Origin of the sequence: Stenotrophomonas sp. MYb57, assembly GCF_002966815.1 — a bacterium.
GTDB classification, from domain to species: Bacteria; Pseudomonadota; Gammaproteobacteria; order Xanthomonadales; family Xanthomonadaceae; genus Stenotrophomonas; species Stenotrophomonas indicatrix.
The window spans coordinates 1895627-2008581 of the sequence record NZ_CP023271.1; the positions used below are offsets into that span (position 1 = coordinate 1895627).

Below are 112955 nucleotides of genomic sequence, written 5' to 3' on the forward strand. Positions count from 1 at the left end.
CAGGCCGATCTTGTGCTGCACCAGCGGGTGGCGCACTTCGACGATCTTCATGGGAGGGTCTGGCAGAAGGGGAGGCCCCCATTTTAAGCGGAATGCGCGGTGGTGCCGAGCCGGGTCCGGCAGGCCAGGCTCCACCGGTGTCATGCCCATGCAACCTGCCGGACATACCGTGCTGACCCAATCTTTACACCGTTGGGGATAGCTGTGCAGAAGAAGAACACGTTGGGCCTGGCAATCAGCCTCTCGCTGCTGGTGACGGCCAGCCCGTCGGTGCTGGCGGCCGAAAACGCTGCCGCTGCCGTGGCAGGGGGTGCCGCCGCAGCGACCGATCTGGACCGCATCGAAGTGCGTGCACAGCTGGAATCGCAGGTACGCGCAGTCGACCTGAAGCGCAGCAGCGATGCCATCGAAGACGCCGTGTCCTCCGACGCGCTGGGTCAGTACCCGGACAAGAACGTGGCCGAGTCGCTGCAGCGCCTGCCGGGCATCAGCGTGACCCGCGACCAGGGGGAAGGCCGGTTCGTGGTGGTGCGTGGCCTGGATGCCAACCTCAACAGCGTCAGCGTCGACGGCATCGCCATCGGCACCCCGGAAGATTCCAGCCGCGCGGCGCCGCTGGATGTGATTCCGTCCGATTCGACCGAGCGCCTGCGCGTGGTCAAGTCGCCCACCCCGGACATGCCGGGCGACGCCATCGGCGGCGCGATCCTGGTTGAATCGGCCTCGGCCTTCGATCGTGACGGCCGCAGCCTGCGTGGCAAGATCGAAGCCAGCCACCAGCAGCTGTCCGGCGAAACCAGCCCGAAGGCGGCCTTCAACTACAGCGAAGTGTTCAACGACTCCTTCGGCGTCGCGCTGGGCGTGAACTACCAGAAGCGCACGTTCGAATCGGACAACACCGAAGTGGAGTACGACGGGGAAGACGATGCCGCACCGGGCGACGTCACCGCGATCAACCTGCAGCACCGCAAGTATGAGATCGAGCGCAAGCGCATCGGCGCCAACCTCAACCTGGACTGGCGCCCGAACGAGGACAGCAAGTACTACCTGCGTGCGCTGTACAGCCAGTTCGATGATGCCGAAACCCGCCAGCGGGTGATCTTCAACTTCGATGACGCGAAGATGGTGAAGACCGGTACCGACCAGTACCGGTTGGACGGCATGCCGAAGGATTCCATCGACAGGCGCATGCGCTACCGCACCAAGGAAGAGAACACCTTTGCGGCCAGCCTGGGCGGCGAGAACACGCTGACCAACGCCGTGGTCGATTACAAGGTTGGTTTCACCCGCACCGAAGAGCGGGTGAACGATGAAATGGAGGCGCGCTTCAAGCTCAACGGCAAGGCCTTCAACGGTACGCTGGACCAGAGCAGTCGAATGCCCAGCTACAGCTTCGACAATCCGCAGTGGCTGGACAACGCGAACTACGCGTTCGACCGCTTCGTGATTTCACCCAAGCAGGTGAACGACAAGGAGCACAGCGCACAGGTCAACGTCCGCTTCGACGGCGACAGCAGCAGCATCAAGTTCGGCCTGCTGGGGCGCTGGCGCGACCGCGACGTCAACGTCGACGAAAGCGAACTGCGCGTCGGCCCGAAGGTTGCCCTGTCCAGCTGGACCACCGGCTCCCCGGATCACCGCCACGGCACCCTGGGTGACGGCATGGAGTCGGACGCGATGCGCGCGTACTGGGCGGCCAACCGTGGCCAGTTCAGTGCCCGTCCGCAGGATGTCGGCGCCAACGCGATGACCTCGCTGGAAGAAGACTACACCGCCAGTGAAGACATCTTCGCCAGCTACGCCATGGGGACCTGGGATGTCGGTGCGCTGCGCATCATCGGTGGCGTGCGTGTGGAGAACACCCGCTTCAAGGCCGAGGGCAACCGGGTCGATGTGGCGGCCAACGGCCGCAGCTACACCGTAACCCCGCGCGTGGCCAACAGCAGCTATACCAACGTACTGCCGGGCCTGCACCTGCGCTACGACGCAGCCGATGACTGGGTGCTGCGCGCCTCGGCCAACAAGACCGTTTCGCGCCCGTCCTTCGGCGATATCTCGCCGCGCGTCGGCTACAGCCGCGGCGACGAGGAAGTGCGCCTGGGCAATCCTGAGCTGGACCCGTACGAGTCGAAGAACATCGACCTGTCGGTGGAGAAGTACCTCGGCAGCACCGGCATCGTTTCGCTAGGTCTGTTCCACAAGTCCATCGACGGCTATATCGTCGAGACGGTGCGCACCAATGATCCGGCCTACGGTGGTTTCGACGTGACCCAGCCGATCAATGGCCGCAAAGCCACCGTGCGTGGTGCGGAGCTGAACTGGCAGCAGCAGCTGGCCTTCCTGCCCGCCGGCCTGGACGGCCTGCTGGTGGGCGCCAGCGGCACCTGGCTGGATACCCGATTCGACGCTGGCATCGAGGATCGCGCCGGTGAGGATTTCACCCTGCCGCGTGCCTCCAAGCACGTGTACAGCGCCCACATCGGCTATGAAAAGTACGGCCTGAGCACTCGTCTGGCGGCGGTGTACCGCAGCGAGTACCTGGACAGCATCGGCAAGGGCCGTGCGTTCGACATCTACGTCGCGCCCAACACCCAGCTCGACTTCTCGCTGGACTACAAGTTCAACGCGAACGTGAGCGTGTACTTTGAAGCGCAGAACCTGCTGGACAAGCCCCTGGAGCTCTACCAGGGCACGCGCTCGCGCACCCTGCAGATGGAAGAGTATGGCCGCACCTACGCCGTGGGCCTGAAGGTGGCGCTGTGATGGCGCGTTGCATGACCCTGATGGCGGCCTCGCTGGCAGCCGTTCTTGCCGCCGGCTGCACGCCGGCCGCGGACAAGGCGCCGGCAGCGGCTGCAGCGACCGGCGCTGTGGCACCGGTCGAGCGCAACGTGGCGACCATCGCCGAGGCCTTCCTGACCCCGATGACCCCGGCCGACAACATCGATTCGCCCGCGTCCTGGCAGGCCCCGGATGGCAAGACCTGGCTGATCGCCACGGCCAAGGCCACCGACAAGCTGGTGGTCTACGATGGCAGCAACGGCCAGCACCTGCGCGACGTCGGCAGCACCGGCACCGGCCTGGGCCAGTTCGATCGTCCCAACGGCATCGCGGTGATCGATGACCTGCTGTGGATCGTCGAGCGCGACAACCACCGTGTGCAGGTGCTTTCGCTGCCGGACTTCACTCCGTTGGCCACCTTCGGTGCCGACGATCTGCGCAAGCCCTACGGCCTGTGGGTGGACCGCCGTGCCGATGGCTACAGCGTCTACGTCACCGACTCCTGGGACAACGGCGAGGACGCACAGGGCAAGGACATCCTGCCGCCGCTGGCTGAGCTGGACAAGCGCGTGCGCCAGTACCACGTGTCCCGCGATGGCACGAAGGTGCAGGCAACACTGTCGGCCAGCATCGGTGATACCAGCGAAGCCGGCGCGTTGCGTGTGGTCGAATCGATCTGGGGAGATCCGGCCAATGATCGCCTGCTGATCGCCGAAGAGGACGAAAGCTACGCCAGCGAATTCAAGGTCTATACCCTGGCGGGGCGCTTCACCGGCACCACCTTCGGCCGCGACGTGTTCAAGGCGCAGGCCGAAGGCGTGATGCTGCGCACCTGCGGCAAGGACGGCTGGTGGATCACCACCGAGCAGGGCAAGCAGCGCAGCGTGTTCCATCTGTTCGACCGCCATACGCTGAAGCCGGTGGGTGCGTTCCAGGGCAATACCGTGGCCAACACCGATGGCATCTGGATGATGCAGCAGCCGACGCCACGGTTCCCGCACGGTGCCCTGTATGCGGTGCACGATGACCAGGGTGTGGTGGCCTTCGACTGGGAGAGCATCGCCAAGCAGTTGGCCCTGCCGCTGGAGTGTGGCTCGTGAGCGCGCGTTTGGTGCGCCTGCTTGCGATCGGGCTGCTGCTGGCATTGCCATCGATGGCGATGGCTGCAGCCGAGCCCAATACGCAGGTGCCGTCGGGCAGCCGCTACTACGCGGCCACACCGGTGCCGGACCGCATCGTTGCCTCTCCATCGGTCGACCCCAGCCACGGATTCGCAGTGGCCTGGCGCACCGATGGCAGCGTGCAGTCGCCGCTGCTGGAAATCGCACGGGCCGACGATTCGCCGGCCATCGAGGGCATCGTCCAGGTGCGCGCGAAGACCCAGGTGCTGCAGACCGAGAACGGCTTTTCGCATCATCATCGCGCCGACATCGATGGTTTGCAGCCGGACACCCTGTATGTCTACCGCGTACAGGGCAATGGCAGCTGGAGCGCGTGGAACCAGCTGCGTACGCTGGCCGCTGCCGACCAGCCGCTGACCCTGCTGTATTTCGGCGATACCCAGAACAAGAACGTCAGCCATGTAAGCCGTGTGGTGCGGGCCGCACAGAAGGCCGCGCCGGATGCACGGATCAGTCTGTTTGCCGGCGACCTGGTCAGCGGTGGCGACAACATGGACGACAGCGAATGGGGCGAATGGTTCGCCGCCACCAGCTGGCTGGCACAGGAGACGCTGGTGGCGCCGGCGATCGGCAACCACGAGTACTTCGAGGAATTCGAGGACACGCCACAGGAGCGCCGCGTGCTGGGCCGCCATTGGCCGGTGACCTTCGCCCTGCCGGGCAACGGTGCCAGCGCGGCGGCGGGTACCAGCTACTGGTTCGACGCACAGGGCGTGCGCGTGGCCGTGGTCGATGGCACCTCGGCGCTGGATCTGGGTACCGCCAAGGCGCAGGCACAGTGGTTGGACAAGGTGCTGGCCGGCAACCGGCAGCCGTGGACGATCGTGCTGCTGCACCAGCCGTTCTATTCGCCGCGCGAGGGCCGCGAGAATGCTGCCCTGCGCAAGGTGCTGCTGCCGGTGGTGCGCCGTCACAAGGTGGATCTGGTACTGCAGGGGCATGACCATACCTACGGCCGTCGCGGCGAAGGGCAGGCGGCAACACCGCAGTACGTTGTGACAGTGGCTGGACCGAAGCAGTACCGCCTGTCGGACGAAGCACGCAGGACGATGGACCCCGTGGGCGAAGACACCCAGCTGTTCCAGGTGTTGCGCATCGATCCGCAGCGCCTTCGCTACGAGGCCCGCACGGTGACCGGGCGCCTGTACGACGCCTTCGAGCTGAAGCGCGATGACAATGGCGGCAAGCAACGGGTGGAGCAGCGAGAGGGACGGATCACGCCGCGTGACTGCGCGCGTGCCCAGACCGCCAAGGGCCGCACCGACCGGTGCTGGGAGTGAGGAACGACCGATGAGCACGCGCCCGCGCCTCGTTCCGATGGCCGCCATTGCCGTTGCCCTGCTGCTGGTGGTGGGCGCGGTGGCTGCTGCCGATACCGTACTGCACCCGTTCCTGGCCGCTCAGCCGGAGCAGGTGCCGCAGGAAAGAACGACGGACGGGTGATCAGTGAAGCGATGCAGCAGTCCAGAAGTGGATCCATGCCACGCGTGGATTGAACCTTTCCGTGCACCATCCGCGCATGCCGTGGCTCTACTGCATCGCGTCCAGGAACAGTTCTGCTTCATCCGTGCTGCCCAGCACCACAGCGACAGCGCGCAGCGCCGCTTCGCGATGAACCGGACGGATCCCGCCATCATCGTCATCGCTGTACAGATCCTCATCGGCATCTAGGTAAACGCTGCCGGCCGCAGCCAACGCGGCCATCAGGGTCGGCACGTCGGCGGCGAACCCGCCGGCGTCCCAGTGGCCCGCACCATGACGGGCGAACAGTACGCGGCCATCGTCGATGTCGAGGGTGAGGGGATCGGCGCCACGGTCGGCGATCACCAGCCACTGCGGCGGCCAGTCGCTGGTCGGTTCGCCATCGTTGCCGTTCCAGCGATAGCCTGCCTGGTAGGCCCACAGGCGCTGCAAGGGCGGTATCCACACCTCAAGGCCTGGAATGGTGATGCCGCAGGGGCCTTTTGCAGGATTGAATACCTCGCCGAACGGGCCGACGTGTGCGTAGAATCCGGCCAGCACGTCCGGCAGCGGGAACGGCCCCTGCCACGCGTCGGCGGATTGCGGTTGCAAGGGGCCGAAGCGGGCAAACGTGGCGCGAAGATCATCCATGACGAGGGCCGGGCGGAAGCGGAAGAGCGCGCAGCCTAGCAGAGCCGGTCGCACGCATCGCCTTCACCGTCACTGGCTATCATGGCCGCCCAGCAACTGAGAGGCAGTGCACGTGTCGGTAGCGTTGGTATGGTTCCGTCGGGACCTGCGGTTGCAGGACAATCCGGCGCTGCAGGCGGCGCTGGAAGCGGGTCACGATGTGGTGCCGGTGTACATCCACGCGCCGCACGAAGAGGGCGAGTGGGCGCCGGGCGCGGCCTCCAATGCGTGGCGCCATCGTTCGCTGGCGGCACTGGATGCCGGCCTGCGTGCACGGGGTTCATCGCTGGTGCTGCGTGCCGGTGACAGCCTGCCTTCCCTGCTGGAGCTGGTGCAGCAGACCGGCGCCGAAGCGGTGTACTGGAACCGCAAGTACGAACCGGCCACGCAACCGCGCGATGCCGCCATCAAACGCACACTGCGCGAGCAGGGCATAGATGCGCAGAGCTGCAACGGCAGCCTGCTGTTCGAGCCCTGGGACATCGCCACCCAGCAGGGGCAGCCCTACAAGGTATTCACTCCGTACTGGCGCAACGTACTCAGCCACTGGCGTTTGCCCGCCTTGCGGGCCGCACCGGAGACGCTGCCGGCGCATACGGTCGACAGCCTCGCGCTGGATACGCTGCAGCTGGCGCCCACGCTTCACTGGGATACCGGGTTCTGGGAACACTGGCAGCCGGGCGAGACCGGTGCGCTCGAGGCGTTGTCCGTGTTCGAGGATGGTGCGCTGCGCGGCTATCGCGAGCAGCGCGACCTGCCGGATCGGGTCGGTACCTCGCGGCTGTCGCCGCACCTGCATTTCGGCGAAATCGCGCCGTGGCGCATCGCCCACGCGCTGGAAGGCCTGCGCAGTGCCGGTACCGATGCTGACATCGATGGCTACCTGCGCCAGCTTGGCTGGCGTGACTTTGCCCATCACCTGCTGCACCACTTCCCGAAGACGCCCACCGACAACCTCAATCCACGCTTCGATCGCTTCCCGTGGGCCAGCCCCAGTGCCGCCCAGCTGCACGACTGGCAGCGCGGCAATACCGGCATCCCCATCGTCGATGCTGGCCTGCGCGAGCTCTGGCATACCGGCTACATGCACAACCGGGTGCGGATGATCGTTGCCAGCTACCTGTGCAAGCACCTGCGTGCGCATTGGCTGCACGGTGCGCGCTGGTTCTGGGACACGCTGGTGGATGCCGACCTGGCCAACAACACGATGGGCTGGCAGTGGGTGGCCGGCACCGGTGCAGACGCGGCTCCGTATTTCCGCGTGTTCAATCCCGTCACACAGGCCGAGAAGTTCGATCCGCAGGCGCGCTACATCAGCCGCTGGGTGCCTGAGCTGGCGGCGCTGCCGGTGAAAGCGCGGTTCGCTCCATGGCAGCATCCGCACCTGCTGGCCGAACGCGCGCCGGGCTACCCACGCACGCCGCTGGTGGACCTCGCCGCTGGCCGGGATGCCGCTCTGGCCGCCTACCGTCAGTCGGCAGCGGGGTAAAGCGCTGGCTGAGCGGTCCAGACAGCTAGCTGAACACGCCCCTGTCGACCGGCGTGATCATCATCCCGACATCGCGTCCGGCTGTTTATCCTCGTTGCCGCCCGCAAGCCGCCGGCCCGACCGGAAACCAAGGAGAACACCATGATCCGCAACACCACCCGCAACGTCGCACTGGCCCTGATGAGTGCGGCCGTCCTGTCGGCCTGCGCCACCGGCGGCTCCTATGTGCAGAGTGATCCGTACGGCAACCCGACCGAGCAGCAGAACCGCACCGGCCGCAATGCCCTGATCGGTACCGCCATCGGCGTGGCCGCGGGCCTGCTGTCCGGCGACAGCGCGACCGAGCGTCGCCAGCATGCGCTGATCGGCGCGGGCATCGGCGCACTCAGTGGCGCCGCGGTGGGCCAGTATCAGGATCGCCAGGAGCGCGCGCTGCGCGAGCGCACCGCCAACACCGGCATCGACGTCGAGCGCCAGGGCGACAACATCATGCTGAACCTGCCCGACGGCATCACCTTCGACTTCGGCAAGTCGGCACTGAAGCCGCAGTTCTACGGCTCGCTCAATGGCGTTGCCGGCACCCTGCGCGATTACAACCAGACCATGATCGAAGTGGTCGGCCACACCGACAGCATCGGCAGCGACGCGGTCAACAACCGCCTGTCCAAGGAGCGTGCTGATTCGGTTGCGCAGTACCTGATTGGCCAGGGCGTGCAGAGCGTGCGCATCGAAACCCTGGGCGCGGGCAAGTCCTATCCGATCGCTGACAACAGCACCGATGCCGGCCGTGCCAAGAACCGCCGCGTCGAGATCCGCGTGATTCCTCTCAAGCAATAACGCGCAGCGTTATTGCTGTTCCGGCGCAGCCGGAACGAAAATGCCGCCCTTGCAGGCGGCATTTTCTGTAGGTGCCGAGCTTGCTCGGCACGCCGATAGCCCATGTGGAGAGCCGTGCCGACCAAGGTCGGCATCTACCGGCGCCGATCCAGGAGCAGGGTACAGGCGGCATCGTTACAGCTTACGCCGCCGAAGCAGCCACCTTCTCCAGGATCCGCTTGCCGCTGCTCGCCAGCGCCGCTTCTTCCTGTTCCTGCTGCTGCCGCGCCAGCTTCGCACCGGGGCACTGCGCCAGCATGTAGTTGGCGTCGAAGTTGAGCTTCTCCACCAGGAAGTCGACGAACGCGCGCACCTTCGGCGACACCAGCCGGCCACCGGCGAACACCGCGTTGAAATCCACTTCCGGACCGGTCCAGCCGGCCAGAACGCGGCGCACCATGCCCGACTCGACGAACGGCTTGGCCATCACGTCGCCGGTCAGCAGCAGACCTTCGCCACACACCAGCGCGCCATTCAGCGCAGACATGTCGTTGGCCGTCATCAGCGGCGTCACCGGGAAGTCGCGCAGCTCGCCACCGTTCTCGCCCAGCTGCCAGGTGAAGCGTGGCGAATTGCCGGTGTGGTACGGCTTGCGCATGGCCAGGATGCGGTGGAACTGCAGCTCTTCCGGATGCAGCGGTTCGCCGTAGCGCTCGATGTAGGCCGGGCTGGCGAATACCTGCGTGCGCAGGCTGCCGAGCTTGCGCGCCACCAGGTTGGAATCGGGCAGGGCACCCACGCGCAGGGCAAGATCGGCCTCACCGGCGATCAGGTCCAGCTTCTCGTTGCCCATGTGCATGTCCAGGCGGATCTCCGGGTACTGCGCATGGAACTGGCCCAGCAGCGGTGCGATCCAGGTGATGCCGATCGAATAGGGCACGGTGAAGCGCAACCATCCGCGTGGACCAGACTGCAGCTGGCTGACCGCGCTTTCGGCTTCTTCAAGTTCGCGCGCGATGCGCTGGCAATGCTCGTGATAGATCGAGCCGGCTTCGGTGAGGCCGAGGCGGCGCGTGGTCCGGTGCAGCAGGCGCGCACCGAGGCGCGTTTCCAGTTCCTGCACTTTGCGGCTGACCGTGGTCTTGGGCAGGCCGAGCGATTTGGCAGCCGCGATGAAGCTGCCTTGCTCGACCACTTTGACGAAGATCAGCGTCTCGTTGAGATCGTGGGACATGGTCAGGGATCCTGGACGTCGGGGATGGGGCAATCGTGACAGAACGATTGGACCGGGGACGGGATGATTATTCCCCTTAATCAGGACTAATCAAGTAGGGGTTTGAGGTCTATCGTGGCGCCATTCGCTAATTGGAGCCCGTCCGCCATGAGCCTGCGCAACATTCTTGCCCGCTTCCGGATTGCCGGCCAGAACGCCCTGGACCTGGCAATGACCGTTGAATCCCGTCCCAGCTCCTTGGTTAACAAGGATTTTCGGGAGTTTACCGCGCCCATGCGTCAGCAGCGTGGCGGTGCCTTGCACCTTGCTTCACACAAGGGTGACCGACTGCGCCGAATCGGGACTATCCCGGATTTGGGAGGAAATGTCCCGTGAATGGGATTCTGACGCCCGAGGTCCTGGTTCTCGGCGGCACCGGTGCCGTGGGCCAGGGTGTGGTCGGCGCATTGCTGGAGGCCGGCAGCCCCGTGCTGGTGGTCGGCCGCGATCCCGGCCGCCTGGCGGCGTTGCACGAGCAGTTCGCTGATGAGCCGGGCCTGCAGACGATGCTGGGCTCGCTCAGCGACGACAGTTCGGCACGTGCGCTGGCCGAACGCGTGGCGCAGCGCCCGCGCCCGCTGGCAGCGGTGGTTGCCGCGATGGGCGGCCCGTACAACCGTGGCCGCGTGGTCGAGCGTGGCGGTGACGCCCTGTCGGCGGCATTGCAGGCGGACCTGATGCCGCATGTGCACGCGGTGCACCACCTGCTGCCGCTGCTGCAGGACAACGTGCACGCCCGCCGCTACGTGATGATCGGCAGCCCGGCCGGGCTCAAGCCCTGGGCAGGCTATGGCGAGACCTCGATCACCACCGCCGCGCTGCGCATGTACGCGCAGGTGGTGCACCAGGAAGCGCAAGCCGTAGGCGTACGCGCGCAGATGCTGGAAGTGTGCAGTCCGGTCTGCACGCCGGCCAACGCTGCCAACGCCTGTATTGAATGGCCGAGTTCACTGCTGGTCGGTCGCCGCGTGGTGTCCCTGCTCGACGGGTGCCGCGACAACCGCGCAATCGTCCGTTGCGACAGCAGTGATGCCGAACTGCCACGCGGCCTGCTGCACCTGGAAATACCGCCGCTATGGCGCGACACCGCAGGCGTTGCTTGACCTCGACTTTGGTTGAGGTCGCAGGATACGCCGCCGAAAGTTGATAGCAATTCTCAAATAGCTGTACCACCCCTCCGTACGGATGCATGCCATGACTTCCCCCAATACCACTCCACATCGTTTCGGTCATCGCATCGCGATGGCTGGCGTGTCGATCCTCGCCGCCGCCGTCCTGGCGGCCTGCAGCGGTGGCCATGCCGAAGAAGCCGGCGCGCCGCCCCCGCCGCAGGTCTCAGCTGCCCCCGTGCTGCTCAAGCAGGTCAGCCAGTGGGACGAGTTCAGCGGTCGCGTCGAGGCCGTGCAGAGCGTCGAGCTGCGCCCGCGCGTGTCCGGCTACATCGACAAGGTCAACTACGTTGAAGGCGAAGAAGTGAAGAAGGGCGCCGTCCTGTTCACCATCGATGCCCGCAGCTACCAGGCCGAGTACGACCGCGCCAACGCCGAACTGGCCCGTGCGCGTACCCAGGCGGTGCTGGCCCGCAGCGAGTCCGAGCGTGCCAAGCGCCTGGCCGAACAGCAGGCGATTTCCACCGAGACCGCCGAACAGCGTCGTGCGGCCGCCGACCAGTCCGGTGCGGCGGTGCAGGCTGCGCAGGCAGCGGTGGATGCCGCCCGCCTCAACCTGGAGTTCACCAAGGTGCGTGCGCCGATCGACGGCCGTGCCGGCCGGGCGATGGTCACCGCCGGCAACCTGGTGACCGCCGGCGACAGCGCCAGCGTGCTGACCACGCTGGTCTCGCTGGATACGGTGTTCGTGTACTTCGATGCCGACGAAAGCACCTTCCTCCGCTACGCGCAGATGGCACGCAAGGGCGAGCGCCCGAGCGAGCGCGACAGCGAGCTGCCGGTGAAGATCGGCCTGTCCGGTGAAGAAGGCTACCCGCACTCGGGCAAGGTCGACTTCCTCGACAACCAGGTGACCCGCAGCACCGGCACCATCCGCGTCCGCGCGCTGCTGGACAACGCCGATCGCCAGTTCACCCCGGGCCTGTTCGCCCGCGTGCAGCTGCTCGGCAGCGGCCAGTTCCAGGCCATGCTGATCGACGACAAGGCCGTGCTGACCGACCAGGACCGCAAGTACGTCTATGTGGTTGACAAGGATGGCAAGGCCCAGCGCCGTGACATCCGCCTCGGCCGCACCGCCGAAGGCCTGCGCATCGTCGAGCAGGGCCTGGCCGCCGGTGACAAGGTGATCATCGATGGCGTGCAGAAGGTCTTCATGCCCGGTATGCCGGTGCAGGCGAAGGCGGTGGCGATGCAGCCCACCGCTGCGCCGGCGCCGGGTCGCGATGCAACTGCCGCACTGAACCACTGATCCGCCGGCTCCTGATCCGCGTCCCCGCTTAGCTGCCGGTGCCAGCGGCAGCCGTCACTGCCTTCGCCAGATTGGCGAGGGGCAGGGCGGCTGTTGCCCGCCGACGGCCTTTTCCAGGATTCTTCCATGGACTTTTCCCGTTTCTTCATCGACAGGCCGATCTTCGCGGCGGTGCTGTCGATCGTGATCTTCGCCGCAGGCCTGATCTCGATTCCGATGCTGCCCATCGGTGAGTACCCCGAAGTGGTGCCGCCGTCGGTGGTCGTACGCACGGTCTACCCGGGCGCCAACCCGAAGGTGATCGCCGAAACCGTGGCCACCCCGCTGGAGGAGGCCATCAACGGCGTTGAGGGCATGATCTACCTCAAGTCGGTGGCCGGTTCCGACGGCGTGCTGCAGATGACCATCACCTTCCGCCCGGGCACCGACCCGGACGAAGCGGCGGTGAAGGTGCAGAACCGCGTTGCCCAGGCCCAGGCGCGACTGCCCGAGGACGTGCGCCGGCAAGGCGTGACCACCCAGAAGCAGTCGCCCACCTTCCTGATGGTGGTGCACCTGACCTCGCCCAACGGCAAGTACGACACCCTGTACCTGCGCAACTACGCCCGCCTGCACGTCAAGGATGCGCTGGCACGTATCCAGGGCGTGGGCGACGCACAGATCTTCGGCGGTGGTGACTATGCCATGCGCGCCTGGCTGGACCCGGACAAGGTTGCCGCGCGCGGCCTGACCGCCAGCGATGTGGTGCGCGCCATGCGCGAGCAGAACGTGCAGGTCTCGGCCGGCCAGCTCGGCGCCGAGCCGATGCCCAACAGCCAGTTCCTGACCCTGATCAATGCCCAGGGCCGCCTGCGCAGCGAGCAGGAGTTCGGTGACATCGTGCTCAAGAGCGGCACCGACGGTGAAGTGGTGCGGCTGGCGGACGTGGCCCGTGTCGAACTGGGTGCCGGTGACTACACGCTGCGCTCGCAGCTGGACGGCAAGAACGCGGTGGGTATCGGTATCTTCCAGGCCCCCGGCGCCAATGCGTTGGAAATCCGCGATGCGGTGATGGCCAGCATGGATGAGATGCAGAAGACCATGCCGGCCGACGTGAAGTACGAAGCGGTGTATGACACCACCATCTTCGTGCGCGACTCGATCAAGGCCGTGGTCTCCACCCTGCTGGAAGCCATCGCGCTGGTGGTGCTGGTGGTGATCCTGTTCCTGCAGACCTGGCGTGCTTCGATCATCCCGCTCATCGCGGTGCCGGTGTCGATCGTCGGTACGTTCGGCGCGCTGTACCTGCTGGGCTTCTCGATCAACACGCTGAGCCTGTTCGGCCTGGTGCTGGCGATCGGCATCGTGGTCGATGACGCGATCGTGGTGGTGGAAAACGTTGAGCGCAACATCGAAGAAGGCTTGACCCCGCTGGCCGCTGCGCATCAGGCGATGCGCGAAGTGTCCGGGCCGATCATCGCCATCGCGCTGGTGCTGTGTGCGGTGTTCGTGCCGATGGCGTTCCTGTCGGGCGTCACCGGTCAGTTCTACAAGCAGTTCGCGGTCACCATCGCCATCTCCACGGTGATCTCGGCGATCAACTCGCTGACCCTGTCGCCGGCCCTGGCGGCCCGCCTGCTCAAGCCGCATGGCGCGCCGAAGGATGCCCCGACCCGCATCATCGACCGTCTGTTCGGCTGGGTGTTCCGTCCGTTCAACCGCTTCTTCAAGTCCAGCTCGGAAAAGTACGAGCGTGGCGTGTCGAAGATCCTCGGTCGTCGTGGTGCGGTGTTCGTGGTGTATGCGGTGCTGCTGGTCGGTACCGGCTTCATCTTCAAGCTGGTGCCGCCGGGCTTCATTCCGACCCAGGACAAGCTGTACCTGATCGCCGGCGTGAAGCTGCCGGAGGGTTCGTCGATCGCGCGTACCGATGAAATGCTGCGCAAGGTCGCCAAGATCGCCCAGGAAACCGACGGTGTGGCTCACACCATTTCGTTCCCGGGCCTGAATGCCCTGCAGTTCACCAACACGCCCAACACCGGTGTTGCGTTCATTCCGCTCAAGCCGTTCAGTGAGCGCCATGGCCGCACCGCGGCGCAGATCAATGCGGAGATCAACCAGAAGATCGCAGGCCTGCAGGAAGGGTTCGCCTTCGCCATGATGCCGCCGCCGATCCTCGGCCTCGGTAACGGCAACGGCTACCAGATGTTCATCCAGGACCGTGGCAACCTCGGCTATGGCGCATTGCAGAACGCGGTGCAGTCGATGCAGGGTGCGGTTGCACAGACCCCGGGCATGGCCTTCCCGATCACCAGCTACCAGGCCAACGTGCCGCAGCTGGATGCCGAGGTGGACCGTGTCAAGGCGAAGGCCCAGGGCGTACAGCTGACCGAGTTGTTCGATACGCTGCAGACCTACCTGGGTTCGGCCTACGTCAACGACTTCAACCAGTTCGGACGTACCTGGCAGGTGATCGCGCAGGCCGATGGCCAGTTCCGTGACAGCGTCGAAGACATCGGCAAGCTGCGGACCCGCAACGACCGTGGCGAGATGGTGCCGATCGGCTCGATGGTCACCGTCAAGGAAACCTACGGTCCGGACCCGGTGCTGCGCTTCAACGGCTACCCAGCCGCTGACCTGGCCGGTGAAGCCGACCCGCGTGTGCTGTCCTCGGCCGAAGCGATGAACAACCTCACCGCCATCGCCGCCAAGGTGCTGCCGGTGGGCATGGCTACCGAATGGACCGACCTGAGCTACCAGCAGGCGACCCAGGGCAAGGCGGCCTTCATCGTGTTCCCGGTGGCGATCATGCTCGCCTTCCTGGTGCTGGCCGCGCTGTACGAAAGCTGGTCGCTGCCGCTGGCGGTGATCCTGATCGTGCCGATGACCCTGCTGTCCGCGCTGTTCGGCGTGTGGATGACCGGCGGCGACAACAACGTGTTCGTGCAGGTCGGCCTGGTGGTGCTGATGGGTCTGGCGTGCAAGAACGCGATCCTGATCGTCGAGTTCGCCAGAGAGCTGGAAATGGGCGGCAAGGGCATCGTCGAAGCGGCACTGGAAGCCTGCCGCCTGCGTCTGCGCCCGATCGTGATGACCTCCATCGCCTTCATCGCCGGCACCGTGCCGCTGGTGCTGTCGCATGGCGCTGGCGCAGAAGTGCGCTCGGTGACCGGCATCACGGTGTTCGCCGGCATGCTGGGCGTGACCCTGTTCGGCCTGTTCCTGACCCCGGTGTTCTACGTGGCACTGCGCAAGTTCGTCACCCGCAACGGTGGTGGCCAGCTGGTGCAGCACGGCGAGCCGACCATCCACCACTGACATGGAAAACAGCGGCGCCGGCAATCACCGGCGCCCGCTTCCCCCTACCAAGGCAACGAATCCATGAACACCTATCAGAACAAGATCGCGCTGGTCACCGGCGCAACCCGCGGCATTGGCCTGGAAACCGTGCGACAGCTGGCACAGGCCGGCGTGCACACGCTGCTGGCCGGGCGCAAGCGCGAAACCGCAGTGGAACTGGCGTTGAAGCTGCAGGCCGAGGGCCTGCCGGTGGAAGCGCTGCAGCTGGACGTCAATGATGGCGCCAGCATCGCCGAGGCGGTCGAGCAGGTGCGTCAGCGCCATGGTCGTCTGGACATCCTGGTCAACAACGCCGGCATCATGATCGAGAACCCAGCGCAACTGCCGTCGGAGCAGTCGCTGGACACCTGGCGTCGCACGTTCGAGACCAACGTGTATGCGCTGGTGGCGGTGACCCAGGCCTTCCTGCCGCTGATCAAGCAGGCCAAGTCCGGCCGCATCGTCAACGTCTCCAGCATGCTCGGCTCGCAGACCCTGCATGCCGATCCGACCTCGGGCATCTACGACTTCAAGATCCCGGCCTACAACGCGTCCAAGGCCGCGGTGAACAGCTGGACCCTGGCCCTGGCCCATGAACTGCGCAGTACGCCGATCAAGGTCAACACCGTGCACCCCGGTTACGTGAAAACCGATATGAACGGTGGCAACGGCGAGATCGAAATCGCCGAGGGCGCGCGTTCCAGCGTGCAGATGGCGCTGATCGGCGAGTCCGGCGCCAGCGGCAGCTTCACCTACCTGGGCGAGGTGCTGCCATGGTGATCCGCACCCTGGCGATGGCCGTCTCCAGCCTGGTGCTGGCGGGCTGTGTCAGCGTCGGCCCCAACTACAAGGCACCGGTGCAGGAGCCCGTCGTCCTGCAGGGTGCACAGCAGCCGGTCTTCAGCACCGCCTCGCCGGTGGCCAGCTGGTGGGCGCAGTTCGATGACCCCGTGCTTGAAGAACTGGTGCACGGCGCGCTGTCGGACAACCTGGACCTGCGCGTGGCTGTCGCCCGTGTCAGCCAGGCCCGTGCCGTGTTTGTCGAGAGCCGCTTCGACCAGGCGCCACACGTTACCGCTGGCGGCAGCTACGACCGCCGCAAGCAACCCGATCCGCAGCTGGGTGGGCAGCGGGTGTTCAGTGAAAGCTACCAGCTCGGCTTCGATGCGGGCTGGGAGCTGGATCTGTTCGGCCGCAAGCGCCGTGCTGCAGAGGCTGCGCGTGCCGACCTGGACGCCGAGCAGGCCAACCTTGCCGACGCGCAGGTGCTGATCGCTGCCGAAGTGGCACGCAACTACTTCGAACTGCGTGGCACCCAGAAGCGCATCGCGGTGGCCCAGCGCACCCTGGTCAACCTGCGCGATACGCAGCGGCTGACCGAGGCGCGCTGGGAACTGGGTGCCGGCAGCGAACTGGACGTGCAGAGCAGCCGCGCACGGTTGAAGGCCATCGAGGCCGACATCCCGCTGCTGGAAGTGGCCGAGACGCAGTCGCGCAACCGGTTGGCTGTCCTGTTTGGCCAGCGTCCGGAAGTGCTGACCGCCATGCTGGCGCCGCACGAAGTGCCGGCGTTTGCCAAGGCACTGCCGCTGGGTGATACCCGCGAACTGCTGCGCCAGCGTGCCGACGTGCGCGTGGCCGAGCGTCGCCTGGCTGCCGCCACCGCGCGTGTCGGCGTGGCCACGGCCGATCTGTTCCCGCGGTTGTCGCTGTCCGGCTTCGTCGGCTTCCTTGGCGGCGATGCCAGTGGCCTGGTCAACGGCAACAACAAGGCCTGGTCGCTGACCCCGTCGTTGAGCTGGGCGGCATTCGACTTCGGCACGGTCAAGGCACGCCTGCGTGCCAGCAAGGCCGAGGCCGAGGGCGTGGCCGCGCAGTACGAACAGGCGGTGCTGCTGGCGCTGGAGGACACTGAAAACGCGTTGACCCGCTACTCCAAGCAGCAGGCACGGTTGGCCATCGTGGTCGAGCAGGCGCAGGCGGCGCGGCGTGCCGAATCGCTGGCGCAGATCCGCTACCGCGAAGGGTCGGAGGACTTCCTGACCCTGCTGGACGCGCAGCGCACGCAGCTGGTGGCCGATGATGCACTGGCGGCCGCCGAATCAGAGGTCAATGTCAGTGTCGTGGGTGTGTACAAGGCACTCGGTGGCTGGGGCCAGTCACCGCAGGCGCCGAGCGTGGCGCAGGCGCGCTGAGCGACAGGGGACGGAAGCATCTGCTTCCGTCCCTTTTTTCATCATGGCCAGTGGTTGGCCGGAGCATCGTGATCACGCATGCGCACGATGCAGAATCGATGACCGGTGGGCGCTTCCATCACCCACCAGCGTTTGACGAAACCGACCCGGCGGGCACCGAGTTTTTCCAGCCTTTCGGCTTCGGCGTCGATGTCGTCGCTTTCGATATCCAGATGCACCCGCGACGGGTGAACGACCCGCTGCACCTCCACGTTCAATCCCGCCGGCGCGCCCGTCAGATCGGCATACTCTGCGTCGCCTTCAGCACGGGCGGGCTCGGCCTGCAGGCCCAGCGCTGCGGCCCAGAAGCGCGCGCTGTCTGCGGCGGGCGTGTCCTGGCAATCGATGATGAACCCGGCCAGTCGGCTGCGATGGGTCATGCGTTGTCTCCGCTCAACGAGGATGCTGGCAGGGTAGCGCGTGGGCCGCCGTGGACGTTCTCGCCGCTGTGACGTTTCTGACTCTGCCGGAAGTGCCGCCCGCCGTGTAACTAGTGGGGAAAAACCACGGGAGGACAGGACATGGGCGAACAGAAGCAATCGGCGCAACGGACGCTGCTCGGTGATCCCGGCTTGCCGGGGGCCGGGCTGTCGGTCGGCGTGGTGGTGTTGCTGGTACTGGCAGCGATGGCCGCGGTGATCGGCTTCGTGCGCCTGCCTGATTCAATGCTGGGTGTTGGCCTTGTCGGCATTGCGGTGTTCCTTGCCGTCGGCGCGCGCATCTGCCAGGCGCGCGACCAGCACCAGGCGCTGTACCGCCTGCTGGGCAAGCGACCGTAGCCGTAGCGACGGTCGCCGCATTGCTCAGTGTTTCGGCCAGTCCAGCTCAACCACCAGCGGGAAGTGGTCGGAGGGCAGTACGCCGTCGATGCGGCGGTCATCGGTCAGGAAGCTGCGCGCGTGGAAGCCACGTACCAGCACCCAGTCCAGCTCGGCGGTCGCCGTTCCTGTGAAGTTGTGGAAGGTCAGGCGCGGACCCTGCGGCGACTTGACCTGGCGACGGGTGTCCTGAAGCACCCGGGTGAAGGCCTGATAGGTGCCGCCGCCGGGCTCGCTGTTGAAATCACCGGTCAGTACCACCGGCAGGTCGGAAGGCAGCGCGGCCACGCGCGTGGCAATCAGTTCGGCTCCCTTGATCCGGCGCGGCTCGTCCTCGTCGCGGTAGGGCAGGTGGGTGTTCATGAGGTAGAAGCGACGGCCATCATCCAGGCGGCGGAACACGGCCCAGGTGACCATGCGCGGGAACAGGTTGCCCCAGCTGATGCTGCCTGCGACCTCGGGCGTATCGGACAGCCAGAAATTGCCTGACTCTTCCACCGCCAGCACCTTGCTGTCGTAGAACACGCCCATGTGTTCGTCGCCACTGCCACCGCGGCGGCCTTCGCCGAACCAGCGATAGTCGGGCAGATGTTCGGCCAGGTAATTGGCCTGCTCCAGCACCAGCTCCTGGGTGCCGATCACCGCCGGATGCGCCTGCTGGATCACCTTGACCATGGCATCGCGGCGGTCTTCCCAGCGCTTGCCAGGGTCGGTGTCGGCAGGGGTGCGTACGTTGAAGGACATCACCTTCAACGGCGCGGGCGAGGCTGCCCAGGTGGCGGCGGGCAGTGCAAAAGCCAGGAGTGCGCAGAGCGCGGACGTGCGGAAGCGAGACAACATCGTGGAATCCCTCCATTCCATGAAAGCGGTTTCATGGAGGATGCCATGGAAGGCGAGGGCAGCGGTATGCCGGGATGGGCGGCTGCAAGGGCCGGGCGGACGGCGTGCGACCGCCCGGCCGATACCGCTGGGGGATCAGGGGTCGTACATCATCCCGTTCTCGTCGCGGTTGTAGTGGTCGCTGGCCACGCGGGTGCCATCGTCATAGACCACGTACAGCGTGCAACGCTGGTGGATGCCGAAGCCGGCCCGGAAGGGCACGCACTCTTCCTGCAGCCCGACTTCTTCGGCGGCATTTGCCGGCGCTGAAGGCACCAGCGCGGCAAGCGCCAGCACGGCACCGAATGAACACGCGAACAGTTTCTTGTGCAGCATCATCGATCACACTCCTTGTAGTCGTAGTCGGTGTTCAATCCAGATCAGTCCGCCGGGAGGTACCACTGGCCGTTCTGGTCGATCCAGTACACCGACGTGAAAACGGTGCCATCTGCCAGCGTGCGGGTAACTGTGCAGCGTTGATGCACAAGGTTTGGCCCCAGTCTTACGGGCACGCAATCGGTCGTCGATCCGGGAGACCCGGCCGCGTGGCTGCTCGCCGGTACCACACTGCCCACTGCCAACATCAATGCGGCCATCGAGGCCAGTTGCAGTTTCATAAGCATCATCCTTGCTTTCTGCAATCGCGCACATGCGCCTGGCCTGTTTAACATGCGACCGCAGTAGCCGGAAGTGCCGCGCCTGCGCTCAGTCCCCGATCTCACCGCGCCGGCTTGCCGCGCGCACTGCCTGCGCCGTGGTCGCCACGCCCAGCCGCTGGCGTGCTCTGCGCAGGTGGTTTTCCACCGTGCGTGTGGACAGCCCCAAAGTCGCAGCAATATCGGCCTGGCGACGACCAGCGGCAACCCAGCGCAGGACCTCACGCTCGCGGGCGCTGAGGGTGCCGGCAGGCACAACCGCCGGGGCGACAGACAGCCGATGCGCCATACGGAAGGCGGCGGTGCCAATCAGCTCCAGCAGCAACCGTGCCGATGGAGATGCGTCGATCGTGCGTCCTCCCCAGCTGACTGCCCCTTCCAGGCCGGTCACACCGAACACCGGCACCTGCAGGCCGTGCAGTCCTTCGCCGCGCGGTTGCCGCACGACCTGGTAGCGCTCGCCGCGCACGCCCTGCTGCTTGCTCCAGAAGAACGGCGCATCGCTGTCCAGCACATGGCGATTGACCGGGCACGCATGCAGGTAGTGCGCCACGCCACTGCTGGCGCCCTCGCCGAACCAATCGCCATCGATCCAGTACAGGCGCTGCGCGCCTCGGTCCAGATCGGTGCCGGTAGCGAACATCAGCGTGCGGTCATAACCCAGCGGCGCGCCGACGCCGCGCAGTACGGTACCGATGGCTGCCAGCGAACGTGCACGTTCCAGCACCAGCAATGACTGCACGACGGTATCCATGCCGGTCAGCGTGCGGCCAACGCATCCAGCAGGGTGCGCGCAGCCAGCTTGCCCAACGCATTGCCCGCCAGCGGGCTGTCGCCGGTCAACAGCAGGCGGTCCTGCATCACGCTGCCATCGATGCCCTCGTTGACGATCTGCACGCCCTGCTGGGCCAGGCGCTCACCGAAGAACCACGGCAGTTGACCAGGCATGTAGCCGATATCCGGGGTCTGCCGGTCCATCGCATCGGGGAAGGCGCAGATCCGATGCCCGCGGAACAATGAACCGCCACCGGCTTCATCCACGCCAGCCGCCAGCAGCGCGGCAGGGCCGTGACAGAGGGTGATGATGTGACGTTGATTGTCCACCGCCCACTGCAGGGTGGCCTTCACCGCGCGGCTTTCCGGCAGGCCGATCAACGCACCGTGACCGCCGGGAATGAACACCGCGGCATAGTCCGAACCGGCATCGAGGGCGGCCGCCACGTCGTCCAGGTGCAGAGGCTGGCGGAAGCGGGGTTCGTAGTGTTCGTACAGGCCGCCGATCTCGCGGTCTTCGCGTGGGAACGCCCACCATTCAAACTTCACCGGGTTGCCCGACAGCGTCGCCACGTCGATGTCGAAACCGGCCTTGTGCAGGTGATACATCGGCAGCAGCGTCTCCACCGGATGGTTGCCGGTCGAGAACAGGTGGCCGTTGGCGGTCGGCAGATAACGTTCGTCGGCGGCGATCATCAGCACTTTCCAGCGTCCGTCACGGCGGGCATCGGGATAGTCCGCGCCGGACAGATCGGTGGTTGCCGAAGTGAACTGGGACAGCGAGTACGGCGACGGGAAAAACGCATCCCGCTCGGCCGGATCGGGGCTGGGCTGACGGCTGGGTTCTGACGTGTTCATGCGGACCTCCTGCGGAAGAGAGTGGTCACCTTAGCCAGAGCGATGCGTACGCACGATGAGGGATTTCCCCCAATGCGATCAGGCAGGGTGCGCTTGCTGAAGCCGCTGGTAGGCGTCGTCCAGCATTGCCAGGAAAGCCTGTCGCTGCGCGGCATCAAGTACCACCGCGCGTTCGAACGCATCCACGCTCGCACTCCAGTCCGCCAGTGTGTCGTCGTTGTAGAGGGCCTGATGCCGTTCCCATGCTCCGCCTGCCTTCAGGTACAGCCACTTGTCGAACAGGTGCAGCGGGCTGCCGTTGTCCAGTTGCAGGGGGCGGGTGGTCCTGGTGTGGGCCAGCACGCTGCGCAGCGCAGGTGAATCGTGAAGCTGGCCTGCCCAGACGTGGTTGCCAAGATGTTGCTCGGCAAAGCGCAGGATCGCCTGGTGATCATCCTCCAGCCCGGCCTCGTAGAGTGCCTGCGGCACCCGCAGGTGCCGGCGATCGAACAGCCACTTCAGTACCAGCGTTGCCGCCTGCGGGGTGGTGTTGTGTTCATTGCCAGGGTCGAAATCATGATGGCCGATGAACTCGCGGTCCTCATGCAGATTGAGCTGGATGGTGTCCACGCGCTGCCTGCGCTTGCAGAACCAGAGCTTGATGTCGACGTCCCCGGTAAGCGGCTTTTCAAAGTAGGCGGTGTCGCCGAATTCTTCCAAACGGCCGTTGAAGTACGCCAGGCAGTCCTGGAGCGTGGCTGATGGCTGCACGTATCCGTCCCAGAAGCCTTCGGGCTTTGGCGGGTTGCCCTTTGGCCGGCGACTGAACAGGGTGGCGGACTTGAAGTGGCTCAGCAGGCTGCCACGCGCTCCGACGGTGGGCGGATAGAAGCGATCATTGATGATGTCGAAGGCAAAGTAGAACTCCATGTCGTGGAGCTTGTCCTTGACCGATTTCTGCCCCTGGTTCGCGCTGATCGTGGTCGGGGGCTTGCCGATGCCGTGCTGCGCGAACCATGCCTGCAGATGAGCATCCGAGCCCTTGCTGCCGAGCAGCTCGACCAGTGTTGAGATATGCATTCCATTGCCTCGTTGTCGGTGGCCCGGACGGGAAAGCGCGGGCCATGGTTGCTTTAAGTCGTGCGCTACTTCGCCGGCAGAGGATGAGCCTCCATGTCCTCATGCAGGATGCGGCGAAGTTCGACGATGGCCGGCGTGGCTTCCTGCACGCTGTGACCGGACACGATCACCTTTTCCGAGACGGCCTTCGGCAGATGCGAGCTCCAGTAGGGAACCAGTCCATCGTCGGTCTTTTCAAGCGGGCCTTCGGCCTGGGTCCGCGCGATGATCGAGTGGTAACGCACCTTCGGCGATATCGGCAGATCGGCCACGGCCTTGACGAAGGCATCGTCCTTGTCCAGGTTCTGGATGCTGTTCATCTGGTAGCCGTGCTTGTCATCGTTGCGCTCGACCTTGCCGTCGTTTGCCAATGTCGCGACATCCTCCAGCACGGTCAGCGGCAGGCGCACAAAGCGGCCGAGCCAGCGCCCCAGGCGCGTGCCGGCAACATCGGTGCCGCGATGGGGGGTAGCGATGAACACCACCCGTGAGATTTCCGGTTCCGGCTGGAATGTGAGCACTGGCGCGCCCTTCGTACGCAGCAGTTCGCGCTGCGCTGGGGTCATCTGCGCAGTCGCCAGCAGGGTGTCGACCAGATGGTCGCCGGAGGAGGACACCATCAGCCGCGAAATCACCCCGCCCATGCTGTGCGCGACCACCACCATGTCGCGCGATGCGAGCGCCTTGCCGGTTGGGTCGAAGTGCTGCAGTGCCTCATGCAGGATCCGCCGGATCTCATCGTGGCTGAGGGCGATCGGCATGTTGGTCGGGTAGTAGAACTGCCAGATCTGGAAGTCGCCGCGGATCTCATCGTCACGCATCAGTTCGTTGGCCACGTTGACCCACGCCTCCGGGCTGCTGGCCAGGCCATGGATCATCAGCAGCACGCGGCGGTCCGGATCGTACGGCTGCATCATGAACAGATGCGGCTTGTCGATGCCGCCCTTGCCGCCGAACAGCGTACGCAGCGATTGCCGGCTGAAGTTGGAGCGGGCCAGCCACAGCGCGTAACCGGCGGTGAAGTTCGCCGCCAGTGGCACCTGTTCGCCGTGCAGTTCCACCACCGCTACCTGGTAGGGGTCGTGGATCTCCAGTTCCGGCTCGTCGTCGTGCAGCACTTCCCACAGGTTGTTGCCGGAAAAACGCAGCAGCACGGTCATTGACGGCGACGGCATCTCGCTCCAGTCGCGCTCGGCCGTCGTTGCGGTACCAGCGGCGGCGGCCGCCAGGCCGGTGCTGGCCGGGTCTGCCATCACCGCCACCAGTTCGGCGCCAAAGCCATCGCGGCGATGCACGCTGCGCAGGGTGCCGGTGAAGGACATCGATGCGGCCGGTACCAGTTCCAGCGGCTCGCGGGTGTCCGCTGCCGGGCCATCGTCGGCAGGCGCCAGTACGAAGGTCCAGCGTCCCAGCTGGAACCGCCCGTTGTCGTTGCGCACCTGCTTGCTCGAATAGGCTTCGAACAGCAGCACGGCTGATTCCTGCACGGCCAGGTTGTAGTAGTCGCGCACCTGGGTCTGGCGGTCTTCGAAACCACGCTGGTTGGCGGTGCGTTCGGTGAAGAACAGATATGCATAGGATTGCCGCGCGATCTGCATCCACGCATCCAGGCGCGGCTGGAAGGTCGGGTCAGGCGGGGCGGTCGCGGCCTTGCTGCGGGCCACCGACGCCGACTCGCGCTTCGGCGCCGGCATCGTCATCGCGTACTGCACCCACAGTTCGGCCAGCGCCGAGCGCTTGTCTTCCTCGCGCACGACGATGCTGCCCTCCATCGCCTCGATGCAGGGCAGGCCGGGCTTGGCACAGGCGCCCTCGTCCAGGCCAGCCACGCGCAGGGTCTCCATGGTGGCCGCGCTGAGCTTGCCGCTGGTGAGGATGTCACCGCGCTTGAGCGCGATGTACTGTCCTGGCGTGACCGTGCCCACCTGCACCGATGGGCCGAACTGACGCAGCGTCGCACACCCGCTCAGGGCGAGCAGGGCAACGAGGACGAAGGTGGTGCGGATGACGCCGATGCCTGTTCTTTCCATGTGAACTCCCTGCGCTGGCGCCACTCTAGCGGCAGGCGTGTCAACGCGGAAGCAGGCCTGCGGTGGCGCCGGACCGTGCCCGGCGAACCCCGCCTGTCAGCCGGTCTCCCCGCAGATCATCCCTCGATCAGGCAGGTCACCGCAGCCGAATAACCTTCGTAGTCGTCACCGGCACCCACATGCAGCGTGTGCGTGGCATCAATCTTCTTGAGGTAGGAAGGCGCTTCGGTTTCGGCCGCGTCGTTGACCGTCGTCACTCCCCAGGATCGGGCCAAACGCTGGTGATCGACGCCCTGCAGATACACGTGCAGGCTCTTGTAGGGCTTGGAAATGCTCACATCCGCGCTGGCTACGGTGCCTCCGAACAGCGCCACCGGCTTGCCCTTGGGCTCGAACACGCTGCCGGGGTCGCGGCTCAGGCCGGCGGCATGGAATGCCTGCTCCACCTGCGCTTCAGTGAAATCGGAACCCGCCTTGCAGGCCAGCAGAGTTTCCAGCGCGGTGGTGCTGGTTGCCGGAGGTGCGGCAACAGCGGCGGTTGTCAAGAGCAGTCCCAGCATCAGGGCGATAAGCGGCTTGTTCATTGCAGATCCTTCTGTATGTCGCGGAGCAGCGGAGGCGCCGGCACCAAGTCCGGGAAGACAGGCTGAAGTGTGGGGCAGGGCAGCGTTGTCGGCTAGGCCCCCTCGCTGGGCTGCCAAGCGATTCTCCGATCAAGGGCATCCAAGGCCAGTTGCGCCCACTGGCGGACCTCTTCCAACGGATGCTGCAGCTCAGCCCGCAGGGTCGGGCTGACCGTGCTGTCGCCTGATTCGCCGAGCAGTTCCAGCACCTTTCCGCGCGAGTAACCATCATCCACGGCCGGCAGCCGGGCAAGCAGGTGCGGCACCGCAATGGCCGCGGCCGGGCGAAGACCCCAATAGGCGTCTTCGAAGGTTGCCGGATCATGATCCAGGATCTGGTCGAGCCAGGAGACAACGTCGATTCTGTCGAGATCCATGGCAGCCCCTCCCGTAGCCAAGGATTACACCATCTGCACGCCAGAGTCGTCGGTTTCCACTGTGATCATTTCCACCAGTGCCCATAGGCCGGTGAACAACACGCCGATCAAGAGCCAGCCCAACAACAGCGTGATCAGTAGTTGGCAGACCGCGCGTCCGTGGTAACCGGCATAGAAGTTGTGGACGCCGAAAATGCCCAGGAACAAGGCGAGCAGGATGTAGATGGCACGGTTCCTGGCGGTAGGCGGGGATTGCGATACCGGTGCCGCATAGACAGCGTCGCTTGGCTGCTGAGAGGCCGGTGGGGCAGCTGCATCGCAGGTCGGGCAGAGCGCCGTATCGCTGCGTGCCTTGCAGTTGCATTCGGAGCTGTTCATCAACGCCACGGTGCTTCTCCTTGTCGAGGCAGCGGTTCTGGACCTGATGCGGCCAACAAAAAAGCCAGACCCCAATCGACGGGAGATCTGGCTTTTCGTGCCCCGAAGGGCGGTACAAATGGTGGAGGTGGGCGGAATTGAACCGCCGTCCGAAGGCACTCCATCCCCAGCACTACATGCTTAGCTCACCGTTGAATCTCATCCCCGAGCAGCACGGTGTGCAAAGCGCACCCGGGAACCAGCCTGTTGTGTTCTTGTGCCGGACTGACAGGCAGCCGCCCAGCGCGATTCCATGATAATGACTCTACGCTGCGAGCATGGACACAAGCAGTTTCGAGGCTCCGCCTAAGTCGGCAGAAGGTCACGCACCGCAGTTTTTAGGCTGCGAGAGCGACCGGAGCGTAGTTGTCGTCGTTGGCAACTAGAGTTTTGCAGCTGGATTTACGAGGAAAGCTACCCCCTCGGCATGCGCCAGGCGACTTCACAACCCCCGTCGAAACCAATGCACCCCCGGTTTCTTCAAGTTCTGCAAGGTACGAGGCCTGTTCCGTGTCGCCACGGTCAGTACCTGCCCAACGCTGCGCATGCTACGCCAAAAAACCTGAACAGTCACCCGCTTCCGCAGGTCGCTTGTTAGCATCGGCGGTTCCGATAGTCGCCCAGGGAATGGACCGCATGCAGCTCGAAATCGCCGTGACCGACGCCCCCAGCCCGCAAGCACTGGAGCTGATTGCTGATGGCTTGGATCAGTTCAATCTGCAGGCGGCCGGCCATGCCGATCGACGCACCTTGGCCGTGCTGGCCACCGATCCGGCCAGCGGCGAAGTGGTGGGTGGCTTGAGCGGGCGCACCTCGCTGGGCCTGTTGTTCATCGACCTGTTCTACTTGCCGCCCGCACAGCGGGGTAATGGCCTGGGGTCGCAGATGCTTGCCGCTGCCGAAGAGGAAGCGCGCCGGCGCGGCTGCCGTTCCGCCGTGCTCTACACCATCAGCTTCCAGGCGCCGGACTTCTATGTGAAGCATGGCTGGACCGTATTCGGCCAGGTCCCGTGCGATCCACCGGGGACCAGTCGCGTGTTCCTCAGCAAGGATCTCCGCGCGGCGTGAATGGCAGGCGTCGGCCGGTCGCCACGCCAATCCGCAACATGTTGTAGAGCGTCCGTCATAGCGGATTGCTAACGTCGTGGGCACGAATTTGCGACACACTGGCTACGACCATTCCAGCCAGAACAGATACGGAGACGGCCGGTGACCGAAGCAATGCAACAGCGCAGCCTGCGTCAGCTGGTTGGCCCGGTAGGGGCCGATTACCAGCGGCGGGCATTGCCGCCCGGCTGGGTCTGGGCGGTGCTGGCGGTGTTGTTGGCTGCAACCTGGGCAACCGAGTTGCCGGCCACGGCTGCAGCTGCGCTGATCGCCAGTGCGGTGGTGGTGCATTGGCCTCGGCGTGGCCGCTTCCATTGGCTGGGCTGGCGGCTGCCGGCCCTGGCGGTACTGGCCGCACTCCTGTGGGGTCCGGATGTGCTGTCACAGTGGTTCGAACATGGCCTGGCCTTGACCCTGATGTCGCTGGCCAGTCTCAGTATTGGCGTGCACGTGTGGCAGTCGCGGCAACTGGCGCGGCAGCTGCAGGCCTCCGCCGACGCGCTGGACGACGCCCAGTTGCTGGCCCTGCTGCCCGTCGACGCCGCGCGGCTGGCGCAGCAGTGGCGTGCCGGTGATGATCGCCATGCCCCGGAGCTGTCGGTGGTGATGCACCTGGCGGTGATGCACGCGGCGCTGTCACCGCGTCTGCGCGGGCAGGGCATGCTGGCGGGTTGAGTCGTTGCCCGAAACGGTGAGCGATGCCCCGCGCTTGGGCAGTCTGGCGCAGTCCTTCGAAAGCCGACGGAGGTGCCGTGGGCTAAAGGCCTGGCAGCACCTTGCGCAGATAGATCCGCTCGTGGCCCGGCGGGCAGTCGGGGAGCCGCCCGAACACTTCATAGCCCTGTCGCAGGTAGAAGTGTTCGGCCTGCCAGTCGAAGGTGTCGAGCATCACCCCGCACGCACCAACGTCACGGGCCTGGGTCTCGGCATCCGCCAACAGGCGCTGGCCGATGCCACGCCCGCGAAGTTCCGGGTCGACCCACAGGACATGCACCTGCAGCCAACCTGCGCAGACATCGGCAAGCAGTCCGCCCCGCAGTTCACCTTGTTCATCGCGCCAGGCCAGCCGGACCGGCACGTCTTCGAAGTTGAAGCCGCTGCTGGCGCGGTTGAACGCAGACAACCGCGCGCACAGCTCACGCGCGTCTTCAGCATTGGCCGCCGCAGGAGCGTCGGCGCGCTCCATCAGGCGTCGCGGTTGCCGCGACGCATTACCCGCTGCTTCTCGATCGCCCAGTCACGATCCTTGGCGGCATCGCGCTTGTCGTGGGTCTGCTTGCCCTTGGCCAGCGCCACTTCCAGCTTGATCTTGTTCTTGCTCCAGTACATGGCGGTGGGCACGATCGTGTAGCCATCACGCTCGACCTTGCCAACCAGCTTGTCGATCTCGCTCCGGTGCAGCAGCAGCTTGCGCTCGCGCCGGTCGTTGGCCACCACGTGGGTGGAGGCCTGGATCAGCGGGGTGATCTGCGCGCCGATCAGGAAGATCTCGCCGTCCTTCACATAGGCGTAGGCGTCGACGATGTTGCCGCGGCCAGCGCGGATCGACTTCACTTCCCAGCCCTGCAGGGCCAGGCCGGCTTCGAAGCGGTCTTCGATGTGGTACTCGTGACGGGCACGCTTGTTCAACGCGATGGTCTTGTTGGCCGTCGCGCTCTTTGCTTTATCCTTGCCGGTGTTCTTGCTCATTTCCGTATTGTCTCCGATTCGGGCCCGCCCGGTCGATTGCCGAAGCGTCCTGTATTCATGCCTACTATCCGCCGCAGTGCCCTGGTCGAACATTCGGCCGCGCGCATGTTCGATCTGGTCAACGACGTCCAGGCCTATCCGCGCCGCTTCCGCTGGTGCTCCGACGCCCGCATCCTCGAGCAGGGCGAAGACCGGCTGGTTGCTCGCCTGGACCTGGGCCTGGGTTCGTTCAGCACCTGGTTCCAGACCGAAAACACCCTGCAACGCCCGCACAGCATCGACATGCAGCTGCGCGAGGGGCCGTTCAAGCAACTGCACGGCCGCTGGGAATTCCACGCCCTGGCGGAAGATGCCTGCAAGGTCACCCTCACCCTGGACTTCGAGCCGAGTTCACGCCTGCTGGGTCCGGCGCTGGCCATCGGCTTCCAGGGATTGGCCGATCGCATGGTCAACGATTTCGTCCGCGTTGCCGACGAGGGCTGAACGATGATCGAGGTCGAGGTCGTGCTGGCCTGGCCACAACAGGTGCTGTCGCGCCGGCTGCAGCTGGAGGAGGGGGCGACCGTGGCTGATGCCGTGGCAGCGGCCCGGCTCGAAGGCAGTGCCGACTGTCCTGCCGCCGCCGTGCATGGCGTGCTGGCGCAGCCGCATCAGGTGCTGCTGGATGGTGATCGCGTGGAGCTGCTGCGTGGCCTGCAGGCCGACCCGAAGGACAACCGCCGGCGACGCGCGCGCGGCGGTTGATCCCCAAGGCCCGTCCGGAGGACGGGCAGGGTGGCTCAGCGGCCGCCCTTCTTCTTCTTGTCCTTCGGCAGATTGCGGCCGAACTGGCGCACGGTCTGCTGGGCAAGGGCCTTGTCGTTGGCCGGGAAGTAATCGCCTTCCCAGCGGGTGACCACATCATTTTCGAAGTACACGACGAAATTCTTCACGTCGGTACGGCCCAGGCGGTTCACGCGCTCGGTCGAGGTGTAGTCCCAACGCTGGGCGTGGAACGGATCCGGCACCGACGGGGTGCCCAGCAGGGCAGTGACCTGCTGCTTGCTCTGCCCGACCTGCAGTTTGGCAACGGCATCTTCCCGGATCAGGTTGCCCTGGTAGATGGGTTGCTTGTAGATGATGCCGCACCCGGTGGTGGACAAGGCGACGGCGGCGACCAACAGGAGATTGCGCATCGGGACTGGCGGTTGGGGAAATCAATCCGATGATACACTCCCGGCGTGCCACCGCGACCCAATCCGAGGCAGCTGGCGCTAAATCGCCAATGAACGGAGACCTATGGAAACCCACGACCTGCGTAAAGTCGGCCTGAAGGTGACCCATCCGCGGATGCGGATCCTGGCGCTGCTCGAGCAGCGCAATGCCCAGCACCACATGACCGCCGAAGACATCTACCGCCAGCTGCTGGAGCATGGCGACGAGATCGGCCTGGCCACGGTGTACCGGGTGCTGACCCAGTTCGAGGCCGCCGGCCTCGTGCTCAAGCACAATTTCGAAGGCGGCCAGGCCGTCTACGAACTCGACCGCGGCGGCCACCACGACCACATGGTCGATGTGGACAGCGGCAAGATCATCGAGTTCGAAAGTACCGAGATCGAAGACCTGCAGCGCAAGATCGCTGCCGATCACGGCTACGAGCTGGAAGAGCACTCGCTGGTGCTGTACGTGCGCAAGAAGCGCAAGTAAGCCCCGCAGCCAGCTGATTGCGACGAAACCCCGGGCATGCCCGGGGTTTTTGTTTGTCTGGCCTCAGCGTCGCGGTAGATCCACGCCCTGCGTGGATGGCCCAATCAGGACGTCCAGATCCACCGCCTCGGCCATCGCCCGGTTCCCCGCATCGCCCGGGTGCAGGTGGTCGCCGGAGTCGTAGGCAGCCGCCATCCGTGAGGGGTCGACCGGATCGCGCAGGGCCGCGTCGAGGTCGATCACCGCGTCGAACGGGCTGTCCGTGCGCAGCCAGGCGTTGAGCTGCTGGCGCAGGGCGTCCTTGTCCGCGGCGTAGTAGTCGTCCAGCGGGGTGCCGGGCAGGGCGCCGGCAAACGGGGTCAGGGTCGCGCCGAGGATGCGCAGGCCGCGTGCGTGGGCGCGCTGGGCCAGGTCGCGGTAGCCGGCCTGCAGCTCGGCCAGGCTGGGCCGGGCCTGCGCGCGGGCAAAGGCCGTGCCCGGCCAGCTGATGTCGTTGATGCCGATCAGCACGATCACGCTGGCGACACCGGGCTGGTCGAGCACGTCACGCTGGAAACGCTTGCGGGCCGATTCGCCCATGCCATCGCGCAGCAGGCGACCGCCGGATATGCCGGCATTGACCACCGCTACACCTTCTGGTGCCAGCCGCGCGGCGAGGTGATCGGTCCAGCGCTGGTCCTGGTCGAGGCTGGCGGTGGCGCCATCGGTGATTGAATCGCCGATCACCACCACGCTGCGCGCGATGGCCGGGGCCTCGACGTCGATAGCCGACAGGAGCAGGCGGGCCGTGGTGCTGCTGGCGTCCCGCAGCGCGGGCCCTTGATGCTGGTCGCCCGGCGCAATCCAACTGGTCTGCCGTCCTTCCCAATGGAAGGTCTGCAGCGGCGTGCGGTCGGGCAGGTAAACGCTGACCTGCACCGCCTGCCGATCAGCGGTGGGAAGGGGGAGCGGATCGCTCAGGCGGTCCTGCCCGGGCGCAATCACGACCCCGGGCTGGCCGTCGAAGCGCAGCGGCTGCGGCGTGTCCCCGGTATGGGCGGCGATGCTGGCAGCGCCGATCCGCAAAGGTTGGGTGCCGTAGACATTGCTCAGCCGGACCCGCAGGCGCGACCCGCCCAGGCTGACGCGAGCGCTCTGGCGAAAGGTCTGGTCCTGCAGTTGGCCGGGAATGAGGGTAGGAAACAGGAAATCGCCGCCCCACACCGGCTGCGGGCTGGCTTGCCAGCTGGCGACCCAGTGCGGGGCAGGTGACGCGGCGGCGGCGCCGGACAGGACAAGCAGGGCGGTGGCGGTCAGTTGGCTCAGGCGATTCATCGGGATGACCCGGTGGGAGGGACGACCATGGTGCGTCCAGGGTCATCTGTGACCTAGACTGCGCATGGACAATCATCTGTGAATCGAATTCATTGGCATGGCACGCACCGACATCAACCGATCCGGCGAACTGGAAGTGTTCGTACGGGTGATCGAAACCGGCGGCTTTTCCGCCGCCGCCCGCAGCCTGGAGATGACACCGTCGGCGGTCAGCAAGCTGGTTGCGCGGCTGGAACAACGGCTGGGCACGCGTCTGCTGCAGCGCTCCACCCGCCAGTTGCAGCTGACCCCGGAGGGCTGCGCGTTCTATGAGCGCGGCCTGCGGGTGCTGGCCGATCTGGAAGAGGCCGAACGCTGTGCCAGCGCCCACGCCGAGCCACGCGGGCGGCTGCGGGTCAATGCCAACGTGCCGTTCGGCCAGCATTTCCTGCTGCCGCTGCTACCGGAATTCCTGCAGCGTCATCCGCAGGTCGGTGTGGACCTGACGCTGACCGACGAGGTGATCGATCTGCTGGAGCAGCGCACGGACGTGGCGGTGCGGGCCGGTCCGTTGAAGAGTTCCAGCCTGGTCGCGCGCCGGCTGGGTGCAACGCGGATGATGATCGTGGCGGCACCGGCCTATGCGGCACGACACGGACTGCCGGCCAATGCCGATGCGCTGCTGGCGCACAACCGGTTGGATATCGGCCATGCACGGTCGGTGCAGGGCTGGCCGCTGCTTCAGGATGGCCAGCAGCAGCGGGTGCTGCCGAGCGGGAATGCGCGCGCCAGCAATGGCGACGCGCTGCGTCAGCTGGTGCTGGGTGGGCTGGGCCTGGCCCGGCTGGCGGCGTTCCAGGTGCAGGCCGATATTGCGGCAGGCCGGTTGCTGCCCGTGCTGGAGGACGCCAACCCGGGCGACCTGGAAGAGGTGCACGCGGTGTTCCTGGGGCAGGGGGGCTACCTGCCGCTGCGGGTGCGCGCGTTCCTTGATTTCCTGGTGGAGAACGTTGATTTGACGCAGCCGCGGGGGTAGCGCCGGCCGCCGGCCGGCAGCGTCATGACTTCGTCCACGTGCGTCGGGTTGCCGGCCAGCGGCCGGCACTACCAGGCGTCAGGCCTGCAGTAGATCCACGCCATGCGTGGATGAATGCCCGCGATTCACGCGCGCCAACAGGCGTGCAGGGGCCTATACCTGCAGCAGCTTGCGCGCGGCGGCGCGGGCTTCCTTGCTCACTTCCACGCCACCCAGCATGCGCGCCAGCTCTTCCTCGCGGGCCTTTGCGTCGAGCTTCTCCACCGCGCTCTGGGTCATGCCTTCCACCGGTGCCTTGCTGACCCGGTAATGGGCGTGGCCCTTGGAGGCGACCTGCGGCAGATGGGTCACGCACAGCACCTGGCGCTTTTCGCCGAGGGCGCGCAGCTTCTGGCCGACGATATCGGCCACCGCGCCACCGATGCCGGAGTCGACTTCGTCGAACACCATGGTCGGCACTGCATCCAGGTCGAGCGCGGCCACTTCGATGGCCAGCGAAATACGTGACAGCTCGCCACCGGAAGCGACCTTGCGCAGCGCACGCGGTGGCTGGCCGGCATTGGCAGCCACCAGGAACTCGACGCGCTCGGCGCCCTGCGGGTCCGGCTTGCCGTTGTCCTGCGGCTCCAGCTCGATCAGGAACTGACCGCCGCCCATGCCCAGCTCGGCAATGATGCCGGTGGTGGTGGCCGACAGCTCGGCAGCAGCGGTGCGGCGGCTGGCGGTCAGTGCTGCGGCCTCGACACGCCAGGCCGCTGCGGCCTTTTCAATTTCGCCGGCCAGACGCTGCAGGCGCTCGTCGGCGCCGCGCAGCTGTTCCACTTCGGCGTGCATGCGCTCACGCTGCGCACCCAGCTCATCCATCGGCACGCGGTGCTTGCGGGCCAGGTCGTGCAGGCGGCCGAGGCGGCGCTCGTTCTCCTCGAACTGGTCCGGATCGGCGTCCAGGTCGTCATGCACCCGGTCGAGCAGGGCCAGCGCCTCGTGCAGCTGGATGGAGGCGCTGTCGATCAGGGCATCGACGTCGCCCAGGCGCGGGTCATGTTCGGCCACCCTGGCCAGTTCATGCCGCACCTGCTGCAGCTGATCCAGCGCCGAGTGGCCTTCGTCGCCGTTGAGCTGGTCCGAAGCTGCCTGGCAGGCGGCCAACAGGGCGCTGGCATGCGCCTGACGGCGATGGCTGGCGCCGAGCGCGGTGATCGACTCCGGCTCCAGATCCTCACGGTCCAGTTCACGCAGCTGATGTTCGAGGAAGCCGATGCGGTCACTCACGTCGCCCTGTTGCGAAAGTGCCAGGGATTCATCGACCAGCGCCTGCCAGGTGGCGGCAGCGCGGCGCACCTGGCGGCGTTCGCTTTCGTTGCGGGCATAGGCGTCCAGCAGGGCCAGCTGCGACGGGCGCGTCAGCAGGGCCTGCTGCTCATGCTGGCCATGGATTTCCACCAGCAGGCCGGCGAGGTCGGCCAGCTGCGCCAGGGTGACCGGGCGACCGTTGATCCACGAGCGCGAGCCGCCGTCGGCGCGGATCACGCGGCGCAGCTGGCATTGGTCTTCATCGTCCAGCTCATTGCTGGCCAGCCACTGGCGGGCGGCCTGCAGCTGGTCCAGCGCGAATTCGGCCGACAGTTCGGCCCGGGCCGCGCCATGGCGGACCACGCCGCTGTCGGCGCGCAGGCCGGACAGGAAGCCCAGAGCGTCGACCATCAGCGACTTGCCCGCGCCGGTCTCGCCTGAAACCACGGTCATGCCCGGCCCGAACTCCAGTTCGGTGGCGCGGACGACGGCGAAATCCTTGATTGAAAGATGTCTGAGCATGGGTAAGGGGGTGTCTGCAGCCGCGCAACGCTAGCACGCGCGGCGGGGTCGTCCAATGACTTGCCAAGGGGATGCGTCGCCATTATCTAATGTCCCTGTCTCACAGGTTGATTCCATGCACGGTTCTCCCGACCAACTTGCCCCGCGCGCGCGGCACCTGCTGCGCACGCTGATCGCGCGCTACATCCAGGATGGCGAGCCCGTGGGTTCGCAGACGCTGGCGCGCGTGGCCGGCCTGGAGGTCAGTCCGGCCACCATCCGCAACATCCTCGGTGACCTGGAAGACCTGGGCCTGCTGGCCTCGCCGCATACGTCGGCGGGCCGGATTCCGACCGCGCATGGCTACCGGGTGTTCGTCGACAGCCTGTTGCAGATGCAGCCGCCGGGCGAAGGGGAGCTGGCCCGACTGCGTCAGGAGCTGGCCGGAGGCGGCAGTACCCAGGCGCTGCTCGGCAGTGCGTCGGAGCTGCTGTCGGCGATGAGCCACTTCGTTGGCGTGGTCAGCGCGCCGCGCCGCGAGCAGTTCGCCTTCCGCCAGATCGATTTCGTGGCGCTGGACGGGCGCCGGGTGCTGGCGATCCTGGTGTTTGCCGACAATGAAGTGCAGAACCGGGTGATCGAGACGCGCCAGGACTTCGCACCGGGGCAGCTGGAGCAGGTGGCCAACTACCTCAATGCCCACTTTGCCGGGCTGCCCCTGGCCGAGATCCGTACCCGCCTGCTGCTGGAGCTGCGCGACGCCCGTTCCGAGCTGGAACAGGTGCTGGCGCACAGCGTCGAGCTGGCCGAGCAGGCCTTGCAGCCGCCGGCCGACGACATGCTGGTGGCCGGCCAGACGCGTCTGATGGGGGTGCAGGACCTGTCCGACCTGGAGCGCCTGCGCGAGCTGTTCGAGCTGTTTTCCAGCAAGCGCGAGATCCTGCAGCTGCTGGAGCGGACCATCCAGGCCCCCGGCGTGCGCATCTTCATCGGCGAGGAAACCGGCGTGGTACCCCTGCAGGGCGTCTCGCTGGTCACCGCGCCGTACACCGCCAACGGCCAGGTACTGGGCGTGCTGGGCGTGATCGGGCCGAAGCGGATGGCCTATGACCGCATGATTCCGCTGGTCCAGGCCACCGCCGATGTGCTCGGCGCGGCCTTTTCGCCGGGCGGGCGAACTCCGGGTGCATCGGACGCTTGAAACGCAGCATCCCGCCCACACTAGGGTGGGTGGAGGCGGAGAGTGACCGCCAGGGACCCAGACATGAATCAAGATCAGCCAGACATCGCCGCCCAGCAGGCCGCCGCCGACGCAGCTGCCGCCGAGGGCGTCAACGAACAGATCGAACAGCTCCGTGCCGAAGTGGAGCAGGTCAAGGCCGAAGCGCTGCGTGAGCGCGCCGACCTCGACAACCAGCGCAAGCGCGTGGCCCGCGACATCGAACAGGCGCGCAAGTTCGCCAACGAGAAGCTGCTGGGCGAACTGCTGCCGGTATTCGACAGCCTCGATGCCGGCCTCAAGGCCGCCGGCGACGATGCCCATCCGCTTCGCGAGGGCCTGGAGCTGACCTACAAGCAGCTGCTGAAGGTCGCTGGTGACAACGGCCTGGTGCTGCTGGACCCGACCGGGCAGCCGTTCAACCCGGAACACCACCAGGCGATCAGCCAGGTCGCTGCCCCCGGCGCCGCCCCGGGCAGCGTGGTGACCGTGTTCCAGAAGGGCTACCTGCTCAACGAGCGCCTGCTGCGGCCGGCGCTGGTGGTGGTTGCCGCCGATTGACCGCGGGCGCCGGGCCTGGCCTGGCGCGGGTTTTCCCGCCGCGACCGGGGCATCGGCACGACCGACGCTGAACGTGTTGGGCGAACGGAAACACAGCGTTCGGGGGATGGCTTGAATGTTCCACGAGCCTCCCCCACATCCCATTCATCCACCGGCCGAACGGCCGGACTGACAAAAACAACATCCTTCAAGGAGTCTCCCCCATGGGCAAGATCATTGGTATCGACCTCGGCACCACCAACTCGTGCGTGGCGATCATGGACGGCGGCAAGGCCCGCGTCATCGAAAATTCGGAAGGCGATCGCACCACCCCGTCGATCGTCGCCTACACCAAGGACGGCGAAGTCCTGGTCGGTGCCTCGGCCAAGCGCCAGGCCGTGACCAACCCGAAGAACACCTTCTACGCGGTGAAGCGCCTGATCGGCCGCAAGTTCACCGACGCCGAAGTGCAGAAGGACATCGCGCACGTCCCGTACAGCATCCTGGCCCATGACAATGGTGATGCCTGGGTGGCCACCAGCGATGCCAAGAAGATGGCACCGCAGGAAATCTCGGCCAAGGTGCTGGAGAAGATGAAGAAGACCGCCGAGGACTTCCTCGGTGAGAAGGTCACCGAAGCGGTCATCACCGTGCCGGCCTACTTCAACGACAGCCAGCGCCAGGCAACCAAGGACGCTGGCCGCATCGCCGGCCTGGACGTCAAGCGCATCATCAACGAGCCGACCGCGGCCGCGCTGGCCTATGGCCTGGACAAGGGCGACAACAAGGATCGCAAGATCGTTGTGTACGACCTGGGCGGCGGCACCTTCGACGTCTCGGTGATCGAGATCGCCAATGTCGACGGCGAGAAGCAGTTCGAAGTGCTGGCCACCAACGGCGACACCTTCCTGGGTGGCGAAGACTTCGACAACCGCGTCATCGAGTACCTGGTTGAAGAGTTCAACAAGGACCAGGGCATCGACCTGCGCAAGGATCCGCTGGCCCTGCAGCGCCTGAAGGATGCTGCCGAGCGCGCCAAGATCGAGCTGTCCAGCGCCCAGCAGACCGAAGTGAACCTGCCGTACGTCACCGCTGACGCGTCGGGTCCGAAGCACCTGAACATCAAGCTGACCCGCGCCAAGCTGGAATCGCTGGTGGAAGAGCTGATCAGGAAGTCGATCGAGCCGTGCCGCGTTGCGTTGAATGACGCCGGCCTGCGTTCGAGCGACATCAGCGAAGTGATCCTGGTCGGCGGCCAGACCCGCATGCCGAAGGTGCAGCAGGCTGTCACCGAGTTCTTCGGCAAGGAACCGCGCAAGGACGTCAACCCGGACGAAGCCGTGGCACTGGGTGCTGCGATCCAGGGCGGCGTGCTCGGCGGCGACGTCAAGGATGTGCTGCTGCTGGACGTGACCCCGCTGTCGCTGGGCATCGAAACCATGGGCGGTGTGTTCACCAAGATCATCGAAAAGAACACCACCATTCCGACCAAGGCCTCGCAGGTGTTCTCCACCGCCGAGGACAACCAGTCGGCCGTGACCGTGCACGTGCTGCAGGGTGAGCGCGAACAGGCCCGCTTCAACAAGTCGCTGGCCAAGTTCGACCTGTCCGGCATCGAGCCGGCCCCGCGCGGCCTGCCGCAGGTGGAAGTGTCCTTCGACATCGACGCCAACGGCATCCTGCACGTGTCGGCCAAGGACAAGAAGACCAACAAGGAACAGAAGGTCGAGATCAAGGCCGGTTCGGGTCTGTCCGAGGAAGAGATCGCACGCATGGTCGCCGACGCGGAAGCCAACCGCGAAGAAGACAAGAAGTTCCAGGAGCTGGTGCAGGCCCGCAACCAGGCCGATGCCCTGATCCACGGCACCCGCAGCGCGATCACCGAGCACGGCAGCAAGGTTGGTGGCGAAGTGATCGGCAAGGTGGAAGCGGCCCTGGCCGATCTGGAAACCGCGATGAAGGGTGACGACAAGGCACAGATCGAAGCCAAGTCGAAGGTGCTGGAAGAAGCTGGCCAGTCGCTGTTCGCTGCGGCTTCGGCCGACCAGGGCGGTGCCGCCCCGGGTGCCGACGCCGGCAATGCGGGCAAGGCGCAGGATGACGTGGTGGACGCCGAGTTCACCGAAGTCAAGGACGACAAGAAGTCCTGATCCGGACCGACACGGGACGCTGGTTGCCAGCGTCCCGTTGTCGTACCAGGGTCCTGACCGCCCTCTGGCGTGTCGGGGCGCCCGACGCAAGAGCGGACCTGGTTCCGCTCTTCCGCTTTGACGAATCCCGACTTTCCGGAATGCGATCCACGATATGAGCAAGCGCGATTACTACGAAGTGCTGGGCGTTGCCCGCACCGCCACCGACGAAGAACTGAAGAAGTCCTACCGCCGTTGCGCGATGAAGTTCCACCCGGACCGCAACCCGGGCGATGCGGCGGCCGAAGCCTCCTTCAAGGAGTGCAAGGAAGCCTACGAAGTCCTGTCCGACGGCAACAAGCGCCGCATGTACGACAGCCATGGCCATGCCGCGTTCGAACACGGCATGGGCGGTGGTGGCGGTGGTCCGGGCGGCCCGGACATGAACGATATTTTCGGCGACATCTTCGGCAACATCTTTGGTGGTGCCGGCGGTGGTGGCCCGCGCCAGGCGCGTCGCGGCGCCGACATCGGTTACGTGATGGAGCTGGACCTGGAAGAAGCGGTGCGTGGCGTCGAGCGTCGCATCGAGATTCCGACCCTGGCCGAATGCGGCGACTGCGATGGCAGCGGCTCGGAAGACGGCAAGGTCGAGACCTGCAACGTCTGCCATGGTCGTGGCCAGGTGCGCATCCAGCGCGGCATCTTCGCCATGCAGCAGGCCTGCCACAACTGTGGTGGCCGTGGCCAGATCATCGCCAAGCCCTGCAAGACCTGCCACGGCAACGGCCGTGTCGAAGAAGACAAGGTGCTGTCGGTGAAGGTGCCGGCGGGCGTGGATACCGGCGACCGCATCCGCCTGGCGGGTGAGGGCGAGGCCGGCCCTGCGGGGACGCCACCGGGCGATCTGTACGTGGAAGTGCGCGTGCGCGAGCACCACATCTTCCAGCGCGACGGCGACGACCTGCACTGCGAAGTGCCGATCCGCATTTCGCAGGCCGCACTGGGCGATACCGTGCGCGTGGCCACCCTCGGTGGCGAAGCGGAAATCCGTATCCCGGCCGAGACCCAGACCGGCAAGCTGTTCCGCCTGCGCGGCAAGGGCGTGCGTTCGGTGCGCAGCCGCAGCGAGGGTGACCTGTACTGCCGCGTGGTAGTGGAGACGCCGGTCAACCTCACCAGCGACCAGCGCAAACTGCTTGAGCAGTTCGAAGCCACCTTCAACGGCGAGGATGCGCGCAAGCATTCGCCGAAGTCGGCGACCTTCATCGACGGCGTCAAGGGCTTCTGGGATCGGATGACGTCCTGATCCCTTGAGGGAAATGTTGAACGACAGCGCCGGGCCATGCCCGGCGTTTTCGTTTCCGGCGCAGCAGATCCGCGCCATGCGTGAACGCGGTGCAACGGATCAACGGAAGAATGCCGCCGGCGTCTGCCCCAGCTGGCGCTTGAACATGCTGGTGAATGCACTGGGGCTGTCGTAGCCCATCGCCAGCGCCACATCGATCACCTTCTCGCCGCGGGCCAGCCGTTCCATCGCGGCCAGCAGGCGCGCCTGCTGCCGCCACTGGCCGAAGGTCATGCCCAGTTCGCTGGCGAAGTGGCGCTGGATGGTTTTCACGTCGATCGCCAACGCCTGCGCCCAGTCCTGCAGGGTCGCCTCGTCGCCGGGATGTTTCTGGATGTGTTGGCAGATCCTGTGCAGGCGCGGGTCGACGGGCTCGGGCAGGTGCAACGGCAGTACGTCCATGCGGTGCAGTTCGTCGAGCATCAGCCGCACCACGCGGCCATCGCGGCTGTCTTCTTCATGCGGTCCGTCGATCAGGATGGCTGCCTGCAGCAGTTCGCGCAGCAGGGGGGCCACCTGCACGGCGAAGGGCTCGGCGGGCAGCTGCGGGGCGAATGACGGTTCGATGTACAGGCTGCGCATGTGCACCTCGGCGATGCAGTCCACCGCATGCGCCATGCCCGCCGGCATCCAGATGGCGCGGGTGGAGGGCACCACCCAGCGGCCGACCTCCGAGCGCACCACCATCAGCCCGGACATGGAATAGACCAGCTGGTGCCGCCGGTGCTTGTGCGCCGCGATGTGGGTGCCGGCGCGGTAGTCGCGTGCGCGGCAGGTGACCGGGCGATGCACCGGCACCTCGTTCCACGGCGCGGTTTCGCGGATGGGGCAGGGGGTGTCCTTTTTGCGATAGGCCATGACCAGAACGCGGCAGAAGGGAGCGGGTGGCCACCGTAGCATGCACGGCTCGCCCCCATCCTGACCGTGCGCAATGTCGACTCTGGCTTCTCCCGCCGTATCCGCCCGCCCCGTATCGCCAGGAGTGCTGGCGGCAATCTCCAGCTCGCACATGGTCAACGACATGATGCAGTCGCTGATCCTGGCCATCTATCCGGTGATCAAGGGCGGCTTCAATCTCAGCTTCACCCAGATCGGCCTGATCACGCTGACCTACCAGCTCACCGCCTCGATCTTCCAGCCGCTGGTCGGCCTTGCCACCGACCGCCGGCCGGCCCCGTACTCGCTGCCGATCGGCATGGCCTCGACCTTGTGCGGCATGCTGCTGCTCGGCTTTGCGCCCAACTACGCGATGGTGCTGCTGGCCGCCGCGCTGGTCGGCATCGGTTCGGCCATCTTCCATCCGGAAGCCTCGCGCATCGCACGCCTCGCCTCCGGCGGCCGTCATGGCCTGGCGCAGTCGGTATTCCAGGTGGGAGGCAACTTCGGCACGGCGCTGGGGCCGCTGATCGCCGCAGCGGTGATCGTGCCTTATGGCCAGCATTCCGCATCGTGGTTTGCCGGTGCAGCGTTGATCGGCATTGCCCTGCTGACCTATGTCGGTCGCTGGTACTCGCTGCATCTGGGCGTCCCCCGGCCAGCAGCCCACGGTGTGACTGCCGCGCGCCATCCGCCGCGCACGATCGCCCGGGTGCTGGCCATCCTGCTGGTGCTGATCTTCAGCAAGTACTTCTACATGGCCAGCATCGGCAGCTACTTCACCTTCTACCTGATGCATCATTTCGGCATTCCGGTGGCGCAGGCGCAGCTGCATCTGTTCGCCTTCCTGGTGGCGTCCGCCGCGGGTGGATTCTTCGGCGGTCCGCTGGGCGATCGTATCGGTCGCAAGCCGATCATCTGGGCCTCGATCCTGGGCGTGGCACCGTTCGCGCTGATGCTGCCGCATGCCGACCTGCTGTGGACGACGGTGCTGGCGGTGCTGATCGGCTTCGTGCTGTCTTCGGCCTTCTCCGCGATCGTGGTCTATGCGCAGGAAATGATGCCGCACCGCATTGGCATGGTGTCCGGGTTGTTCTTTGGCTTTGCCTTCGGCATGGGCGGCCTCGGCGCAGCGGTGCTCGGTCTGCTGGCTGACAAGACCAGCATCGAATTCGTCTACCAGCTGACCGCGTTCCTGCCGTTGCTGGGCATCGTCGCGGCCTGGCTGCCGCCGTCCAGGCCTGCTGCGCACTGAGGGGTGTTCTTCGGCAGGGCTGCGCCCTGCACCTGCAGATGCCAGAGCAACGGCAACGGCAACGGCAGAAGCGTGCATTTCGTGGGATGGCGGGGTGGGTCCGGTTGCGGGGGACGCCGTGAATCCATCCCTGGAGGCTTGGCCGCGGCATCCATGCCGCGGACACCCCCGCAACCGGACCCACCCCGCCTTCGACAGATCTCCGCAATCTGTCGGGATGGCATGACTTGCTGTTAGTGAGTGTCGACCTAGGTCGACACGTCGTGGATGCTCTTCGATTCGAATTCGAAATATTCGATTCCGATGGAGATTCATCCACGCATGTCGTGGCTCCATCACCATCCGTCACCGGGAAACTGTCGAGGGCGGGGCGGTATGGGGCTGCAGGACCGTTGGCGCCATGGATGGCGCCATCGAGCCCCCATGGATGGGTTTACGGCGTGTCCTGCAGCCTCATGCCGCCCCGCCAAACCAGAGAAAAGCCAGAGCCGGCTGTTGCTGTTGCCTCGGCTTTGGCTGTGGCTGTTGCCTCTGCAGGTGCAGGGCGCACCCCTGCCGAAAACCCCCTTGGGCGTAGAATGCGGGCATGAGCGAATCCCTCGACAACCACCTGGTCCACGGCCGCCGCCAGCGGCCCGACGGCCCTTCGCCGATCGATGTCATTTCGGTCCAATCACAACTGGTCTACGGCCATGCCGGCAACAGCGCCGCGCTGCCCCCGATGCGTGCGCTCGGCGTGCGCGTGGCCTCGATCCCGACCACGCTGCTGAGCAATGCGCCGTTCTACGAGACCACCCGTGGCCGTGTGCTGCCCAGCGACTGGTTCGCCGATCTGCTGCTCGGCACGCATGAACGGGGTCTTCCGCAGCGGGCGAAGATGCTGGTCTCCGGTTACTTCGGCAGCGCTGCCAACGGTGCGGCCTTTGCTGATTGGCTGGACGAGATCCTGCCGGCATGTCCGCAGCTGCGCTACTGCCTGGACCCGGTGATCGGCGATACCCACACTGGCCCCTACGTGGAGCCGGGACTGGAAGCGATCTTCGCTGAGCGCCTGCTGCCGCATGCATGGCTGGTTACCCCGAATGCCTTCGAACTCGGTCGCCTGACCGGCATGCCGGCGCTGGCCGAAGCCGATGCCATTGCTGCTTCGCGCGCGCTGCTGGCACGGGGGCCGCAGTGGGTGCTGGCACACAGCGTCGGCGGCAATCCGGGCGAGCTGGTGACGCTGGCTGTGGGGCGCGAGGAAACCTGGCGCTGGACCTCGCCGCTGCTGCCGGTGGATGTGGCAGGCACCGGCGATGTGCTGATGTCGCTGATGGTGTCCTTCCTGTTGCGTGGTGAGCCGATGCAGATGGCCATCTCGCGGGCCATCGCCGGCACCCATGCGGCGCTGGAGGCGACCCTGGCCCACGGCTTCGAAGAGTTCGACGTGATCGCGGCCGCACCGGCGGCACTGGCCGACGGCATGCGCTTCCGCGCCGAACGGCTGGCATGAGCGATCTGCACGAACGCACGCCGCGCACGGTCGGCATCGTCGGCAGTGCCGGCGCCTATGGACGCTGGCTGACCCGGTTCTTCGAACAGCACATGCAGGTGCGTGTGATCGGCCACGATCCGGCCGATCCGGGTTCGCATGCGCCGGAGCAGTTGCTGGAACAGGCCGACGTGTTGGTGTTCTCCGCACCGATCCGGCACACGTCCACGTTGATCGCCGAGTACGCGCGCCTGTCGGCGGGCCGCGAGCAGGAACGCTTGTGGCTGGATGTGACCTCGGTGAAGGAAGCGCCGGTGCAGGCGATGCTGGCCTCGTGCGCCGAAGTGGTGGGCCTGCATCCGATGACGGCGCCGCCCAAGGCGCCGACCCTGAAGGGCCGGGTGATGGTGGTCTGCGAGGCCAGGCTGCTGCATTGGCGTCCCTGGGTCGACGCGTTGTGCCTGGCACTGCAGGCCGAATGCGTACGCGCCACCCCGCAGCACCATGACCAGATGATGGCGCTGGTGCAGGCGATGGTGCATGCGACCCACTTGGCCCAGGCAGGTGTGCTGCGCGAGTACCAGCCGCAGCTGGGCACGCTGGCGGCGATGCTGCCGTATCGATCGGCCTCGTTCGAACTGGATACGGCGATCATCTCGCGCATCCTGTCGTTGAATCCGGCGATCTACGAAGACATCCAGTTCGGCAATCCCTATGTGGCGCCGATGCTGCAACGCCTGATCGGCCAGCTGCAGACGCTGCAGGTACAGGTGGGGCAGGGCGACGACGCTGCGCGGGGCGCGTTCCGCGATCACCTGCTGGAGGCCAACAGGAGTGCCTTCGGCGATCAGGCCCTGGCTGCGGGCAACTACACCTTCGAGCGCGTCGGCTATCTGCTGGCCGACCTGACGGAGCGCAATGCACTGTCGGTGCATCTGCCTGAAGACCGCGCCGGTTCGTTGCGTGAGCTGCTGAACGTGTTCGAGCAGCATGGCATCAGCCTCGCCTCTATCCACTCCTCGCGCACGCCTGCCGGCGAAGTGCATTTCCGCATCGGTTTCGTGGCCGGGAGTGAGCCAGGGGCTATCGCGGCAGCCGCGGCCGAAGTGGATGCCAGCGGGATCGGCCGGGTACTGGCGTAACGCCATTCATCCACAGGGCGTGTGGATGGCTTCTGCGCAAACATGTGGATAACCGGCGGCAGGCCTTGGCGTGCAATGCTGTCAAGATGGTTGGTCAAAAAATGACCAACCTTTTTTCTGTCCGGAACAGCAGTAGAGCCGGGGCATGCCCGGCTCTGCGGTGGATCGCTAGATCGACAACCTGACCTCGCCGCCGCTGGTGGTGAACTCGCGGCCGTTGCGTACCAGCTGGCGCCCGTCATCAAGCTCATAACGCGGCGTCGCTTCGGAGCCATGCCCACTGCCGCTGGCCTCGGGCTTGAACTCGATGATGATGTGGCTTTCGCCATTGCTGTCGACAGCAGGGAACTGACGGAACGACATGCCTGGCCTCCTTCAGTGGTTCTTCGCTACGCCGCCAGAGTGATCCGGCCGGTGTTAGCCGGCCGTCATCAATCGATGAACTGCAGGCGTGCAAGCTCCGCATACAGGCCGCCTTCAGCCAGCAGCTGCGTATGCGTGCCTTCGGCCACGATACGGCCATGGTCCATCACCACGATGCGGTCGGCCTTCAGCACGGTCGCCAGCCGATGGGCGATGACCACCGTGGTGCGCCCCGCCATCAAGCGTTCCAGCGCCTGCTGCACGCCATGTTCGCTCTGTGCATCCAGCGCGCTGGTGGCTTCGTCGAGCAGCAGGATCGGTGCGTCCTTCAGCAAGGCACGGGCGATCGCCACGCGCTGCTGCTGGCCACCGGACAGGCGGGCACCGCGCTCGCCCAGTTCGCTGTCGTAGCCCTCTGGCAGCGCACGCAGGAAGGCGTCGGCCTCGGCGGCACGGGCTGCGTCCTCCACCTCGGCGTCACTGGCCTCCAGCCGACCATAGCGGATGTTGTCGCGTGCGCTGGAGGCGAACAATGTCGGCTGCTGCGGCACCAGCGCCAGCTGCGCGCGAAGCTCGGCCGGATCGACCTCACGCACATCGATGCCGTCCACGCAGATGCGGCCGCTTGCCGGATCGTGGAAGCGCAGCAGCATCGACAGCACCGTGCTCTTGCCGGCGCCTGACGGGCCGACCAAGGCGACGGTTTCACCCGGCCGCACGTGCAGGTTGAAATGGTCCAGCGCGGCCTGGTCCGGTCGCTGCGGGTAGTTGAACACCACGTCGTCGAAATGGATCTCGCCACGCAGCGGCTGTGGCAGCGCACGCGGCTTGTCCGGCGCACGGATCTCGATGTCTTCCTGCAGCAGCTCGCCGATGCGGCCCATGCCGCCGGATGCGCGCTGCAGTTCGTTCCACACTTCGGCCAGCGCACCGACCGAACCACCACCGATCAGTGCGTACAGCACGAACTGGCCCAACGTACCGGCGCTGAGCCGCCCGTCGATGACGTCGTGCGCGCCCAGCCACAACACCCCGACAATCGCACCGAACACCAGCAGGATGGCGCTGGCGGTCACCAGCGACTGCGCGCCGATGCGCCGGCGCGCGGCACGGATCGCATCGCCCAGCGCATGGTCGAATCGGCCGCGTTCATAGGGCTCGCGCGCATGCGCTTGCACGGTGCGCACCGCGCCCAGCGTTTCGCTGGCCAGGCTGTTGGCATCGGCAATGCGGTCCTGGCTGCTGCGCGCGATGGTACGCAGCTTGCGCGCGCCGATGATGATCGGCAGCACTGCCAGCGGGATGCCGAGCAGCGACCAGGCGGCCAGCCGCGGACTGGTGACGAACAGCATCGCCAGGCTGCCGACCACGGTGACACTGCTGCGCAGCGCCACGGACATGGTCGAGCCGACCACGCTGCGCAGCAGTTCGCTGTCGGCGGTCAGGCGCGAAACCAGCTCGCCGCTGCGGCTGCGGTCGTGGAAGCCGGCGCCGAGCTGGATCAGGTGCGCGTACAGCCGGCTGCGCAGATCCGCCACGACCTTCTCGCCGAGTAGCGAAACAAAGTAGAAGCGCGCCGCCGTCGCCAACGCCAGCACCACAGCGACCAGCATCAGCAATGCAAAGGCACGGTTGATCTGGCCCCCGCTGCTGAAGCCGTGGTCGATCATCTGCTTCACCGCCGGCGGCAGGCTCAGGGTCGCCGCTGAAGAAACGGCCAGGGCCAGCAGCCAGGCGCTGAACAATCCGCTGTGGCGGCGCACGAACGGCCACAGTGTGCGCAGGCTGCCGAGGCGGCGCAGCGGCGGGGAGGCCGGGTCGGTCGCCGGTGCGTCCTTGTCAGTCATCGAGGGGGGCATCTTGGATACGGATACGATCACGGGTGGCGTCGCGCAGGCGGATTTTCAATGCGTCGACCTGGTCTGCGGGCAATTCCACCCGCAATCTCACGCCATTGGCATCGAACTGTTCATCGCGCTTTTCGGCCGCGTGGGCCGGCAGGGCCGCATGCAGCGCGCCCAGGTCCTCGAATCCAGCCACCAGCTGCAGCCGCGCCATCGCCACCAGTGGCAGGCGCGGCGCGGTGCGCAGGCATTCGGCAGCGGCGCCGCCGTAAGCCCGGACCAGGCCACCGGCGCCCAGCTTGATGCCGCCGAACCAGCGGGTGACCACCACCATCACCCGGTCGAATCCCTGGCCATCGATGGCGGCCAGGATCGGGCGGCCTGCGGTGCCGGCGGGCTCGCCGTCATCGCTGGAGCGATAGTCCTGGCCGTGCCGGTAGGCCCAGCAGTTGTGGGTCGCATCGGCTACCGATACGTCCTGCAGAAATGCCATCGCCGCAGACGCGCTCTCGATCGGCGCGGCATGCGCGATGAAGCGGCTGTGCTTGACGTCCAGGGTGTGGTTGACCGGTTGGGCGAGGGTGTCGGGCATTCCCTTCATTCTACGGGCTTGCCGCCGACGTGCCTCAGTCGTCCAGCAACGGTCGCACATCCTTTGGCAGGCGCGCCTCTGGATAGGTCTGCAGATAACGCTCCAGGCTCGCCCGGGCCAGGTCGCGCTGGCCGGCGTCGCGGCGCTCGCGGATCTTCTGCAGCCATTGCCGGCGTGGCAGCCGGGCATCGGCCTGCACTTCGGCCTGTACCGCGTCCGCGCTGAGGTTCGCGTCGCTTGCGCGGCGCATGACGCCAGGCGCGGTTCTGCCGGCCGCGTCCTGCTTGGCCGCGGTGAGCGCGACGCGGTCTTCGGCCGTGGCCTGTGCGGAGGACATTGATTCGGCCGCCGCCGCAGTGGCCTTGCGCGCCCTCATCGTCGCGGCAGGGGCCGCAGGCGCAGGTGCCGAATAGGCTTCGGCCGCGGGGGGCGCTGCCGCTGGCATCGGAGGCGGCGCAAACGCTGTGTCGGCTGCAGGCGCAGGTGGCGGTGCCGGCGCCATCATCGGAGCAGGTGCCTGCCGGGGTGCGGCAGGCGCGGGTTTCACCACCTCCGCGATGGTCGGTGCCGGTGCCGGTGCCGGTGCTGCCTTGGCCGCCGCAGGTGCCGGTGCTGGGGTCGGTGCTGGGGCCGGTGCAGGTACCGGTGCGGCTTCGGTAGCAGCGACATCGGCGGCCGCGCTGTCGTAGGCCATGCCTTCGGCGCTCGCATCGGCCGCCATTTCCTGTGCAGCCGGCGCGGTGGCAACTGCCTCGGCAGGGGCCGAGGGCGGCTCTGGACGCATCTGCCAGGCGATGCCAACGGCGAACACCGTCGATGCGGCCACGCCGAACACGGCCGGCCAGCGGCGGCGCGGGCGCGGCGTGCGCGGTGCCACCGGCGCTGGGACCGCCTCGCGTGCTGGCGTCTCCACGGCCGCACGCGCAGCGGCGAGGATCGCCGCATCCAGTGCCGGCGGAGGGCCCTGTTCGGTGCGGCGCCCAAGCAGGCGTGCCAGTTCGCGTTCTTCCGGCGTCAGTGCATCGTCTCGGTTCATGCGTTCAGTCCCGCACGCAGCTTGTCCATCGCATAGCGCAGCCGTGATTTCACGGTTTCCCGGCCAACGCCGGTGATCTGGCCGATCTCCTCCAGGCTCAGTTCCTGTTCCAGCCGCAGCTGCAGCACTTCGCGCTGTTCTGCGGGCAGTTCTTCCATCGCCAGCTGGATGCGGCGACGTTGCTCGAATTCGGACAATTCCGCTTCCGGTGTCTGCCCATCTTCCAGCGCGGCCAAGCGCAGATCGGCATCGGCCGGTGCAGGGGGGCGATGGCGGGCGGCGCGCCAGTGGTCGTTCAGGCGGTTGTGGGCGATGCGGAACAGCCAGGTGCTGAAGGCGGCATCGGCCTGCCAGCCTGCACGCGCGCTGATCACCCGCTGCCAGACGTCCTGGAACATCTCCTCGGCCAGCGCGGTGTCGCGCAGCTGCCGCAGCAGGAAGCCGAACAGGCGCTTGCGATGACGGGCATACAGGCTTTCGAACGCGTGCACTTCACCGGCGGCCCAGGCCAGCATCAAGGCTTCATCGGTTGGCAGGGCGCTGGCATCCACGCCGTACAGGGTAAGCCCTGCAGGCGGTGGCGCATAGCCAGCGATGGGGTGGGACAGGGCGACAGTCACGGCAGGAACCGGGAGGGGATCGAAAGGAAAAACGCCCGAGGGCACGTTTCGGGGTTGCCGGGCTTCCATTGCCCCCCGGGTGGCGCGTTATGCTCGGTAATTCAGGGGAGGCGGCGCTCAGGCGGCGCCAAGAGAACGTCATTTGTCCACCGAAGCCGACCGCGCGCTGGAAGCGTCAAACAACGAGCCTGTGCTGAGCGCAGCGCTGGTGCGCGCGCTGCATGCGCTGTTGCCGGAAACGGCGATCGTGCGCGTCGGCTGGGACGATCCGCAGCTCGGCAGCGGGCAGGGCGGTTGGCCGATCGGCGGTGGCGAGGAGGACATCTGGCAGCCGCTGGCCGACCACGCCGAAGGCCGCCACGGCTGGGAATACGACGGCGCCCGGCTGCTGCTGTCGGTACGCGGCGCGACGCCTTCCCCGGCCTGGTGGGGGCTGGCCCGGCAGGCCATGGAGCTGGCCCTGCAGCGGGGCCGCCAGGCGGGGCAGATCAAGGCGCTGGAAGAAGCTGAGCGGTTGCAGCAGGCCCTGTTCCAGATTGCCGACCTGGCCGGTGCCGACCTGGAAATGAGCGAGATGCTGCGCCACGTGCATGGCGTGCTGGGCACGCTGATGTACGCGCAGAACTGCTACATCGTCGAGTATGACGATGCCCGCCGGCAGATCCGCTTCCTGTACTTCGCCGACCAGGTCGATGACTTCGTCGCCGATCCGGCGCAGGGCTACGACATCGACCAGATGCCGCGCAGCCTGACAGTGGCGCTGCTGCGGCATGGCCGGCCGTTGAGCGGGCCTTCGCGCGAACTGCTGGCGCGGGTAGACCAGGAGCACGACCCGCAGCGCGGCCCGGAGAGCCTGGACTGGCTGGGCGTGCCGATGCTGCGCGATGGCCGGGTGTGTGGTGCGATCGTGGTGCAGAGCTACGAGCATGCCGACCGCTACGGCGAGGCCGAACGGGCCCTGCTGGGTTTTGTCGCCCAGCACGTGCAGACCGCCATGGACCGCCGCCAGGCGCAGGTGCGGCTGGAGCAGCAGGTGGAACGGCGCACGCAGGAGCTGCAGCGCGCCAATCTCAGCCTGCAGGATGAAGTGGCCGAGCGCCGCCGCGCCGAGCAGTTGCAGACCGCGCTGTACAACATCGCCGAAATGGCGATGTCGGCCGACAGCCTGGCGCAGTTCTACGGGCAGGTGCACGGCGTGGTCGGGCGCTTGCTGGATGCGCGCAATTTCTATATCGCGCTGGTCAATGCCGAGGGCGATGGGCTGGATTTCGTCTATTCGGTCGACGAGCACAACGCGAGTCGTGCACCGCGCGCGTTCAGTCGTGGCCTGACCGAGTATGTGGTCCGCCATCGTCGGCCCCTGCTGGCCTCGCGTGCGCAGATCGATGCGCTGCTGGAAACCGGCGAGGTGCGCGAATCCGGCGCACGTTCGCAGTGCTGGCTCGGCGTGCCGTTGCTGCGCGACGACGAAGTGGTCGGTGCGATCGTGGTGCAGAGTTATACCGAGCAGATCGCCTTCAGCGTGCATGACCAGCGCCTGCTGATCTTCGTTGCGCAGAACATCGGCACCGGTCTTGCGCGCCAGCGCGACCAGCAACGACTGCGCTCGGCGCATGCCGAGCTGGAAAAGCGGGTGGAGGAGCGCACCCGCGAGCTGGGCGAGGTGAACGAAAAGCTGCTGGGCCAGATCGGCGAGCGCCTGCGCGCCGAGCAGCGACTGACCCACCAGGCGATGCACGACGCGCTGACCGGACTGCCCAATCGCCTGCACCTGCTGGACAGGCTGCAGGATGCGCTGGCGCTGGCCCGGCGCGAAGGTGGCCCGGTGTTCGCGGTGCTGTTCCTGGACCTTGACCGCTTCAAGCTGGTCAACGACAGCATCGGTCACGCCGCCGGCGATCGCATGCTGGTGGAAGTAGCCAAGCGCATCGTGTCCATGGCCGGCGACAATGATGTGGTGGCGCGCCTGGGCGGTGATGAGTTCGCCGTGCTGCTGCACTGTCCGGAGGGGCTGGCGCAGGCACTGGATTTCGGCCAGCGGCTGTTGCTGGCGCTGCAGGAATCGATGTGGATCGCCGGTCGCGAGCTGTTCCCCTCAGGCAGCCTGGGCATCGCCTTGTGGAACCCGCGCTATCGCACCGGCGAGGAACTGCTGCGCGACGCCGATGCGGCGATGTACCGGGCCAAGGCCCAGGGCCACGACCGCTGCTCGATCTTCGATGAGGAGATGCGCGAGCAGGCGCTGCGCAGCCTGGATCTCGAGGCCGACCTGCGGCGGGCGATCAACAACCGTGATTTCGTACCGTTCTACCAGCCGATCGTGCGCCTCTCCGACGGCGAGGTGGTCGGCCACGAGGCCCTGCTGCGCTGGAAGCACGAGCGCCGTGGACTGCTGCTGCCGGGCGCGTTCCTGGAACTGGGCGAGGAAAGTGGCCTGATCGAACAGGTCGACTGGCTGATCTATGAGCAGGTCATTGCCGGCCTTGCCGACGGCGGGCGTGGCTATGTGTCGGTCAACGTGTCGCCACGGCATTTCCGCTCCGCCGAGTTCAGCGGGCGCCTGTATGGCCTGCTGGAGGCGAGCAACGCGGACCCGCGGCGGCTGCGCCTGGAGATCACTGAGGTCGCGCTGCTCGACGACGGTCCACACACGCTGCGCATCCTGAAGGGCCTGCGTGAACGTGGCATCCAGGTGCAGCTGGATGATTTCGGAACGGGTTTCTCGGCGCTGTCCTACCTGCACCGTTTCCCGATCAGCACGTTGAAGATCGACCAGAGCTTCATTGCCGGCCTGCACGGCCCAGAGGCACAGAGCACGCGCGCGCTGGTCGAAGGCGTGCTGTCACTGGCACGCACGCTGGGCATCGAGACGATCGGCGAAGGCATCGAGACCGAGGCGCAGCGTGACACGCTGTTCGAGCTCGGCTGCGACTACGGCCAGGGCTACCTGCTGGGCCGGCCGGCACCGTGGACGCGCGCGGCAGCCTGAGCCACCGCGCACGTAGTCTTCAACGCAGCGCCGCGCGGCGCTTCTCGTCGATCCACTTCGAGGCCTGGGCCGGCTGGTAGTCCTTCATCCAGGCCAGCATCTCCTCGATGTCCGAGCCGTACCACAGGTCCTGGCGCTGCTCGGGGTGCAGGAAGCGCTCTTCCACCATGCGATCGATCATGCCGATCAGCGGCGCATAGAAGCCGTCCACATCAAGGAACGCGCAGGGCTTGTTGCCGATGCCAAGCTGGCGCCAGGTCAGCATCTCGAAGATCTCTTCCATGGTGCCGAAGCCGCCGGGCAGGGCGACGAAGCCATCGGACAGATCGAACATGCGCGACTTGCGCTCATGCATCGAACCGACGATCTCCAGTTCGGTCAGGCCGCGATGGGCCACTTCCCAGTCGGCCAGCTGGCGCGGAATCACGCCGGTGACCTCACCGCCGGCGGCGAGCACGGCATTGGCCACGGTACCCATCAGACCGACATTGCCGCCGCCGTACACCAGGCGCATGCCGTCGCGGGCGATGCGATCGCCCAGCGCGATGGCGCGTTCGGTGTAGACCGGCTTGCTGCCAGCGTTGGAACCGCAGTACACACAGATCGACTTCATGGATCTTCCTGTCTTGGCCGGAAACGAAAACGCCCCGCGGTCAACCAGTGAAGCCGGTCGCAGGGCGGGGTGTCCGGGCAATTATGAGGCTTTGCCGTTGTTCTCTGTAGCGCCGGGCCATGCCCGGCGGCATTTCGTTCAGATCACGGCCAGCCCTTCAGCCGGGCAGCGCCCGGCTCTACGAGGGTCTGGGATTACGCAGCGGCCGCCTGTTCGCGGCGCGGCCCTTCACGCAGCGCACGGCCCACCATGCCTACCAGCAGGTCCAGCTCGCTGCTGTCCATGCCGAAGTGCGGGGTGAAGCGCAGCGAGTTCTCGCCACCATGGATCACGTTGATGCCGTGCTGGCGCAGCCATTCTTCGGTGGAATTGGCGCCATAGCACTTGAACTGCGGGGCCAGTTCGCAGGAGAACAACAGGCCGGTGCCCTGCACCTTGGTGATCAGGCCGCCCAGTTCGTTCTTCAGCTGCTCCAGCTTGCGCACGGCCTCGGCACCGCGCTCGGCGATGTTGGCGCGGACCTGCGGGGTCAACTGGGCCAGGGTGGCGCAGGCCACGTCCAGCGCACGCGGATTGCTGGTCATGGTGTTGCCGTAGATGCCCTTGCGGTACAGCTGCGCGGCGTGCTCGGTCACGGCCAGCACCGACAGCGGATACTGCGCAGCGTTCAGTGCCTTGGAGTAGGTTTCCATGTCCGGCGCGTCCAGGCCTTCGAAGCCGGGATAGTCGACCACCGACAGAACACCGTGGGCGCGCAGGCCGGCCTGGATCGAGTCCAGCAGCAGCAGGCTGCCGTGGGCGCGGGTCAGTTCGCGGGCCAGCGCATAGAACGCCGGCGGCACGGAGCGGCCCGGGTCACCTTCGCCCATCACCGGTTCCAGGAACACCGCTTCGATGAACCAGTTGTTGTGCGCGGCATCCTCGAACACCTTGCGCAGGCCGGCCTCGTCGTACGGGGCGACGGTGATCACCGTCTCCTCGCCACGGTAGCTGGCCAGGTGCTGCATGTAGGTCTTGCGGCTGGAATCGGAATACAGCGCCGGTCGGTCGGTGCGGCCGTGGAAGCTGCCCTTGATGACCACGCGCTTGATTGCCGCACCGGCATGGCGGGCACCCGGGTCGGTCTGCAGCTTGGCGTTGACGTCGGCGATGCGTGCGGCCAGCCCAACCGCTTCAGAGCCGGAATTCAGGCACATGAAGCGCGTGAACGGGCAGCCGCCACGACGGTGGCCGATCTCGGCCCGCAGGGCGGTGATGAAGCGCTGCTGGGACAGGCTGGGGGTCATGATGTTGGCCATCACCTGCGGCCGTGACATCGCCTCCATGACGGCGTCCGGGGTGTGGCCGAAGCCCAGCATGCCGTAGCCGCCCGCGTCGTACAGCACCGCGCCTTTCAGGGTGACCACCCACGGACCGCGCGCGGCCAGCGCCACGTACGGGGTCACCGCATCATCGGCGTAGAAATTGACGAAGCCGTCCTGCATGGCATCGATCTGCGCCTGCTCATCCTGTGCCAGCAGCGGCCCCAGCTCAGCCTGCACGCGCGCGAATTCGGCAGCAGCGGCATCGACCGCGGCGACCAGCTGCGGGTGGTTGGCGGCGAGGGCGGTCAGGGTTGCGTCATCCAGGCCGTTGGTGAGGCGGGTGCCGGGCTGGGCGCGGAGGGGGGCGAGGCGTTCGATGAAGCTCATTGCAGATCTCCTGAAACGTTGGGTCGCACGGGCCTTCAAAAGCAAAACGCGCGTCTTCACGCGCGCTTGGGGCGGGCTCGTGCAGCGGACTTCCTCGTCGATGCTAGCACTTGTTTTTTTGCGCGATAACCCCGCAAAAGACTGCTGCATAGCAGCATTTTGCGCGACGTTCGGGTGCGCCCGTGCCGGCTCGCAGACGCTGGCCGTACAATGCGCGCCATTGTCGACCTGTTGCCGTCCACTGCCTTGAAGAAGTCCGATTTCCATTACGAACTGCCGGCCGAACTGATCGCCCAGGCCCCCTTGGCCGAACGCTCTGCGAGCCGCCTGCTGCTGGTGCCGCCGGCGCCGGCTGCCTTCACCGACCTGCAGGTGCGCGACCTGCCATCTCTGCTGCAACCGGGCGACCTGCTGGTGTTCAACGACACCCGGGTGATTCCGGCGCGCCTGTTCGGGCAGAAGGCCAGCGGTGGCCGGGTGGAGATCCTGATCGAACGCCTGCTCGGCGGCCAGCAGGCGCGGGCCCAGGTCGGTGCCAGCAAGTCGCCGAAGGCCGGCAGCCGCATCGCCCTGGATGCCGGTGGCGAAGCTGAAGTAATGGGCCGCGACGGCGAGTTCTACGTGCTGCAGTTCCATGTGCCGGAATCACTGGAACAGTGGCTGCTGCATGCTGGCCGCTTGCCGTTGCCGCCCTACATCCAGCGCGAGCCCGGTGTGGACGACCGCGAGCGCTATCAGACCGTGTTCGCGCGCGAAGTGGGCGCCGTGGCGGCACCGACCGCCGGCCTGCATTTCGACGAGCCGCTGCTGGCCGCGCTGAAAGAGAAGGGCGTGGACTTCGGCCACGTCACCCTGCACGTGGGCGCGGGCACCTTCCAGCCGGTACGCGCCGATGACCTGAAGGACCACGTCATGCACCGCGAGTGGCTGAACGTCGGTGCCGAGCTGGTGCAGCAGGTACGACGCACGCGTGCGGCCGGTGGCCGGGTGATCGGCGTCGGCACGACCGTGGTGCGTGCGCTGGAAAGTGCGATGCGTGAGGGGGAGTTGCTGCCGTTCGCGGGCGAAACGCAGATCTTCATCACCCCGGGCTACCGGATCCGCAGCGTCGACGCGATGGTGACCAATTTCCACCTGCCGGAAAGCACGCTGCTGATGATGATCTCCGCGTTTGCCGGCAAGGATCGCGTGTTCGAGGCCTACCAGCACGCGATCAAGCAGCGCTACCGCTTCTTCAGCTACGGCGACGCGATGCTGCTGTTCCCGCAGGCGGGGTAGGGCTGAGGTGGGTAGCGCCGGTCCATGCCCGGAGAGGCGCAGTTGCGGGTCATCCGCCGGGCATGGCCCGGCGCTACCGGAGCAGGAAAGGCGGTTTTGGGAGACAATGGGCGACTATTTGCCCGAACGACCGCTCCATGTCCCGATTGCAGTTCCAGCTCCAGACCCGTGATGGCCGCGCCCGCCGTGGCCGCCTGACCTTCCCGCGTGGCACGGTGGAAACGCCGGCCTTCATGCCGGTGGGGACCTATGGCTCGGTCAAGGGGATCCTGCCGGACCAGGTGCGTGCGCTGGGCGCCGAGATCATCCTCGGCAACACCTTCCACCTGTACCTGCGGCCGGGCCTGGACATCATCGCCGACCACGGCGGCCTGCATGGCTTCTGCCGCTGGGATGGCCCGATCCTGACCGACTCCGGCGGCTTCCAGGTGTTCTCGCTGGCCCACCGCCGCAAGATCACCGAGCAGGGCGTGACCTTCGCCTCGCCGACCGACGGTGCCCGGGTGTTCCTGGGCCCGGAGGAGAGCATGAAGATCCAGAAGGTGCTCGATTCGGACGTGGTGATGATCTTCGACGAGTGCACGCCGTACCCGGCCACCGAGGACGTCGCCCGCCGGTCGATGGAACTGAGCCTGCGCTGGGCCCAGCGCAGCCGCAACGCGCATGACGAGCTGGGCAACGATGCGGCCCTGTTCGGCATTGTCCAGGGCGGGGTGCATACCGACCTGCGCAGCCGTTCGGCCGAGGCCCTGCAGGGGATCGGCTTCGACGGCTATGCCATTGGCGGCCTGGCCGTGGGCGAGCCGGAAGACGAGCGCAACGCCATGCTCGACCATCTGGACCCGGAGCTGCCGGCCGACCGTCCGCGCTACCTGATGGGCGTTGGCCGCCCTGAAGACCTGGTCGAGGGTGTCGCCCGCGGCGTGGACATGTTCGATTGCGTGATGCCGACCCGCAATGCGCGCAACGGCCACTATTTCACCTCGTTTGGCACCGTCCGCATCCGCAATTCGCAGTACGCGCGGGACATGGACCCGATCGAGCCGGGCTGTGGCTGCGTGGCCTGTGCCGGCGGCTATACCCGCTCGTACCTGCGCCATCTGGACCGCTGCAACGAGATGCTGGCGCCGATGCTGGGCACCCAGCACAACCTCTTCTATTACGAAAAACTGATGGCCGACATCCGCGCGGCCATCGAGGCGGGAACCTTCCTGGCCTTCCGCGAGTCCTTCTACGCAGCACGCGGGGCGGTAGCGCCGCCCCTGTAAACCCGCAGCACCCCCTGCCAAACGGCCCAAGGACGAACGCCCGGGGCCGTGGCATACTTCAAGGCTGACCCAGATCCGCGGTCGACACCTCGTGCCCGTGAAACGGCCGAAGCGCCGCCCAACCAAAGGACCAACGATGAACCTGCTTGCCTTCCTGATTCCCGCCGCCCACGCCCAGGCCGCTGGCGGCCAACCGCAGGGCATGGGCCTGACCACGCTGCTGTTCCCGATCATCCTGATCGCCATCATGTACTTCCTGATGATCCGCCCGCAGATGAAGCGGCAGAAGGAGCACAAGGCCATGCTGGAGAAGATCAAGCGCGGCGACGAAGTGCTGACCAACGGCGGCATCGCCGGCAAGGTCACCGATATCGGCGACAACTTCGTCACCGTCGAAGTGGCCGAGAACGTGCGCATCCGCGTGCAGAAGGGCGCTGTCGGCAGCGTGCTGCCGACCGGCACCCTGGATTCGGCCAAGTAAGCCACTCCCTTTCTGAAGCACAACCGCGGCGCCGGGGATGGCGCCGCGCGGGACCCAAGCAATGCTCGAATTTCCACGCTGGAAGTACGTCGTCATCGTGATCGTACTGGCGCTCAGCACGCTGTACGCACTGCCCAACATCTACCAGAAGGACCCGGCCATCCAGATCACCGCCAACCGTAGCGGGCAGATCGACGATGCGCTGCGCGACCGTGTGCTGGCCGACCTGAAAAAGGCCGGTGTCACCACGATCGGTGCAGAGAAGGAAGGGGACAGCCTGATCGTCCGCCTGTCGGACCTGAAGTCGCAGTCTGCCGCCAGCGATGCGCTGCGTGACAGCGTGGGCGAGAACTACACGGTTGCCCTGAACCTGGCCTCGACCGTGCCGGACTGGCTGGCCAAGCTCGGCGGCCGCCCGATGGTGCTGGGCCTGGACCTGCAGGGCGGCGTGCACTTCGTGCTGCAGGTCGACCAGAAAGCCGCGCTGGACAAGCGCCTGGACGCCTACACCGAGGACGTGCGCAGCACCCTGCGTGATGCGCGCATCGCCTACCAGTCGGTCGAGCGTCGTGCCGACAACACCATCGTCGCCAACCTGAGCCCCTCGGCCGGCGAAGACGCCGGTACCCGAGCCCGCGCCGCGCTGGCCAAGGCGCAGCCGACCCTCGGCTATGACGTCAGTGGCAACCGCATCACGGTCTCCATTCCGGAAGCGGAGATCACGCAGATCGCCAACGGCGCCATCGAGCAGAACATCAACACCCTGCGCAACCGCGTGAACCAGCTCGGCGTGTCCGAGCCGATCATCCAGCGCCAGGGTGCTGATCGCGTGGTGGTGCAGCTGCCGGGCGTGCAGGACACGGCCGAAGCCAAGCGCATGATCGGTGCCACCGCCACCCTGGAATACCGGGCCGTGGTGGAAGGCAACGCGCAGGACGCCATCGCGTCGGGTCGCATTCCGCCGGAAGCGAAGGTCTACCAGCGCCGTGACAACGGCGGCCCGGTGCTGCTGAACAAGCGCGTGATCGTCACCGGTGACCAGATGGTGGCCGCGCAGGCGGTGACCGACTCCACCAGCGGCACCCCGGCAGTCAGCGTGACGCTGAACAACGTCGGTGGCCAGCGCATGTTCGACTTCACCAGCGCGAACGTGAACAAGCCGATGGCGGTGGTCTACACCGAGCGCGTGCCGACCGTGACCGTCGTCGACGGTGAGGAAGTGCGTGGCTTCAAGGTCAACGAGGAAGTCATCTCGGTGGCCAACATCAACGGCGTGTTCGGCAAGAACTTCCAGACCACCGGTCTGCAGAAGAAGGAAGCCGAGGACCTGGCCAAGCTGCTGAAGTCGGGCTCGCTGGCTGCGCCGATGGACTTCGTCGAAGAGCGCGTGGTCGGCCCGAGCCTGGGCGCGGAGAACGTCAAGAACGGCATCACCGCGGTGGTCTACGCGTTCATGTTCACCCTGGTGTTCTTCACCATCTACTACCGCATGTTCGGTCTGATCACCTCGATCGCGATGCTGTTCAACCTGCTGATCGTGGTGGCGGTGATGTCGCTGTTCGGCGCGACCATGACCTTGCCGGGCTTCGCCGGCCTGGCCTTGTCGGTCGGTCTGTCGGTCGACGCCAACGTGCTGATCAACGAGCGTATCCGTGAAGAACTGCGTGCCGGCGTGCCGGGCAAGACCGCGATCGTGACCGGTTACGAGCGCGCGTCGGGCACCATCCTCGACGCCAACCTGACCGGCCTGATCGTCGGTGTGGCGCTGTTCGCATTCGGTACCGGTCCGCTGAAGGGCTTCGCGCTGACCATGATCATCGGTATTTTCGCTTCCATGTTCACCGCGATCACCGTATCGCGTGCACTGGCGACGCTGATCTACGGCCGTCGCAAGAAGCTCCAGAACGTGGCCATCTGACGGGACGACACGCACATGAAACTGTTTCCGCTGCACATCCTCCCGAACGATACCAAGATCGACTTCATGCGCTGGCGCCATGTCGCGATGGTCGTCACGATCATCGTGTTCCTGGCCTCGATCGGCATCATCGGCTTCAAGGGCTTCAACTACGCTCTGGACTTCACCGGCGGCACCCTGATCGAAGCCCGCTTCGAACACGCGGTGGATGTCGAGGACGTCCGCAGCAAACTTGAGCAGAACGGCTTCGATGGCGCCCAGGTACAGAGCGTCGGTGGCAACACCGACCTGCTGATCCGCCTGGCCCCGCACGGTGAGCACGCTCCGGGTACCGGCGGCGCTTCGGCCGAGGACAAGGCGACTGCCGCGGCCGTGGTCAAGGCGGTCTCTTCGGCTGACAACCAGGCCACCGTGCTGCGCAACGAGTTCGTTGGCCCGCAGATCGGCAAGGACCTGGCGATGAATGGCCTGTACGCCACCATCTTCATGCTGGCCGGCTTCCTGATCTACATCGCGGTGCGTTTCGAATGGAAGTTCGCGGTCACCGCGAGCATCGTGGCGATGTTCGACCTGATCGTGACGGTGGCCTACGTGTCGCTGCTGGGCCGTGAGTTCGACCTGACCGTGCTGGCCGGCCTGCTGTCGGTGATGGGCTTTGCGATCAACGACATCATCGTGGTGTTCGACCGCGTACGCGAAAACTTCCGCAGCCTGCGCGTGGAGCCGATGGAAGTGCTGAACCGTTCGATCAACCAGACGCTGTCGCGTACGGTGATCACCGCGGTGATGTTCTTCCTGTCCGCACTGGCCCTGTACCTGTACGGCGGCAGCTCGATGGAAGGCCTGGCCGAGACGCACATGATCGGTGCGGTGATCGTGGTGCTGTCCTCGATCCTGGTGGCGGTGCCGATGCTGACGGTCGGCGCGCTGCGCGTGACCAAGCAGGACCTGCTGCCCAAGGCCAAGGACGTCGAGGCCCTGGCGCGCCGTCCGTAAGCATCTGCTGCACGCAGTACACAGAGAACCCCGCGCAAGCGGGGTTTTTTGTTGGCAGGGCTGCGCCCTGCACCCGCCGAGGCAGGAGCAACGTCAACGTCCAAAGCGGAGCTGGCTTTCTGCTGGCTGGGCGGGGCCATGTGGGTTGGCAGGACACGCCGTAAACCCGTCCATGGGGGCTCGATGGCGCCATCCATGGCGCCAACGGTCCTGCCAACCCACATGGCCCCACCCCCGACAGATTCCTGCGGCTGTTGGTAGGCGTCGACCTTGGTCCACACATCTGTCAGATATCGAATGAACTCATCCGTGTCGACCAAGGTCGACACCTACCAGGGCCGGACGCTGTTCCAACAGATCGCGGGTAACTGTCGAAGGCGGGGTGGGTCCGGTTGAGGGGGCGTGAGCCGCATGGATGCGGCGACCGAGCTTACATGGACGTACTTGCAGCGTCCCCCTCAACCGGACCCACCCCGCCAACCCACAGGAACCCAGCTTCTGCCGTTGACGTTGCCTCTGCGGGTGCAGGGTGCAACCCTGCAAAAAGAAACCCACCCTACGCCGCCGTCGGTTGTGCAATCTTCCCCCGCGCACTACGATCCTGCGGTTCGCGCGCACGCGCGCGCCACGTATTCCTGCTGAGCGCCCCGCGCGCCGCACCTGCCAACCCGAGGTCTTCATGGTCATCAAACCGCGCGTCCGCGGCTTCATCTGCGTCACCACCCACCCGACCGGCTGCGACGCCGCCGTCAAGCAGCAGATCGACTACATCCGTGCGCGCCCGCCGATCCAGAACGGCCCCAAGCGCGTGCTGGTGATCGGCGCCTCGACCGGCTATGGCCTGGCCGCGCGCATCACTGCCGCCTTCGGCAGTGGCGCGGCAACCCTGGGCATCTTCTTCGAGCGCCCGGGCAGTGAAACCAAGCCGGGCACGGCGGGCTGGTACAACTCGGCGGCGTTCCACAAGTACGCCGACGAAGCGGGTCTGTATGCCAAGAGCATCAACGGCGATGCGTTCTCCGATGAGGTGAAGGCCAAGACCATCGAGATGATCAAGGCCGATCTCGGCCAGGTCGACCAGGTGGTCTACAGCCTGGCTGCACCGCGCCGCAAGCATCCCAAGACGGGCGAGATCATCAGCTCCACGCTGAAGCCGATCGGCGAGCCGATCACCCTGCGTGGCCTGGATACCGACAAGGAAGTGCTGACCGAAACCCACCTGCAGCCGGCCACCCCGGAAGAAATCGCCGGCACCGTCGCGGTGATGGGCGGCGAGGACTGGCAGATGTGGATCGACGCGCTGGCCGATGCCGGCGTGCTGGCCAACGGCTGCACCACCACGGCCTTCACCTATGTGGGCGAAGAGATCACCCAGGCGATCTACTGGAACGGCTCCATCGGTGCTGCCAAGAAGGATCTGGACGACAAGGTGCTGGGGCTGCGCGAGAAGCTGGCCAGGATCGGCGGCGATGCGCGCGTGTCGGTGTTGAAGGCGGTGGTGACCCAGGCCAGCTCGGCCATTCCGACCATGCCGCTGTACCTGTCGCTGCTGTTCAAGGTGATGAAGGAAAAGGGCACCCACGAAGGCTGCATCGAGCAGCTCGACGTGCTGTACGACATCCTGTACGGCGCCAAGGCCGATGGCGTGGCGGTCGATCGCCTGCGCCACGACCTGGTCGATGGCGATGGCCATACCGTTGCGCTGATCGATGAGGAAGGCCGCCTGCGCGCCGACTACAAGGAAATGGCCGCTGACGTGCAGGGCAAGGTGCTGGCGCTGTGGCCGCAGGTGACCAACGAGAACCTGTACGAGATCAGTGACCTGGCCGGCTACAAGGCCGATTTCCTGCGCCTGTTCGGTTTCGGTGTCGAAGGCGTCGACTACGAAGCCGACGTCAATCCGGACGTGAAGATCGACAACCTGGTCGATCTGACCTGATCAGCGGAAAAGGCCGGCGCAAGCCGGCCTTCTTCATGGGTAGCGCCGGGCCATGCCCGGCGAGCGCAGCGGTCTGCGGGCCACCCGCCGGGCATGGCCCGGCGCTACCGGTGGGGTGTCAGCCGAACTCGAAGTTCATCGCCGGCGCTGCCGGGCCGACGAAATCGCCCTGCACGTAGTCCACGCCGGCACTGAACAGCAGTGTCATCGAGTTGGCGTCGCTGACGAATTCGGCGATGGTGCGGATGCCCGCTTCCTGCGCGCGTGCGGTTATCTGGCTGACCCGGTCGATGTTCTCGCGGGTGGCGGCCAGGTCGCTGGTGAAGCCGCGATCAAGCTTGAGGAACTGCGGCTGGAAGTGGGCCAGCAGCTGGAACGAGTCCAGGCCCGAGCCGAACTGCTCCAGGCCGATCCGGCAGCCGAGCGGTGCCACTTCCGCCAGGAACTGCTGGGCACTGCGCAGGTGGGTGAACACCTTCGATTCCGGTGCATGCAGCCACAGGCGTTCGCCCGGCACGCCGTGCGCCTGCAGCTGCTGGCGCAGCGTGGCGATCATCTTCGGATCATCGAACGATTCCGGCGTGACCTTCACCAGCACCTGGGTGGGATGACCCTCGCGGGCACGCGCGCCCAGCACCGCGATTGCCTGCGACACGACCCAGCAGTTGATGTCCGCCAGCAGGCCATGTTCTTCGGCAATGCCGAGGAAGGCGGTCGGGCTCAGCAGTTCTCCGTTGTGTTCCAGCCGCAGGTAGGCTTCATACAGCTCCAGCGACTCGCCCTGAAGGTTCAGCACCGGCTGGTAATGCAACTGGAAGCCATCGCCTGCCAGGGCTTCGCGGATACGTGCGACCCAGCGCTGCACGCGCTCTTCCTCCACGCGATCAACAGCGGCCGGGTCGAAGATGCGGCAGGTATTGCCGAGGGCGGCTGCGGCCTGCGTGCATTCGCTGGCGCGCGCCAGCACCTGGCCGATGCTGGCGATCTTCTCGCCCACCTGCACCCCGCCAATGCTGACGGTCACCGTGGCCGAGCGCGCGCCGATGCTGAAGACGTGTGCGGCGTAGGCTTCGCGGATGCGCTCGGCCAGTGCCACGGTCTGCGCATAGGGGCCGGACTGCAGTACGGCGAAACTGTGTTCGCCGAAACGGGCCAGCTGCGCATCGTCGCCAACGACGTCGGCCAGCAGGGCGGCGAGGGCGCCGATCAGGGCGTCGGCCGAGGCCAGTCCGATATCCGGGAGCAGGCGCGCGTAGTGGTCCGGTTCGACCATCAGCAGGCCGAACTGGCCTTCGCTGCGCCCGGCCTGGGCAACCGCGTCCTCGACCTGCAGCATGAAGGTGGGGCGGTTGAGCAGGCCGGTGACCTGGTCGCGCTGGCGCAGGTCCTCGACCTCGCGCGCCAGCTCCGGGTCGAATTCCATGCGCCGGCGGAACACCACCTGCAGGCAGGATTCACCCTCGTAGGTGGCTGCGGTAAATTCCATCGTCGCCGGGAAGGCGCTGCCGTCCTGGTGGCGGGCGTCCAGCTGGTACTGCGGCGGCGGTGCTTCGCCGCGGCTGAGTGACTTCAGCAGCTGCTTGAAATCATCCACGTGCTGGGCGGCAACCATGTCCAGCAACGAGATGCCTTCGACCTCCTCGAAATCCTCGTAACCGAACATTTCCAGGTAGGCGTCGTTTGCGCGGATATGCATGCCTTCGTGGACATAGGCAATCGGCTCGCGCGAAGAGGCGATCAGCGCGTCGCAGCGACGCTCGGTCTCGCGCATCTGCGCTTCGATCCGGCGCAGGCCGCGGCGCGCCTGCAGGTCGACCCACTGGTCGCGGACCACCGCCAGCAGGTGTTCGGCGCGCTGGCGCAGGGCGAGGGCGCGAACCCCGTTGCTGCTGGCCTGTACCAGTTCGTCCTCGTCGATGCGTTCGGCCAGCAGCACCAGCGGGATGTCCTTGCCGCTGGCGGCGATGTGCTGGGCCACCAGTGGCAGCGGAATGCTCTGCGAGGGCGCAGCCAGCACCAGGTCGATCGCCTGGCTGGCCAGCACCTGCGACAGCTCGGCCGAGTCCTGCGGGCGCCATGGGCGCACGGCGATGCCGCTGTTGCGCAGGGTGCTGACGATGGCTTCGGCGTTCTCGCCGCTGTCATCGACGATCAGCAGGCGGATGGTGATGTCGTTCGCGTTCTGCATGCACTGCTCCCCAATCTGCAAATCTAGATACACGATGCGTGGCGGCGCGTCCATGCGCGCAACGGTTGCGTGCATGGAACGGCGATGCGGTTCACACCACGCCGCCGGCCGCGTGCCCGCTGGCCCAGGCCCACTGGAAGTTGTAGCCGCCCAGCCAGCCGGTCACGTCCAGCACCTCGCCGACGAAATGCAGGCCGGGTACGCGCTTGGATTCCAGCGTCGAGGAAGAGACCTCGTTGGTATCGACGCCGCCCAGGGTGACTTCGGCGGTGCGGTAGCCCTCGGTGCCGCTGGCCACCAGTGGGAACGCTGAAAGCACCTGTGCGGCCTTGCGCAGGTCCGGCTCGTCCAGCTGGCGTACCGGGCGGTCGGGCAGCCAGTGCTCGCACAGGCGCTGCGCCAGCCGCTTGGGCAGCACATCGCCCAGCACCGTGCGCAGTTCCGCGGCGGGGCGTTCGCGTTTCATCTGGCGCAGCCATTCGGCGGCATCCTGGCCGGGCAGCAGATCCAGCGACAGCGCGTCGCCGGGCTGCCAGAACGAGGAAATCTGCAGGATGGCCGGGCCACTGACGCCGCGATGGGTCAGCAGCATGAAGTTGCGGAAGCGGGCGCCGTTGCTGCTGGCCTCGACCGGCAGCGCGACGCCGCTGAGCTCGGCCAGGCGCTCCTGGTGGGTGCCGCTGAGGGTCAACGGCACCAGGCCGGCGCGGGTGGGCAGCACCTGGTGGCCGAACTGGCGCGCGATCTCATAGCCGAATCCGGTTGCACCCAGGCTGGGAATGGACAGGCCGCCGGTGGCGACCACCAGCGAGGCGCAATGGAACAGGCCGTGCGTGGTGTGCACGCGGAAGCCGTCAGTGCCGTGCTCGATGCGCTCCACGCTGCACTGCGTGCGGATCTGCACGCCGGCCTGCTGGCATTCGTCCACCAGCATCTTCACGATCTGCTTGGACGAGACATCGCAGAACAGCTGGCCCAGTTCCTTCTCGTGATAGGCGATGCCGTGGCGCTCGACCATCTCGATGAAGTGGTAGGGCGAGTAACGCGCCAGTGCCGACTTGCAGAAATGCGGATTGGCCGACAGGAAGTTGGCCGGGGTGGTGCCGGTGTTGGTGAAGTTGCAGCGGCCACCGCCGGACATCAGGATCTTCTTGCCGATCTTGTTGGCGTGGTCGATCACCTGCACATGCCGGCCTCGCTGGCCCGCCGTGATCGCGGTCATCAGCCCGGCAGCGCCGGCACCGATCACCAGTACGTCGCAGCGGATCGTGCTCATGCTTTGGCGCGCTTTCGCCAGTTGGGGATCACGTCCAGCTGCATCTGATCGTTGAGCAGCTGCACTTCGGCATCCTGGATCAGCACGCTCCAGCGCATCGCACGCTGGATCTGCTGGCCCCACAGATCGACGAAGCCGCCGTCCAGATCGACCACCGACAGGTTGTCGAAGCGGGCCAGGCCCTTGCCCTGCTTCTGCCACCAGATGTCCGATGCATTGCCACCGTAGTTGACCACCTGCACCTGCCGGCTGCGGTTGCTGGCCTTGCGGATGCGCGACTCGTCCGGATGGCCGAGGTCGATCCACTGCAGGATGTCGCCGGTGTAGTCGTGTTCCCACAGGTCCGGCTCGTCGTCGGTGCTCAGGCCGCGGCCGAATTCCAGGCGGTCGCCAGCGTTCAGCGCGAAGGCGAGCAGGCGCACCATCAGGCGTTCGTCGGTTTCGGACGGATGCTGGGCCAGGGTCAGGTTGTGGGTCGCGTAGTAGCCGCGATCCATGTCGCTGATCTGCAGTTCGGCCTTGCGGATGGTGGCGGTGAGGGCCATGGAGATCCAGAGGGGTAAAGACCGTCAATGATAGAGGTTTGCCCCGGGGGTGTCCGGTATGGGGGTGTCGGCAGGGCATGATCGGTGGCACGCTGGCCGCCCTGATGCTTCTGGCGTGTCCTGTCGTATGTCCCTTTCACGTCCGCGCCGCCTGCAGAGCGATGGCGCCCCGATCGCGCCATGACCACGCCCAGCCGACTGCAGCTGCCGCCCGGTGACTGGAATTCCCTGCTGGACGGCCTGTGCGCGCGCTTCCCGCGCATCGACCGGCTGCAATGGGAGAGTCGCTTCGCACGCGGGCGGATACAGGACGCACAGGGCAGGGCGCTGGCACCGGACATGCCGTGGCAGGTGGGGCTGGAGATCCGCTACTTCCGTGAAGTGGCCGATGAGCCGGTGATTCCCTTCGAAGAGAACATCCTGCATCACGACGCGCACCTGCTGGTGGCCGACAAGCCGCACTTCCTGCCGACCGCGCCGGCCGGTGCTTTTGTGCGCCAGACCCTGCTGGCGCGCCTGGTCGAGCGCACCGGCAACCTCGACCTGGTGCCGTTGCACCGGCTGGACCGGCTGACGGCCGGCCTGGTGCTGTTTTCCACCCAGCCGCAAACGCGCGACGCGTACCAGAGGCTGTTTCGTGAGCGCCGCATCGAGAAGACCTACGAGGCGCTGGCGCCGGCCTTGCCGGACCTGCGGTTTCCGCTGGAGCGGCATAGCCGGCTGCAGCCGGGGGAACCGTTCTTCCGCATGGCTGAAGTTCCCGGCGAGCCGAATGCGCTGACCCGTGTCGAGGTCATTGATGCGCACGGTCCGGTCTGGCGCTACCGGCTTGCGCCCGAGTCCGGGCGCAAGCATCAGCTGCGCGTCCATATGGCCGCGCTCGGGGCGCCGATCCTGGGGGACGAGCTCTATCCGCAGCTGCACGTGCGGCCAGAGGGTGCGGCCGAGCCGCCGTTGCAGCTGCTGGCGCAGGTGTTGGCCTTCGATGATCCGTTGACCGGCCAGCGACGCAGCTTCCGCAGCACGCGCACCTTGTGCGCTCCCGGCTGACGCACAGCCGGATTCACCTGCCCGGTCGTCGCGCCAGCCAGCGGTCCAGCTCGGCAGCGAACAACTGGCGGTCGCGCGCGCCGAGCGGCGGTGGCCCGCCGGTCTGGACGCCGGCGCCACGCAGTTCTTCCATGAAATTGCGCATCGACAGCCGCTCGGCCATGTTGTTGGGGGTGTACAGCTGGCCGCGCGGGTTCAGGGCCACGCCCTTCCTCTCCAGCACCAGGGCCGCCAAGGGGATGTCCTGGGTGACCACCAGGTCGCCGGCAGCCATCCGTTCGACAATGGCGCTGTCAGCCACATCCAGTCCCTGCGGAACCTGGATGGAGCGCAGCCAGCGCGAAGGCGGGGTGCGGATCCACTGGTTGGCGACCAGGGTCAGCTCCACGCCGACCCGTTCAGCTGCGCGGAACAGGATGTCGCGGATGACAACAGGGCAGGCGTCTGCGTCCACCCAGATGCGGGGGAGCAGGGGTTCAGCTCGGGTTTCAGCTTCAGTCATTTACCCAGTGTAGGGTAGGAAAAACCTGAATGGGGACCCGGGTTTAGCCTCGATCTGGTGCAACCCCTTGCCCTGTCTAGGGGCGGGCCGTTTGACGCTGAATATCATGGCTATCGCTTTTTGCTCAAAACACGCGTATCGTCTGGCCCACTGTGTTTGCTAGGGTCACCGTGAATCGTGGCCTGGTGCAGTTGATCTCACGATCCGCTCATCGATCCGCTTTACCAACGCCTGCAACTCAGTCTCGGCCCCGATACCCGGTGGCTGCGATTTTTTTCAACATGTGTTTCAGGAGTTAGTAAATATGTCTGATCGTCAGACCGGCACTGTCAAGTGGTTCAACGACGCCAAGGGCTTCGGCTTCATCACCCCGGAAAGCGGCCCGGACCTGTTCGTGCATTTCCGCGCGATCCAGGGCACCGGCTTCAAGACCCTGCAGGAAGGCCAGAAGGTTACCTTCGTCGCCGTCCAGGGCCAGAAGGGTATGCAGGCTGACCAGGTGCAGGCGGTCTAATCCGTCTGCTACCGTTTGGTAGCCAGAACGCCGGGAGCGAAAGCTCCCGGCGTTTTTCGTTTGCGTCGCACGACGGGTTCAACCCGCAGCCAGCGCCCGCTCCAGCAGCTGGGTTATTTCCTGGTACTCGGCGCGTTCGGCTGCCGGAATGCGCGATAGGATCTCGCGCAGGACATCAACCACCTCCGGACCCACCGGCACTTCCATCCATTGCAGGTGATAGGCCGCCAGTATCCGGCTGTCGTCATCGCTGGAATGGAGCTGACTGAACAGCAGCGGCAAGGCTTCGGGCCTCATGCATTCACCCAGCGCGTCGGTGCAGCGTTGCTGCCAGAACGCGGGCTGCGCTGCGATCATCTTCTGCAGGCGCTGCCAATCGTGCGCTTCGAATCTGCGCAGGACGCCCTTGGCAACGTGCTCGCAGATGTACTGCGTCCAGTTGTGGTCCTCGGATTGCCCGAGGTAACCAAGCAGTGCATCGAACGGCGGGGTGTCCATGCTGGCAGGCCTTCCACGGCCAGGCAGGGTAGCAGACACCTGCGTGCACCAGACCGCGCTACCATCGGGCACCTTTCTGCGGAAGCCGCCCATGCGCATCGTCCATCATCTGGAAAATTCCCGTTCGCTTCGCGTGCTGTGGATGCTGGAAGAGCTGGGGCTGGACTACGAACTGCGCCGCTACCCGCGCGACCCGAAGACCCTGCTGGCGCCGCCGGAACTGCGCCAGGTGCATCCGCTGGGCAAGGCGCCGGTGCTGCAGGATGGCGACCTCATCCTGGCCGAATCCGGCGCCATCCTCGACTACCTGGTTGACCGCTACGACGTGCATCGCCAGCTGTCGCCGTCGCCGGTACCGGCCGAAGGCAAAGAGCGCATCGATTACCGCTACTGGCTGCACTATGCCGAAGGTTCGGCCATGCCGCCGATGCTGCTGACCCTGGTGATCAGCCGCATCCGCAGCGCGCCGATGCCGTTCTTCGCGCGGCCGATCGCCCGCAGCATCGCCGACAAGGCCGAGCGCGGTTTCATCGGCCCGCAGCGACGCCTGCATCTGGACTGGATGGAACGGCGCCTGGCCGAAAGCCCGTGGTTTGCAGGCGAACGCTTCACCGCTGCGGACATCCAGATGAGCTTCCCGATCCAGGCGGCGGCCGCACGCGGCGGCGGGCTGGACGACAAGCCGGCGTTGCGTGGCTTCCTCAAGCGCATCGGCGAGCGTCCGGCCTACCGGCGCGCCGAGGCGCACGGCGGGGCATTGCAGGCCTTGCGCGGCGATTGAGGATGGCCGTCGCCGCCCCCATGCTTTGCCCATGGATACCACTGCCCCCCAGTTCGACAACCGCCTGCTGAATCTGCTGCCGGGCGATCCCGAGTCCGGTCCGCGCCGGCGCGAAGTGCTGGGTGCGGCCTGGTCGTCGGTAATGCCGACGCCTGTCGCAGCGCCGGTGCTGCTGGCGTGGTCGCCGGAGGTTGCCGGGATGCTGGGGTTCGATCCTGCGCAGGTCGATGACGAAGGCTTCGCCGAGGTGTTCGGCGGCAACGCGTTGTATGCGGGCATGCAGCCGTGGGCGGCCAACTATGGGGGCCATCAGTTCGGCCATTGGGCCGGTCAGCTCGGTGATGGCCGCGCCATCTCGCTGGGCGAGGTGATCGCCCCCGATGGCCGGCACTGGGAGCTTCAGCTGAAGGGTGCCGGGCCGACGCCGTATTCGCGCGGCGCCGACGGCCGTGCGGTGCTGCGCTCGTCGATCCGTGAATTCCTGTGCAGCGAGGCCATGCATCACCTGGGTGTGCCGACCACGCGCGCCCTGTCGCTGGTCGGCACCGGCGAAGACGTGGTGCGCGACATGTTCTACGACGGTCATCCGCGCGCGGAACCTGGCGCGATCGTCTGCCGGGTATCGCCCTCGTTCCTGCGCTTTGGTTCGTTTGAACTGCCTGCTTCACGTGGCGAGACCGCACTGCTGAAGCAACTGGTCGAGGCGTGCATCGCCCGCGATTTCCCGGAACTGACGGGGCAGGGCGAAGCGCTGTATGGCGACTGGTTCGCACAGATCGCCGTGCGCACCGCAGAGATGATCGCGCACTGGATGCGCGTGGGCTTCGTGCATGGGGTGATGAACACCGACAACCTCTCCGTGCTCGGCGTGACGCTGGACTATGGCCCCTATGGCTGGGTCGAAGACTTCGACCCGGACTGGACCCCGAACACCACCGATGCGCAGGGACGCCGCTATCGTTTCGGCACCCAGCCGCAGGTGGCGTACTGGAATCTCAACCGGCTTGCGCAGGCGCTGTCGCCGTTGTTCGCCGACGTGCAGCCGCTGCAGGCAGGGCTGGCCGCTTACCAGGCGACCTTTGTCGCCTGCACCCGTCGCGATGTTGCGGCCAAGCTGGGGCTGGCCGCGGCCGACGATGCCGATCTGCAGCTTTACCAGCGCTGGCAGCAGCTGATGCAGGACGGCGGCATGGACATGACCCTGGCATGGCGTGCGTTGATGCGCATCGATGCCAACACACCCGATGCAAGCGTATTGGCCGAGGTCTTCTACGACGCCGAGCGCCAGCACGCGGTGCAGGAACCTCTGCAGCAGTGGTTGCAGGAGTACGCGGCGCGGCTGCGTGCCGATCCGCTGCCGGCAGCCGAGCGTGTCGCGAAGATGGGTGCGGCCAATCCACTGTATGTGCTGCGCAACTGGCTGGCACAGGAAGCGATCGACCGCGCCGAGCAGGGCGACCTGGGCGGTGTGCATGCCCTGCAGGACGTACTGCGTGATCCGTACACCGAACGCCCGGGGCTGGAGAATTACGCCGGCAAGCGGCCGGCGTGGGCTGACGACCGCGCAGGCTGTTCGATGCTTTCCTGCAGTTCGTAGGGTTTTCTTTTGCAGGGCTGCGCCCTGCACCCGCCGAGGCCGGAGCAACAGCAACAGCAACAGCAACAGCAACGTCGGGATTCCGAGGGATGGCAGGGCACTGTGGGTTTGCGGGGGCGCCGTGAATCCTTCCATGGAGGCTTGGTCGCGGCATCCATGCCGCTCACACCCCGCAAACCCACAGTGCCCCGCCTTCGATAGTTGGCCGCGATCTGCCGGATCTGCCCCCGATCTGTTTCGAGATCTGTTGCTCTGGCTCCAGGCAGGTGCAGGGCTGCAAGCCCTGCAAACACCCCGCCTACAACGATGGTAGTACCCGTTCAGTGCGATATTCGCACACACAGTCGATTACCGCACTTGAATGGTGCAGTGCGATAAACCTACTTTCATTTCCGCAGTTTCATAGCAGTCCAAGCGATCCACCCCTGGCGGGGCGAGGGCAGCAGCCGGTCCGGTGCTGATGCCAGGTGCAGGGGGAAGGCCGCCGGATTTTCCTTCCTCTGCGCGGAGTGATCGCATGCGCCGTCGTCTGTCCATTGTTTCCCTGTCCCTGCTTGCCCTGCTGCCGTCGCTGGCGCTGGCCTACCAGGCCGAACCGCCGCGCGAAGCACTGCAGGTGCTGCGCGTGGACCGCTACGCCGACGACGCCAACGCCGGCTCGCTGCGCTGGGCGATCACCACTGCCAATGCGGCGCCGGGTCGCTACCGCATCGAGATCGCGGCCGTGGGCGCTGCGCCTTACGTCATCACGCCGGCCACTCCGCTGCCGGAGATCAAGGGGCCGGTGCAGATCATCGGCACGTCCTGGGAACGCGATGGCCAGTACGTCGCCATCGATGGCTCGGCCTACGTGACCGGCACCGGTACCGATGCCTGCCCAGGCGCCGAGCCGGGCCAGTCCGGCACCAACGTGCGCACCACCACGCTGCCGGGCCTGGTCCTGCGCGATACCCAGGGCGTGGAGCTGGCCGGCCTGGAGATCCGCAATTTCTGCATCGGCGTGCTGGTCAACCGCTCCAGCCACAACGAGATCCATGACAACCGCATCGTCGCCAACAAGGGCGGCGCCGGCATCATGCTCACCGGTGATGACGGCAAGGGCCAGTCCACCGCCGCCACCACCGTGCACAACCGCATCGTGCGCAACGTATTCCTCGATAACGGCGACGGCCTGGAGTTGACCCGCGGCGCGGCCTGGAACCTGGTGGCCGACAACCTGTTCCAATCCACCAGGGCCAACCCGGAACCTTCGCAGGGCATCGAGATCCTGTGGGGCAACGACAACAGCGTGGTCCACAACCGCTTCGTCGATTACTCCGATGGCCTGCAGATCAACTGGGGTAACCGCAACTACATCGCGGCAAACACCTTCACCGGCAATTCGCTGGGCCTGAGCATCACCGGCAGCGGCAACGTGGTCGACGGCAACACCATCACCGGCAATGGCATCGGCATCGGCGTGCGCCCGCAGCCGGTCAGTGCGCCGAACCGCTTCACCGGCAACCGCATCTACGGCAACGGTCTGCCGATCGAGCGCTGCGAAGCCGGCGGCGCCTGTGTGAAGGGCCAGCCGCGTGGCGCCATCGTGTTCGGTGTGCCGGGCCTGGAGCACGCCAGCTTCGTCGGCTCCCGTGGCCGTGGCGTGGACAACGATGCGTCCAAGCGTGCGCGCATCTGCACCGCTGCCGGCCAGGCTGGCTGCCAGCCACTGCCGAATCTCGGCCAGGCCGCGCCGCAGCTGACCGCAGTGCAGGGCAAGGGTGCGCAGCGCCTGCTCACCGGTCGTTTCCAGGGCGTGCCTGATGCCCGCTACCAGGTGGAAGTTTTCGGCAACCGGGCCGCCACCGGCAACGAGGCCGAGTGGGTGCTGGGCAGTGTGGAAGCACGTACCGACGCGCAGGGGCAGGGCAGCTTCACCTTCCCGCTCGGTGCAGGGACCGACGCTGCCGCTGCCGGCAGCCTGACCGCCACGATTACCTCGGCGCAGGGCGCCACCTCCCCGCTGAGTGCGCCGCTGTCGCTGCGCTGATCACCTCCACGAGACCGCGATCATGAATCCTGCGAAACCTGTTTCCCTGGGCCTGCTGGCCGCCCTGCTGCTGCCAGCCGTGGCCAGCGCGCAGTCCAGCAACCGCTACGAAGGCAAGACGCTTACCGGCGACTGGGGCGGCACCCGCACCGAACTGTTCGAGCGCGGCATTGCCTTCCGCGGCGACTACGTGGGCGAGGCCATGGGCGTGGTCGATGGTGGCTACGGCGAAACCGGCGCGCGCTATGCGCAGCAGGTGCGGGTGGGCGTGGACCTGGACATGGGCAAGCTGGCCGGCTGGGACGGCGGTGCGTTCCACTTCACCCTCAACGATCGTCGTGGCCGCAGCACCTCGGTGGACTTCGTCGGCAACCGCTTCCCGATCCAGGAGGCGTATGGCGGCCAGTACACGCGGCTGACCGAGCTGAGCTACGACCAGACCTTCAATGCGGGCCGGTCGTACTACAAGCTGGGGTACTACGCGATGGGCAACCAGTTCGGCCTGCACAGCCTGCTGACCCACTTCGTCAACGCCGCATTCTGCGCCCACCCGCTGGCGATGTCCGGCAACAGCGGCTGGTACAACTATCCGATGGCACGCTGGGGCGGTGAGTTCGCCCAGCAGATCAGCCCGGCGGTGAACGTGCGCACGGGTTGGTTCCAGGTCAACCCGAACCTGGGCGGCAACATCGAACGCAACGCATTCCGTCCGTTCGTTTCGGGCACCACCGGCTCGCTGTTTCCGGTGGAGGTGACCTGGACGCCGGCCAAGGGCAGCCGCTACGCCGGCGTCTACAAGTTCGGTGGCTACTACGACACGTCGCGCGTGGACAAGCGCGGCCTCGATACCTCGCCGACCACCGGGCGCCACGGCGCCTACGTGCTGGCCGAACAGCGTCTGACCCAGGAATCGGCCGACCCGAGCCGCGGCCTGACCGCCTTCGCGCAGTACATGGTGTCCGACACCGATACCGCGCAGATCAAGCGCTGGTACGCGCTGGGCGGCGTCTACCAGGGCATCGGCGCCCGTGCGCAGGACAGCATCGCGCTGGGCTACGTCGGCGCTGACATCAATGACCGCCTGGTCGATGCGCGGCGCGCCACGTTGGCCGCCGGGGGCGTGCCCACCGATTCGCCGCTGTACAACCTCAGCCAGGCCGAGGAGCTGTTCGAGCTGTCCTACAGCTTCCAGGTGAACCCCTGGCTGATGATCCGCCCGGACGTGCAGTACATCGTCAACCCGGGCACGTTCAATTACAGCGGTACCGACAACGCCTGGGCCGTGGGTGTCCAGGCCAAGGTGACCTTCTGATGGCCGCGCGCTCCTTCCATGCTGTGGTGACTGCGATGAAAACTCCGCTCGCTTCCATTGTCCTCGCCGGCGTGCTCGCCTCCTCCCCCTTGCTGGCCCTGGCCGCGCCGCCACCGGCGGTGCTGCAGGTCGGCCAACTACGCATCGGCGAGGGCAGCCCGCGCACCATCGTACCGATTACCGGTGCCACCGCGGATGTCGCTCTGCAGCAGGCCGCGGCGATCGCCGCCAGCAGATCCACCGACATCGCCGAGTGGCGCATCGACTACCTGGACATCGCCACCGATGGCAAGGCGCTGGTCGCGCTGGGCAAGCGCATCCAGGCCACGCTGGGGGGCAAGCCGGCCATCGTGACCTTCCGCACGAAGGCCGAAGGGGGCGCCAAGCCGATCAGCGATGCCGACTACGGCAAGCTCTACGCTGCGCTGCTGCGCGGTGGTGTCGCCCAGCTGATCGACGTGGAGATGTTCCGCGATCCGAAGGTGGTGCAGGCGCTGGTGGCGCAGGCCCACAAGGCTGGCGTGAAAGTGGTGATGTCCAGCCATGACTTCCACGCCACGCCACCGCGCGAGGAAATCGTCGCACGCCTGCTCAAGCAGCAGGCCCTTGGCGCGGACGTGCTGAAGATCGCGGTGATGCCGCGCGACGCTGGCGATGTGCTGGCATTGCTCGATGCCACCTGGCAGGTGCGCCAGCAGAGCGACAAGCCGCTGCTGACCATGTCGATGGGCGGCACCGGCGTGGTTTCGCGCCTGGCCGGCGAAACCTTCGGCCAGGCCCTGACCTTCGGCATGATCGGCACCCCGTCGGCGCCAGGCCAGGTCGAGGCTGAGCGCCTCCAGGACGTCCTGCAGGTCATTCATGCATCCAGCCAGGCCGGTCACTGAGACCTTCCCCGCCGGACGTTCCACCGCACCACGCTGTTGCAGGAAACCGCACCATGAGCCACGCCTCCGCCGCCGCACCGTCGCTTGTCCTTGAACGGATGAGTCCCTTCCAGTGGACCGCCATCGCCATCTGCGTGCTGTTGAACATGCTTGATGGCTTCGATGTGATGGTCATGGCCTTCACCGCGCCGCATGTTTCGGCGGACTGGGCGCTGTCGGGCAAGGTACTGGGGCTGATGCTCAGTGCCGGGCTGGTCGGCATGGCGCTGGGTTCGTTCCTGCTGGCACCGCTGGCCGACCGCTGGGGGCGGCGGCCGATGATCGTCTGCTGCCTGCTGATCCTCACCAGTGGCATGGCGCTGTCCGCGCTGGCCGCCGACGCCTGGCAGCTGGGTGCGCTGCGCGTGTACACCGGCATCGGCATCGGCGGCATGCTGGCCGGTGTGGGGGTGATCACCGCCGAGTACGCCAACGCCAAGTGGCGCAGCACCGCAGTCGCGCTGCAGGCCACCGGCTACCCGATCGGTGCGACCGCTGGCGGTCTGCTGGCTGCGTGGATGCTGGAGCACTGGGCCTGGCACAGCGTGTTCCTGGTCGGCGCAGCGGCATCGCTGCTGTGCATTCCGCTGGTGCTCAAATGCCTGCCCGAATCGCTGGATTTCCTGGTCGCGCGTCGCCCGGCCAATGCCTTGCCACGCTTGAACGCGCTGCTCTCGCGCATGCGCTTGCCAGAGCTGCAGGCGCTGCCGCCAGCGCCGGTGCGCGACGGCCAGCGCCAGGGTTATGCCGCGCTGTTCGTGGGTGACCTGCGTCGCGTCGCGCTGCTGATCGCGCTGGCGTTCTTCCTGCACATGTTCGCGTTCTATTTCGTGCTGAGCTGGACGCCGAAGCTGCTGGTCTCGGCCGGCGTGTCGGCGCAGCAGGGCATCACCGGTGGCGTGCTGTTGAACCTGGGCGGCATCGTTGGCGGCAGCCTGTTCGGCTGGCTGGCCTCGCGCTGGTCGCTGTCCAGGCTGACGGCCGGCGCGCTGCTGCTGGCGATGGTTTCGATGCTGGGCTTTGCGGCCTTCAGCACGCAGCTGGGCGTGGCCTTCCCGCTGGCCTTCGTGATCGGTGCGGCACTGTTCGCAGCGATGGCCGGCCTGTATGCGGCCGCGCCGGTGGTGTTCGCCGCCGAAGTGCGGACCACCGGCCTGGGTTGGGCCATCGGCATCGGCCGGGTTGGCGCGATCCTCTCGCCACTCACGGTGGGTGTTCTGGTCGATGGTGGCTGGCAGCCGTCCTCGTTGTACGTGCTGTGCGCTGCGCCGCTGCTGCTGGCGGCATGGGCGTGCCTCGGCCTGCGCGTGGGCGTGGGTCAGAACCGGCGTTGAACCGATGGCCGGAGCACGTCACTCAATGTGCGATTATCGAATCGAATGGCCGAATATCGCATTGACCGGGCGACGTGCCATGGCGACCATGTCCGGGTCATGTTTTCCCTTCGCAGTGGCCCTGCAGCGTGGCGGTGATGACCGCCGGCAGGCAGGGCAAGGAGCAATGCAGTGATCGACAAGAGCGTAGCCAGCGTGGAAGCAGCGGTGGCCGATATCCATGATGGCGCGACCGTGATGATCGGCGGCTTTGGCACTGCCGGCATGCCCGACGAGCTGATCGATGCGCTCATTGCACAGGGTGCGCGCGAGCTGACCATCATCAACAACAATGCCGGCAACGGCGATACCGGCCTGGCTGCGCTGATCAAGCACAAGCGCGTGCGCCGCATCGTCTGCTCCTTCCCGCGCCAGGCCGATTCGCAGCACTTCGACGCGGCCTACCGCGCCGGCGAGATCGAACTGGAGCTGGTGCCGCAGGGCAACCTGGCCGCGCGCATCCATGCGGCAGGTTCCGGGCTGGGCGCGGTCTTCACGCCCACCGGTTATGGCACCGAGCTGGCCCAGGGCAAGGAAACGCGCGAGATCGACGGTCGTCACTACGTGCTCGAGTACCCGCTGCATGCCGATTTCGCGCTGATCAAGGCCGACCGCGGCGATCGCTGGGGCAACCTGGTGTATCGCCGGACTGCACGCAACTTCGGCCCGCTGATGGCGATGGCCGCACGCTGCACCATCGTGCAGGTGCGTGAGGTTGTGCCGCTGGGCGAACTGGACCCGGAGGCCGTGGTGACCCCCGGCATCTTCGTGCAGCGCGTGGTGCCGGTGGCCGCAGAAGGAGTGCAGGCATGAACAAGCTCAGCCGCGAACAGATGGCCGCGCGCGTGGCGCGCGATATTCCCGAAGGGGCCTACGTCAACCTGGGCATCGGCCTGCCGACCACGGTGGCCAACTTCCTGCCGGCGGACAAGGAGATACTGCTGCAGTCGGAAAACGGCCTGCTGGGCATGGGCCCGGCACCGGCGCCCGGCAAGGAAGACCCGGACCTGATCAATGCCGGCAAGCAGCCGGTTACCCTGCTGACCGGTGGCTGCTATTTCCACCACGCCGATTCGTTCGCGATGATGCGTGGCGGCCACCTCGACATCTGCGTGCTCGGTGCCTTCCAGGTCTCGGCGCACGGTGACCTGGCCAACTGGAGCACCGGTGCCTCCGATGCGATTCCCGCCGTGGGCGGTGCAATGGACCTGGCCATCGGGGCCAAGCAGGTGTTCGTGATGATGGACCTGTTTACCAAGCAGGGTGAAAGCAAGTTGGTGGCCGAATGCAGCTATCCGCTGACCGGCCTGCGCTGCGTGTCGCGCGTATATACCGATGTGGCGGTGTTCGACCTTGGCGCCGACGGCGCGACCGTGCTGGAAATGGTCGAGGGCGTGGACATCGATCAACTGCGTGAACTGACCGGCCTGCCGCTGGCACTGGCCGAGGGAGCCTGATATGCCCCTGCACGAGACCTATATCGTCGATGGCATCCGCACCCCGATCGGCCGCTACGGCGGCGCGTTGTCCGGTGTGCGCGCCGACGACCTCGGCGCGATTCCGCTGAAGGCACTGCTGGCGCGCCACCCGCAGCTGGACCCGGCGCTGGTGGAGGACGTCTACCTGGGCTGCGCCAACCAGGCCGGTGAGGACAACCGCAACGTCGCCCGCATGAGCCTGCTGCTGGCCGGCCTGCCGGGGAGCGTGCCCGGCAGCACGATCAACCGCCTGTGCGGTTCGGGCCTGGATGCGATCGGCACTGTGGCCCGAGGCATTGCTGCCGGCGAGCTCGGCCTGGCCATTGCCGGCGGCGTCGAATCGATGTCGCGCGCGCCGTTCGTGATGGGCAAGGCAACCTCGCCGTTTGCCCGTGACCAGCAGATCGAAGACACCACCATGGGCTGGCGTTTCATCAACCCGCGCCTGCGTGAACTGCACGGCGTGGAGACCATGGGCCAGACCGCCGAGAACGTGGCTGAGCGCTACGGCGTCAGCCGCGAGGACCAGGATGCGTTCGCCCTGCGCAGCCAGCAGCGAACGGCCGCCGCGCAGGCGCGCGGCTTCTTCGACGGAGAGATCGTGGAGGTGGACGTACCGGGCCGCAAACGCGGCGAAACCGTGACCGTCGACCGCGATGAACACCCGCGCGGCGATACCACCGCCGAAGCACTGGCCAAGCTGAAGCCGCTGTTCCGCCAGCCGGGCACGGTGACCGCCGGCAACGCCTCGGGCATCAACGATGGTGCCGCCGCGCTGCTGCTCGCCTCCGGTGCGCAGGTGCAGGCGCTGGGCCTGACCCCGCGCGCGCGCATCCTCGGCTTTGCCAGTGCCGGCGTGGAGCCGGCGATCATGGGCATGGGCCCGGTGCCGGCCAGCCAGAAGCTGATGGCACGGCTGGGCCTGGCCATCGCCGATTTCGATGCCATCGAACTGAACGAGGCCTTCGCCTCGCAGGGGCTGGCCTGCATGCGCCAGCTGGGCCTGGCCGACGATGCCGCGCACGTGAACCCCAACGGTGGTGCCATCGCGCTGGGCCACCCGCTGGGCATGAGCGGCGCGCGCCTGGCGCTGACCCTGCTGCGCCAGCTGGAGGCCAGCGGTGGCCGCCGTGGCCTGGCCACGATGTGCATCGGCGTGGGGCAGGGCGTGGCCCTGGCCATCGAGCGCGTGTGAACCATCCCCTGATTCCGTAATCTCAAGACAGCTGCGGCTTCCGGGCCGCTCGCCAACAGGAGTACGCCATGAGCGATCCCACCCCACTGCGCGGCTACCGCAAGCCGTACCCCGGCAGCCAGCCGCCGCGCATCCACCTGCCGTATGCCTCCACCGCGCTGCGTGGCCCGGGAACCGACCCGATCGCGATCCCGGTGACGCTCTCGGAAGTGACCGGCCCGAGCATCAACCGCATCACCCTCGGTGAGCATGCCGCCGACCTGACCGCCGGCTTCCCCGGCCAGCCGCAGGGTGAGCGCATCATCGTCAGCGGCCGCGTGCTGGACGAGAACGGCCGCCCGGTGCGCAACACCGTTGTGGAGGTGTGGCAGTGCAACGCCGCCGGCCGTTACCTGCACAAGGGCGACCAGCACGACGCGCCGCTGGATCCGAACTTCCAGGGCACCGGCCAGGTGCTGACCGACAGCGAAGGCCGCTACCGCTTCACCACCATCAAACCGGGCGCGTACCCGTGGCGCAATCACTACAACGCCTGGCGCCCGGCACACATCCACTTCTCGCTGCATGGCGAAGGCATCGGCCAGCGCCTGGTCACGCAGATGTATTTCCCCAATGATCCGCTGCTGGCGTTCGATCCGATCTACAACTGCGTGGACGACGCCAAGGCGCGGGAGCGCATGGTGTCCTCGTTCGATTGGGAAAACACCGCCAACGAATTCGCACTGGGCTACCGTTTCGACATCGTGCTGCGCGGTCGCAAGATGACCGTCTGGGAGTAACACCATGAGTTTCCAATCCACTCCATGGCAGACCGTGGGCCCGTACTACCGTCTGGGCCTGGAACCGCTGTACCGCACCGACATCGCCCCGGCCACCGCGCAGGGTGAGCGCGTGGAAGTGCAGGGCCAGGTGTTCGATGGCAATGGCGTGCCGGTGTCCGATGCCGTGCTGGAAATCTGGCAGGCCGACGCGCAGGGCATCTATGCCCATGGCGAAGACCCGCGCCGGGACGACCACGACCCGGCCTTCGACGGCTGGGGCCGCGTGCCCACCGACGACCAGGGCCGCTTCGCCTTCACCACCGTCAAGCCGGGCCGCGTGCCGGGCCTGCGTGGCGAGCCGCAGGCGCCGCACCTGGTGGTGCTGGTGTTCATGCGCGGCCTGCTGCAGGCCACCCGTGCACGCATCTACTTCAGTGACGAAGCCAGCAACGCCGAGGACGGCATCCTCGCGCTGGTGCCGGCCGAACGCCGCCACACCCTGGTCGCACAGGCGCAGGGCAAGGGCCTGTACCACTGGGACGTGCGCATGCAGGGCCCGGACGAGACGGTGTTCTTCGCATACTGATCGCGGCGCGCCCGACGCGCCTTCCGGCCACTCCACGCCCGCGTGCGGCGGGCGCGGGTAAGCTGTGATTACCCAGGATGGACTGCACCGATGAGCCACTTCCCAACGCTGCTGGGCGGTCTGTTCGGCGACCCCGCCGTCGACGCCGTGTTCCGCGATGAAGCACGCCTGCAGGCGATGCTCGATGTCGAACGCGCTCTGGCGCGCGCGCAGGTGCAGTGCGGGGTGATTCCCGCAGCCGCGCTGGCACCGATCGAAGCGGCCTGCAGTGCCGATCTGTATTCGTTGCCGGCGCTGTCGGCAGCCACCGCACTGGCTGGCAATCCGGCCATTCCACTGGTCAAGGCACTCACCGCGCAGGTCAAGGCGAACGATGCCGAGGCCGCGCGCTGGGTGCACTGGGGCGCCACCAGCCAGGACATCATCGATACCGGCGCGGTGCTGCAGCTGCGCGCGGCAGTCAGCCAGGTGCAGGCGCGCCTGCGCGTGCTGTGCATGGCGCTGGCGCGGCTGGCCGAGGCCGAGCGCGGCACCGGGCTGCCCGGACGCACGCTGCTGCAACACGCAGTGCCGGTGACCTTCGGCCTGAAGGCGGCCGGTTGGCTCGACGCCCTGCAGCGCAGCCAGCGCAGGCTGGATGCGTTGGCCGCAGACACGCTGGTGCTGCAGTTCGGCGGTGCCGCCGGCACCCTGGCCTCGCTGCAGACGCGCGGGCTGGACGTGGCCGAAGCCCTGGCTGCCGAGCTGCAGTTGCCGCTGCCGGCATTGCCCTGGCACACCGCGCGTGACCGCATTGCCGAGTTCGGCAGCGTGTTCGCACTGCTGACCGGCAGCCTCGGCAAGATCGCCACCGACATCGTGCTGCTGATGCAGTCCGAGGTGGCCGAAGCCTTCGAGCCGGCGGGCGAGGGCAAGGGCGGTTCCTCGGCAATGCCGCACAAGCGCAATCCGGTGGGCTGCGTGGCCGCCATTGCCGCCGCCACGCGCGTACCGGGCCTGCTGTCCACGCTGTTCACTGCCATGCCGCAGCCGCACGAGCGCGCAGCAGGCCAATGGCACGCCGAATGGGACACCGTGCCGGAGATCGTGCGCCTGTGTGCGGGCAGCCTGGCCCAGGTGGATTTGGTGGTGCAGGGCCTGCAGCTGGACCGCGAGCGCATGCGCCAGCACCTGGACAGTCAAGGCGGCCTGCTTTACGCCGAAGCCGTTGCGGTCACCCTGGGCGAGAGCATCGGCAAGCCGGCCGCACATGCCCTGGTGGAGCAAGCGGCCAGGCAGGCGCTTGCGCAATCGCAGCACCTGCGCGTGGTGCTGGGGCAGATGCCCGAAGTCACCGCGCAGCTTTCCGCCGCACAACTGGATGCCCTGTTCGCCGCAGACAGCTGGCGCGGCATGGCCGATACCTGGATCGACCGCGTGCTCGCGCGCGGCTGATCCTACGTTCAACGCTGGAGCACGCATGCCATTCCTCGACCTTCCGCAGCATCGCCTGCACTACCAGACCGAGGGCCGCGCCGACGGTCAGTGGCTGACCTTCTGCAATTCTCTGGGTACCGACCTGGGCATGTGGCAGCCGCAGGTGGATGCACTCGCCTCGCAGTACCGCATCCTGCGCTATGACCGTCGCGGCCATGGCCAGTCCAGCACGCCGCCGGGGCTGTACAGCGTGGCCGAACTGGGCGCTGATGTGCTGGCCCTGTGGGACCACCTCGGCATCGCGCGCAGCCATTTCTGCGGGCTGTCGATCGGTGGCCTGACCGGGCAGTGGCTGGGCGTGCATGCTGGCAATCGCCTGCGCACGCTCACGGTGGCTGCCACCGCAGCGAAGATCGGCACGCTGGACGGCTGGCAGGCGCGCATCGCCCAGGTCCAGCACGATGGCCTGTTGCCGCTGGTCGATGGCACCCGCGAACGCTGGTTCACCGCCGCTTTCGCGCAGACCCATGCCAGCCAGGTGGAAGACATCCTGCAGCGCTTCCTCGCCACCAGCGTGGCTGGCTATGCCGGCTGCTGCAACGCCGTGGGCACGGCCGACTTCCGTGATGCGCTGGGCCGCATTGGCGTGCCGCTGCTGGCCATTGCCGGAAATGACGACCCGGTGTGCGCTCCGTCCGAGCTGCAGGCAATCGCCGACGGCGTGGCCCATGGCCACCATGCCGCCGTGCCGGGCCGCCACATCTGCAACTTGGAATCGCCGCAGGCGTTCACCTCCGCACTGGCCGCGCATCTTTCGGCGCAGCACTGATCCCGCACAACAGGTAGACCACGATGGACGAACAGGAACGCTACGAAGCCGGCCTTGCGGTGCGCCGCCAGGTACTGGGTGAGGCACACGTCGAACGCTCGCTGCAGGCGCGCACCGAGTTCACCAACGAATTCCAGGAATTCATCACGCGCACGGCGTGGGGCACGGTGTGGACGCGCGAGGGCCTGCCGCGGCATACGCGCTCGCTGCTGACCATCGTGATGATGGTGGCGCTGGGCCATGACGAGGAGTTCAAGCTGCATATCCGTGCCGCCCGCAACAACGGGGTGACGCCGGAGGAGATCAAGGAAGCGCTGCTGCAGGCCGCGATCTACTGTGGCGTGCCCGCGGCCAACCATGCATTCGCGCTGGCCAAGCCGATCCTGGAAGAGCAGTCCGCAGAGCGCTGACGCCGAACATCCGCCGGGCATGGCCCGGCGCTACCAGAGCGCGGTCCCGGACGCGCCGGGCCATGCCCGGCGGCTGTACCTCAATTCAACAACGTCCCCAGCCGCTGTGCGGCTTCGCGCAGGCGCGGCAACAGCTGGGTCTGCATCACGCCCAGGCCGATACGGCCCGCCTGGGTGCCGATGTTCAGCGCGGCCACGACATCGCCGCTGCGCGAACGCACTGGCACGGCGATCGAGCGCAGGCCGATCTCCAGTTCCTGGTCGACCAGCGACGCGCCTTCGCGGCGCACCTTTTCCAGCAGGTCGAGGAAGTCATCCATGCGGGTGACCGTGCGTTCAGTGCGCGGCCGCAACGGGTTGCGTTCCAGGTAGCCTTCCAGCGTGTCGCGCGGCAACGAGGCCAGCAGCACGCGGCCCATCGAGGTGCAGTAGGCCGGCAGGCGGCTGCCTGCGCGCAGGCCGATCGACATGATGCGTACGGTTTCCGCGCGCGCCACGTACAGGATGTCATCGCCATCGAGCACGCCCAGCGAGCAGGATTCGTGCACGGCATCGCGCAGGGCATCCAGCACCGGTTGTGCAGCAGCGGTCATCGACGACGACGCGACATAGGCGCCGCCCATGCCCAGCACGCGCGGCAGCAGCACGAAGCCGCGGCCCTGTTCACCCACGTAGCCGAGCTTTTCCAGCGTGTACAGCACGCGCCGTACCGCTGCGCGGGAAATGCCGGTATCGCTGCTGATCTGCGACATCGTCACTTCGCGCGGGTGCTGCGAGAACACGCTCAGCACGGCCAGGCCGCGGCCGAGCGACGTCATGAAGTCCGGATCGCCCTGGTTGTCCTGGATCTGCTGCATCAGCTCATGGGCCAGGCCACGATCCTGCGGTGGGGCAGGGGGGCGCTTGGGTCGACGGCTGGGAGGAACGGCAGGCATGGCAGCAGCTTTCATCGGGTTCGACCTCGCATGGTAAGGGCTCGAACCAGCAACCGGTACCCACGCGGCGCAGCCTGCGAGGCTGCGCCGCGTGGCGCCGGTCACTTGCGCTCGGGCAGCGCGTAGGCGATCACGTAGTCGCCACGGTCCGGTGACTGGCGTGCGCCACCGGCGGAAATCACCACGTACTGGCGACCGGTCTTCGGCGACACGTAGGTCATCGGCGTGCCCTGGCTGCCAACCGGCATGCGGGCCTTCCACACTTCCTCGCCGGTGCGGCTGTCATAGGCGCGAAGGTAGTAATCCTGCGTACCGGCGAAGAACAGCAGGCCCGACTGCGTGGCCAGCGAACCGCCCAGGGTCGGCATGCCGATCGGAATCGGCAGGCCCATCTTGATGCCCATCGGCCCGGTGTCCTTCACCGTGCCCACCGGCACCTGCCAGACCAGCTGGCGGGTGGCCAGGTTGATCGCCGACATCGTGCCGAACGGCGGTTTCTGGCAGGGAATGCCCAGCTTGGACAGGAAGCGGTCGCGCAGCGAGCCGTACGGCGTGCCGGTCTGCGAGGCCGCACCCATTTCCACGCCACCGTCGCCGCTGGTCATCTGCGCGCGCGGGATCAGCTTGGTCCACAGGCCCAGGCGCATGTCATTGACGAACAGGTAGCCGGTGGTGGGGTCGACCGAGGCGCTGCCCCAGTTCATGCCACCCAGCGAACCGGGCCACTGCAGCGCGAGGTCTTCGCCCGGCGGCGTGTACATGCCGTCGTAGCGGAACTGCTTGAACTGGATGCGGCACAGCATCTGGTCGATCGGGGTGGCGCCCCACATGTCCGACTCGGTCAGCGTCTGCGCGCCGATCTGCGGCAGGCCCACCGACAGCGGCTGGGTGGCGGCATAGCGTTCGCCCTGCGCATTGCCCTGCGGCGCGGGGATGTTGCGCACTTCGCTGATCGGCACGCCGGTCTGGCGATTGAGCATGAAGATCTGCCCGGCCTTGGTGATCTGCAGCAGGGCCGGCAGCGTGCCGCCCTTGCCGTCGGGCACATCGGTCAGGGTCGGCTGCGCGGGCAGGTCGTAGTCCCACAGGTCGTGGTGCACGGTCTGGTAGACCCAGCGCTCCTTGCCGGTGGCCACGTCCAGCGCAACCACCGCCGAACTGTACTTGTCATCCTGCGGGGTGCGCTCGCCGGCCCACTGGTCAGGGGTGGTGTTGCCGGTGGGCAGGTAGACCAAGCCCAGTTGCGGGTCGTAGGCCATCGAGGTCCACACGTTCGGCGTGGCGCGCGTGTAGTGGATCGACGGATCCAGCGGCACGTCCGGGGTTTCCTTGGAAAGATCCCAGACCCAGGCCAGCGCGCCGGTGCGCACGTTGTAGGCACGCACCACGCCGGACGGCTCACCCACTTCGATGTTGTCGGCCACGCGGCCACCGACCACGATCAGTTCGCCGGCCACCAACGGTGCGGCGGTGAGGGTGTAGAAGCCCGGCTTGATCTCGCCCATGCCGGCCTTCAGGTCGACCACGCCGTTGCTGCCGAAGTCCGGGCACAGCGCGCCGGTCTTCGCATCCAGCGCGAACAAGCGCGCATCGATGGAGGTCATCAGGATGCGCTTCTCGCACAGCGCCGGGCCCGTGCTGGCCGTTTCGGCGGCCGGCAGCGGCGCAGGTGCCGGAGCGGCTGCATCTGCCGCAGACGGTGCCGTGGTTGCGTCGAAATAGCCCAGACCGCGGCAGCGCTGCCAGTTCGGCGCGGTGGCCTTGGGGTCGAAGGCCCAGCGCTGCTTGCCGGAATCGGCATCGATGGCGATCACCTGGTTGTGCGGGGTGCACAGGAACAGGGTGTCGCCGATCTGCAGCGGGGTGTTCTGGTCCTCGGCACCGAAACCGTTGCTTTCCGGCACATCGCCGGTGCGCGCCGTCCAGGCAACCTGCAGTTCCTTCACGTTGGCCGGGGTGATCTGGTCCAGCGCGGCAAAGCGGGTGCCGGCGGTGGTGTTGCCCCAGTGCATCCAGTCGCGCTGTTCAGCGCCCTTGGCCACCGGCACCACCGGCGGCGTGGTGCCCTGCGCGGTCTGTACCGGGCGCGGCTGGAACGCCGACACCGCAGTGCCCAGCAGGCCAACCAGCAGCACGGCGGCCACGCCATAGGCCCCGCGACCGGCAACCTGGCCTCGGCTGCGGCGCAGCACCGGCCACGCCAGGGCGACCAGAAGGGCCAGCACCGCCGGCATCACCAGCCGCGATACCAGCGGCCAGAAATTCCAGCCGGCATCCACCAGTGCCCACAGCAGCGTGGCCAGGAAGGCCAGGCCGTACAGCAGCGCACCGTTCGGCCGGCGCATCGCCAGCACTACGCCGGCTACCGCCGACACCGCACCCATCAGCAGGAAATACCAACTGCCCCCCAGCTGCACCAGGCGTACACCGCCGACCAGCAGAGCCAGGCCGAACAGGGTCACCAGGATGCCGAGCAGGACCACCAGCACACGGCACAGGGCCGGAACTCTCGTCGTCTCGTCCACGTTGCATGAACCTCATTGCGAAAAACCCGCGCGGAGGCGGGGAAAGCCCCGCGCGCGCCAGGCGTGGCGGGGGCCAACGGCATCCCGGGCGGCTGCGGGCCGTGACGGCGGGCAGGCGTCGGCCTGCTTATGACGCAGGCTGGGTGAATGACCGGTTAGGGCGATTATCGCACGCGTGTGCGATTTTGGCGTGATGCGCCACGGCGCCATCGGTGGAACGCAGCGGCGCAGTGGTGCCGGGAACGGGCAGGGCACGGGCGAACCGGTTACCCTATGCCGCCATACAAGCTGGTAGCTGCAATGACCGACGCCACCGTGGCCGTCCCCGCCTGGGCCTCGCGCCTGCGCGACATCGCTGATTTCCCGAAGCCGGGCATCCTGTTCAAGGACATCATGCCGCTGCTCGCTCACAGCGAGGACTTCCGTGGCGCGATCGTGGCGATGGCCGATCGCTGGCGCGATCAGAAGCTGGACGCGGTGGTCGGCATCGAATCGCGCGGCTTCATCCTCGGTGCGGCCATGGCGCTGGAACTGGGCGTGGGCTTCGTGCCGGTGCGCAAGCCGGGCAAGCTGCCGGGCAAGGTGCTGCGCGAGGAATACACGCTGGAATACCGCAGCGACTGCATTGAAGTGCATGCCGACGCGCTGCCGGCCGGTGCGCGCGTAGCGATCATCGACGACGTGCTGGCAACCGGCGGTACGCTGGTTGCTGCGTTGTCGCTGGTGCGCCGCCTGGGCGTGGACGTGGTCGGCGCCGGCGTGCTGGTCGAGCTGGACGGCCTGGGCGGCCGTGGCCGCTGGGAAGCGGATCTGCCGCTGCACACCGAACTGGTGTTCTGATTGCGTCGCCGGGCATGGCCCGGCGCTACCCACGGCAAGCAGGTAGCGCCGGGCCATGCCCGGCGGATGTCCTGCCCGTTACATCATCCGCACGCGGAAACGACGGCCCTTGATCTTGCCCGCTTCCAGCTTCGCCACCGCCTTGTTGACCTGCTCGCGGGCGATCGCCACGTAGGAACGGGTCGGGAAGATCGCGATCTTGCCGATGAACTTGGCCGACAGGCCGGCATCGCCGGTGAGGGCGCCGAGGATGTCGCCTGCGCGCAGCTTGTCGGTCTTGCCGCCATCGATGCGCAGGGTGCGCATCGCCGCCTGCGGCAGCTCGGCCGGGCGCGACGTCGCCAGCGGCGTCTTCTGCCAATCCAGCGGCTCGCCGCGCTGTGCTTCGATGGCGTCGGCGCGGTTCTTTTCGCGGCCCGCCACCAGACTGATCGCCAAGCCACTGGCGCCGGCACGACCGGTACGGCCGACACGGTGCTGGTAGCTCTCGACGTCGGTCGGCAGCTCGTAGTTGATCACCGCGGCCAGTTCTTCCACATCCAGCCCGCGTGCGGCGACGTCGCTGGCAACCAGCACGTTGCAGCTGCGGTTGGCCAGGCGCAGCAGCACTTCCTCGCGGTCGCGCTGTTCCATGTCGCCATGCAGGGCGAGCGCGGAGAAGCCGAACTGCTGCAGCGAGTTGGCCACTTCGTCCACGTCCTTGCGGGTGTTGCAGAACACCACGGCCGATTCGGGCGTGTACTTCAGCAGCAGGCCGGCCAGTGCCTTCTGCCGGTGTGCCGGTTCGACTTCGCAGAACAGGTGGCGGATGGCCGGGGCCTGGTCGGCGCCTTCCACGGTCACTTCCACGGCATCGCGCAGCAGGTCGCGGGCCATGGCGCGGATGGTGTCGGGGAAGGTTGCCGAGAACAGCAGGCTCTGGCGATCGCGGTGGGTACGGCCGGCGATCTCACGGATCGGTTCCTCGAAGCCCATATCGAGCATACGGTCGGCTTCATCCAGCACCAGCGTGCGCACGGCGCCCAGATTCAGTGCGCGCTTGCGCGCCAGTTCCTGCACGCGGCCGGGCGTGCCGACCACTACGTGCGGGTCGTGGCTTTCCAGCGACGCCAGCTGCGGGCCCAGCGGCGTGCCGCCGGTCAGCAGCAGCAGCTTCAGGTTGGGGATGCCGGTGGCCAGCTTGCGGATCTGCTTGGCCACCTGGTCGGCCAGCTCGCGGGTGGGGCACAGCACCAGCGCCTGTACGCGGATCAGGCTGGTGTCGATGGATTGCAGCAGGCCAAGACCGAAGGCGGCGGTCTTGCCGCTGCCGGTCGGGGCCTGGGCGATCACATCGCGGCCATCAAGGATGGCGGGCAGGCTCTGCGCCTGGATCGGCGTGAGGGTGGTGTAGCCGAGGGCATCCAGGCCGGGCTGCAGGGCCGGGCTCAGCGGCAGGGTCGAGAAATCAGTCATGGCGCATTGTACCTGCGCGCGCGCCCGGTCCCGCCGTCGTTCACGATTGTGGGGGCGCCCGGTAGCGGGCGACCTTGGTCGGCACCTTGGCCGAACGTTCCCTCAACCCAGCCCGATGACCACCAGCCGCGCAGCCATCGCCTGCAACTGCTCCGGGGTGGCCGGTTTTCCAGCGACCCGGGGCTCCAGCAGCAGCTGGTGGAACCACGGGTTGGCGTGCCGCGTGTCGACGTCGAACGAACAGGTCGCCTGCACGCCCACCACTGCTTGAACGATCTCGACCAGCGTGTCTTCGGCTTCATCGACATTGCCCCGCCCATATCGATCATCCAGCAGGCGCAGCGGGATCTGCAGCAGGGCGGCGGAGACTGGCATGCCTCAAGTCTAACGATCCACGTTGCCCTCAGCCCAGCACCGCCAGCACACCCTGGTGGATCGCCAGGCCACCCAGCAGCAACCAGGCGAACAGGATCGATGCCAGCAGCAGCGGCTTCAACCCGGCCTGGCGCAGCGCAGACACATGGGTGGTCAGGCCCAGCGCGGCCATCGCCATGGCCAGCAGCACGGTATCCAGCTGCACCAGCCCGGCCTGCACACCCACCGGCAGCAGATGCAGCGAGTTGAGCCCGGCAACCGCCACGAAACCGAACGCGAACCACGGCACCACGATCCGGGCCTTGCCACCGTCCGCCGCCGCCTTGCCACCACGGGCCAGCCACAGCGACAGTGCGATCAGGAACGGTGCCAGCAGCATCACCCGCACCATCTTGGTGATGACCGCGGTATCGGCGGCTGACTCGCCCACCGCACGTCCGGCAGCCACCACCTGTGCCACTTCATGCACGGTGGCGCCGGTGAACAGGCCGTACTGCCGCGCGTCCATTGGAAGCCAGGCGTGCGACTGCACCAGCGCATACAGCGCCGGGTACAGGAACATGGCCAGCGTGCCGAACACCACCACCGTCGATACCGCCACCGTCACCTGCGCAGCGCGGCCGCGCACCACCGGCTCTGCGGCCATCACCGCCGCTGCACCGCAGATCGCGCTGCCGGCACCGATCAGCATGGCGGCCTCGCGCTCCATCCTGAACACCCGTACACCCAGCCAGCACGCCAGGCCGAAGGTGCTCGCCACCACCAGCACGTCCATCAGCACGCCGGCGACGCCGACGTGGCCGATGTCCTGGAAGGTCAGCCGCAGGCCGTACAGCACGATGCCCGCACGCAGCAGCCAGTGCTTGGAGAAGCCCACGCCCGCCGCGCTGGCGGGGGCCAGTCGCGGGTACACGGTGTTGCCGACCACGATGCCGGCGACGATGGCGACGGTCAGCGCACTCAGGCCATGCGCCTGCAGCCAGGGCAGCTCGGCCAGGTACAGCGACGCCGCCGCCACCAGGCCGACCAGCAGCAGGCCGGGCAGGCGCAGTTGCCAGCGCTGGCGCAGGGCGGGCAGGGACCAGGGGGACAGGGCAGGCGCGTTCATGGCGGGTGGGATGCGGGAGAGAGGCGTACAGCCTGCATCCATGCGATTGACCCGTAAAACGAATAATATCGGTGAAACCTACCCATAACACAGGTAACGGACATGCGCCTGACGCTCCGCCAGCTGCAGGTCTTCGTTGCCATCGCCGACCAGGGCAGCACCACCGCCGCAGGCCAGGCCATCGCGCTTTCCCAGTCCGCCAGCAGCGCGGCCCTGCAGGAGCTGGAAGCGCACTTCGGCACGCCGCTGTTCGACCGCATCGGCCGTCGCCTGGCGTTGAACGGCCACGGCCGGGCCTTGCTGGAGCCGGCGCGCGCGCTGTTGGTCAATGCCGCCGATCTGGAGCGGCAATTGGCGGCGGGCGGTGACCCGTCCCAAGGCGCGCCGCTGCGGCTGGTGTTGGCGGCCAGCACCACCATCGGCAACTACCTGCTGCCGCCGCGTATCGCCGAGCTGCTGCGGCAGGCACCGCAGGCCGAGGTCGATCTGCGCATCGACAACAGCGCAGGCGTGGTGGCGGCCGTTCAACGGCTGGACGTGGATGCAGGACTGATCGAAGGCCCATGCCACGAACGCGGGCTGCAGGTGACCGCCTGGCAGCAGGACCCGCTGGTGATCGTCGCCGCCGCGGATGCGCCCCCGCGCTGGTCGCTGCATGAACTGCGCGCAGCGCGCTGGCTGCTGCGCGAACCCGGCTCAGGCACCCGCGAGGCTGTCGAACAGGCATTGCTGCCGCATCTGCGTGGCTTCGCCCAGACCCTGCAGCTGGGCAATACCGAAGCCATCAAGCAAGCCGCCATCGCCGGCCTCGGCCTGGCCTGCCTCTCGCGCCATGCCCTGGAAGAACCCTTGGCCCTCGGCCGCCTGCGCATCCTTCAAACGCCATTGCCGGCCCTGCACCGCACGCTGTGGCTGGTACGCCACCCCGGCAAGCGATGGTTGCCGGGTTTGCAGGCGTTGTTGGGGGAAGTGCAGTAGCCGGGATCCATCTTCCACAGCGTGAATCCACGTAGGGGTCAGAGCCTATTGCGCAGCAACGGGATCCGACCCCGTGTCGACCAAGGTCGACACCTACCAACAGCAGCGGAGATCTGTCGAAGGCGGGGTGGTGTGGGGCTGCAGGACCGTTGGCGCCATGGATGGCGCCATCGAGCCCCCATGGAAGGGTTTACGGCGTGTCCTGAAGCCCCACACCACCCCGCCATCCCTCCAGCAAGTCGGGGTTGGCTGTTGCTGTTGCTGCGGCCGTGGCCTCTGCGGGTGCCGGGCGCCGCCCGGCCAGGCCCCGCAACCCGCTACAATGGCCGGATGCCTCTGATTACTCTGCAAAACGTCGACTTCAGCGTCGGCGGCCCGCTGTTGCTGGAAAAAGCCGAACTGTCGATCGAGCCGGGCGAGCGTATCGCCCTGATCGGCCGCAACGGCGCCGGCAAATCGACCCTGCTCAAGCTGCTGTCCGGCGACCACAAGCCCGATGACGGTGAAGTGCGCGTCCAGCAGGGCGTGCGCGTGACTCGCCTGGAGCAGGAGGTGCCGCATGGCGCCGCTGGCAGCGTGTTCGACGTCGTCGCCGACGGCCTGGGCGAACTGGGCCAATGGCTCGCCGAATTCCATCACCTCAGCCACGCCGACGTGTTCGATGGCGAAGCGCTGGGCAACGTCCAGGCCAAGATCGATGCCGCCAACGGCTGGGGCTTGGACCAGCGCGTCAGCGAGACCCTGACCAAGCTCGACCTCGATGGCGACGCGGAGTTTGCGCGCCTGTCCGGCGGCATGAAGCGCCGCGTGCTGCTCGGCCGCGCGCTGGTCTCCAGCCCCGACCTGCTGCTGCTGGACGAACCGACCAACCACCTCGACATCGAAGCCATCGACTGGCTCGAAATGTTCCTCAAGAACTGGAACGGCAGCGTGGTGTTCGTCACCCATGACCGCCGCTTCCTTCGAGCACTGGCCACCCGCATCGTCGAGATCGACCGCGGCCAGGTCACCAGCTGGCCGGGCGACTGGGCCAACTACGAGCGCCGTCGCGAAGAACGCCTCAACGCGCAGGCCCAGGAAAACGCACGGTTCGACAAGCTGCTGGCGCAGGAAGAAGTGTGGATCCGCCAGGGCATCAAGGCACGCCGCACCCGCGACGAAGGCCGCGTACGCCGCTTGAAGGCGATGCGCAACGAGCGTTCCGCGCGCCGCGACCTCAGCGGCAACGTCAAGATGGAAGCGGCCCAGGGCGTGAGCTCGGGCAAGAAGGTCATCGACATCAAGGACATTTCGTTCGCCTTCGGCGATCGCACGATGGTCCGCGATTTCTCCACCACCATCCTGCGTGGTGACCGCATCGGCCTGATCGGCCCCAACGGCAGTGGCAAGACCACACTGTTGAAGCTGCTGCTGGGCGAACTGCAGCCGCAGAAGGGTGAGGTCAACGCCGGCACCAACCTGCAGGTTGCGTACTTCGACCAGTACCGTGCAGTGCTGCGCGAAGACTGGAGCGCGATCGAGAACGTGGCCGAAGGCCGCGATTTCCTCGAGTTCAACGGCAAGCGCAAGCACGTGCACGCCTACCTGCAGGACTTCATGTTCACCCCTGAGCGCGCGCGCGCGCCGATCACCCGCCTGTCCGGTGGCGAGCGCAACCGCCTGCTGCTGGCCAAGCTGTTCGCGCAGCCGTCCAACCTGCTGGTGATGGACGAACCGACCAACGATCTGGACGTGGAAACCCTGGAGCTGCTGGAAGAGTTGCTGGGCGAATACAACGGCACGTTGCTGCTGGTCAGCCATGATCGTGACTTCATCGACAACGTGGTGACCTCCACGCTGGTGATGGAAGGCGATGGCGTGATCGGCGAGTACGTGGGCGGCTACAGCGACTGGCAGCGTTACGCGGCCAGCGTGGCCGCTGCGCCTGCGGTGGTTGCTGCCGCCAAGCCGGTGGTCGCTGCCCCGGCGGCTGCTGCGGAACCGGCAGCGCCCAAGCGCAAGCTCGCCTACAAGGAAGCGCGTGAGCTGGAACAGCTGCCGAAGACGATCGAAAAGCTGGAAGGCGATGTCGAAGGGCTTACCTCGGCAATGAACGATCCGTCGTTCTACACGCGCAGCAGCGCCGAAGTGACCGCGCACACCCAGCAGCTGGCCAAGGTGCAGGCTGAACTGGATGCCGCGTACGCACGCTGGGAAGAGCTGGAAGGCTGAGCGCCGGTCGGATTCAGTAGATCCACGCCATGCGTGGATATCCGGATACGTGCGGACCAACGGTCCGCACCCACCAACCAACGGTCCGCACCCACTGGGGCGGGCCGGCGGTCATTTGACCCCGTGCAGATCCCGCAGCTGGCTCGGTCGGCTGCCGAAATACGCGGCCAGATCGGCAATGTCCTGATCGCTCAGGTCCTTCGCCTGCGGTGTCATCAGCGCATGCTGGCGATCACCGGCACGGTAGGCCTGCAGCGCATGCGCGAGGTAATCGCCGTATTGACCACCCAGCTTCGGATAGGTCGGATCGATCGGCGCATTGCCGTCGGCACCGTGGCAATCGATGCAGCTCTGGCTGGTGGCCTTGCTCTTGACCTTGGCGCGGGCCTCGCCGGCGGCTTCACGCCCGGCAGGCAGGCCCGCGGAGGAAGACGATCCGTGCTCGCCGCTGGCATGGCCGGGATCGCCGGCGGATTTCTCGCTGTTCTCCACCTGTGACTGCGAGCAGGCCGCCAGCAGCAGGGCGACGGACAGGGCGATGGCGTGACGCAGTGGATGCGCGGCTTTCGACATGGGCGGGCCTTACTTGACGGTGGACAGGTAAACAGCGAGATCGGCGATCTCCTGTTCGCTGAAACTCATCGACTGCGCCTGCATCGTCGGATGCCGGCGCTTGCCCTGGCGGTACTCGGTCAGGGCCTGGGTCAGGTACTGCTGGGTCTGGCCACCGATCTTCGGTACCCGGTAACTGGGGTAGGCGTTCTTGTAACCGGTGATGCCGTGGCAACCCTGGCAGGTGTAGGCAAGCACACGGCCATTGTCGAAACTGCCGGTGGGCGTGGCAGCCGCCGGCACAGGGGCCGGAGCCGGTGCCGGGGCGGGTGGTGCTGCAGGAGCAGGTGCGGGCTGTGCGGCGGCCCCGAGGGGCAGGAGGACGGCCAGAGCGAGACAAGCGGCGAGCGGCTGCGGGCGCATGGTGTCTTTTCCGGGGATTCGGGTCTGGTCGTTCCGGCGTGGGGTACGGAACGACCCGAGTATAGCCTCAGGTTTCATCTAGCTGAAATGGGGTCGGCCCGACCGGCGGCGTGAAGACACCATGACCTTTGGGATATGGTGTTGCCGTGAAGTGGTGCATTACTTTGCTACCACACCTGCCCACGCATCCTCCAGGGATCTGACGATGTCGCACCAAACCTTCCTGCCCGGCCCCCGCAGCGGACTCTGCGCTGCCGCGCTGCTGCTCTCCACCTCCCTGCTGCTGAGCGGTTGCGCCGCTGGGCCCAACAACGAGGCCAAGGCGGCCGAGACCAAGGACGAGAAGAAGGTCGACGCGGTGCCGGTGGAAGTGGCCGTGGCCAGCCATCGCGCGGTGGCCGCCAGCTACACCGGAACGGCGGCACTGGAGCCGCGCGCCGAATCGCAGGTGGTCGCCAAGACCTCGGGCGTCGCGCTGGCGGTACTGGTCGAGGAAGGGCAGCGGGTCAGCGCCGGGCAGCCTCTGGTGCGGCTGGATCCGGACCGCGCACGCCTGGCCGTTGCCCAGAGCGAGGCGCAGATGCGCAAGCTGGAAAACAACTACCAGCGCGCACAGAAGCTGGTCGGCCAGCAGATGGTCAGTGCTGCCGATGTCGACCAACTGCGCTACGACCTGGAAAACGTGCGCGCGCAGTACCGCCTGGCCACGCTGGAACTGTCCTACACCACCGTGGTCGCACCGATTTCCGGCGTGATCGCCTCGCGATCGATCAAGACCGGCAACTTCGTGCAGATCAACACGCCGATCTTCCGCATCGTCGACAACTCGCGGCTGGAAGCCACCCTCAACGTGCCCGAGCGCGAGCTGGCGACCTTGCGTGCGGGCCAGCCGGTCACGCTGTCGGCCGATGCGCTGCCGGGCCAGACCTTCACTGGTGTGGTGGACCGTATCGCGCCGGTGGTGGATTCGGGCAGCGGCACCTTCCGTGTGGTCAGTGCTTTCGATGGCGCCGCGCAGTCGCTGCAGCCGGGCATGTTCGGCCGTATCCGCATCGACTACGACCAGCGTGCCGACGCACTGGTGGTGCCGCGCCTGGCACTGCTGGACGATGGTGAACCGGCAGTGTTCCGCGTGCGCGAGGGCAAGGTCGCGCGGGTGCCGGTCAAGCTCGGCTACGCCGAAGGGCCGTGGGTGGAAATCCGTGAGGGACTGGCGGCGGGCGACCAGATCGTCACCGCCGGCAAGGTCGCCCTGCGCGACGGTACTGCGGTGCAGGTGATCGCCGATCCGAAGGCCAAGGCGAAGACCGTAACCGCCTCGGCCAAGCCGGCAGAGAAGGCCGGGAGCACGCAATGACCGCGCCCGGCCACGACCACGGTGCCTCGCCCGGGAGCGATGGCGCCGCCGCAGGCATGCGTGGCGGCCTGGTGGAGTTCGCCACCCGCCGCCGCGTCACCATCGCCATGTGCACGGTCACCCTGCTGCTGTTTGGCCTGATCGCACTGGGCAACCTCAAGGTCAACCTGCTGCCCGACCTGAGCTATCCGACGCTGACCGTGCGCACCGAGTACACCGGTGCGGCGCCGACGGAAATGGAAACCCTGATCACCCAGCCGGTCGAAGAAGCCGTGGGCGTGGTCAAGAACCTGCGCAAGCTGAAGTCGGTCTCGCGCACCGGCCAGAGTGATGTGGTGCTCGAGTTCGCCTGGGGCACCAACATGGACCAGGCCAGCCTGGAAGTGCGCGACAAGATGGAAGCGCTGAACCTGCCCCTGGAAGCCAAGGCGCCGGTGCTGCTGCGTTTCAATCCCTCCACCGAGCCGATCATGCGCCTGGTGCTGTCGACCAAGGCCGCGCCTGCGACCGACGAAGAAGCGATCCGTGAACTGACCGGCCTGCGTCGCTATGCCGACGAAGACCTGAAGAAGAAGCTGGAGCCGGTTACCGGCGTGGCGGCGGTGAAGGTTGGCGGTGGCCTGGAAGACGAGATCCAGGTCGACATCGACCAGCAGAAACTGGCCCAGCTCAACCTGCCGATCGACACCGTCATCAAGCGGTTGAAGGAAGAGAACATCAACATTTCCGGCGGCCGCCTGGAGGAGGGCTCGCAGCGCTTCCTGGTGCGCACCGTCAACCAGTTCGCCGACCTGGAAGAAATCCGCAACCTGCTGGTCACCACCCAGTCCGCCAACGGCAGCGCGGCCGACTCGGCGCTGCAGCAGATGTTCAACATCGCTGCCTCTACGGGCTCGGCTGCAGCCGTCGCCGCCGCTTCCGCTGCACAGAGCGCTTCCTCAGGCGGCGCCTCCAGCGTGGTCGCCAACGGCGTGCCGGTGCGCCTGAAGGACGTGGCCACCGTGCGCCAGGGCTACAAGGAACGCGAAGCGGTCATCCGCCTGGGCGGCAAGGAATCGGTCGAACTGGCGATCTACAAGGAAGGCGACGCCAATACAGTGGCCACCGCCGAAGCGCTGCGCAAGCGTCTGGAGCAGATCAAGGCAACGTTCCCGGCCGATGCCGAACTGACCACCATCGAAGACCAGTCGCGCTTCATCGAGCACGCCATCGCCGACGTCAAGAAGGACGCGGTGATCGGTGGCCTGCTGGCGATCCTGATCATCTTCCTGTTCCTGCGCGACGGCTGGAGCACGTTCGTGATCAGCCTGTCGTTGCCGGTCTCGATCATCGCCACGTTCTTCTTCATGGGCCAGCTTGGCCTGAGCTTGAACGTGATGTCGCTGGGCGGCCTGGCACTGGCCACCGGCTTGGTGGTGGATGACTCGATCGTGGTGCTGGAGAGCATCGCCAAGGCGCGCGAACGCGGCCTGGGCATCCTGCAGGCGGCGATCGCCGGTACCCGTGAAGTGAGCATGGCCGTGGTCGCCTCGACCCTGACCACCATCGCGGTGTTCCTGCCGCTGGTGTTCGTCGACGGCATCGCCGGCCAGCTGTTCCGCGACCAGGCGTTGACCGTGGCCATCGCCATCGCGATTTCGCTGCTGGTGTCGATGACCCTGATTCCGATGCTGAGCTCGCTGAAGGGTCGGCCGCCGCTGGCCTTCCCGGAAGAAGCCGCAGCCGAGCCGTGGCAGCCGCAGAGCCGCTGGCAGAAGCCGGTCGCACTCGGCCGTCGTGGCGTGGTGGCGACGATGCGCTGGAGTTTCTACGCGCTGGCATGGCTGGTGGTGCGCCTCTGCCGTGGCGTGGCTGCAGTGATCGGCCCGGTGATGCGCAAGGCCAGTGACATCGCCATGAAGCCGTATGCCGGTGCCGAACGTGGCTACCTGCGGCTGCTGCCGGGTGCGTTGGCCCACCCTGGCAAGGTGCTGGGCCTGGCTGCGCTAGCGTTTGTCGGCACGATGGCGCTGGTGCCGATGCTCGGCGCCGACCTGATCCCGCAGCTGGCGCAGGACCGTTTTGAAATGACGGTCAAGCTGCCGGCCGGCACGCCGCTGAAGCAGACCGATGCGCTGGTGCGTGAGCTGCAGTTGGCGCATGGCAAGGGCGAAGGCGTGGCATCGCTGTACGGTGTCAGCGGCAGCGGTACCCGCCTGGATGCCAGCCCGACCGAGAGTGGCGAGAACATCGGCAAGCTGACCATCGTGATGGAAGGCGGCGGCAACCCGCAGACCGAAGCGGAGATCACCGAGCGCCTGCGCGACACCATGGGCCAGCACCCGGGTGCGCAGGTCGACTTCGCGCGGCCGGCATTGTTCAGCTTCTCCACGCCGCTGGAAATCGAACTGCGTGGGCAGGACATGGCGACCCTGGAAGTGGCAGGCCAGCGCCTGGCGGCGCTGCTGCGCGGCAATGCGCACTACGCCGACGTCAAATCCACCGTGGAAGAGGGCTTCCCGGAAATCCAGATCCGCTTCGACCAGGAGCGAGCCGGTGCACTGGGCCTGACCACGCGGCAGATCGCCGATGTGGTGGTGAAGAAGGTGCGCGGCGATGTCGCCACCCGCTACAGCTTCCGCGACCGCAAGATCGACGTGCTGGTGCGCGCGCAGGAAACCGATCGTGCCAGCGTGGAGAGCATCCGCCGGTTGATCGTCAATCCCGGCAGCACCCGTCCGGTCACCCTGGATGCGGTTGCCGACGTGGTGGCCACCACTGGCCCCAGCGAGATCCATCGTGCCGACCAGACTCGGGTGGCCGTGGTCTCGGCCAACCTGCGCGACATCGACCTGGGTGCGGCCATGCGCGAAGTACAGCAGATGGTGTCCGAACAGCCGCTGGGAGCCGGCGTGGGCCTGCACATCGGCGGCCAGGGCGAGGAACTGGCACAGGCGGCGAAGTCGCTGATCTTCGCCTTCGGCCTGGCGATCTTCCTCGTCTACCTGGTGATGGCGTCGCAGTTCGAATCGCTGCTGCATCCGTTCGTGATCCTGTTCACCATCCCGCTGGCGCTGGTCGGCGCGATCCTGGCGTTGATGCTGACCGGCAAGCCGATTTCGGTGGTGGTGTTCATCGGCCTGATCCTGCTGGTCGGCCTGGTCACCAAGAACGCGATCATCCTGATCGACAAGGTCAACCAGCTGCGCGAGGCCGGCGTGGCCAAGCACGAGGCCTTGGTGGAAGGTGCGCGTTCGCGCCTGCGGCCGATCATCATGACAACTCTGTGCACGCTGTTCGGCTTCCTGCCGCTGGCGGTGGCGATGGGCGAGGGCGCCGAAGTGCGCGCACCGATGGCGATCACCGTGATCGGTGGCCTGCTGGTGTCGACCCTGTTGACCCTGCTGGTGATCCCGGTGGTGTACGACCTGATGGACCGCCGCGGCGATGCCTACTACCGCGAACGCGGTCGCAAGCATGCCGGTGAGGGCCTGCACGGTGCCGAGGGCAGTGCGTCGGGTGCGGAGGAACCGGCATGAGCGTTGCCGAGTTCTCCATCCGCCGCCCGGTCACCACCATCATGTGTTTCGTGTCGCTGGTGGTGGTCGGCCTGATCGCCTCGTTCCGGCTGCCACTGGAAGCGCTGCCGGACATCTCCGCACCGTTCCTGTTCGTGCAGATTCCCTATACCGGCTCCACCCCGGAAGAAGTCGAGCGGACCATCATCCGGCCGGTGGAGGAGTCGCTGGCGACGATGACCGGCATCAAGCGCATGCGGTCGTCGGCGACCTCCGAAGCTGCGTCGATCTTCATTGAGTTCAGTGACTGGGATCGTGATATCGCCATCGCCGCTTCAGATGCGCGCGAGCGCATCGACGCGATCCGCAGCGACCTGCCTGACGATGTGCAGCGCTACAACGTGTTCAAGTGGTCCAGCAGCGACCAGCCGGTGCTGAAGGTGCGCCTGGCCAGTACCACCGACCTGACCACCGCCTATGACATGCTCGACCGCGAATTCAAGCGGCGTATCGAGCGGATTCCGGGCGTGGCCCGGGTCGAGATCACCGGCGCGCCACCGAACGAGGTGGAGATCGCGATCGATCCGAACCGCCTGAACGCCCACGGCCTGAGCATCAACGAGCTGAGCGATCGCCTGCGCACGCTGAATTTCTCGATCTCGGCCGGGCAGATCGACGACAATGGCCAGCGCGTGCGCGTGCAGCCGGTGGGCGAGATCACCGACCTGCAGGAAATGCGTGACCTGGTGATCAATGCCAAGGGACTGCGCCTGGGTGACATTGCCGATGTGCGGCTGAAGCCGGCGCGTATGAGCTATGGCCGCCGCTTGGATGGCAATCCTGCCGTCGGCCTGGACATCTACAAGGAACGCAGCGCCAACCTGGTGGACGTCTCGCGCGGCGCGCTTGCCGAGGTTGAAGCGATCCGCGCGCAGGCATCGATGCGCGACGTGCAGATCAAGGTGATCGACAACCAGGGCAAGGCGGTGACCTCGTCCCTGCTGGAGCTGGCCGAGGCCGGCGGTGTCGGCCTGATCCTGTCGGTGACGGTGCTGTTCTTCTTCCTGCGCCACTGGCCGTCCACGTTGATGGTGACCCTGGCCATTCCGATCTGCTTCACCATCACCCTGGGCTTCATGTATTTCGCCGGGGTCACGCTCAACATCCTGACCATGATGGGCCTGCTGCTGGCCGTGGGCATGCTGGTCGACAATGCCGTGGTGGTGGTCGAGAGCATCTACCAGGAACGTGAGCGGCTGCCGGACCAGCCACGCCTGGCCTCGATCATCGGCACCCGTAACGTTGCCATCGCGCTCAGCGCCGGCACCTTGTGCCACTGCATCGTGTTCGTGCCCAACCTGTTTGGTGAAACCAACAACATCAGCATCTTCATGGCGCAGATCGCGATCACCATCTCGGTCTCGCTGCTGGCCTCGTGGCTGGTGGCGGTCAGCCTGATCCCGATGCTGTCCGCGCGCATGGCCACGCCGAAGCTGGTGCACTCGCAGACCGGCGTGATCGCGCGCCTGCAGCGCCGCTACGCGCAGCTGCTGGACTGGTCACTGCGCCATCGCGGCTGGAGCCTGCTGGGCATCCTGCTGGTGGTGCTGGTCAGCCTGGTGCCGATGAAGCTGACCAAGATCGACATGTTCGGTGGCGATGGTGGCAAGGACATCTTCATCGGCTACATGTGGAAGGGCGCCTACACCTACCGGCAGATGTCCGAGGAAGTGGCCCGTGTCGAAGGCTGGATCGAGCAGAACCGCGAGCGCCTGCACGTGCAGCAGGTCTATTCCTGGTACAGCGAACAGGAAGGCAGTTCGACCGTGGTCACCCTGGACGAGAAGTACGCCAAGGACATCAAGGCGCTGCAGGAAGAACTGCGCAAAGGGCTGCCGAAATCCGCGCGCACCGACTACTTCGTCGGCAACCAGGGCGGGGATGGTGGCGGTGGCGGCAACCAGGGCGTGCAGGTGCAGCTGGTCGGCGACTCCAGCGCGATGCTGCAGGAGATCGGCCAGGAAGTGCTGCCGCTGCTGGCACAGCGCGCCGAGCTGCGCGATGTGCGCATCGACAACGGCGAGAAGGGCGGCGAGCTGAAAGTGCACGTCGACCGTGAGCGTGCAGCGGCGTTCGGATTCAATGCCGAGCAGGTTGCCAGTTTCGTTGGCCTGGCGCTGCGTGGTGCACCGATGCGCGAGTTCCGTCGTGGTGACAACGAAGTGCCGGTATGGGTGCGCTTCGCCGGTGCCGAACAGAGCAGCCCTGAAGACCTGGCCGGTTTCAGCGTGCGCACCGGCGATGGCCGCAGCGTACCGCTGTTGAGCCTGGTCAGTGTCGATGTGGGTTCATCAGCGACCCAGATCGGTCGCACCAACCGCCAGACCACGTTGACCATCAAGGCCAACCTGGCCGAGAAGATCACCGCTCCGGACGGCCGCAAGGCCATGGAAGCAGTGCTCAAGCCGATGAACTTCCCGGCCGGCTACGGCTTCACCTTCGATGGCGGCGACTACGGCGATGACAACGAGGCGATGCAGCAGATGGTGTTCAACCTGCTGATCGCGCTGGTGATGATCTACGTGGTGATGGCTGCGGTGTTCGAATCGCTGCTGTTCCCGGCGGCGATCATGAGCGGCGTGCTGTTCTCGATCTTCGGCGTGTTCTGGCTGTTCTGGATCACCGGCACCTCGTTCGGGATCATGTCCTTCATCGGCATCCTGGTGCTGATGGGCGTGGTGGTGAACAACGGCATCGTGATGATCGAGCACATCAACAATCTGCGCCGGGGCGGGATGGGCCGTACCCAGGCGCTGGTGGAGGGCTCACGCGAGCGTCTGCGCCCGATCATGATGACCATGGGCACGGCGATCCTGGCGATGGTGCCGATCTCGCTGACCGATACGCAGATGTTCGGCAACGGGCCGGAGTACTCGCCGATGGCGCGTGCGATTGCCGGTGGCCTGGCGTTCTCTACCGTGGTCAGCCTGCTGTTCCTGCCGACGATCTACGCGGTGCTTGATGACCTGCGCAATGCGGTGGTGCGGCTGATCCAGCGCGCTCGCGGCCGCGAGGTCGTGGCGGGAACCCCGGTGTAGGTGTAGCGGTCGAGCTTGCTCGACCGGAGGGGCGGAAACGTGTTGTGGTGGGGGGAGACCGGTCGTAGTGGGGCGGTCTCCCCTTTTTTTCGCCGGGCATGGCCCGGCGCTACCATCGCCGTGGATGTAAATGACGTGCCAACCAAAGTTGGCACCTACCGGTAGCGCCGGGCCATGCCCGGCGGGGCAGGGCGATCAGCTCGCCACCTTGCTCCAGACCTTGCCCGCGGTCAGCCACAGGCCCAGCATGCTGCCCAGGTTGGTCAGTATGAAGGTCAGCACCACGCGGGTGACACGGTTGCGGTACCAGCCCTTCAACGACTGTGCATCGTCACGCAGCTTGAGGAAATCCTCGTAGGTCGGCTTGCGCAGGCGCGCTTCCACCAGTGCCGCGAATGCGCCGGTGGGGATGCTCAGGCGGAACGGCTTGAACGGCGCCACCACGATCGCGGTGAGGATGCTCAGCGGGTGGCTGCCGGCCACCAGGCAGCCCAGGCCAGCCAGGCCGCCGGTATACATCGCCCAGGTCGCCAGCAGTTCGGTGCCCACGCCCAGTCCACCACGATAGAAGCCAACACCGATGCCGGTGGCCACGATGGCGAGGATCGCCAGGGTGAACCACGGGATGTTGCGCTTCTTCGGCACCGCTTCCAGTTGCTCGCGCAACGGCGCAGGCGCCTCGGTATCGGTTTCCAGGTAACGCGCCAGGCCGGCCAGATGGCCGGCGCCGACCACCGCCAGCACTTCGCGCTGCTGCGGATCATGCGCTTCACGCAGGCGCGTGGCCATGTAGCGGTCGCGCTCGCCGATGATCGTTTCGTACAACGCCGGGTTCTCGCTGGCGAACTCGCCGAAGCTCGATTCCAGCATGTCGCCCTGCTTCAGCTTCTCGATCTCGTCTTCGCCGACATCCTCGGACGAGAACAGGCCGGCGCCGAGCCCGGCCACCAGCTTCAGCTTGCCGAAGAAGCCCAGCCGCTGCGAAGCGCGGCGGAACGTCAGGCCGACTTCGCGGTCGATCAGGTGCACCGGCAGATTGCGCTCGCGTGCCAGGTCCACCGCACGCTTCAGTTCCGCGCCCGGCTCGATGCCGAGCTGTTCGGCCAGTCGGCGCTGGTAGGCCGACAGCGCGAGGTTGGCCGCGAACAACGCGACGCGGCCCTTGCGGATCACTTCCACCAGGTCCAGTTTGGCCAGCGTGTCCGGGTCGCTCAGCGCCTGCAGGCGCTGCGGGTCCAGCTCGACGGCCACCGCATCGAATCGTCCGCTGTCGATGGCTTTCTCCACCGCCTCGACGCTGGCATGGGAGACGTGGGCAGTGCCCAGCAGGGTGTAGCGCACGCCATCGCGCTCGACGACGCGCACTGGCTGGCCGGCGAACAGATCGTCGCCGGTTTCGGGAAGGGTTTCGGTCATGGAATCATTCATTGGAAGGAGCGGAATCGGCGCCATCGCCGAGCGCGCGCTGCATCTGTACGGTGTCCAGCCAGCGGCCGTGCTTGCGGCCGAGGCCACGGAACACGCCCACCAGCTGGAAACCGAAGCGTTCGTGCAGCTTGATGGAGGCCGTGTTGGTCGGCTCGCCGATCACCGCCACCATCTGTCGATGGCCGCGCGCGGTGCAGGCATCGATCAGTGCCTGCAGCAGGCTGGTGCCGACGCCACGGCCCTGGAAACGGGCATCGACGTAGACCGAGTTCTCAACGGTCCACTGGTAGGCGATGCGCGTGCGGTAGGTGTTGGCATACGCATAGCCGGCAACCTGGCCGTCGACCTCGGCCACCAGGTAGGGGAAGCCGCGGTCGATGATGTCGCGCATGCGGCGCAGCATCTCGGCCTGGTCGGGGATCTCGTACTCGTAGGTATTGACGAAGTCGGTCACTTCCACCGCGTAGATCGCGGTGATCGCAGCGATGTCGGCAGGGCCGGCATCACGGATGAGTACGGCCATGCGCGGGCTCCGGGTCAGTCGATGTAGCGCTTGAGCAGGTCGCCGTAGGCGTCGATGCGACGATCACGCAGGAACGGCCAGATGCGGCGCACGTGTTCGCTGCGCTGCAGGTCGACCTCGCACATCAGGATGGTCGCGTCGGTGCCGGCTTCGGCCAGGAACTCGCCCTGCGGGCCCAGCACGTGGCTGTTGCCCCAGAACTGGATGCCCGAGGCGCCCAGCGGCGAAGCCTCGTGGCCGACGCGGTTGCAGCTGAGCACCGGCACGCCGTTGGCTACGGCATGGCCACGGTGGCTCAGTACCCAGGCGTCGCGCTGGCGGGTCTTTTCGTCCTGCACATCATCCGGGTCCCAGCCGATCGCGGTGGGGTACAGCAGCAGCTCAGCACCGGCCAGCGCCATCAGGCGCGCTGCTTCCGGGTACCACTGGTCCCAGCACACCAGCACGCCAAGGCGGCCGACCGAGGTGTCGATCGGCTTGAAGCCGATATCGCCCGGGGTGAAGTAGAACTTCTCGTAGAAGCCCGGGTCATCGGGAATGTGCATCTTGCGGTACTTGCCCAGCAAGGTGCCGTCCTTCTCGAAGACCACGGCGGTGTTGTGGTACAGGCCGGCAGCGCGGCGCTCGAACAGCGAGCCGACCAGCACCACGCCATGCTTCTTGGCCAGCGCGCCCAGGCGCTCGGTGCTCGGGCCCGGAATCGGCTCGGCCAGGTCGAATTCATCGACCGATTCGTGCTGGCAGAAGTAGGGACCGTTGTGCAGTTCCTGCAGCAGCACCAGCTTCGCGCCCTGCGCCGCGGCGTCGGCAACACGCGCTTCGATCACCGCCAGGTTGGCGGCGGCATCACCGTGGTTGCGCTCCTGGATCAGGGCGACGGTAAGGGGGCTGCGCGAGTTCATGCGGGGCGATCCTGCGGGGGAAAACCCGCATGTTAACGCGGATGCGCCACGACAGCGTGTTGGCTGCTGAATGGTGCACGCAACCGGTAGCGCCGGGCCATGCCCGGCGGATTTTCCAGATGCCGCCGCGCTCGCCGGGCATGGCCCGGCGCTACCGCGTGGCTTATGCCTTCAACAGCCCAGCCGGCAGCTGCATGGTGATGCAGTGCAGGCTGCCGTTCTGCCAGATCAGCGAGCGGCACGGCACCTGCACGATCTCGCGGCCCGGGTGGGCCTGTGCCAGCACGTCGCGGGCCAAGTCGTCGGCCGGGTCGCCATAGGCCGGCATCAGCACCGCGCCGTTGACGATCAGGTAATTGGCATACGAAGCAGCCAGGCGACGGCCTTCATCGATCACCGGCTGTGCCCACGGCAGCGGGAACAGGCGGTACGGCTTTCCGTCAGCCGTGCGCAGTGCGGCCAGCTCGGCGCCCATCGCCTGCAGCTCGGCGTAATGCGAGTCGCTGGCGTCGTCGCAGGCCTGGTAGACGATGCTGTCGGCCGAGGCGAAGCGGGCGAGGGTGTCGATATGGGCGTCGGTGTCGTCGCCTTCCAGATAGCCATGATCCAGCCACAGCACGCGCTTCTGCTGCAGCCAGTCGGCCAGGTCGGCGCTCAGGCTGTCGCGGTCACGGTCGGGATGGCGCTCGTGCAGGCACTTCCAGGTGGTCAGCAGGGTGCCTTCGCCATCGGTCTCGATGCCGCCGCCCTCCAGCGCGAACGGAATGCTGCGCACCGTCGCGTCGTTGAACACGCCGGCCTGGTCGAGCGCGCCGACCAGCTGGTCATCCAGGGTTGCGTCGAACTTGCCGCCCCAGCCGGTGAAGCGGAAGTCCAGCAGCTGGAAGCTGCCGTCGGCACGGCGCAGGGTGATCGGGCCCGAATCACGCAGCCAGGTATCGTCGTAGGCGGCGGTGGTGAAGTGGACCTTGTCCATGTCGATGCGGTTGGAGCGCAGCCGCATCTCGGCGTAGGTCTCCACGTCATCGTCGGCCACGCAGATCAGCACCGGCTGGAAGCGGGTGATCGCTGCAACCAGGGCGATGTAGGTCTCTTCCACCTGGCCCAGGCGGTCGGCCCAGTCGGTGTCGGCGGTGGGCCAGGCAATCAGGACGCCGCTCTGGGCTTCCCATTCGGCAGGAAAACGAAGGGTCTGGTTCATGGTCTCGCTACACGCGCCCGCCGGTGGCGGGCATGGGGGTCAACGGATCGGCGGCTTGGGGCCGATTTCGTTCGGATCCGCCTGGTTTGCCACCACGTCGATCACCTTCTGCTTCTCGAAGTAGACGGTGAACTGCGGGTACACCCAGCGGTGGATGGTCGGCCATTGCCGTTTCTGCCCGCCGCGCGGCTGCAGCTGCTCTGCCGGCGCGCCGAACTGCGACTGCACCTGCTGCATGCTCTGGCCGCGGACGGGCAGGGCGCCGGCCGGCTTTTCGCGGGCGCGGTCGACAAGCAGGGTATCGGCCATCGCCGGGGTGGCGGCAGCCAGGGTGGCCAGTACGGCCAGGGTGCACAGGTAACGCGTCATCTCGATCTACTCCCCAGTGGTCAAGAACAGCGATTACAGCAAAAACGGCAGGAAAAAACCGCATAAACAAAAAACCGCCCGAAGGCGGCTTTTTGCATCGGGTCGGCCCCGCGTGGGGCCAGCCGCGGTCACAAGGACCGTTGGGCTTAGCGCTGACGCGCCTTGAAACGCGGGTTCGACTTGCAGATGACGAAGATCTTGCCACGACGACGCACGACCTTGCAGTCACGGTGACGGGCCTTCGCCGACTTCAGGGAGGACAGAACTTTCATGGCATACCTCGGCGTAAACAGTAGTTGTTCGGGTGGAGCGTGGCCGCGATATGCGAAAGACAATCGGCAGTGGACGCTCGTTCAAGCCCGCCATTCTACCGGGCTTTTCCCCATGGTTTCAAGTGGTTGCACAAAAGGCCCGTTGCGGGGTGTCCGGCAGGGGCTAGAATGCCCCCTTCACACGCGCAAGGACCCCCATGAATCCACTCGTTCCCGTCCTGACCATCGACGGCCCGTCAGGGGCCGGCAAGGGTACCATCAGCCGCATCGTGGCGCGCCGGTTGGGCTGGCACTACCTGGATTCGGGCGCTCTGTACCGCGCGGTCGGCGTGGCGGCCAGCTGGGCCGACATCGACACCTCCGATGCCTCCGCGCTGGTGCGCTGCACCTTTGATACGCATGTCCAGTTCGTCGAGCAGGGCGATGGCATGCGGGTCCTGGTCAATGGCACCGATGCCACCGACGAGCTGCGGCTGGAGACCACTGGGGCGCTGGCGTCGGCGATTGCCGCCATTCCCGAGGTCCGGGCCGCCCTGAAGGAGCGCCAGCGCGCATTCAGGATGGAGCCGGGGCTGGTCGCCGACGGCCGCGACATGGGCACGGTGATCTTCCCGAACGCCCCCTACAAGGTCTTCCTGACCGCCAGTGCCGAGGAGCGCGCCGAGCGCCGGCATAAGCAGTTGAAAGACAAGGGGGTTTCTGTTAACTTTGAAGACCTCCTGCGCGAGATCATGGCCCGCGACGCCCGTGATGCTCAGCGTACCGTGGCGCCCCTGAAGCCGGCAGACGATGCTGTCCTCATCGACACCACAGGCATCGGCATCGAAGATGTCGTTGCCAGAGTGATGGATCTGCTTCCGGTTCCGGCTGCCTGATCCGTTCGCGCGGGAGCTCTGCCAGCAGCATCGGTGGAGGTCGCGCATCTGCAGTGCTGTAAAAGCTCCGTCGCGCAATGATGCGTGGCGGTTTTCCTACTTCCACACACGACCTGCATTTCCGGGGTCGACCAACAGGCGGGCGGTAGCCATTCCCTGAAGGGAAGCCAACCGACCCATGTGTCCAACAGAGTAAATCTAATGACCGAATCATTTGCCGAACTGTTTGAAGCCAGCCAGGCCAACCTGGCCAAGCTGAAGCCGGGCGCCATCGTCAGCGGTACCGTTGTTGAAGTCCGCGGCGACGTCGTGGTGATCAACGCCGGGCTGAAGTCGGAAGGCATCGTGCCGATCGAACAGTTCCGTAACGACGCTGGCGAAATCGATGTTGCCGAAGGCGACATCGTCAAGGTCGCCCTCGACTCGATCGAGAACGGCTTCGGTGAAACCGTCCTGTCGCGCGAGAAGGCCAAGCGCGCGATGGTGTGGGACGAGCTGGAAGAAGCGTTGGAAAAGAACGAAACCATCACCGGTCGCATCAGCGGCAAGGTCAAGGGTGGTTTCACCGTGGACATCAAGGATGTCCGCGCCTTCCTGCCGGGTTCCCTGGTCGATGTGCGCCCCGTGCGCGATCCGGCCTACCTGGAAGGCAAGGAGCTGGAATTCAAGCTCATCAAGCTTGACCGCAAGCGCAACAACGTCGTGGTCTCGCGCCGCGCTGTCGTCGAAAGCGAGCACTCGGAAGAGCGCGAGCAGCTGATGGACAAGCTGCAGGAAGGCGCGATCCTGAAGGGTGTCGTCAAGAACCTGACCGATTACGGCGCATTCGTGGACCTGGGCGGCATCGACGGCCTGTTGCACATCACCGACATGGCATGGAAGCGCGTGCGCCATCCGTCCGAAGTCGTCAATGTCGGCGACGAGCTGGACGTGCGCGTGCTGAAGTTCGACCGCGAGCGCAACCGCGTTTCGCTGGGCCTGAAGCAGCTGGGCGAAGATCCGTGGGATAACATCGCCCGTCGTTACCCGGCCAACAGCCGCGTGTTCGGCAAGGTCTCCAACGTCACCGATTACGGCGCATTCGTCGAAATCGAGCCGGGCGTCGAAGGTCTGGTGCACGTTTCCGAGATGGATTGGACCAACAAGAACGTCAACCCGTCCAAGGTTGTGCAGGTCGGTGACGAAGTTGAAGTCATGGTCCTGGACGTCGACGAGGAGCGTCGCCGCATCTCGCTGGGCATGAAGCAGGTTGCCGCCAATCCGTGGGAAACCTTCGCTGCCACCCACAAGAAGGGTGACAAGGTGTCGGGCCAGATCAAGTCGATCACCGACTTCGGCATCTTCATCGGCCTGGACGGCGGCATCGACGGCCTGGTTCACCTGTCCGACATCAGCTGGGCGACCACTGGCGAAGACATCGTTCGCAACTTCAAGAAGGGCGACAACCTGGACGCAGTCGTCCTGGCCGTCGATCCGGAACGCGAGCGCATTTCGCTGGGCGTCAAGCAGCTGGAGCAGGATCCGTTCGGCCAGTACATGGCGACCAATCCGAAGGGCTCCAAGGTCGAAGGCGTGGTGAAGGAAGTCGACGCCAAGGGCGCCATCATCGAGCTGTCCGACGGCATCGAAGGCTATGTTGCAGCTCGCGACATCGCCAACGAGCGTGTTGACGACGCGACCCAGCACCTGAAGGTCGGCGACAAGGTTGAAGCCAAGTTCGTGGGCATGGATCGCAAGGGTCGTACCCTGCAGCTGTCGATCAAGGCCAAGGACGACGCGGAAATGCGCGAAGTGCTGGAGGAATACCAGTCCTCTTCGGCTTCCAGCGGCACCACCCAGCTGGGCGCGCTGCTGCGTGCACAGCTGAACGGCAACAAGTCCGAGTAATATCGGCCTTACGCTGTTCGTTGTTTCCTGGACGGCCCGGGCACTGCCCGGGCCGTTTCAGGCTGAGATGCCCCTGATGTGAGCCGGTAATGACCAAATCCGAACTGATCGAAATCCTTGCGCGCCGGCAGGCGCACCTGAAGGCCGATGATGTCGATCTGGCGGTCAAGTCATTGCTGGAAATGATGGGGGGCTCACTGTCGGCTGGCGATCGCATCGAGATCCGCGGCTTTGGCAGTTTTTCGCTGCACTACCGTCCGCCGCGCCTGGGTCGCAACCCGAAGACCGGCGAATCGGTTGCCCTGCCGGGCAAGCATGTCCCTCATTTCAAGCCAGGCAAGGAATTGCGCGAGCGGGTCAGCAGTGTGCTGCCGCTGGACGCAGATCCGGCCTGAGCCATCCGTCGCGCGACTTCGTGCGAATCCCACCACGAGTCGGATAAGCTACGGCCTCCTGCCAATGGAGCTGTCGCATGAAAGTTTTTCGTCTGCTGGTCCTGCTGGCGGTTCTGATCCTTGGTCTGATCATCGGTGCGGTCAACATGACGGCCATGTCGATCAACCTGCTGTTTACCCAATTGAACACGTCCGTCGGCGTGGCGCTGATCGCCGCTCTGCTGATCGGTGTCGTGGTCGGCGCTGGCCTGGTGCTGGTGAGCGTGGTCATTCCGCTCTACAGCCAGCTGCGACGTGCCAACAAGTCGGCGGCCGCACCGTCGGCGCCGGTGGCCCCCTCCCAATCTTTTGATGGACGTTGATCGAAGATGGAATTCGTTTCCGAGTGGTTCTGGTTCTTCCTCTGTCTTCCGTTGGCGGCTCTGGCCGGCTGGGTGATCGGACGCCGCGGTGGTCAACGCCACGGTGACAACCAGGTCAGCCACCTGTCCAGCACCTATTTCCGTGGCCTGAACTACCTGCTCAACGAGCAGCCGGACAAGGCCATCGAACTGTTCCTGCACATCGCCGAGCTGGACAAGGAAACCTTCGAGACCCAGGTCGCGCTGGGCCATCTGTTCCGTCGCCGTGGTGAAGTGGACCGCGCGATCCGTCTGCACCAGGGCCTGGTCAACCGCCAGGACCTGAGCGACGCGCAGCGCGTGCAGGCCCTGCTGGCACTGGGCGAGGACTACATGAAGTCCGGCCTGCTGGACCGTGCCGAAACCGTGTTCACCGAACTGGCACAGCTGGACCAGCGGGCACCGCAGGCACTCAAGCACCTGATCGGCATCTACCAGGCCGAGCGCGACTGGGAAAAGGCGATCGACAACGCTACCCGCTTCGAGGATGTCACCGGCGAGCCGATGGGCAAGCTGATCGGGCAGTTCGAATGCGAGCTCGCCGAGCGCTTCCGTGGCGCTGGCAAGCTGGAAGAGGCGAGGGCGGCCATTGCCCGCGCCTACCAGGCCGATGCCATGTCGGTCCGTGCCGGCATCATCGAGGGGCGCCTGGAAACCGATGCAGGCAACGCCGAGGCCGCCGTGCGTGCCTTCGAGCGTGCCGCCCGCAACGATCCGGAGTACCTGCCGGAAGTGCTGCCGGCGCTGATGGAAAACTACCGCAAGGTCGGCGACCTGGGCGGCGCGCGCGCGTTCCTGTCCGAGATGACCGAGCATTACCGCGGCATCGCCCCGGTGCTGGCGCTGACCCGCCTGATGGAAGAGCAGGAGGGTGTTGCACCTGCCCGCGCCTACCTCGGCCGCCAGCTCAAGGATCGCCCATCGGTGCGTGGCGAATCGGCGCTGATCGACCTCACCCTGGCCGAGGGCGCAGATTCCACCGCGACCCTGCACGACCTCAAGCACATCACCGATCAGTTGCTGGTGCGCAATCCCGCTTACCGCTGCACCCGCTGCGGATTCGGCGCGCGTACCCACCACTGGCAATGCCCCAGCTGCAAGGAATGGGGCACGGTCAAGCCGCTGTTGAACTACGCGGTGCTCTGAACCATGCCGTGGCTTGTGATGGCCGCGCTGCTGGGCCTGGCCCTGCTCAGCGCGGGGTTGACCTGGGCGGCGCGTGTGTATGCGCTGCGCAGGCAGCTGCTGGATCAGCCCGGCGAGCGCCGCAGCCACAGTGTCGCAACTCCTCGCGGTGGTGGCATCGCCATCGTGATCAGTCTGCTGGTTGCTGCGGCCGTGGCCGCTTTTTTCTGGCCGGACGCCGCGCCCAGCCTGGCTGTTGCCAGCCTTGGCCTGCTGCTGGTTGCCGGCATCGGCTGGTGGGATGACCATCGGCCGCTGCCAGCCATGCGCCGTTTGCTGGTGCATTTCCTCGCCGCTGCCTTGCTGGCAGGGCTGGTCAAGATGCACGGCGGCAGCTGGCTGTTGAGCCTGCTGGTGCTGTTCTTCACCGCCTCGCTGATCAACATCTGGAACTTCATGGATGGCATCAACGGGATTGCCAGCAGCCAGGCCGTCATCGTTGCGCTGGGCTTTGCCACCGTGCTGCCGTGGCCTTATTCGCTGGTGGCCG

General features: G+C 66.5%; 104 protein-coding genes, 1 other RNA gene and 2 pseudogenes (2 of these 107 running past the window's edge). 61 read left to right on the forward strand and 46 right to left on the reverse strand.

The features are described 5' to 3' along the window. A protein-coding gene (upp, locus tag CLM74_RS08805) for a uracil phosphoribosyltransferase (protein WP_025878832.1) crosses the window boundary here: on the reverse strand, positions 1-51 show its 5' end (the start). It extends 582 nt beyond the left edge of the window; the window shows 51 of its 633 coding nt (coding positions 1-51); the start codon lies at positions 49-51; the stop codon falls past the left edge of the window. A 153-nt stretch (positions 52-204) separates the two neighbouring features. On the opposite strand from upp, the gene CLM74_RS08810 reads away from it, so the two are divergent. The 4 genes and pseudogenes from CLM74_RS08810 to CLM74_RS08825 all read left to right on the forward strand — a co-directional run. Then, complete coding sequence (locus CLM74_RS08810; protein WP_105163861.1) at positions 205-2763, forward strand: TonB-dependent receptor; 2559 nt, start codon at positions 205-207, stop codon at positions 2761-2763. Then, entirely contained in the window at positions 2763-3881 is a 1119-nt protein-coding gene (locus CLM74_RS08815; RefSeq protein ID WP_080149126.1) for a phytase, read from the forward strand. The genes CLM74_RS08810 and CLM74_RS08815 overlap by 1 nt, the downstream gene beginning before the upstream one ends. A gap of 53 nt (positions 3882-3934) precedes the next feature. After that, the gene (locus tag CLM74_RS08820) at positions 3935-5242 is read left to right on the forward strand and encodes a metallophosphoesterase family protein (protein ID WP_080277641.1); all 1308 of its coding nucleotides are present in this window, start codon (positions 3935-3937) and stop codon (positions 5240-5242) included. Positions 5243-5252: 10 nt separating this feature from the next. Next, positions 5253-5387 (forward strand): annotated as a pseudogene (locus tag CLM74_RS08825) (inorganic diphosphatase); the annotation flags it as partial. Positions 5388-5492: 105 nt separating this feature from the next. Here the strand turns inward: CLM74_RS08825 and CLM74_RS08830 are convergent. Then, positions 5493-6074, reverse strand: a complete 582-nt coding sequence (locus tag CLM74_RS08830) for a hypothetical protein (protein ID WP_105163862.1) — start codon at positions 6072-6074, stop codon at positions 5493-5495. Between the two features lie 112 nt (positions 6075-6186). On the opposite strand from CLM74_RS08830, the gene CLM74_RS08835 reads away from it, so the two are divergent. Both CLM74_RS08835 and CLM74_RS08840 read left to right on the forward strand, forming a co-directional pair. After that, positions 6187-7602 (forward strand): deoxyribodipyrimidine photo-lyase, encoded by a 1416-nt coding sequence (locus CLM74_RS08835; protein ID WP_105164968.1) that lies wholly within the window; start codon positions 6187-6189, stop codon positions 7600-7602. 141 nt (positions 7603-7743) lie between these two features. Continuing rightward, positions 7744-8439: an OmpA family protein gene (locus tag CLM74_RS08840; protein ID WP_105163863.1), complete on the forward strand. Its 696-nt coding sequence runs from the start codon at positions 7744-7746 to the stop codon at positions 8437-8439. Between the two features lie 181 nt (positions 8440-8620). Here the strand turns inward: CLM74_RS08840 and CLM74_RS08845 are convergent, their stop codons facing one another. After that, positions 8621-9652: a LysR family transcriptional regulator gene (locus tag CLM74_RS08845; protein ID WP_025878839.1), complete on the reverse strand. Its 1032-nt coding sequence runs from the start codon at positions 9650-9652 to the stop codon at positions 8621-8623. Between the two features lie 147 nt (positions 9653-9799). Here CLM74_RS08845 and CLM74_RS08850 point away from each other — a divergent pair, with 147 nt between their 5' ends. The 6 genes from CLM74_RS08850 (at position 9800) to CLM74_RS08875 (ending at position 17622) form a co-directional block, all read left to right on the forward strand. After that, on the forward strand, positions 9800-10027 hold the full coding sequence (locus tag CLM74_RS08850; protein WP_025878840.1) for a hypothetical protein: 228 nt from the start codon (positions 9800-9802) through the stop codon (positions 10025-10027). Next, on the forward strand, positions 10024-10794 hold the full coding sequence (locus tag CLM74_RS08855) for an SDR family NAD(P)-dependent oxidoreductase (RefSeq protein ID WP_025878841.1): 771 nt from the start codon (positions 10024-10026) through the stop codon (positions 10792-10794). The genes CLM74_RS08850 and CLM74_RS08855 overlap by 4 nt, the downstream gene beginning before the upstream one ends. 91 nt (positions 10795-10885) lie before the next feature. Next, the gene (locus CLM74_RS08860) at positions 10886-12109 is read left to right on the forward strand and encodes an efflux RND transporter periplasmic adaptor subunit (RefSeq protein ID WP_025878842.1); all 1224 of its coding nucleotides are present in this window, start codon (positions 10886-10888) and stop codon (positions 12107-12109) included. A 126-nt stretch (positions 12110-12235) separates the two neighbouring features. Beyond that, a complete protein-coding gene (locus tag CLM74_RS08865; RefSeq protein WP_025878843.1) occupies positions 12236-15406 on the forward strand; it encodes a multidrug efflux RND transporter permease subunit in 3171 nt (1056 codons plus the stop codon). Between the two features lie 63 nt (positions 15407-15469). Further along, complete coding sequence (locus CLM74_RS08870) at positions 15470-16207, forward strand: SDR family oxidoreductase (protein WP_105163864.1); 738 nt, start codon at positions 15470-15472, stop codon at positions 16205-16207. Next, entirely contained in the window at positions 16201-17622 is a 1422-nt protein-coding gene (locus tag CLM74_RS08875; RefSeq protein WP_105163865.1) for an efflux transporter outer membrane subunit, read from the forward strand. Before CLM74_RS08870 ends, CLM74_RS08875 begins: the two co-directional genes overlap by 7 nt. 41 nt (positions 17623-17663) lie before the next feature. On the opposite strand, the gene CLM74_RS08880 is transcribed toward CLM74_RS08875, so the two are convergent. Then, positions 17664-18041 carry a VOC family protein gene (locus CLM74_RS08880; RefSeq protein ID WP_105163866.1) on the reverse strand — a complete coding sequence of 126 codons (378 nt, stop codon included), beginning with the start codon at positions 18039-18041 and terminating at the stop codon, positions 17664-17666. 141 nt (positions 18042-18182) lie between these two features. On the opposite strand from CLM74_RS08880, the gene CLM74_RS08885 reads away from it, so the two are divergent. Beyond that, positions 18183-18440: a hypothetical protein gene (locus CLM74_RS08885; protein WP_105163867.1), complete on the forward strand. Its 258-nt coding sequence runs from the start codon at positions 18183-18185 to the stop codon at positions 18438-18440. 24 nt (positions 18441-18464) lie between these two features. Here the strand turns inward: CLM74_RS08885 and CLM74_RS08890 are convergent, their stop codons facing one another. From CLM74_RS08890 to ssrA, 11 genes are all read right to left on the reverse strand, one after another. After that, complete coding sequence (locus tag CLM74_RS08890; RefSeq protein ID WP_105163868.1) at positions 18465-19319, reverse strand: endonuclease/exonuclease/phosphatase family protein; 855 nt, start codon at positions 19317-19319, stop codon at positions 18465-18467. Between the two features lie 135 nt (positions 19320-19454). Continuing rightward, a complete protein-coding gene (locus CLM74_RS08895) occupies positions 19455-19694 on the reverse strand; it encodes a hypothetical protein (RefSeq protein ID WP_223485122.1) in 240 nt (79 codons plus the stop codon). 44 nt (positions 19695-19738) lie between these two features. Then, positions 19739-19975: a hypothetical protein gene (locus tag CLM74_RS08900; RefSeq protein WP_100436600.1), complete on the reverse strand. Its 237-nt coding sequence runs from the start codon at positions 19973-19975 to the stop codon at positions 19739-19741. A gap of 88 nt (positions 19976-20063) precedes the next feature. Next, a complete protein-coding gene (locus CLM74_RS08905; protein WP_059063827.1) occupies positions 20064-20768 on the reverse strand; it encodes a PA1136 family autoinducer-binding transcriptional regulator in 705 nt (234 codons plus the stop codon). A gap of 5 nt (positions 20769-20773) precedes the next feature. Beyond that, complete coding sequence (gene hchA, locus CLM74_RS08910; protein WP_105163869.1) at positions 20774-21646, reverse strand: glyoxalase III HchA; 873 nt, start codon at positions 21644-21646, stop codon at positions 20774-20776. Between the two features lie 78 nt (positions 21647-21724). After that, the gene (locus CLM74_RS08915) at positions 21725-22705 is read right to left on the reverse strand and encodes a hypothetical protein (protein WP_105163870.1); all 981 of its coding nucleotides are present in this window, start codon (positions 22703-22705) and stop codon (positions 21725-21727) included. Between the two features lie 65 nt (positions 22706-22770). Then, a complete protein-coding gene (locus CLM74_RS08920; protein ID WP_105163871.1) occupies positions 22771-24774 on the reverse strand; it encodes a hypothetical protein in 2004 nt (667 codons plus the stop codon). Positions 24775-24890: 116 nt separating this feature from the next. Further along, positions 24891-25358 (reverse strand): hypothetical protein, encoded by a 468-nt coding sequence (locus tag CLM74_RS08925; RefSeq protein WP_234003448.1) that lies wholly within the window; start codon positions 25356-25358, stop codon positions 24891-24893. A gap of 92 nt (positions 25359-25450) precedes the next feature. Next, the gene (locus CLM74_RS08930; protein WP_105163872.1) at positions 25451-25774 is read right to left on the reverse strand and encodes a hypothetical protein; all 324 of its coding nucleotides are present in this window, start codon (positions 25772-25774) and stop codon (positions 25451-25453) included. A gap of 24 nt (positions 25775-25798) precedes the next feature. Beyond that, a complete protein-coding gene (locus CLM74_RS08935; RefSeq protein ID WP_105163873.1) occupies positions 25799-26152 on the reverse strand; it encodes a TM2 domain-containing protein in 354 nt (117 codons plus the stop codon). 119 nt (positions 26153-26271) lie between these two features. Beyond that, positions 26272-26664: a transfer-messenger RNA gene (ssrA, locus tag CLM74_RS08940) on the reverse strand. A gap of 163 nt (positions 26665-26827) precedes the next feature. On the opposite strand from ssrA, the gene CLM74_RS08945 reads away from it, so the two are divergent. After that, positions 26828-27259, forward strand: a complete 432-nt coding sequence (locus CLM74_RS08945; RefSeq protein ID WP_025878858.1) for a GNAT family N-acetyltransferase — start codon at positions 26828-26830, stop codon at positions 27257-27259. Positions 27260-27400: 141 nt separating this feature from the next. Continuing rightward, entirely contained in the window at positions 27401-27973 is a 573-nt protein-coding gene (locus CLM74_RS08950) for a hypothetical protein (protein WP_025878859.1), read from the forward strand. 82 nt (positions 27974-28055) lie between these two features. Here the strand turns inward: CLM74_RS08950 and CLM74_RS08955 are convergent, their stop codons facing one another. Both CLM74_RS08955 and smpB read right to left on the reverse strand, forming a co-directional pair. Beyond that, positions 28056-28484 (reverse strand): GNAT family N-acetyltransferase, encoded by a 429-nt coding sequence (locus CLM74_RS08955; RefSeq protein ID WP_105163874.1) that lies wholly within the window; start codon positions 28482-28484, stop codon positions 28056-28058. Further along, the gene (gene smpB, locus CLM74_RS08960; RefSeq protein WP_025878861.1) at positions 28484-28987 is read right to left on the reverse strand and encodes an SsrA-binding protein SmpB; all 504 of its coding nucleotides are present in this window, start codon (positions 28985-28987) and stop codon (positions 28484-28486) included. The genes CLM74_RS08955 and smpB overlap by 1 nt, the downstream gene beginning before the upstream one ends. A gap of 57 nt (positions 28988-29044) precedes the next feature. On the opposite strand from smpB, the gene CLM74_RS08965 reads away from it, so the two are divergent. Beyond that, positions 29045-29470, forward strand: a complete 426-nt coding sequence (locus CLM74_RS08965; protein ID WP_025878862.1) for a type II toxin-antitoxin system RatA family toxin — start codon at positions 29045-29047, stop codon at positions 29468-29470. 3 nt (positions 29471-29473) lie between these two features. After that, complete coding sequence (locus tag CLM74_RS08970; RefSeq protein WP_025878863.1) at positions 29474-29731, forward strand: RnfH family protein; 258 nt, start codon at positions 29474-29476, stop codon at positions 29729-29731. Positions 29732-29766: 35 nt separating this feature from the next. Here CLM74_RS08970 and bamE read toward each other — a convergent pair whose 3' ends face one another. Continuing rightward, positions 29767-30162, reverse strand: a complete 396-nt coding sequence (gene bamE / locus CLM74_RS08975; protein WP_032977650.1) for an outer membrane protein assembly factor BamE — start codon at positions 30160-30162, stop codon at positions 29767-29769. Between the two features lie 103 nt (positions 30163-30265). Here bamE and fur point away from each other — a divergent pair, with 103 nt between their 5' ends. Continuing rightward, on the forward strand, positions 30266-30673 hold the full coding sequence (fur, locus tag CLM74_RS08980) for a ferric iron uptake transcriptional regulator (RefSeq protein ID WP_025878865.1): 408 nt from the start codon (positions 30266-30268) through the stop codon (positions 30671-30673). A 63-nt stretch (positions 30674-30736) separates the two neighbouring features. Here fur and CLM74_RS08985 read toward each other — a convergent pair whose 3' ends face one another. After that, positions 30737-31987 carry an SGNH/GDSL hydrolase family protein gene (locus CLM74_RS08985; RefSeq protein WP_105163875.1) on the reverse strand — a complete coding sequence of 417 codons (1251 nt, stop codon included), beginning with the start codon at positions 31985-31987 and terminating at the stop codon, positions 30737-30739. Between the two features lie 97 nt (positions 31988-32084). Here CLM74_RS08985 and CLM74_RS08990 point away from each other — a divergent pair, with 97 nt between their 5' ends. Beyond that, positions 32085-33002, forward strand: coding sequence for a LysR family transcriptional regulator (locus CLM74_RS08990; protein WP_025878867.1), 918 nt, complete (start codon positions 32085-32087; stop codon positions 33000-33002). A 153-nt stretch (positions 33003-33155) separates the two neighbouring features. On the opposite strand, the gene recN is transcribed toward CLM74_RS08990, so the two are convergent. Then, positions 33156-34817, reverse strand: a complete 1662-nt coding sequence (gene recN, locus CLM74_RS08995) for a DNA repair protein RecN (protein ID WP_025878868.1) — start codon at positions 34815-34817, stop codon at positions 33156-33158. A 115-nt stretch (positions 34818-34932) separates the two neighbouring features. Here recN and hrcA point away from each other — a divergent pair, with 115 nt between their 5' ends. From hrcA to dnaJ, 4 genes are all read left to right on the forward strand, one after another. After that, on the forward strand, positions 34933-35997 hold the full coding sequence (gene hrcA, locus CLM74_RS09000) for a heat-inducible transcriptional repressor HrcA (RefSeq protein WP_025878869.1): 1065 nt from the start codon (positions 34933-34935) through the stop codon (positions 35995-35997). A 63-nt stretch (positions 35998-36060) separates the two neighbouring features. Then, positions 36061-36576, forward strand: a complete 516-nt coding sequence (grpE, locus tag CLM74_RS09005) for a nucleotide exchange factor GrpE (RefSeq protein WP_025878870.1) — start codon at positions 36061-36063, stop codon at positions 36574-36576. 203 nt (positions 36577-36779) lie between these two features. Continuing rightward, a complete protein-coding gene (gene dnaK / locus CLM74_RS09010) occupies positions 36780-38705 on the forward strand; it encodes a molecular chaperone DnaK (protein WP_025878871.1) in 1926 nt (641 codons plus the stop codon). A gap of 154 nt (positions 38706-38859) precedes the next feature. Further along, on the forward strand, positions 38860-39993 hold the full coding sequence (dnaJ, locus tag CLM74_RS09015) for a molecular chaperone DnaJ (RefSeq protein ID WP_025878872.1): 1134 nt from the start codon (positions 38860-38862) through the stop codon (positions 39991-39993). A gap of 99 nt (positions 39994-40092) precedes the next feature. On the opposite strand, the gene CLM74_RS09020 is transcribed toward dnaJ, so the two are convergent. After that, entirely contained in the window at positions 40093-40890 is a 798-nt protein-coding gene (locus CLM74_RS09020) for a helix-turn-helix transcriptional regulator (protein ID WP_105163876.1), read from the reverse strand. A gap of 73 nt (positions 40891-40963) precedes the next feature. Between CLM74_RS09020 and CLM74_RS09025 the strand changes: the two genes are divergently transcribed. From CLM74_RS09025 to CLM74_RS09035, 3 genes are all read left to right on the forward strand, one after another. Continuing rightward, positions 40964-42163, forward strand: coding sequence for an MFS transporter (locus CLM74_RS09025; RefSeq protein ID WP_105163877.1), 1200 nt, complete (start codon positions 40964-40966; stop codon positions 42161-42163). Between the two features lie 586 nt (positions 42164-42749). Next, positions 42750-43658 carry a pyridoxal kinase gene (gene pdxY, locus CLM74_RS09030; protein ID WP_059063846.1) on the forward strand — a complete coding sequence of 303 codons (909 nt, stop codon included), beginning with the start codon at positions 42750-42752 and terminating at the stop codon, positions 43656-43658. Then, positions 43655-44779 (forward strand): prephenate dehydrogenase, encoded by a 1125-nt coding sequence (locus tag CLM74_RS09035; protein ID WP_025875146.1) that lies wholly within the window; start codon positions 43655-43657, stop codon positions 44777-44779. Before pdxY ends, CLM74_RS09035 begins: the two co-directional genes overlap by 4 nt. A gap of 168 nt (positions 44780-44947) precedes the next feature. Here the strand turns inward: CLM74_RS09035 and CLM74_RS09040 are convergent, their stop codons facing one another. The 5 genes from CLM74_RS09040 to CLM74_RS09060 all read right to left on the reverse strand — a co-directional run bounded on the left by CLM74_RS09040 (position 44948) and on the right by CLM74_RS09060 (position 49129). Next, positions 44948-45142 (reverse strand): hypothetical protein, encoded by a 195-nt coding sequence (locus CLM74_RS09040; RefSeq protein WP_025875144.1) that lies wholly within the window; start codon positions 45140-45142, stop codon positions 44948-44950. A 68-nt stretch (positions 45143-45210) separates the two neighbouring features. Beyond that, a complete protein-coding gene (locus CLM74_RS09045) occupies positions 45211-46989 on the reverse strand; it encodes an ABC transporter transmembrane domain-containing protein (protein WP_105163878.1) in 1779 nt (592 codons plus the stop codon). Beyond that, entirely contained in the window at positions 46982-47578 is a 597-nt protein-coding gene (locus tag CLM74_RS09050) for a YigZ family protein (protein ID WP_105163879.1), read from the reverse strand. The genes CLM74_RS09045 and CLM74_RS09050 overlap by 8 nt, the downstream gene beginning before the upstream one ends. Before the next feature lie 34 nt (positions 47579-47612). Then, a complete protein-coding gene (locus CLM74_RS09055; protein ID WP_105163880.1) occupies positions 47613-48614 on the reverse strand; it encodes a hypothetical protein in 1002 nt (333 codons plus the stop codon). Beyond that, the gene (locus CLM74_RS09060) at positions 48611-49129 is read right to left on the reverse strand and encodes an RNA polymerase sigma factor (RefSeq protein WP_229291374.1); all 519 of its coding nucleotides are present in this window, start codon (positions 49127-49129) and stop codon (positions 48611-48613) included. The genes CLM74_RS09055 and CLM74_RS09060 overlap by 4 nt, the downstream gene beginning before the upstream one ends. A 247-nt stretch (positions 49130-49376) precedes the next feature. Here CLM74_RS09060 and CLM74_RS09065 point away from each other — a divergent pair, with 247 nt between their 5' ends. After that, the gene (locus CLM74_RS09065) at positions 49377-52223 is read left to right on the forward strand and encodes an EAL domain-containing protein (RefSeq protein ID WP_032977624.1); all 2847 of its coding nucleotides are present in this window, start codon (positions 49377-49379) and stop codon (positions 52221-52223) included. Between the two features lie 19 nt (positions 52224-52242). On the opposite strand, the gene CLM74_RS09070 is transcribed toward CLM74_RS09065, so the two are convergent. Beyond that, the gene (locus CLM74_RS09070; RefSeq protein ID WP_032977621.1) at positions 52243-52836 is read right to left on the reverse strand and encodes a TIGR00730 family Rossman fold protein; all 594 of its coding nucleotides are present in this window, start codon (positions 52834-52836) and stop codon (positions 52243-52245) included. 194 nt (positions 52837-53030) lie between these two features. Then, on the reverse strand, positions 53031-54527 hold the full coding sequence (locus CLM74_RS09075) for an aminotransferase class III-fold pyridoxal phosphate-dependent enzyme (RefSeq protein ID WP_105163881.1): 1497 nt from the start codon (positions 54525-54527) through the stop codon (positions 53031-53033). 210 nt (positions 54528-54737) lie between these two features. Between CLM74_RS09075 and queA the strand changes: the two genes are divergently transcribed. From queA to fabV, 6 genes are all read left to right on the forward strand, one after another. Next, positions 54738-55805 (forward strand): tRNA preQ1(34) S-adenosylmethionine ribosyltransferase-isomerase QueA, encoded by a 1068-nt coding sequence (gene queA, locus CLM74_RS09080; RefSeq protein WP_105163882.1) that lies wholly within the window; start codon positions 54738-54740, stop codon positions 55803-55805. A gap of 137 nt (positions 55806-55942) precedes the next feature. After that, positions 55943-57073, forward strand: a complete 1131-nt coding sequence (gene tgt / locus CLM74_RS09085; protein WP_025875126.1) for a tRNA guanosine(34) transglycosylase Tgt — start codon at positions 55943-55945, stop codon at positions 57071-57073. A gap of 136 nt (positions 57074-57209) precedes the next feature. Further along, the gene (yajC, locus tag CLM74_RS09090) at positions 57210-57554 is read left to right on the forward strand and encodes a preprotein translocase subunit YajC (RefSeq protein ID WP_025875124.1); all 345 of its coding nucleotides are present in this window, start codon (positions 57210-57212) and stop codon (positions 57552-57554) included. 61 nt (positions 57555-57615) lie between these two features. After that, entirely contained in the window at positions 57616-59472 is a 1857-nt protein-coding gene (gene secD, locus CLM74_RS09095) for a protein translocase subunit SecD (RefSeq protein WP_199776085.1), read from the forward strand. Positions 59473-59487: 15 nt separating this feature from the next. After that, positions 59488-60468 carry a protein translocase subunit SecF gene (gene secF, locus CLM74_RS09100; RefSeq protein ID WP_025875120.1) on the forward strand — a complete coding sequence of 327 codons (981 nt, stop codon included), beginning with the start codon at positions 59488-59490 and terminating at the stop codon, positions 60466-60468. Between the two features lie 679 nt (positions 60469-61147). After that, positions 61148-62407, forward strand: a complete 1260-nt coding sequence (gene fabV, locus CLM74_RS09105; RefSeq protein WP_025875119.1) for an enoyl-ACP reductase FabV — start codon at positions 61148-61150, stop codon at positions 62405-62407. A 118-nt stretch (positions 62408-62525) separates the two neighbouring features. On the opposite strand, the gene CLM74_RS09110 is transcribed toward fabV, so the two are convergent. From CLM74_RS09110 to CLM74_RS09120, 3 genes are all read right to left on the reverse strand, one after another. Next, positions 62526-64595 carry an EAL domain-containing protein gene (locus tag CLM74_RS09110; protein WP_059063907.1) on the reverse strand — a complete coding sequence of 690 codons (2070 nt, stop codon included), beginning with the start codon at positions 64593-64595 and terminating at the stop codon, positions 62526-62528. A gap of 91 nt (positions 64596-64686) precedes the next feature. Continuing rightward, positions 64687-65871: an NAD(P)/FAD-dependent oxidoreductase gene (locus CLM74_RS09115; protein WP_105163884.1), complete on the reverse strand. Its 1185-nt coding sequence runs from the start codon at positions 65869-65871 to the stop codon at positions 64687-64689. Further along, on the reverse strand, positions 65868-66416 hold the full coding sequence (locus tag CLM74_RS09120) for a YaeQ family protein (protein ID WP_025875114.1): 549 nt from the start codon (positions 66414-66416) through the stop codon (positions 65868-65870). The genes CLM74_RS09115 and CLM74_RS09120 overlap by 4 nt, the downstream gene beginning before the upstream one ends. Before the next feature lie 180 nt (positions 66417-66596). Here CLM74_RS09120 and CLM74_RS09125 point away from each other — a divergent pair, with 180 nt between their 5' ends. Further along, on the forward strand, positions 66597-67466 hold the full coding sequence (locus CLM74_RS09125) for a pseudouridine synthase (protein ID WP_105163885.1): 870 nt from the start codon (positions 66597-66599) through the stop codon (positions 67464-67466). 13 nt (positions 67467-67479) lie between these two features. Here CLM74_RS09125 and CLM74_RS09130 read toward each other — a convergent pair whose 3' ends face one another. Continuing rightward, positions 67480-67968, reverse strand: coding sequence for a YaiI/YqxD family protein (locus tag CLM74_RS09130; protein WP_105163886.1), 489 nt, complete (start codon positions 67966-67968; stop codon positions 67480-67482). Positions 67969-68272: 304 nt separating this feature from the next. On the opposite strand from CLM74_RS09130, the gene CLM74_RS09135 reads away from it, so the two are divergent. Then, positions 68273-68482, forward strand: a complete 210-nt coding sequence (locus tag CLM74_RS09135; protein ID WP_025875108.1) for a cold-shock protein — start codon at positions 68273-68275, stop codon at positions 68480-68482. 78 nt (positions 68483-68560) lie between these two features. Here CLM74_RS09135 and CLM74_RS09140 read toward each other — a convergent pair whose 3' ends face one another. Beyond that, positions 68561-68980 carry a hypothetical protein gene (locus CLM74_RS09140; protein ID WP_025875106.1) on the reverse strand — a complete coding sequence of 140 codons (420 nt, stop codon included), beginning with the start codon at positions 68978-68980 and terminating at the stop codon, positions 68561-68563. 91 nt (positions 68981-69071) lie between these two features. Between CLM74_RS09140 and CLM74_RS09145 the strand changes: the two genes are divergently transcribed. From CLM74_RS09145 to pcaC, 14 genes are all read left to right on the forward strand, one after another. Beyond that, positions 69072-69761 carry a glutathione S-transferase gene (locus CLM74_RS09145; RefSeq protein WP_025875105.1) on the forward strand — a complete coding sequence of 230 codons (690 nt, stop codon included), beginning with the start codon at positions 69072-69074 and terminating at the stop codon, positions 69759-69761. A 31-nt stretch (positions 69762-69792) separates the two neighbouring features. Continuing rightward, positions 69793-71358, forward strand: a complete 1566-nt coding sequence (locus tag CLM74_RS09150) for a YdiU family protein (RefSeq protein ID WP_105163887.1) — start codon at positions 69793-69795, stop codon at positions 71356-71358. A gap of 517 nt (positions 71359-71875) precedes the next feature. Then, on the forward strand, positions 71876-73387 hold the full coding sequence (locus CLM74_RS09155) for a right-handed parallel beta-helix repeat-containing protein (protein WP_105163888.1): 1512 nt from the start codon (positions 71876-71878) through the stop codon (positions 73385-73387). 22 nt (positions 73388-73409) lie between these two features. Continuing rightward, the gene (locus tag CLM74_RS09160) at positions 73410-74699 is read left to right on the forward strand and encodes a carbohydrate porin (protein WP_105163889.1); all 1290 of its coding nucleotides are present in this window, start codon (positions 73410-73412) and stop codon (positions 74697-74699) included. Between the two features lie 35 nt (positions 74700-74734). Then, positions 74735-75586, forward strand: a complete 852-nt coding sequence (gene aroD, locus CLM74_RS09165; RefSeq protein ID WP_234003449.1) for a type I 3-dehydroquinate dehydratase — start codon at positions 74735-74737, stop codon at positions 75584-75586. A 53-nt stretch (positions 75587-75639) separates the two neighbouring features. Beyond that, positions 75640-76959, forward strand: a complete 1320-nt coding sequence (locus CLM74_RS09170; RefSeq protein ID WP_195763005.1) for an MFS transporter — start codon at positions 75640-75642, stop codon at positions 76957-76959. A gap of 171 nt (positions 76960-77130) precedes the next feature. Next, complete coding sequence (locus CLM74_RS09175) at positions 77131-77811, forward strand: 3-oxoacid CoA-transferase subunit A (RefSeq protein WP_025875093.1); 681 nt, start codon at positions 77131-77133, stop codon at positions 77809-77811. Continuing rightward, positions 77808-78455, forward strand: a complete 648-nt coding sequence (locus tag CLM74_RS09180; protein ID WP_105163892.1) for a 3-oxoacid CoA-transferase subunit B — start codon at positions 77808-77810, stop codon at positions 78453-78455. Before CLM74_RS09175 ends, CLM74_RS09180 begins: the two co-directional genes overlap by 4 nt. Positions 78456-78462: 7 nt before the next feature. Further along, a complete protein-coding gene (pcaF, locus tag CLM74_RS09185; protein WP_105164970.1) occupies positions 78463-79671 on the forward strand; it encodes a 3-oxoadipyl-CoA thiolase in 1209 nt (402 codons plus the stop codon). Positions 79672-79739: 68 nt separating this feature from the next. Further along, positions 79740-80450 carry a protocatechuate 3,4-dioxygenase subunit beta gene (gene pcaH / locus CLM74_RS09190; RefSeq protein ID WP_100436131.1) on the forward strand — a complete coding sequence of 237 codons (711 nt, stop codon included), beginning with the start codon at positions 79740-79742 and terminating at the stop codon, positions 80448-80450. A 4-nt stretch (positions 80451-80454) separates the two neighbouring features. After that, positions 80455-81018 carry a protocatechuate 3,4-dioxygenase subunit alpha gene (gene pcaG, locus CLM74_RS09195; protein ID WP_025875085.1) on the forward strand — a complete coding sequence of 188 codons (564 nt, stop codon included), beginning with the start codon at positions 80455-80457 and terminating at the stop codon, positions 81016-81018. Positions 81019-81108: 90 nt separating this feature from the next. After that, positions 81109-82452 carry a 3-carboxy-cis,cis-muconate cycloisomerase gene (locus tag CLM74_RS09200; RefSeq protein WP_105163893.1) on the forward strand — a complete coding sequence of 448 codons (1344 nt, stop codon included), beginning with the start codon at positions 81109-81111 and terminating at the stop codon, positions 82450-82452. A 25-nt stretch (positions 82453-82477) separates the two neighbouring features. Next, positions 82478-83263: a 3-oxoadipate enol-lactonase gene (pcaD, locus tag CLM74_RS09205; RefSeq protein WP_105163894.1), complete on the forward strand. Its 786-nt coding sequence runs from the start codon at positions 82478-82480 to the stop codon at positions 83261-83263. 23 nt (positions 83264-83286) lie between these two features. Beyond that, positions 83287-83673, forward strand: coding sequence for a 4-carboxymuconolactone decarboxylase (gene pcaC, locus CLM74_RS09210; RefSeq protein WP_105163895.1), 387 nt, complete (start codon positions 83287-83289; stop codon positions 83671-83673). Between the two features lie 80 nt (positions 83674-83753). Here the strand turns inward: pcaC and CLM74_RS09215 are convergent, their stop codons facing one another. Next, on the reverse strand, positions 83754-84608 hold the full coding sequence (locus CLM74_RS09215) for an IclR family transcriptional regulator C-terminal domain-containing protein (RefSeq protein ID WP_025875077.1): 855 nt from the start codon (positions 84606-84608) through the stop codon (positions 83754-83756). A 101-nt stretch (positions 84609-84709) separates the two neighbouring features. After that, a complete protein-coding gene (locus tag CLM74_RS09220) occupies positions 84710-87133 on the reverse strand; it encodes a membrane-bound PQQ-dependent dehydrogenase, glucose/quinate/shikimate family (protein WP_105163896.1) in 2424 nt (807 codons plus the stop codon). 300 nt (positions 87134-87433) lie between these two features. Here CLM74_RS09220 and CLM74_RS09225 point away from each other — a divergent pair, with 300 nt between their 5' ends. Then, complete coding sequence (locus tag CLM74_RS09225) at positions 87434-87973, forward strand: adenine phosphoribosyltransferase (RefSeq protein WP_032951771.1); 540 nt, start codon at positions 87434-87436, stop codon at positions 87971-87973. 78 nt (positions 87974-88051) lie between these two features. Here the strand turns inward: CLM74_RS09225 and dbpA are convergent, their stop codons facing one another. From dbpA to CLM74_RS09240, 3 genes are all read right to left on the reverse strand, one after another. Next, positions 88052-89428, reverse strand: coding sequence for an ATP-dependent RNA helicase DbpA (gene dbpA / locus CLM74_RS09230; RefSeq protein ID WP_105163897.1), 1377 nt, complete (start codon positions 89426-89428; stop codon positions 88052-88054). A gap of 102 nt (positions 89429-89530) precedes the next feature. Next, positions 89531-89803: a hypothetical protein gene (locus CLM74_RS09235; RefSeq protein WP_105163898.1), complete on the reverse strand. Its 273-nt coding sequence runs from the start codon at positions 89801-89803 to the stop codon at positions 89531-89533. Positions 89804-89831: 28 nt separating this feature from the next. Continuing rightward, the gene (locus CLM74_RS09240) at positions 89832-90911 is read right to left on the reverse strand and encodes a YeiH family protein (protein ID WP_105163899.1); all 1080 of its coding nucleotides are present in this window, start codon (positions 90909-90911) and stop codon (positions 89832-89834) included. A gap of 102 nt (positions 90912-91013) precedes the next feature. Between CLM74_RS09240 and CLM74_RS09245 the strand changes: the two genes are divergently transcribed. Continuing rightward, positions 91014-91889 carry a LysR family transcriptional regulator gene (locus CLM74_RS09245; RefSeq protein WP_105163900.1) on the forward strand — a complete coding sequence of 292 codons (876 nt, stop codon included), beginning with the start codon at positions 91014-91016 and terminating at the stop codon, positions 91887-91889. 330 nt (positions 91890-92219) lie between these two features. Continuing rightward, positions 92220-94100, forward strand: coding sequence for an ATP-binding cassette domain-containing protein (locus CLM74_RS09250; protein ID WP_032977580.1), 1881 nt, complete (start codon positions 92220-92222; stop codon positions 94098-94100). 111 nt (positions 94101-94211) lie between these two features. Here the strand turns inward: CLM74_RS09250 and CLM74_RS09255 are convergent, their stop codons facing one another. Together CLM74_RS09255 and CLM74_RS09260 are read right to left on the reverse strand one after the other, a co-directional pair. Continuing rightward, positions 94212-94673, reverse strand: coding sequence for a cytochrome c (locus CLM74_RS09255; RefSeq protein ID WP_032977578.1), 462 nt, complete (start codon positions 94671-94673; stop codon positions 94212-94214). 9 nt (positions 94674-94682) lie between these two features. Continuing rightward, entirely contained in the window at positions 94683-95075 is a 393-nt protein-coding gene (locus CLM74_RS09260; protein ID WP_025875058.1) for a c-type cytochrome, read from the reverse strand. A 205-nt stretch (positions 95076-95280) separates the two neighbouring features. Between CLM74_RS09260 and CLM74_RS09265 the strand changes: the two genes are divergently transcribed. The 3 genes and pseudogenes from CLM74_RS09265 (at position 95281) to CLM74_RS09275 (ending at position 103027) form a co-directional block, all read left to right on the forward strand. Next, complete coding sequence (locus tag CLM74_RS09265) at positions 95281-96432, forward strand: MexH family multidrug efflux RND transporter periplasmic adaptor subunit (protein WP_025875055.1); 1152 nt, start codon at positions 95281-95283, stop codon at positions 96430-96432. Positions 96433-96494: 62 nt separating this feature from the next. Then, positions 96495-99950 (forward strand): annotated as a pseudogene (locus CLM74_RS09270) (efflux RND transporter permease subunit); the annotation flags it as partial. After that, a complete protein-coding gene (locus CLM74_RS09275) occupies positions 99947-103027 on the forward strand; it encodes an efflux RND transporter permease subunit (protein ID WP_025875053.1) in 3081 nt (1026 codons plus the stop codon). The pseudogene CLM74_RS09270 and the gene CLM74_RS09275, both read left to right, overlap by 4 nt. Positions 103028-103222: 195 nt before the next feature. On the opposite strand, the gene CLM74_RS09280 is transcribed toward CLM74_RS09275, so the two are convergent. The 6 genes from CLM74_RS09280 to ykgO form a co-directional block, all read right to left on the reverse strand. Next, the gene (locus CLM74_RS09280; protein WP_199776086.1) at positions 103223-104455 is read right to left on the reverse strand and encodes a TraB/GumN family protein; all 1233 of its coding nucleotides are present in this window, start codon (positions 104453-104455) and stop codon (positions 103223-103225) included. Continuing rightward, complete coding sequence (locus CLM74_RS09285) at positions 104448-104978, reverse strand: GNAT family N-acetyltransferase (RefSeq protein WP_025875048.1); 531 nt, start codon at positions 104976-104978, stop codon at positions 104448-104450. The genes CLM74_RS09280 and CLM74_RS09285 overlap by 8 nt, the downstream gene beginning before the upstream one ends. Before the next feature lie 14 nt (positions 104979-104992). Continuing rightward, positions 104993-105880: a carbon-nitrogen hydrolase gene (locus CLM74_RS09290; protein WP_025875046.1), complete on the reverse strand. Its 888-nt coding sequence runs from the start codon at positions 105878-105880 to the stop codon at positions 104993-104995. A 163-nt stretch (positions 105881-106043) separates the two neighbouring features. After that, positions 106044-107081 (reverse strand): agmatine deiminase family protein, encoded by a 1038-nt coding sequence (locus CLM74_RS09295; protein WP_025875044.1) that lies wholly within the window; start codon positions 107079-107081, stop codon positions 106044-106046. Between the two features lie 39 nt (positions 107082-107120). After that, positions 107121-107390 carry a hypothetical protein gene (locus CLM74_RS09300; protein WP_223482678.1) on the reverse strand — a complete coding sequence of 90 codons (270 nt, stop codon included), beginning with the start codon at positions 107388-107390 and terminating at the stop codon, positions 107121-107123. A 206-nt stretch (positions 107391-107596) separates the two neighbouring features. Further along, positions 107597-107722 carry a type B 50S ribosomal protein L36 gene (gene ykgO / locus CLM74_RS09305; protein WP_005409283.1) on the reverse strand — a complete coding sequence of 42 codons (126 nt, stop codon included), beginning with the start codon at positions 107720-107722 and terminating at the stop codon, positions 107597-107599. 197 nt (positions 107723-107919) lie between these two features. On the opposite strand from ykgO, the gene cmk reads away from it, so the two are divergent. The 6 genes from cmk to CLM74_RS09335 all read left to right on the forward strand — a co-directional run. Beyond that, the gene (cmk, locus tag CLM74_RS09310) at positions 107920-108597 is read left to right on the forward strand and encodes a (d)CMP kinase (RefSeq protein WP_105163902.1); all 678 of its coding nucleotides are present in this window, start codon (positions 107920-107922) and stop codon (positions 108595-108597) included. 201 nt (positions 108598-108798) lie between these two features. Then, a complete protein-coding gene (gene rpsA, locus CLM74_RS09315; RefSeq protein WP_025875032.1) occupies positions 108799-110484 on the forward strand; it encodes a 30S ribosomal protein S1 in 1686 nt (561 codons plus the stop codon). A gap of 89 nt (positions 110485-110573) precedes the next feature. Further along, positions 110574-110879 carry an integration host factor subunit beta gene (locus CLM74_RS09320; RefSeq protein WP_005409286.1) on the forward strand — a complete coding sequence of 102 codons (306 nt, stop codon included), beginning with the start codon at positions 110574-110576 and terminating at the stop codon, positions 110877-110879. Positions 110880-110956: 77 nt separating this feature from the next. Continuing rightward, positions 110957-111241 (forward strand): lipopolysaccharide assembly protein LapA domain-containing protein, encoded by a 285-nt coding sequence (locus CLM74_RS09325; protein ID WP_025875021.1) that lies wholly within the window; start codon positions 110957-110959, stop codon positions 111239-111241. Between the two features lie 6 nt (positions 111242-111247). After that, a complete protein-coding gene (gene lapB, locus CLM74_RS09330; RefSeq protein ID WP_032977571.1) occupies positions 111248-112426 on the forward strand; it encodes a lipopolysaccharide assembly protein LapB in 1179 nt (392 codons plus the stop codon). 3 nt (positions 112427-112429) lie between these two features. Continuing rightward, a protein-coding gene (locus CLM74_RS09335) for a glycosyltransferase family 4 protein (RefSeq protein WP_105163903.1) crosses the window boundary here: on the forward strand, positions 112430-112955 show its 5' portion. The gene runs 452 nt beyond the window's last position; the window shows 526 of its 978 coding nt (coding positions 1-526); its start codon is at positions 112430-112432; its stop codon lies beyond the right edge, outside the window.

Coding starts and splice junctions, on each gene's coding strand:
- CLM74_RS08965 (WP_025878862.1), top strand. CDS start 29,045: ATGCCTACTATCCGCCGCAGTGCCCTGGTCGAACATTCGGCCGCGCGC.
- CLM74_RS08840 (WP_105163863.1), top strand. CDS start 7,744: ATGATCCGCAACACCACCCGCAACGTCGCACTGGCCCTGATGAGTGCG.
- CLM74_RS09300 (WP_223482678.1), bottom strand. CDS start 107,390: ATGGCCGATACCCTGCTTGTCGACCGCGCCCGCGAAAAGCCGGCCGGC.
- CLM74_RS08915 (WP_105163870.1), bottom strand. CDS start 22,705: ATGCATATCTCAACACTGGTCGAGCTGCTCGGCAGCAAGGGCTCGGAT.
- CLM74_RS09280 (WP_199776086.1), bottom strand. CDS start 104,455: ATGAATGATTCCATGACCGAAACCCTTCCCGAAACCGGCGACGATCTG.
- CLM74_RS09295 (WP_025875044.1), bottom strand. CDS start 107,081: ATGAACCAGACCCTTCGTTTTCCTGCCGAATGGGAAGCCCAGAGCGGC.
- CLM74_RS09250 (WP_032977580.1), top strand. CDS start 92,220: ATGCCTCTGATTACTCTGCAAAACGTCGACTTCAGCGTCGGCGGCCCG.
- CLM74_RS09160 (WP_105163889.1), top strand. CDS start 73,410: ATGAATCCTGCGAAACCTGTTTCCCTGGGCCTGCTGGCCGCCCTGCTG.
- CLM74_RS09245 (WP_105163900.1), top strand. CDS start 91,014: ATGCGCCTGACGCTCCGCCAGCTGCAGGTCTTCGTTGCCATCGCCGAC.
- CLM74_RS09025 (WP_105163877.1), top strand. CDS start 40,964: ATGTCGACTCTGGCTTCTCCCGCCGTATCCGCCCGCCCCGTATCGCCA.
- recN (WP_025878868.1), bottom strand. CDS start 34,817: ATGCTCAGACATCTTTCAATCAAGGATTTCGCCGTCGTCCGCGCCACC.
- CLM74_RS09170 (WP_195763005.1), top strand. CDS start 75,640: ATGAGCCACGCCTCCGCCGCCGCACCGTCGCTTGTCCTTGAACGGATG.
- CLM74_RS09285 (WP_025875048.1), bottom strand. CDS start 104,978: ATGGCCGTACTCATCCGTGATGCCGGCCCTGCCGACATCGCTGCGATC.
- CLM74_RS09050 (WP_105163879.1), bottom strand. CDS start 47,578: ATGCCCGACACCCTCGCCCAACCGGTCAACCACACCCTGGACGTCAAG.
- CLM74_RS09140 (WP_025875106.1), bottom strand. CDS start 68,980: ATGGACACCCCGCCGTTCGATGCACTGCTTGGTTACCTCGGGCAATCC.
- pcaC (WP_105163895.1), top strand. CDS start 83,287: ATGGACGAACAGGAACGCTACGAAGCCGGCCTTGCGGTGCGCCGCCAG.
- dbpA (WP_105163897.1), bottom strand. CDS start 89,428: ATGACTGATTTCTCGACCCTGCCGCTGAGCCCGGCCCTGCAGCCCGGC.
- CLM74_RS08900 (WP_100436600.1), bottom strand. CDS start 19,975: ATGAAACTGCAACTGGCCTCGATGGCCGCATTGATGTTGGCAGTGGGC.
- hrcA (WP_025878869.1), top strand. CDS start 34,933: ATGCACGGTTCTCCCGACCAACTTGCCCCGCGCGCGCGGCACCTGCTG.
- grpE (WP_025878870.1), top strand. CDS start 36,061: ATGAATCAAGATCAGCCAGACATCGCCGCCCAGCAGGCCGCCGCCGAC.
- CLM74_RS08945 (WP_025878858.1), top strand. CDS start 26,828: ATGCAGCTCGAAATCGCCGTGACCGACGCCCCCAGCCCGCAAGCACTG.
- rpsA (WP_025875032.1), top strand. CDS start 108,799: ATGACCGAATCATTTGCCGAACTGTTTGAAGCCAGCCAGGCCAACCTG.
- CLM74_RS09240 (WP_105163899.1), bottom strand. CDS start 90,911: ATGAACGCGCCTGCCCTGTCCCCCTGGTCCCTGCCCGCCCTGCGCCAG.
- CLM74_RS09320 (WP_005409286.1), top strand. CDS start 110,574: ATGACCAAATCCGAACTGATCGAAATCCTTGCGCGCCGGCAGGCGCAC.
- CLM74_RS09055 (WP_105163880.1), bottom strand. CDS start 48,614: ATGAACCGAGACGATGCACTGACGCCGGAAGAACGCGAACTGGCACGC.
- CLM74_RS08830 (WP_105163862.1), bottom strand. CDS start 6,074: ATGGATGATCTTCGCGCCACGTTTGCCCGCTTCGGCCCCTTGCAACCG.
- tgt (WP_025875126.1), top strand. CDS start 55,943: ATGTCCCGATTGCAGTTCCAGCTCCAGACCCGTGATGGCCGCGCCCGC.
- CLM74_RS09075 (WP_105163881.1), bottom strand. CDS start 54,527: ATGAGCTTCATCGAACGCCTCGCCCCCCTCCGCGCCCAGCCCGGCACC.
- CLM74_RS09200 (WP_105163893.1), top strand. CDS start 81,109: ATGAGCCACTTCCCAACGCTGCTGGGCGGTCTGTTCGGCGACCCCGCC.
- CLM74_RS09325 (WP_025875021.1), top strand. CDS start 110,957: ATGAAAGTTTTTCGTCTGCTGGTCCTGCTGGCGGTTCTGATCCTTGGT.
- fabV (WP_025875119.1), top strand. CDS start 61,148: ATGGTCATCAAACCGCGCGTCCGCGGCTTCATCTGCGTCACCACCCAC.
- CLM74_RS09135 (WP_025875108.1), top strand. CDS start 68,273: ATGTCTGATCGTCAGACCGGCACTGTCAAGTGGTTCAACGACGCCAAG.
- CLM74_RS08880 (WP_105163866.1), bottom strand. CDS start 18,041: ATGACCCATCGCAGCCGACTGGCCGGGTTCATCATCGATTGCCAGGAC.
- pcaG (WP_025875085.1), top strand. CDS start 80,455: ATGAGTTTCCAATCCACTCCATGGCAGACCGTGGGCCCGTACTACCGT.
- CLM74_RS09290 (WP_025875046.1), bottom strand. CDS start 105,880: ATGAACTCGCGCAGCCCCCTTACCGTCGCCCTGATCCAGGAGCGCAAC.
- yajC (WP_025875124.1), top strand. CDS start 57,210: ATGAACCTGCTTGCCTTCCTGATTCCCGCCGCCCACGCCCAGGCCGCT.
- pcaH (WP_100436131.1), top strand. CDS start 79,740: ATGAGCGATCCCACCCCACTGCGCGGCTACCGCAAGCCGTACCCCGGC.
- hchA (WP_105163869.1), bottom strand. CDS start 21,646: ATGAACACGTCAGAACCCAGCCGTCAGCCCAGCCCCGATCCGGCCGAG.
- bamE (WP_032977650.1), bottom strand. CDS start 30,162: ATGCGCAATCTCCTGTTGGTCGCCGCCGTCGCCTTGTCCACCACCGGG.
- CLM74_RS09145 (WP_025875105.1), top strand. CDS start 69,072: ATGCGCATCGTCCATCATCTGGAAAATTCCCGTTCGCTTCGCGTGCTG.
- CLM74_RS09035 (WP_025875146.1), top strand. CDS start 43,655: ATGAGCGATCTGCACGAACGCACGCCGCGCACGGTCGGCATCGTCGGC.
- CLM74_RS09275 (WP_025875053.1), top strand. CDS start 99,947: ATGAGCGTTGCCGAGTTCTCCATCCGCCGCCCGGTCACCACCATCATG.
- CLM74_RS09070 (WP_032977621.1), bottom strand. CDS start 52,836: ATGAAGTCGATCTGTGTGTACTGCGGTTCCAACGCTGGCAGCAAGCCG.
- CLM74_RS09130 (WP_105163886.1), bottom strand. CDS start 67,968: ATGACTGAAGCTGAAACCCGAGCTGAACCCCTGCTCCCCCGCATCTGG.
- pcaD (WP_105163894.1), top strand. CDS start 82,478: ATGCCATTCCTCGACCTTCCGCAGCATCGCCTGCACTACCAGACCGAG.
- CLM74_RS09180 (WP_105163892.1), top strand. CDS start 77,808: ATGAACAAGCTCAGCCGCGAACAGATGGCCGCGCGCGTGGCGCGCGAT.
- CLM74_RS09060 (WP_229291374.1), bottom strand. CDS start 49,129: ATGCTGGCCTGGGCCGCCGGTGAAGTGCACGCGTTCGAAAGCCTGTAT.
- CLM74_RS08870 (WP_105163864.1), top strand. CDS start 15,470: ATGAACACCTATCAGAACAAGATCGCGCTGGTCACCGGCGCAACCCGC.
- CLM74_RS09045 (WP_105163878.1), bottom strand. CDS start 46,989: ATGACTGACAAGGACGCACCGGCGACCGACCCGGCCTCCCCGCCGCTG.
- CLM74_RS09110 (WP_059063907.1), bottom strand. CDS start 64,595: ATGCAGAACGCGAACGACATCACCATCCGCCTGCTGATCGTCGATGAC.
- ykgO (WP_005409283.1), bottom strand. CDS start 107,722: ATGAAAGTTCTGTCCTCCCTGAAGTCGGCGAAGGCCCGTCACCGTGAC.
- CLM74_RS09020 (WP_105163876.1), bottom strand. CDS start 40,890: ATGGCCTATCGCAAAAAGGACACCCCCTGCCCCATCCGCGAAACCGCG.
- fur (WP_025878865.1), top strand. CDS start 30,266: ATGGAAACCCACGACCTGCGTAAAGTCGGCCTGAAGGTGACCCATCCG.
- CLM74_RS08895 (WP_223485122.1), bottom strand. CDS start 19,694: ATGCTGCACAAGAAACTGTTCGCGTGTTCATTCGGTGCCGTGCTGGCG.
- queA (WP_105163882.1), top strand. CDS start 54,738: ATGCGCGCCATTGTCGACCTGTTGCCGTCCACTGCCTTGAAGAAGTCC.
- CLM74_RS09225 (WP_032951771.1), top strand. CDS start 87,434: ATGACCGACGCCACCGTGGCCGTCCCCGCCTGGGCCTCGCGCCTGCGC.
- CLM74_RS08925 (WP_234003448.1), bottom strand. CDS start 25,358: ATGAACAAGCCGCTTATCGCCCTGATGCTGGGACTGCTCTTGACAACC.
- CLM74_RS08815 (WP_080149126.1), top strand. CDS start 2,763: ATGGCGCGTTGCATGACCCTGATGGCGGCCTCGCTGGCAGCCGTTCTT.
- CLM74_RS09265 (WP_025875055.1), top strand. CDS start 95,281: ATGTCGCACCAAACCTTCCTGCCCGGCCCCCGCAGCGGACTCTGCGCT.
- pdxY (WP_059063846.1), top strand. CDS start 42,750: ATGAGCGAATCCCTCGACAACCACCTGGTCCACGGCCGCCGCCAGCGG.
- CLM74_RS08885 (WP_105163867.1), top strand. CDS start 18,183: ATGGGCGAACAGAAGCAATCGGCGCAACGGACGCTGCTCGGTGATCCC.
- CLM74_RS08990 (WP_025878867.1), top strand. CDS start 32,085: ATGGCACGCACCGACATCAACCGATCCGGCGAACTGGAAGTGTTCGTA.
- CLM74_RS09215 (WP_025875077.1), bottom strand. CDS start 84,608: ATGCCTGCCGTTCCTCCCAGCCGTCGACCCAAGCGCCCCCCTGCCCCA.
- CLM74_RS09150 (WP_105163887.1), top strand. CDS start 69,793: ATGGATACCACTGCCCCCCAGTTCGACAACCGCCTGCTGAATCTGCTG.
- CLM74_RS09260 (WP_025875058.1), bottom strand. CDS start 95,075: ATGCGCCCGCAGCCGCTCGCCGCTTGTCTCGCTCTGGCCGTCCTCCTG.
- CLM74_RS09120 (WP_025875114.1), bottom strand. CDS start 66,416: ATGGCCCTCACCGCCACCATCCGCAAGGCCGAACTGCAGATCAGCGAC.
- CLM74_RS08970 (WP_025878863.1), top strand. CDS start 29,474: ATGATCGAGGTCGAGGTCGTGCTGGCCTGGCCACAACAGGTGCTGTCG.
- CLM74_RS08820 (WP_080277641.1), top strand. CDS start 3,935: ATGGCGATGGCTGCAGCCGAGCCCAATACGCAGGTGCCGTCGGGCAGC.
- CLM74_RS08935 (WP_105163873.1), bottom strand. CDS start 26,152: ATGAACAGCTCCGAATGCAACTGCAAGGCACGCAGCGATACGGCGCTC.
- CLM74_RS08845 (WP_025878839.1), bottom strand. CDS start 9,652: ATGTCCCACGATCTCAACGAGACGCTGATCTTCGTCAAAGTGGTCGAG.
- CLM74_RS08930 (WP_105163872.1), bottom strand. CDS start 25,774: ATGGATCTCGACAGAATCGACGTTGTCTCCTGGCTCGACCAGATCCTG.
- CLM74_RS08850 (WP_025878840.1), top strand. CDS start 9,800: ATGAGCCTGCGCAACATTCTTGCCCGCTTCCGGATTGCCGGCCAGAAC.
- CLM74_RS08865 (WP_025878843.1), top strand. CDS start 12,236: ATGGACTTTTCCCGTTTCTTCATCGACAGGCCGATCTTCGCGGCGGTG.
- CLM74_RS09235 (WP_105163898.1), bottom strand. CDS start 89,803: ATGCCAGTCTCCGCCGCCCTGCTGCAGATCCCGCTGCGCCTGCTGGAT.
- lapB (WP_032977571.1), top strand. CDS start 111,248: ATGGAATTCGTTTCCGAGTGGTTCTGGTTCTTCCTCTGTCTTCCGTTG.
- CLM74_RS09255 (WP_032977578.1), bottom strand. CDS start 94,673: ATGTCGAAAGCCGCGCATCCACTGCGTCACGCCATCGCCCTGTCCGTC.
- CLM74_RS08920 (WP_105163871.1), bottom strand. CDS start 24,774: ATGGAAAGAACAGGCATCGGCGTCATCCGCACCACCTTCGTCCTCGTT.
- CLM74_RS09040 (WP_025875144.1), bottom strand. CDS start 45,142: ATGTCGTTCCGTCAGTTCCCTGCTGTCGACAGCAATGGCGAAAGCCAC.
- CLM74_RS08905 (WP_059063827.1), bottom strand. CDS start 20,768: ATGGATACCGTCGTGCAGTCATTGCTGGTGCTGGAACGTGCACGTTCG.
- secF (WP_025875120.1), top strand. CDS start 59,488: ATGAAACTGTTTCCGCTGCACATCCTCCCGAACGATACCAAGATCGAC.
- CLM74_RS09155 (WP_105163888.1), top strand. CDS start 71,876: ATGCGCCGTCGTCTGTCCATTGTTTCCCTGTCCCTGCTTGCCCTGCTG.
- CLM74_RS08985 (WP_105163875.1), bottom strand. CDS start 31,987: ATGAATCGCCTGAGCCAACTGACCGCCACCGCCCTGCTTGTCCTGTCC.
- dnaK (WP_025878871.1), top strand. CDS start 36,780: ATGGGCAAGATCATTGGTATCGACCTCGGCACCACCAACTCGTGCGTG.
- dnaJ (WP_025878872.1), top strand. CDS start 38,860: ATGAGCAAGCGCGATTACTACGAAGTGCTGGGCGTTGCCCGCACCGCC.
- CLM74_RS09115 (WP_105163884.1), bottom strand. CDS start 65,871: ATGAGCACGATCCGCTGCGACGTACTGGTGATCGGTGCCGGCGCTGCC.
- smpB (WP_025878861.1), bottom strand. CDS start 28,987: ATGAGCAAGAACACCGGCAAGGATAAAGCAAAGAGCGCGACGGCCAAC.
- CLM74_RS08890 (WP_105163868.1), bottom strand. CDS start 19,319: ATGTTGTCTCGCTTCCGCACGTCCGCGCTCTGCGCACTCCTGGCTTTT.
- cmk (WP_105163902.1), top strand. CDS start 107,920: ATGAATCCACTCGTTCCCGTCCTGACCATCGACGGCCCGTCAGGGGCC.
- CLM74_RS09125 (WP_105163885.1), top strand. CDS start 66,597: ATGACCACGCCCAGCCGACTGCAGCTGCCGCCCGGTGACTGGAATTCC.
- secD (WP_199776085.1), top strand. CDS start 57,616: ATGCTCGAATTTCCACGCTGGAAGTACGTCGTCATCGTGATCGTACTG.
- CLM74_RS08875 (WP_105163865.1), top strand. CDS start 16,201: ATGGTGATCCGCACCCTGGCGATGGCCGTCTCCAGCCTGGTGCTGGCG.
- CLM74_RS08860 (WP_025878842.1), top strand. CDS start 10,886: ATGACTTCCCCCAATACCACTCCACATCGTTTCGGTCATCGCATCGCG.
- aroD (WP_234003449.1), top strand. CDS start 74,735: ATGAAAACTCCGCTCGCTTCCATTGTCCTCGCCGGCGTGCTCGCCTCC.
- CLM74_RS08955 (WP_105163874.1), bottom strand. CDS start 28,484: ATGGAGCGCGCCGACGCTCCTGCGGCGGCCAATGCTGAAGACGCGCGT.